Origin of the sequence: Candidatus Desulfosporosinus nitrosoreducens, assembly GCF_030954495.1 — a bacterium.
Taxonomy (GTDB): Bacteria; Bacillota; Desulfitobacteriia; order Desulfitobacteriales; family Desulfitobacteriaceae; genus Desulfosporosinus; species Desulfosporosinus nitrosoreducens.
Genome location: NZ_JAVHUW010000034.1, coordinates 1 through 115,343, shown reverse-complemented (window position 1 = coordinate 115,343; position 115,343 = coordinate 1). Strand labels below are relative to the sequence as shown.

Here is a 115,343-nt window from a genome sequence, read left to right as displayed (position 1 = left end):
TGGAGTGTCCCTCTTGTGTATGAAATATTAGTAAGTATCAGCCCTTAGGCTCAAAGCCTAAACCGTCCTTGCTCCTACTTAAGCATTGCCAACCCTAAAGAACTCAACAAAAAAACTCCTGCCAAAACAGCCGTAAACTTCGCTAAAAGTTCATCCATGCCTTTCTTTTTGCCAAAGAAAGATTCTCCGGCACCTGATATTGCACCGGATAATCCGGCACTTCTTCCCGACTGAAGCAAGACAGTAGCAATCAATCCCAGGGAGCTGATGACCAAAAGAATAAGAATAGCAATTTTCAAATAAACACCCCCTAATACAAAACCCGTCGCATCAATGACCTGATACAATAGGATTATTTTAGCACAAGCCTCTTTAAAACTCAACAAGGCCATTCTTATTGTTTAGGGATATTATCATTTTCATGCCTGGTAAAACGCACTGACCAGCGCTAAGGTGCTGTTTCCATCATTGTTAACTTGGAAAGTCAGCCCCTTCTCGCTACTCTTAGGTGTAAAGACGTTCTGCCATTCATGCCTGGCACACTCTAAACACATAAAAACTTAATTTGAAACGGCCTGGATTATTTGCTTCTGGCCAGAGCCTTTCGGCCACGGTAAATTGCGCTGCCTCCGAGCTCTTCTTCGATGCGCAGCAGCTCGTTGTACTTGGCGACCCGTTCTGTCCGAGCAGGAGCCCCTGTCTTAATCATTCCAGCATTAACGGCAACCGCTATGTGCGCCAGGGTTACATCTTCCGTCTCACCGGAACGGTGGGAGACAACAGCCGTGTATCCCGCGCGTTTAGCCATTTCGATAGCGTCCAGAGTCTCTGTCAGGGTTCCGATCTGGTTAACCTTGATTAAAATAGAGTTGGCACACTTTTCTTCAATGCCGCGCGACAAACGTGCCGGATTCGTAACAAACAAATCGTCTCCTACCAGTTGAACCCGATCCCCCAGGCGCTCCGTTAACTTAGCCCAACCTTCCCAGTCTTCCTCGGCAAGACCATCCTCAAGGGAAACGATGGGGTAACGTGTGATCAAACCTTCATAGTAGTCGATCATCTCCTCAGAGCTCTTGGTAAGGCCTTCGCCGGCTAAATGATAGGCACCATTGTCATAGAGTTCTGTGGCAGCCACATCCAGCGCCAGGGCTACTTGCTCGCCGGGAATGTAACCGGCTCTTTGGATAGCATCCACTATGCAAAGCAAAGCGTCTTCATTGGATTCCAGGCTGGGGGCAAATCCGCCTTCATCCCCGATTGCCGTAGCCAGAGATTTTTCTTTGAGTACGGATTTCAGGCTGTGATACACCTCAGTTCCCATGCGCAGGGCTTCTGCGAAGCTTGCCGCGCCTACGGGCATAATCATAAATTCCTGGATATCCACATTATTGTCGGCATGTTTGCCACCGTTAAGGATATTCATCATTGGGACGGGGAGTTCTTTAGCATTAACTCCGCCTAAATATTGATAAAGAGGAAGACCCAGGGATTCAGCACCGGCCTTGGCCGCAGCCAAGGACACGCCTAAAATTGCATTCGCTCCCAATTTGCCCTTGTTTTCTGTGCCGTCCAGCTCTATAAGCAATTGATCAAGACCAGGCTGATCAAAAGGCGATAAGCCTTCTACTTCCGGGGCAATTACTTTATTGACATTTTCAACGGCTTGGACTACTCCCTTTCCCATATAACGGGTTTTATCTCCGTCTCGCAGTTCAACCGCCTCGAAGGCTCCTGTCGATGCCCCCGAGGGCACAGCCGCGCGGCCCATAATCCCGTCCGCCAGAATAACATCTACCTCAATAGTCGGGTTGCCACGGGAATCTAAGATCTCCCGGGCATATACATCAGTAATTACACTCATTGAAAAGTCCTCCTTTAATTGCTCTTAGGGCTTTAGTAACGATCTTCCTGTCATTTCCTTAGGCTGTGGAATCTGAAGTATCTCTAAAATGGTTGGGGCAACATCGCACAAAGCTCCGCCGTCACGCAAAGTCTGCTCTTTAAACTTGTCGCTGATCAAAATAAAGGGCACTAAGTTTGTGGAATGAGCAGTTAAAGGGAGGTGTGTTTCAGGGTCTATCTTCTCTTCGGCATTCCCGTGGTCTGCTGTCACAAGCAACACTCCGCCCATGTTATGCAGCTCACTTTCAATCTCTCCCAAACATTGGTCTATCGCTTCCACCGCTTTTACCGTCGCTTCAAAGACTCCGGTATGCCCCACCATATCCGGATTGGCAAAGTTTAGAATGACCACATCATAAACTTTCTTCCTGAGTTCTCCAAGAAGGGTCCTTGTAACTTCCGGAGCACTCATTTCCGGTTGAAGATTATAGGTCGCAACCTTAGGGGAAGGAATCAGAATGCGTTCTTCGCCCGGATTAGGTTCTTCAATTCCTCCGTTAAAAAAGAAAGTGACATGAGCATATTTTTCAGTTTCGGCGATTCTCAACTGCTTTAATCCTTGTTGAGAAAGAACTTCACCTAAAGTATTTTCTAAATCTTGCTGCGGAAAGGCAACGGGCGCTGGAATGGTGTCATCATATTGCGTCATGCACACATAGTGAACGCGGGGATGATTTGATCTCTCGAACCCTGCGAACTCCTCGTCAACAAAAGCCCGGGTTATCTCCCGCGCCCGGTCAGAGCGGAAGTTGTAGAAGAGCACGCTGTCCCCCTCTCGTATAAGGCCCACAGGCTTGTCATCTTGGCCAAGGATCACAGTTGGCAGCACAAATTCATCCGTCACACGAACATCATAAGAACTTTCCACAGCCGCCAAGGCGCTGGGCGCAAATTTTCCCTGGCCATAAACCAGGGCTTGATACCCTTTTTCCAAACGTTCCCAGCGCTTATCCCGGTCCATAACGTAATAACGTCCGCTCACAGAGGCTATCTTTCCAATCCCCAGTTCCTTGATCTTTTCTTCAAGCTGAGAAATAAATTGTTTGGCGCTCTGCGGCAATACATCCCGGCCATCGAGGATCACATGAATAAAGACATTCTCTAAATTTTGCTCTTTAGCCATCTCCAGCAGGGCAAACAAGTGCTCAATATGAGAATGGACCCCTCCATCCGAAAGCAATCCCATCAGATGAAAGGCCTGGTTGTGAAGGCGCGCGGATTCCATCGCTTCTAACAAAACAGGATTCTTAAATAATGTTCTATCTTTAATAGCTTTAAATATTCTGGTTAACTCTTGGTAAACCACTCTGCCGGCTCCAATGTTTAAGTGTCCCACTTCCGAGTTTCCCATTTGTCCATCCGGTAATCCTACTGCCTCTCCTGATGCCTGCAACAGAGTATGCGGATATTCGCTTTCCAGGCGCCGGAAATTTGGCAGGTTCGCTTGGGCAATGGCGTTGCCCTCCTTTACCGAACGATATCCCCATCCGTCAAGAATCATAAGCAGCAGTGGTCTGTCAGCACTCATAATGATATCCCTTCTACGCGCGCAGCCAAAGGAGCGGCGTTATGTATAAGCTTAGCAAAACCTTGGGGATCAAGGCTTGCTCCCCCAACAAGGGCCCCATCGACATCCAGTTCTGTCAATAATTCGGCAATATTGTCGGCCTTAACACTCCCGCCATAGAGAATCGGCACAGTTTCGGAAGCCATTCCCATAAAATCGGCCAGGGTAGCGCGTATAGCCGCACACATCTCCTGAGCATCCTGGCTTGAAGCGGTTTTTCCAGTGCCAATCGCCCAAATAGGTTCATAAGCAACAACAATTCGGCCGAGATCTTCCGTTGACATGCCGGCTAAGGCTCGTGACACCTGACCTTGGACCCGTTCAACAGCCTTTCCTTCCTCGCGGATACTTAGGTCTTCACCGACACAGAAAATAGGAGTCAAGCCTGCCTCCAAAGCCTTGCGGACTTTCTTGGCAATAGTCTCATCCGTCTCTCCGAACATTTCTCTTCGCTCAGAGTGTCCAAGAATAACATATGTACAAGAGGCCTCTAAAAGCATCTGCGCCGATATCTCACCCGTATAGGCACCTTGATCGGCCCAGGACATATTTTGGGCGCCTAAATGAACAACACTTTCTTCCAGTTCATTTTTGAGGGAGTAAAGAGCTGTAAACGGAGCACAAAGAACAATGTCGAGATCGGTGACACCTTTAACTTCCTCCAGGAACTTGACTGCGTAATCTTCAGCTTCTTTAACAGTTTTAAACATTTTCCAGTTGCCCGCAATCACAGGCCTGCGCTTTACCACAGTATGATTCCTCCACTTCATTATAACGAGGTGTGATATTTGATGCGTGAAATACGACAATTCAAAACTCTAACCTCTAAACTTAATATTTACTTATGGATGACTTTAGTTTTCACCTTAACTTAGGTTCAAGCTTTAGCCGTATGTCTCAGGCGTCAAGCAAGGCCGCAACTCCGGGAAGTACCTTTCCTTCCAGGAATTCCAGCGATGCACCTCCGCCGGTTGAGATATGAGTCAGGCGTTCCGCCACTCCCATCTTTTCTACCGCGGCCACCGAATCACCGCCGCCAACGATCGTGGTCCCTTTACAAGCGGCGACTGCCTGGGCCACCCGCTCAGTCCCTTTGGCAAAGGCATCCATTTCAAAAACTCCCATGGGACCGTTCCAGATTACGGTAAGGGCGGTTGAAATAAGGCTTCCGAACCGCTCGGCACTTGCCGGACCAATATCTAAAGCCATTTCATCGTCCTCAATGCCTGACAAAGCTGTGGTGCGATGAGGAGCATCCGCGGCAAAAGCCTTTGCCACAACGAGATCAAGCGGCAATTCTAATTTGACCCCTTTTTGTTGGGCCTTTTCCAGCAATTGTTTTGCTAAGTCAACCTTATCCTCTTCCAACAAAGACTTTCCAACCTGAAACCCTTGAGCTTTGAGAAACGTGTTAGCCATTCCCCCGCCAATAATCAAGGCATCAACCTTTTCCAAAAGATTCTCAATGACCCCGATTTTATCACTTACTTTAGCTCCGCCGATAATCGCCACAAAAGGATGCTCCGGCCTTTCTAAGGCATTACCCATGAACTCCACTTCTTTTTGCATTAATAAACCCGCCACAGCCGGTAGGTAATGAGTAACTCCTTCTGTAGAAGCGTGAGCACGGTGGGCCGTCCCAAAAGCGTCGTTAACAAAGAACTCGGCCAAGGAGGCCATCTCCCGGGCAAACTCGGGATCGTTTTTTTCTTCTTCCTTATGGAAACGAACATTTTCCAGCAGAAGAACCTGACCATCTTGCAGCTTCATGACGGCCTCTTTAGCCACATCACCAATGCAGTCCTGGGCCAAAGGCACATTTTGCCCCAATTTTTCACTCAAGCGCTGAGCAACAGGCGCTAGCGAATATTTCGGATTTACTTGCCCTTTAGGGCGCCCTAAGTGGGAAGCAAGAATAACACGCGCTCCTTCTTTAATAAGGTATTCAATCGTCGGGAGGGAAGCTCGTATGCGCGTATCATCCGTAATCTGATTTTGCTCATCCAGGGGCACGTTAAAATCTGCCCGAACTAACACTCGTTTGCCTTGTACAGCTATGTCTTTAACACTCTTTTTGTTCACAGTAATATCCCCTTTCTCTTTGCTTCAAAGGGTTCAACATCCACATAAAGGTCTTATCTTTCAATTATCCATAGTATACCAAGAAAGAACATTCTTACTCTGCCGCCGAAGGTTTATCAACCTAAGTCTAATTTATTCTCCATCGAAAGACAGTTTCCTGCCCCTTTGACAAGGATTCCTTTAAAGAAACTTAGCCGGCAAAGGCATCTGCTAGCTGGTTCTCTCCGTGAGCCTGCGAACTCCTGTTTGAACATAGAGGAGTGTTTCGGCAACATTGACAATATGGTCTCCCATACGTTCAAGGGTTCGGGCAAGCACCAAGCTTAACCCTAACTGCCTATCGTCGTATTTTTGGGGGCTTCCTTCAATTAAAGCAGCATTAAAATTAGCGTAAGCTAAATCCAGGACATCATCCTGATCGGCCAAATCCCGAAGGATTTCCGTTTCCCCTTTTAAAATAGAGACCGTGTAATTGGTCATATCCGTCAATTGCTCTGCCATCTTTAAAATATCCGTCGACCAGTTTCCTTCCGGTTTAAGCTCACTTAATTCAGCAAGGTCGCAGGCATAGTCTGCGACCCGTTCAAGCTCTTGTGCCATACGCTGAAAACCTAAAATCCAACGCAAATCCTGACTGCGCAATTGCTGCAAGCTCATGATGTCATAACTGCGTTTTACGATGCAGTCCCTCATTTGATCGATAACGTCATCCCGCTCTTCCCAGTCCTGAATCATGTCACCTTTTTTCAGCGCTTCGATGGCTGCACCTAAATGGTCCTGCAAAGCTTCGGCCAGCTCAACAACCATCGCACGTAAATTTAGCAAAACTCGATCATACCCTGATGTACGAAACACGCCCATACAGCATACCTCTTTTCAAACAATCCTTCGAACAGCCGCACAGTCCTCCCTCAAAAACGCTCTAGCCTGATCATCCCTCTTGAGCTATTCCTAATCATCCTATTCCTCGGCACAAAATTATGTGCTAAAAGATTACTTAATGTTTATGCTTTAAGTCTAAGCCATAGGCCTCCACAATCGTCCAAATCGGGTGTTCTGTTTTGACACCTGAGCCATGCTGAATCTGTACTTGGCATCCACCGCATTCTGTTGTCATGACCTCAAACTCTCCTCTCGTCACACCTTGACGAACTCGGGAAAACAGATAATTCCCAATTTGCATGGCTAAGTCATAGCGTTCCTCTTTAAAACCAAAGCTGCCTGACAGGCCACAACAGCCTGCATCCAAGTCACTGACCCGGACTCCCGGGACTAAGCGCAGTAAACGCACAGCTGGAGTTCCAATTCCTTGAGCCTTTAGATGGCAAGGCGCATGATACCCTAAAGACAAAGGAACCTCCCGGAAATTTTCCGCCAGCTCACCATCTTCATGCAACTTCCAGAGAAACTCGAATAAATCGTAGGTCTGGTGCCCAACACGTTCCGCACCTGGATATCCCGACTTGGGATACTCCTCTTTCAAGGCTAACCCGCAGCTCGTGCACGAGGCGACTACAGGTATATTTTCTTGCAGGTAGGAATGCATCAACCCCAGGTTTTTTCGTATATTATCCCTTTCCTCATGAAAATGACCGTTTGCCTGAAGGGGAACACCACAACAGTGAAAATCAGGAACGATGACATCATAGCCATTGTGTTCAAGCACTTTGATCACGGCCCGACCTGTTAAACTGTCGTTGTATCTGATAAAACAGCCTGGAAAATAAACCACCTGTTTCCGGGGAGTTCCGTGCCGACCCGAGCCACCGGTTTTTAAAGACCTGTTTGACGGACTTTTTAATTTAGTCCTATAGGCTGGAAGCGGAGCCTGCTTTCCGATTCCCAACATTCGCTCCATTAAGCTGCGCACAAAAGAAATCCTTAAAACCAGATTTGTCAGAACCGGCAAGAAGGTCCCCAACTTCCCTAAGTATTCCGCGCGTCCCAGTATGAGGTCACGAACTCGATAGCGAAGACTTTTCCCCTGGCCATGCCCGGTTTCTTGAGCCTTCTCCCGCGCCCGCATGATCATATCTGTGATCTTCACCCCGGACGGACAGGTGACTTCGCAGGTTTTACAATTAGAGCAATAACTCAGGAATCTCACATCCGTTTCGAATCCTTCAAGCCGCAAACGTTCAGCATCAGGCCCAACACTTTTAGGTCCAGGGAAAAAGGGGTACACCGCTGCAACCGGGCACTGGGAAGTGCAGGCGCTGCATTTAATACAAGCGTCTAAGTTCGCGGCTTTATCCTGTTCTAACCCCATCTGAACCGCATCCTTTCTATATCGAATCTCCGGCGAACCATCCGGAGGCCAGTGAGACTCCCCCGCCACATTGTTCAATCCAAGGATCGTAGTGGGCAAGCATTCGCCCAACGATACGCACATTTTCAAAGATTACCTCTTGACTTTGCGGATTAAGCGGGCGGAGAGAGCAATCAACCTCGACTCCCATTTGAGCATAGGGCTGTTCACCCAAAAATTCCGGCCGCGTCCAATGCGACGGAACAAATAGCGGCAAGCCTAAAACAGTTTCTTGCTGAATAGATGGAGTTACTTTAATCCCTCCTCCAAAAATCCCGCCCGTCGCCAAGACAAAGGATTGCGCGGAAAAACAGGAGTCTCTGCCTTTGCTCGAGACAATCACCTTGCGACACAGCTTCCCCTCAGCCTCAATGGCTTTAACCCCCGCCCCGACAAGCAGCTCTCCGCCTAAAGCCTTAAACTTTTGTTTTAAAACCTCATAAAGAATTCCGCCGCTTGCTGAAGGTGGAAAAGCTGTCATCTCCACTAGCGGCAAAGAAATTTCAGCCACAACCTGTTCTAAGGAACTGGAAAATTCGGAGACTAACCCCGGGAAAACTACAACTGTCCCGGAAAGCTGGCTGCCTTGGGTGCCGGCATTCGAAACTTGAGCAACAAGGCCTTTAGCCAGGCTGCTTAATTCGGCAGTCCCAGACTCCGTTCTCCAGAACCGGACATAGTCCACACCTGTCACCGCTTTCCCGCCTTGATACCAAGGTTCAAACCGTGCCGGCCGAATTGGATACAGGACAACGTTGCTTAAGGGATAATCTCTCTCCAAGATCCCCTTGCTCACTTCCGGATAGAAATCCTTCAGTCCCTCGGGAGCCACTAATATGATCTGCCGGGCGTCTCTCAAAACATCGGCGGCAAACCTTCTCGGAACCAACCCTGCTTTTCTCGGTGAGCCCAAAGGAGTCAGGACATCTTGGCTTTTCCCCCATTTCCCTATATACTCCGGAAAAAGGTTTTGAAAGTACTGCGCACCGGCTCGAATTCTTGACTCCCCGAGCAAGGCATAAGGATGTTTTTCCTGCTTTACTAAACGCTCAACCTCGCCAAAATCTAAAACACCCGAACTATAACTTAAACTCCCTACTCCTTCGGAGATGATCAGAACCCGCTTACCTCTTTCTGAAGCCCGAATCCCTGTTAAGAGCCCTGCAAGGCCTCCTCCCACGATAATTCCATCCCACACGGAAACCCCCTCCTCAATTATCCTTAGTTGTGTCCACTTGGAGGATACTGGCATAAATAGCCCGCGTCAGCTCAGTTTCACGCAATTGCTGACCCCAGAGCACCGGGCGGATTCCCTTCCATCTCTGATTAATAAAACGCTTCAATTCGTCCCGCAAAGAGTCGTATTTGCCTTTTTCCTGCCACAGTAGAGGCAAGGCGCGATAGGTACAAAAGGCCCCTTGGCAGGTCCCCATGCCTAAACGCGTTTTGCGGCGGATATCCGCTAAATGATGAGCATTTTCATCGGCTGCAATTTTCTCCACTTCGGCGATACAGACCATTTCGCATTCACAAAGCATTTGGGCTTTCCCGGGATTATGCAAAATCTCAGCCAAAACCTCTTCCGCATCTTCTCCAAGCCTTGCCAGCATTTTTTCAGCCGCCGCATGGGGCAAAAGCCGCCGCGCTTCACACCGTACGGTCTCCGAAACCTCCGGGAGCAGCTTTTCCTCCGAAGTGCGGCAGGGAACCGTATTGCCCAAGTGTTGAGCAATCCAATCCGTCACTTTTTCAGCCATTAAGCGATAGGTTGTGAATTTCCCGCCGACGATACTTACAAGCCCCTTGATGCCATCTTGAATCCCATGGTCAATTAAAGCAAAGGTTCGGCTGACTTCCCGTCCCTCTTCAGCCGCACCCGGGGCTTCGCTATCCTCTCTATGAAGAGGTCTTACTCCCGCAAAAGCCCGAATGACCCGGTGTTCCATAAGAGTCGGCAGCACGTCCTTGCCTAAGGCCAGCAACCGTTTGACTTCACTTTCTTGGGGAATCGTTTCTTGAGGCGAATCCACAATTTCCGAAGTGGTCCCTAAAATCGTGATCGTTTCATGAGGCACAAAAATATCTCCGTCACTGGGAGGGTGCAGCCGGTTAACCACCCGTTGAAATAACCTTTGATTGAAAGCCAGCAGTGTTCCTTTGTCACAGATCACCTCCAACGGTACTCCGACAGAGTCGGCAATTTGCGAAGCCCAAGCGCCGGCGGCATTGACGACGACCTCACAATGAACGAGCAGCTCTTCCCCATTTAAAAGATTTTTAGCCTTCACACCGAAAATCCGCTGATCTTCTTTAAGAAGCTGTTCCACCCGATGATAGGTTTTAAATTCCCCGCCATAATGCTTAGCGGATTTCGCATTGGCCCAAACCAGCTTGAACCCGTCCACAGTGGCATCAGGCACTTCAAAAACGCGCACAACATTGTTGCCGATTAAAGGCTCTTTCTCAAACGCCTCTTCAGGAGATATTTCACAGATAGGAATCTTCGCCTTAGCACAGCCTGCAAGCCATTGTTTAACATAAGCCGGGTCATCCCCGGACATTTGGACAAACCACCCGCCCGTGTCGGAAATGCAACTCGCGGCAATCCGTTTTAAAATAAGGTTTTCTTCAATACATTCAGCCGCCGACACAGGGTCTTTAACTGCATAGCGCGCACCACTGTGCAATAAACCGTGAAAACGGGAACTTGTTCCGTGGGCCAGATCACCTTGTTCCAAAAGCAGCGCCGTAATCCCCCGCATACTTAAATCCCGCAAAATACCAACACCTGTTGCCCCGCCCCCAACAATCACAACCTGGTATTGCAGCATGTTAACCCTCCTAAACTAGCTTTGCCTTTTATTTTAAATACCTGATGGTCAAGGTTTATAAAGCAAAAGTCAGTATAAAAAAACCACTGGTGGAGCGCTGTTGCGCTTCCTCCAGTGGCTTCTCTTACTTCTCTAGCCTCTAATATCAAGTTTTGAAAACCTATTATATAATTATACACTTAGATATTTCCTGCGTCAACGCAGCTTCCAGAGATTCCTGCGGCTGGCCGTCACAGCTGTCAAACCATTGCTCAAAGCTTTGCGCACATCCTCCTCAGTGCGGAGTAGTCCTCCTCCCAGGATACTTAAATCCGTAACTTTTCGAAATTCATCAATCGCATACTTGGGTACTGTTGCCGGCAAAATTTCAATAGCGTCCGGCGTCACCTTTTTGATAATTTTCAATCCTGTGCGAATCGCTTCCGAATCAACCAGAAATAAGCGCTGAACCGTCAACATATTGTTTTCTTTCGCATAGCGCAGAAGCTGCCATTTAACAGAAACAATCCCTTCAAGACCCAAGCGTTTTAAGTAACGCATCCCAGCCTCATCTTTCCCAACCCCTTCAATCAAATCCACATGAGCTAAGAGATACTTCTCCGGATACTTGCCGCGGATTTTTAAAATCCCTTCCAAGTCGTTGATGTCCCCACCGATCAAAATAACCACAGCAACCCAAGGGATGTTCAGGACTTCTGTTAAATCTTCAAGATGTTTAACCGCCGGCACAACTCCGCTCAAACCTAAGGCTTCTTTAAAACCAACCCTATTTTCCATAGCAACCCTTCCAATTCCAACGCCTGCTTCAGCAACATATACTTAATCCTTTAAAAATAGATTTAATTTCAGCTTTCCAGAATCGTACAGGATTTTCTCTCAATCAGGAGTCCTACTTCATCATTAAGAGCAAATTGAGACCTCGCAGATTGGTTGAGATGATCAACGACGATGGTTTTACCCTCTACGGCCACCTCAGCCCTGACTGTGTTTCCTAAAATGTAGAAATTCTCTAGCGATCCCCGGAGTTTTATATCATCGGCTTCTCCCACCTGACTTAATTCGTTTTTGCCGACCAGTAAAACATGTTCGGGCCGGATGCACACCTCGGTCTGAGGAAAGCCTACTAAAGTTCCCGGAATAAAGTTATAAGTCCCGATAAATTGGGCCACGAATTTGTTGGCAGGCTTGTGATAAATTTGTTCCGGAGTTCCATACTGCATAATTTCTCCGCTATCGATGACTACAATACGGTCTGACATAACCAATGCTTCTAATTGATCATGGGTAACAAATATAGTTGTAATCCCCATTTTTTTCTGCACATCACGGATTAAAGTTCGGGCACTCTCCCTGACCTTGGCGTCCACGGCACTTAAGGGCTCATCGAGAAGAAGCAAATCCGGCCTCACCACCAAAGCCCGAGCTAAAGCAACTCTCTGTTGTTGTCCCCCCGACATCTGATGAGGGTAGTTGTTTTCTTTTCCCGTGATGCTCAGAATATCCATAACTTCCTCGACTTGTTTGCGGATTTCAGCGGAAGGTACTTTTTTGATCTTCAGTCCAAAAGCTATATTTTCAAAAGCTGTCATGTTAGGGAAAAGAGCGTAGGATTGAAAGACCATGCCAATGTTCTGCTCTTTCTTACTCTGCCCTTCCAAGATCTCTTTGCCATTGACAATAACCTTGCCTCCGTCACTGCGCTCCAAGCCCGCGATAATTCTCAAGAGCGTAGTCTTGCCACAGCCGCTGGGCCCTAATAGTGTGACAAATTCCCCTTTTGCAATCTCCAGGTCTATTTTTTTCAAAACCTGACGTCCTTGAAAACTCTTATCTATGTTGATGACTTGAACATAGCTCATGCCTAATACCCCCACACCCTATATACTCGTTCCTTTGTTGATTATAGTCCTTCAAAAGCCATCTCAAATCTCCGGTTTTCCAGTTCTCCGCAACCAATTCTGCCGACTGATGACTTTAATTAAGCACCGATTACCTCTTTCGATTTTCGGTCTCCGGTCCTTAACTTCCGGCCCCTCTTTTGAGCCTTCTCCTCCGACCTGAAGGCCAGCCAGATCAGAACTAAAGACATCAATAAAATGACCAGGAAATACGAAGCAACTAAAGCGTTAGCCGTATGGCCGTCTACTTTTTGCAATTTATAAAGGTAAATTTGAATAGTCTCGTAGTTATCTCCAACCAGCAAATTAGCTAAAACAAATTCTCCGAATAATACCGAAACGGAAATCAAAGCTGCGGAAACGACCCCTCTCAACACATTCGGAAAGATGATTTTCACAAACGTCTCCAGCTTGCCGCAGCCTAGCATCAGGGCCGCTTCGGTCAGAGCCTTGACATTAATCGTTCGGAAGCTATTCTTGGTTGCTTGATACATAAAGGGCAAAATAAGGACAAAATAAGAACCTATTAATATCCAAGGCGTATTACTGATTCTCAGCGGACCCTTAGAGTACATTTGAATCAATCCTATAGCCAAAATAACTCCCGGCATAGCAAAGGGCAAAATAGATAAGAACTCGAAGAGCTTTTCCAAACGGGGATAATAAACAATCGCCAAGTACATTGAGGGAATAATGATGAGAATTGATAAGATAATCGTCGCAAAACTTACGAAAATAGTTCGTAACAAGGCCTGTATAAACTCAGGGCTGTTAAATAGTTGTTGATAATAGGACAGAGTATATCCCTCAGGCAAAATAGTCGTACTCCACTTTGTGGCCAGGGAGAAAAGCAGGGTCGCAATGATTGGAAAAAACAGATAGGCCAAAATTATAATTAAAACAACCCGGGAAAAAATCCCCCGTTTCATTCTCCCACCCCTCCGCTGTTTTTCTTAAGTCTGGCATTAATAACAATAGAGACAACCAAAAATGCTGCCATAATGACGGCTAAAGCACTGGCCAGGGAAGGGTCCGGGAAAATATCTCCTGTGACAAGATTGGCTATTGTTATGGATACCAGGCTGTTATTGGAGTTTGTTAAAGCATACGCAGTAGCATAGGCCCCTAAAGCATTGGCAAAAAGCAGCGTGAAACTGCCTAACATCGAAGGCAACAAAATCGGCACCCCGATCTTGCGCCAGAAGTGAACTCTGCCCGCCCCTAAAATGTAAGCAGCTTCCTGAATGTCCTGCCTGAGAGCATAGACTGCCGGATACATCAGCATAAAGGCTAAAGGGACACTAAAGTAAATATAAACCAGGACAATGCCTGTCCAGCTAAAAAGGTTAAAACCCATGCCGTATAGGTCCAGCCCCATTTTTTCCTTCATCAGGACCGTCACCAGTCCGTTAACCCCTAAGAGAACGATATAAGCAAAAGCCAGTGGAACCCCGGAAAAATTCGAGGTCATATTAACCAAGGTTAATAGTTTTTCCCGCCAGGCTTCTCCTAAAGAGCGCAAAGACAGAGCCCCAAATGTGCCGATAATCAGACCAATAATTCCTACAGCTACGGAAACAAGCAAACTGTTTCTTAAGGAAACTACATAATACTTACTTTTAAAAATTTCAGAAAAGCTTGCCATGCTTAAACCTGAAGCGGTATGTACACTACTGTAAATAATATAGATCATAGGTAAGATTTCAAAGGCTAAGGCTAAGATAATTAAAGGAATGAATGGAACCCAAAGGATTCCGCCTCGCCGCAACTCTTGGCCGAGCCGAGCTACTATGTTCTTTTTCATTTTGTAAGGCCTCCTCGTCGCCGACGACTTTAAGACGCATTTGCTGCAAGGAAGGCCTGACGGTCAGGCTCTAGGGCCTCCCGGCTTCGCCAGGCTCTTCCTCCATTGCTTCCGGACAAAATAAAGATTTATTGAGAAACTATGACATTGTTCCTCCACAGATCAGGGATAGTTTTCATATTATTTTCCCAAGCTGCAAAATCTTTTATCGGTTTGGCTGCAGCGTATTGTTCTTTAGGAACCATTGTTTTGGCGATATCCTCCGGAATTTGAACCTTATCGCGAATTGGACGGGCAAAACCTTTAGCTAAGAGAATTTGTCCCTGATCACTCAAGAGGAAATCCTGGAAAGCCTTCGCGGCATTAGGATGAGGAGCGTATTTATTTATAACCGACACATAAGCGCTTGCTACGGTACCGTCACTGGGGATAACCACTTGGTAATTGTCTTTATCCGTCAAGCGGGAACGATAACCCAAGGCATTGAAGTCCCAAAGAATACCAACAGGAACCTCACCCTTCTGGAAGACACTGAAAATGTTGTCACTGGGTTTAAGGTTGCCGGCTTGAGACAACTTCTTAAAGTAATCAATTCCAGGGGTTAAGTTGTTTTCATCCCCACCGTTGGCAAAGGCAGCCGCCAAAATTGCCGCTTGAGATTGTGCGGCTTTTAAGACGTCTCCGACAACAACATCCCCTTTGTATTCCGGTTTAAGCAGATCTGCCCAGCTATGGGGAACATCTTTGACCAATTTAGTATTTACTAAGAAAGCGATCGTTCCGACATACTCTCCTGTCCAGAGACCATTTTTGTCCTTAGCCCAATCCGGAACCTCATTCCAGGTCGGCCCTTTATGCGCTTGCACGACGTCACGTGAAATAGCTACATTCCCAAAAGTAATCCCTACATCACCGATGTCAGCGACCGGGCTGCTTTTTTCAGCATCAAATTTAGCAATTTCTTCAGCACTCGTCATGTCCGTATCCGAATGGGTTACTCCGTAGTCTTTTGTAAACGTGCCCCAAATTTCGCCAAGGTTGGCCCAGGCATCCGGCATACCATAAGAAACGATTTTCCCCTCTTTTTTCACAGCATCTTTCAAGGCCTGCCCTGTTAATTCCGCAGCCGGTTTTGTTTCTTTACTGGTATCAGCCGCAGGGGCCGTTCCACACCCGGATAAAAGGCTGCTCATTAGGAATGTGGCAATCATAGCTACCACTAAAGTTTTCCTGCTCTTTTTTAACATTTTAATCCTCCTCTGAAACAAATTTAACTCTGACCAACGTGAAACTTTGCTCAATCTTAATCAGACCGCTAAAAACTTCCCACCCCCCAGAAATCTTGATTTATGGCTAGTTTTCTATATCCATTCACTGTCCCTGAAGTCAATCCTTGGTCCTTTCATATCCGACCTCAGAGTCAAGCATGAAGGCTGACAGCTCCCCTAATAACTTCTTCACAATAATAGGCCATCCAATCTAACATGATTGGCAGTTTAAACTTACCTCAAAACAAACCGCTCCGGATAATTCGTAATCACCATATCCACGCCCGAATTCATGACACGTTCCATCTCCCAGGTCTCGTCCACCGTCCAAGTATGTACATTAATGCCCCGCAAATGACTTTCCTGAACCATCTCCGGAGATGCGAAAGCATAATAAGGGTGAAGATAGTTAGCCCCCAGGTTCTGAGCATAAAGCCAAGGTGAAATCATTCCGCAGTCATAAAGCAAGCCCGTTGGGACATGGGGATGATCCCTGATTACTTCTATGATTGTCTTATGTTCGAAAGAAGAAATTATACTATCCTGAGTCACTTGTCGTTTCTCTAACAAATCAACCACTTTTCTGACAATCCCAGGGTATGCGATCAAGCCGGTTTTAATCTCAACATTTAGAATAAGAGACTTGCCCGCAGTCATTTCCAGCAGCTCTGCCAAGGTAGGCAACGGAGCAGCTACTCCAAAGCTAACTCCAAAATTAAGCATCTTCAATTCTTTAAGTGTAAAATCTTTGACCCAGCCAACACCGTCACTTGTGCGGTCGACCCGTTCATCGTGGCAGATAACAACTTCTCCGTCCCGCGATAATTGCACGTCAAATTCAAGACCATCTACTCCCAATTCAAGCGCTTTGGCAAAGGACAACAACGTATTCTCCGGAAATGTACCTGCGGCTCCCCGGTGTCCTAAAATTTTCACGCTATCCCTCCTTCAAAGACCTCCGGCAATTCCTATGCTAAAGTGGGCATTTTCGTTTTTATCATATCATTAAAAGTCATATTTTAGGTCTGACTTTGAGAAAAAAATAATTTGCTTTAATTTTGTCCCTCGACAAAAACTTTATTGTCATAACTGCCTTCGGGGCGAATCCCAATTAATTAAAAAGCCTTCACCTCCTTTTTCTCAAGCAATTAGTTTTAGAATAATACTTGATCGTTATTTCCAAGTTATACTATTGTAATAGTTATGTTAAAATAGCAAACTTGCACCGCTATTTTAAACAATCCCCATGACTACCTTGGCAATATTAACAATATATTCATCTACTTGAGCTAACAGGTTAATCAAATCCAAGGTCATATTGCGAAATTTCTCCTCAATTTTCAGTTCACTTTCCTTCTCATCTTTCTGAGGGCCTTGCGCAAGAAAATTAAACTGCAAATTCCTTTGGATGCGCGTCGTTTCGGGATGTTCCCGGATTACTTCCGCCGCCGTTTGTGAATTCCACTGGACCAGTGCTTGAAGTACCGTTGCAAAATGATTCATGACTTGCTGATATAACTCATCTAAGTTTCCCCAATTTGCAGGCGGAACCTTGAGGTTCTCGCGTCGAAGCTTGGTGGTTAATTGCACCATGGCCATAACGGCATCCCCAATGTACTCCAATTCTTTAACAATGAACTGAATGTTCATACTTTCTTCCGCCTGTTCGTCTGTCAGCCCTTTCTGCGACAAAACTGCCAAAAAGCGCATGGTATGCCGATAATACCAGTCCACACCCTCTTCAGCCTGGGCAATTTTCTCAACAAGCTCCTCGGAACCCGATAAAAGAGCCTCGGGAATCATTTGCATCATTTTATTATAAATGAACTTGCCTAAGGCACGAACCTCTTCTGTGGCCTGTCTAAGAGCGACAGCCGGAACCTCCAGGGATACCTCATCAATGACTTGGAATTTAAAAGGTGTGTCTTTGCCCGCACGATCCGGAAGCGCTCGTTCCAAGCTTTTAGCAATGACCGTGTTAAAAGGTAAAAACAAAAGAACCATCAAAAGCGCAAAAAGCAAATGAGCATTGGCGACCTGTCGTTGTAAATTGCCCGTCGTCCATTGAATAAAAAGTGCAAACTTAGCCAAAAAAGGGTACAAGAGAACTGCAGCCACCACCTTATACCCCGTATTGGCAATTGCTGTTCGTTTAGCATCCATTTTTTTAGCAGTAAAACTCGTCAGCAAAGTTGTCACAGTTCCTCCAATATGAGCGCCAATAACCAAAGGGACAATCGCCGAAAGGCCCAAAAGATGTTGTCCGGCCAGAGACATCATAATCGCGAACACTGCCGTACTGCTCTGAATTACAGTTGTTAAAATGAGTCCCACAACGATAGCCAGAAAGGGTTGTGTCCCCAATTGGGAGAGAAATCTGTAAACCTCGGGAATATTGCGCAGAGGAGCCGAGGCATCCGACATGTTGGACATACCCACAAAAATCAATCCAAAGCCAATCAGAGCATGGCCTAAATGCTTCCACTGCTTCTTACCCGCAAAATAGAGAATAAACCCGATAAAAGCGGCCCCCAGCGCAACATCAAGAATCTGAAAGGCTATAAGCTGAATAGAAATCGATGTCCCGACTGCCGAACCTAAAACAATACCTAAGGCTTGACCCAGATTCATCATTCCTGCGTTGACAAATTCCACGACTAAAACCGTCGTCGCTGCGCTGCTTTGAAAAGCAACTGTCATGACCATTCCCAATAAAACAGCCATAAAGGTTTTCTTGGTAAGGGATTGGAGAATTTCTTTAAGCCGATTTGCCGCGAACTTTTGTAGGGCATCCGACGTTGTCTGTACTCCATACATGAAAAGTCCAAGCCCGCCCAAAAACACTAAAACCGTACCGACAGTACTTATCTGCCCTCAACTCCCTCCTGTCGCAGCGCAGGCTTTTAGAGTGAATTAAAAAAACCGCAAACAAACCTGTTTCAAGCAGATACATTTGCGGCTTTCTCTATAACTCCAGCCTTAAATATCAAATTTCAAAAACAATCCGATATTAGTTATGATTTATTATATACAGATATTCAGAATTTAGCAATTAGTTTTTAGCCTTCAGTTTCTTTCAGGCCAAAGCTCTCTCTGCCAGGCTTGAGTTCTCCCTAATATCGTTTCCTTACCGTCGCGGCGGGAATCCCCAGCTCATCGCGATATTTGGCAACGGTCCTTCTGGAGATCACCATATTCTTAGTCTTAAGAAGATCGGCTAGTTTTTGGTCGGAATACGGGCTTTTAGGATTCTCCGCGGAGATCGTCTCACGGAGAGCAACCTTGATTTCTTCCGTGGTAATACTTGAGTCGCTATTGTGTCCCCGCCCCATGCTGTTGGCAAAGAAAAACTTAAATTCAAAGATCCCCCGCGGCGTCTGCACATATTTATGGGACGTAGCGCGGCTGACGGTCGACTCATGTACCCCGATTTCCTCGGCAATGTCCCGCAATGTCAGGGGTTTTAAATGACGAATTCCATAATGAAGAAAATCTGTCTGCCATTTCACAATGGCGTTAGCCACTTTATACAGCGTTAAACGCCGTTGCTCAATGCTACGGATCAGCCAGGCCGCAGCGTTCAATTTCTGTTCCACAAATTTTCGGATGTCAGTCTCTCCCTCATTGCTGAGAGCCTCCCGATAGGCCTTGTTTATCCCAAGACGGGGAACCGTAATGTCGTTTACCAAAATAATGAACTCTCCGCCAATCTCTTCAATCACAACATCCGGAACAACATAGCGAACATCCCCCGGACCTGAAAAACGAAGACCTGGCTTAGGATTCAACTTGCGTATCAAATCGGCTAATTCCTGAACCCGATTGATTGATAATTTCATGGCATGGGCAATTTTTTGTAAGCGCCCTGCCGCTAAGTCTTCAAGATACTTTAATAATTCCGGCAATTCCGGCGGGCAATCGGGCAGAAGAGGCAGCTGCAAGCTTAGACATTCCTCAAGACTGCGGGCCCCCACCCCCAAAGGATCAAGGGCCTGAACAGCTGCCAGAGCCTCTTCCGCAATTTCCAGAGTAACATGCTTTTCCCGGGCAATATCTTCCAGCGTTAGCGTAAGTCCACCGTTGTCATCGAGATTTCCAACAATATATTCGGCAACCGGTAAAGAAGCTGAAATTTTTTGAACATGCAGCTGCTCCAGCAAATGTTCTTGCAGAGTTGGAGCTGCGGCAATAAACGGATCGAAACGCTGTTTCTCTTCCGTAACCACCCGTTCCTGCCGGAGGCGGTTTTCTTCCTGATCATGAAAATAATCCTGCCAATCGACTTCCCACTTATCTTCTGTCGGACTCTCTTCCGCACTGTTGGGCTCCGTTTCTTCTTTTACATCCAAACTTTCCTCTTGAGTTTCCAACAGAGGATTTTCTAAAAGTTGTTCCTCAACATATGTGGAAAGCTCAAGTGCGGACAATTGCAAGATGGTAATTGCCTGACGCAATTCCGGAGTCATAATTAATTTCTGAGTTTGTTCGAGGCTTAAGCCGTATCCTAACCGCACCTAATTCCCCCCATCTCTCTGCTTTCTGTTCAGTCACCGGGATCTTAGCTCAGTACCTTATTAGGTTGTTAATTTAGGGTTCCCACCTTTTGGTTCCTAATTCGCTCGGCTAAAGCCTCAATTTTCCTCATGCGGTGATTAACTCCCGATTTTCCGACTTTAGGCCGCAGCATTTCACCGAGTTCTTTTAGACTGGCATCAGGAAATTCCAGACGCAGCTCTGCCATACCTCTGAGAGTAGGCGGTAGAGCCTGAAGGCCAACGGTTTTCTGAATGAGCTGGATATTCTCCAGCTGTCTCACTGCAGCATCGACAATCTTATCAAGATTTGCCGTTTCACAGTTTACCAAACGATTCACCTGATTGCGCACATCTTTAAGTACACGAACATTTTCAAATTCTAAAAGAGCATGATGAGCGCCAATAAAGCCCAGAAACTCGACAATCCGCTCACTCTCTTTAATGTAGACAACGTACCAATGCTTGCGCATGCTCACCTTGGCCCCTAATTTGAAACGGTTCACCAACTGACACAATGCTTTGGCATGTTCCTCGTCACTGCTGACAATTTCCAGGTGATACGCTCCTTCAGGATTATTAATTGAGCCGCCCGCTAAAAACGCCCCTCTCAAATAAGCTTTTTGGTCACAGCGTTTCTTGATAAGTTCAGGGGGAATGCCATGATAAATTTGTCCGTCTTCATTAAGCAACCCCAGATTTTGCAAATCTTCCACACCCCGCGGGTAAATTCGCACCATATAAGAGTTGTTTTTGCGCAGCCTTAGTTTGCGGCGAACTACAATATCTACGGGACGCTGAAGAACATCTTTAGCCAAGCGATAGATCTTCCGGGCTACGGGAGCACTTTCCGTAATAACATTTAAGGTGTAGTTTTGATGGGCGCTGATCTGGAGGGTACCATCCATGCGTACTAGAGCGGCTAATTCAGCCAACTCGCAACAGGATTTTTGATCACTTAAGCGCGCCAACTCTTCCTTAGTCACAGCACTGAACGACAACGATTAGCCCCCCTTTATCGATAAAGCATTTCCCCACCGGTCTTACGTAGTTCTGCGGAGCTTTTGAGATAATAAATAAGCATCAACCAAAGCGATTCGTTCACCTATTGGTTTTAAACGAAACAGCAGGCGGATAAGTTCCTTAGCCAGCTTGTCAGGATCGTGACGAACGACATTCCTTTCTTGAACAAGATTGGCTTCAAAATATTGGGCTCCCAACCGTTCAACTTCTTTGGGATCTGTTAACACCGGAATGGCTTCCTCTTCAACATACCGCTGCAAAATAGATGGTGTAATCTCTCCTTTAGTCGCTAAAACGGCATCGACAAAACCGGGACCGCAATGATCTAAAATCGCTTTCAAATGGTCGGAGACACGATAGCCATCAGTTTCCCCTTTTTCAGTCATGACATTACAGACATAAACGCAGGGAGCGCTCACCTCGCGGATTTTTTCCCGGAGTCCGGTCACCAGCAGATTGGGCAAGACACTGGTATAAAGGCTTCCCGGGCCTAAAACAATAAGATCCGCCTCCTCAAGAGCTTTTAAAGCACCGGGTAAAGGGGTACAGTCGCTGGGTTTTAAAAAAACACGGCAGATCTTTCCGTCAATATCCCGAACCGCCGTCTCTCCCTCTACACGACGGCCATCTTCAAAGTCGGCCATTAACTCTACTTGTTCCAGAGTTGAAGGAAACACTTTACCTCGCAGAGCGAAGACTTTGCTGACCCGTTCAATCCCTTTTTGAAAATCGCCAAAGGTATCCGTCAAACCGGCCAGGAATAAGTTTCCCAGGCTATGCCCTTCAAGAGTTCCGCTTTCAAAACGATAGGAAAACAGGGCATCCATAATGTCTTCGGTTTCCGCGAGAGCCACCAGACAGTTGCGTACATCACCAGGGGGCTGTATCCCCATCTCCTCGCGCAGCCGCCCGGAGCTGCCGCCATCATCTGAAACCGTCACAATTGCCGTAAGGTTGCAGGTATAATTTTTCAAACCGCGCAAAAGAGAGGATAAACCGGTTCCTCCTCCGACAACAACAATCTTCGGCCCTCTCATTAAATGCTGACGTGCATAGATCACATCGACAATTCTTCCTTCATTATCCGGAAGCAGACCGGAAATAATCGAATACAACATCCGTTTAAAACCAATAGCAATTGCCAAAATTCCAAGTGCACTTATGACAAGACCGGTTGGTATTGCAGTAGGCGGAGCGCTTCCAGTCAGGCGGTAAACGACCTCCCGAAACTCTAATTCCGCATAGCCTAAGGCCACGCCATCATTCATCACAGCAAAACCCGTCGCAAACAAAAAGATACCAAGGACCGCCAAAAGGAACCAGCGTTTGACTTTCAAATTTGGGTAAAGCCATTTCAAATAGCGAACGAGTCCCTCGCGCCTCATGGTTTTCATCGCGCTGTTCCGCCCTTTTGATTTCTCGAAGCATCCCGATGTTTAACACTCATAGTATAATTGCGTTCTTTTAAAAATTCCCCCACTCGCTCTGCAAGGGCGACAGATCGATGCTGTCCGCCTGTACAGCCAATTCCGATAACTAAATGAGTTTTTCCCTCTTTGATATAATTAGGAAGAATATATTCGAGTAAGGCCAAGTATTTTTCCATAAATTCTTGAGCCATTTGATTGCCAAAAACATAATCTTGCACCAATTTGTCTTCACCTGTCAAGGGACGTAAAAAATCTACATAAAATGGGTTGGGCAGAAACCGCACATCCATAAGCAAGTCGGCATCAAGAGGAATTCCATATTTAAAACCAAAGGAAATGACCGAAACAGCCATTTGTCCGCCCTGATCTTTGCCGAAAAGCTCCGCCACCTGAGCTCGGAGCTGTTGAGACGACAAATCAGTCGTATCGATAATTTCATCGGCCCGAATTCTTAACTCCTCAAGTTGCTGACGTTCAGCCTGAATCCCGTCCAGGACCCGTCCCTGAGGTGACAGCGGATGGCGACGCCGGGACTCTTTATAACGCCGAATCAGGGTTTCATCCGAGGCATCTAAGAAGAGGACTTGCAAATGAAAGCCTTCCTTCTCCAGGTTGCTCAAGGCTTCACTCAGGGAAGAAAAAAATTCACCTCCTCGCAGATCGCAGACAATAGCTGCCTTAGACACTTTTCCTCGGGATTGAGCACAAAGCTCCGCAAATTTAACTAAAAATGTAGGCGGTAAATTGTCGACGCAAAAAAAGCCCTGATCCTCCAAACTCTGCATGGCCTGAGTCCTTCCCGCCCCTGATAAACCGGTAATTACAATAAGTTCTAATCCCTCTTTATTCATTCTGTTTCACCCCCTTCTCCAATTTAAGATGATGCCTTGTTCGCTAAAACCTTTATAGCCTGAGCTTGCGCATTCGTCAAGGCATCCTGAGGACTGGCGTTCCCCGCCAAGGCGCTGCTCCAGGCCGCATCCTGAACGGAAAAAAGCTTCCATTCCGGAGCATTCCCCTCAAGGCTCCAAGCCTTAGAGAAGGCCATATAAGCTTGAGGAAAAACCCCCTTTTGGGCTTCGGAGCTTTGGTAGTAAGCCATATTAGCAGGGAGAAGAGACCCTGCCTTGACCAGCGCTCCTTCAACCTCCGGTGTCAAAAGCGCTTTTTCTACGGTTTGGATCGGCTGACTGAGTTCATCCGACATAATCGCTGAATTGGCAATCCCTAAAGTTAAACCCAGCAGCTGCTTTCCTTGCCCGCCTGTCAGGTCGGTTAAGGGAACGCTGCCCCAAGGTACATTTTGTTGATTTAAAAGAATAGCTTGGCTGGCGCCGGCAATGACATAGGGAGTTTGCCCCTCTGCAAAGGCCTTAAGCGCTTGAGGATCAATCCGCAGGGTCTGGGAACTTTGCCAAGACAATAATTGCTGTAAAAAAGCCAAATTCCCAGGGTCATCCAAACTGGGGTTCTCGGCATTCAGCAGTTTTCCGCCCTGTCCATTCCACCAAGCGGATAGCGTGGCTGTATCTGCCGCAGTGACGGATACCCCTCCTTGAGATGAGAAGAGGTCGGCAATAGTACTCGGAACACTTGCCTTATCTGTTCTGAAATAAAGCAAAGGAACATCTGTCAGCCAGGGGAGCGCATATTCCGTCTCACCAAAACGAAACCCCGCTAAAGCAGCCGGAAAACTCCCTTGATCCTTGTAGACCGCCTTGCCTAAAGTTCCCTGCTGATAAAGCTGGCGAATGATTTCCCGCCGGGCAATGAAAATCTCCGGCCCTTCCCCGCCCGCCTCCGCTTGGTAGGAAAAGGCTGCAAAATTCTGTTCCGGTATATACTTAAGCTTTATGACCACCTCAGGATGAGCTTGGGAAATCGCTTGGGCCTGAGCCTGCAAGGCATCGGCCTGTGCTCCCAGCAAAGAATGCCAAACTTCTATAACCGCCGGAGCCGGTCCCCCGGGTTGCCCTGTCTGGGGTGCGCCGGCACATCCCGCAACTAAAAAAACAACTATTAAAAGGCAGAAAAACCTGCGTTTTAAAATTCGGGAAATCATTGTTCCGCACTCCAATCCTGCCGATAAACTTTGGCTTTCCCCTGTTGATAGAAGAAAAGAAACCAACCCGCTTCTTCACCTTTTCGCAAAACATCGGTCTCAAAATAAGCTACGGCCGTATTTCTGTTCCATTGGCGCCGGTCCATGGTTAGAAATTCCGGGATAACATCCGCCCAACGGCCATCTCGCCGGATATCCTCCTGCCGCCGACTGGAAATATTTGCCTCCGGCCCTGATCCCAAACTAAAATAATCCGGAAAGATGTTGGGGCGCTCCCATAAATAATAATCAAAGCGCAGGGCATCGAGAAAAGTCTTTCTCGTATCCTGAAAATCTGTCGGCCTCGCCGTTTGGGTGCCAAACCACTCTATAAATTCCCACAGTTTGTCAAACAAGGCTTTCCCCTGCCATTGCCGCTGAAACCAGTGGCGTTTCTGCCAATACTCCGCAAACTCATGGTAGAAATCAAAGGCCGTGGGGAAAAGGCGAAGAGCTTCACTCAAGGCATGCTTAAACTTCCCTGAATTATAATATTTGTCAAGCACATCTTCCATACGTTGTAATTGAAGTATTTTGCCATGAGATAGTGCCGAAGTTTCTAAAATAGTGTAAGGCGGATCGGGTGTGAACAGAAGTCCATATCGCCCGCTGTTGCGGCGCAGGCCAGATCCTTTCAGGACTTTCAGAAACCCCAACTGCAGCATATCCGGCAAGGCTGAGTAAACGTCATTAAAAGATGTGCGAAAATCAGTCCAGTTTTCCTCGGGAAGCCCGGCAATCAGGTCCAGATGCACGGGAATACCCAAGGCTTGCATGTCGGGTACAAAGTCTTTCCAGTGCTCAAAGTTTTGGCGCCGGGAAACAATTTCCAAAGTCGGCTGGTAGGTAGATTGCACACCAATTTCCACTTGAAGCAGGCCTTGAGGATAGCTGCGGAAATATTCCATCCACTCTTCGTCCAAAAGATCCCCGGCCATTTCACAGTGAACTCGGACCAGGCTGGTTAAGCCCAAAACGCTGCTCTCTTCGCGCACAACGTCCAAAACCCGCCAGGCATGACGTTTATGCGCGTTAAATGTCCGATCCACAAACTTTATCGTACGGGCACCTTGTTCCAGTAAGCGGCGAAACATAAGACGAAATCTCTCCGGTTCCAAGTAGCGAACCCCTTGAAAGGTCGAGGACAGGCAATACTGACAAGAAAAAGGACACCCTCTTGTTGTTTCAATATACACAATCCGACCTGAAAAATCCTCAGTTCCCGTATAGGGAAAAGGAAGTTCATCTAAATTTGGCGCTGTTTCCTTTGGCGGATTGACATGCACCTTGTTATCACCTTTCCAAGCAATCCCTTGCACTAGGGCAGGATCTCCGCCCTCCCGCCAAGCCAGGAGCAGATCTCTGAAAGATTCCTCCCCTTCGCCGAGAACCAGCGCATCAACTTCGCAATGAGCTTGCAAAAATTCCTCAACTGCAAAAGAAACCTCGGGTCCCCCAAAAACGAAGCGAACTTCCGGACAGACCGGACGCAAATGACGGACCACAGCCAGGACTTCTTGGATATTCCAAATATAACATGAGAAGCCAACGACATCGGCCTTGGCTTCATAGATTTCTCCGGCAATACGGTCGAGGCGGTCGTTGATGCTGAATTCCCGCAACATTACATCCGGGGTTACCAGGCGAACGCTTTCTCTCAAATAGCGAAGAGCCAAATTGGTATGAACATATTTGGCATTGAGGGCTACTAATAGAACACGCAAAACGACAATCTCCCTTCGCCCTAAGTATAGCCTTTTAGCCCCTCCAATGCAATTCTTGTGCCAGAATGCACGAAAGCCTGCTCCACGCCTTTACTTTGGCGGAATAGGTTTGAGAATCCCTCTTACCTCTGTAAAACTACCCTAGCCTGAGTCTGACATCAGGTTAGGGTAGTTTCATCTCTTTTTCTAATTTTAATAAAGTACATTTTTGTCAATAGCACCTAACGTTGCACAACCTGTCAAAAGCATCGCCTGCTTTAGCTCATTCTTCATTCTGCGTATGACTAAAGCGACTCCTTCCGCACCTCCGCCATAAGCAGCGATGACAAGAGGTCTTCCAATCAAAACCGCATTGGCGCCTAAGGCCAGCATTTTTAAAACGTCAATCCCCGACCGAATGCCTCCGTCAACCAGCACGGGAATTCGCCCGGCAACGGCTGCCGCAATCTGCGGCAAGACTTCTGCTGTTCCCGGCGTGTGATCAAGCACCCGGCCTCCATGATTGGAAACGACAATTGCGGCTGCACCTGCTTGAAGCGCCAGCTCCGCTTCATCGGCCGTCATAATCCCTTTCAGAATCACAGGCAATGTTGTGCCGGAAATAATTGTCCTTAATTCTTCTGTGGTTTTGGGACCCACGCCCAGGGAGATTAAACCTGCTGCGTCAACATCAATACCGACGGCCAAGGCCTTAGCGTCTTCAGCCTGTTTAAAATAGTTAAGAATGTCTTTCGGTTCCCGCGGTTTGGTAAACGGTATGCCACGTCCCTGAGCTTTAACAATTCCCTCTATCCCACTGCTGTACATGATTGGGTCCGGGCCATCTCCCGTACAGCCTAGCGATCCTTCGGCCAGGCAGCCTTGAAGTATCGCCTCCACCCATTCCGCTTCCTCCAGGGCTCCGCCCATATTAAATTTGTTGCCTGCGATAGGGGCTGCCAGAATCGGGGCCGCTAAATCCTGCCCCAAAAGTTCTACCCTCGTGCTCGGATTTTTAGCACCATGGAGTGTTCTTAAATTAATACGGTGTGCGGCCAGAGCTGCCACATTATTTTTGAAGGAAGCTCCCGTACCGGCGCCTCCCATTCCGGGAACCTCGCCGACACAGGCCCTGCCATTGCACTCGGGACAAACTCGGCAAAATCCCTTAAGCTTTTCCTGTGCAGTTTGGCGAACCGACTTGATATTCATTGATTATCCCCCACATTCTTTTCATATCGTCAGATCCTATTTGAAATCCTCACCCTCAACTTTGAGCGTGGTTTACAATCATATTTGTCATGGATGAAAATCTTGCTAGACCGGTTCACCCAAAACATAGCGTTCGATGGCCTCGGCGACGCCGTCTTCCTGGTTTGTTGCCGTTACTATATTCGCTTGAGCTTGAATTTCCTGGCGTGCATTGCCCATCGCCACGCCAACTCCCGCATAGCTGATCATTTCCAAGTCATTAAAACTGTCCCCTATGGCCATAACCTCTTCCCGGGCAATACCCAACCGTTCAGCCAAAGCTGCTAAAGCCACCCCTTTGTTCACCGAGGTATCCGTCATCTCCAGAAAATAGGGTTTAGATTTCGTTAAATGTACCTTTTCACCATAGCCTTGCTTTAAAACAGGAACCAACCGGTCTAAGTCGGCTTCTTCCGCCATCAACAAAATTTTTTCGACTCCTTCCGGCTCCTGAGAAATCGTACTTACCAAATCCGCTTCTTCAATGACAACACTGGAAATGCGCGCGTACTTCTCCGACAACTCGTTGAACCGGGATGTTATGACACGGTCTTTAAGATATACCTGGGCATAAAATCCTCTGCTCAGGACATCCCGAATAATTTCCACCGCCAGCTTACTCGGTATAACCCGGCGAAAAAGTATTTCTCCACTGATTACTTGCTGGATCATAGCTCCATGATAGGTAATCACAGGCACGTCTAACCCCAGCTGGAGAGCGTACGGACGAGTTGATACCGGCATACGCCCTGTGGCAATTGTCACTTTGACATCTTGGGCCTGCGCTTTTTGAATTGCTTTAACAACACGGGGCGAGATCGTCCAATCGTCTCTAAGCAAGGTGTCGTCCAAATCCATAGCCACTAAGCGAATACTCAATTCCCTCTTGCAACTCCTTTAATCCCTTTTTAAACATGACTCAAATATCCGCAGGAAAAATCCCTGCGACAGTCCTGAATAACTCCTAAGCTTAATCACAGCGATAAATAACGTTTTAAATATTGACCCGTATACGATGCCGGAAAAGCAGCGACCTCCTCAGGCGTTCCTGTGATCACGACTTCCCCCCCTCTGTCTCCGCCTTCAGGTCCGAGGTCAATTAACCAGTCTGCCGTTTTAATAACGTCTAGATTGTGCTCAATGATAAGCACCGTATCTCCCGCGTCAACCAAACGGTGAAGCACTTGCAGAAGTTTGTCGATATCGGCCATGTGCAGTCCCGTCGTGGGTTCATCGAGGATATAAATGGTTTTTCCGGTGCTGCGGCGGCTGAGTTCCGTAGCCAGCTTAATGCGCTGAGCCTCCCCCCCTGACAAAGTTGTTGCCGGTTGTCCCAAATGAATGTAACCAAGTCCAACATCTTGAAGAGTCTGCAGCTTACGTGAAATCTTGGGAACTGCCTGAAAAAACTCCACCGCTTCATCCACAGTCATATCCAGAACTTGAGAGATACTTTTCCCTTTATAGCGTACTTCCAAGGTTTCCCGGTTATACCGTTTGCCTTCACAAACTTCACAAGGCACATAAACATCGGGAAGGAAATGCATTTCAATCTTAATAATCCCGTCCCCATGGCAGGCTTCACACCGGCCGCCTTTGACATTAAAGCTGAAGCGTCCCGGTTTATACCCCCTCATTTTGGCCTCAGGGGTGATGGAATAAAGCTCGCGAATAAAATCAAACACTCCTGTATAGGTAGCCGGATTAGAGCGCGGGGTTCGCCCGATAGGCGATTGGTCAATATCAATAATTTTATCCAGGTACTCCAGGCCCTCCATACGTTCATGAGCACCGGCGCGCTGCCGGGCGCCGTTTAGTTTGGCGGCCAAGCCTTTATAGACAATCTCATTGACCAAAGTACTTTTGCCCGAGCCGGAAACTCCCGTGACACAGGTTAAAAGTCCTAAGGGAATCCGGACATGGATATCCTTTAAATTGTTTTCCCGGGCCCCGAATACCTCCAGCCATTTGCCGTTCGTTTCCCGCCGCACTTTAGGTACGGCAATTTGCCTTTGGCCGCTCAAATACTGGCCTGTTACAGATCCGTCATTAGCCATAATCTCCTGAATCGTTCCTTGGGCCACCACATAACCGCCATGCGCTCCGGCCCCCGGGCCAATATCAATAATGTGGTCGGACTCAAGCATCGTGTCTTCATCGTGCTCAACTACGATTAAGGTATTGCCAAGATCTCTTAAGCGTTTCAGCGTAGACAGGAGACGAGCGTTATCGCGCTGGTGCAGTCCGATACTTGGTTCATCCAAGACATAAAGCACACCCATAAGGCTTGAACCAATCTGAGTTGCTAAGCGAATCCGCTGGGCCTCTCCGCCGGAGAGGGTGCCCGCTGACCGGGCCATCGTCAGATAATCCAGCCCAACATTAATTAGAAAACCCAGCCTTTCTCTAATTTCCTTAAGAATCTGGCTGGCAATGGCCTCTTCTTTAGGGGTAAGTTCCAATTGGTTCAGGAAGTTGATGGCTTCTGTAATGGAAAGACGGGACAAATCGTCAATGGAAATCCCTCCAACCTTCACCGCTAATGCTTCCGGTTTTAGGCGCTTTCCCTGGCAGACCGGGCAAGGTCGTTCACTCATATAACTTTCGATCTCCGCACGAACCATTTCCGATGCAGACTCTTTATAACGGCGCTCAAAGTAAGGGATTAAACCTTCGAAGTTGGCATTATACATTTTTAATTGGTCGAAAATGTTGTGGTATTGGAATCGTATGGAAGTTTCCGTACCATAAAGCAGCCCCTGCCATTGCTTTTCGGATAATTCCCGCAGAGGGGTATCCATCTCAAATCCTAAATTTTTTGCCACTGCCTCCATCATTTTCGGATAGTAAGTTGACGTGGATTTGGCCCAAGGGGCGACAGCCCCTGCGCTCAAAGATTTAGAGCGATCGGGAAGGATCAGGTCGAGGTCCACGACCAGATTAGCGCCTAATCCCGTACAGGCGGGACAGGCCCCATAGGGACTGTTAAAGGAAAAAAGCCGGGGGGAAATTTCTTCGAGGGCAATCCCACAATCAGGGCAAGCAAAATTTTCACTGAACAACAGCTCATCAGCGTCAGTGACATCGACAATAACATTCCCTTCACCAAGCTTCAGCGCTGTTTCCAGAGAATCCGCCAGACGTTCGGCGCTCTCAGGTTTTAAAACAATGCGGTCAATAACAACTTCAATGGAGTGCTTCTTATTTTTAACTAATTTAATGTCTTCGCTTAAATCCCGAGGCTCCCCGTCCACCCGGACGCGAACATACCCTGCTTTACGGGCTTCCTCAAATACTTTAAGATGCTCCCCTTTTTTCCCTTTGACCAAAGGAGCCAAAACCTGAAGTTTCGTGCGTTCAGGCAATTGTAAAATCTGATCTACCATTTGTTGAATAGTTTGCTGAGAAATTTCCCGTCCGCACTGAGGGCAGTGCGGATGTCCAATCCGCGCATATAATAAACGCAAATAATCCGAAACCTCTGTCGCCGTGCCCACTGTTGAACGGGGATTGCGATTTGTTGTCTTCTGGTCTATGGAAATCGCCGGCGAAAGCCCTTCGATAGAATCCACATCCGGCTTGTCCATTTGCCCTAAAAATTGCCGGGCATAAGCGGAAAGAGATTCCACATATCTCCGCTGACCTTCGGCATAAATAGTGTCAAAGGCCAGAGATGATTTGCCGGAACCGGACAAACCTGTAATTACCACTAATTTATCGCGCGGAATATCAATGTCGATATTTTTCAAATTATGAGCGCGTGCCCCACGCACGCGCAAGTAATCCTGGGTCATTTAATGTCCTCCTAATTGCTGTTTGGCTATTTAAACTAAAGAAAACGAGTCTATCCCTTCTTTGTTTTATTGCCGCCGCGTTTTGCTTGATTGTAACGTTTGCCGCTTCCACGCTGCTGACTCGTCACCTTGTATTTATTTTCTTCCCCTCTCAATTCTATCATAGCGTCGCGAATTTCCGCTGCCCGTTCAAAATCTAAGTTTTGAGCGGCTAAACGCATCTCCTGCTCTAAACCGGCAATGAGCGCGGCAAGTTCCTCCGGCGGTAGTTTTGCTCCATAAGGTTTTTTGGTTTCCGCCACTTTCGTTGCCTCAGGAACATCGTAGATCATCTTGCGAATGGTTTGAGGGGTAATTCCCATTTTCTCATTGTAGGCCGTTTGGATCAACCGCCGCCGGTTTGTCTCGTCAAGAGCTATTTGCATTGATTGCGTTATTTTATCCGCATACATAATAACTTTGCCTTGGGCATTGCGTGCAGCCCGCCCAATCGTCTGAATAAGCGGGCGCTCCGATCTCAAAAATCCTTCCTTGTCAGCGTCAAGAATTGCCACAAGAGAGACTTCCGGCAAGTCCAACCCTTCCCGAAGCAGGTTGATGCCAACAATCACATCAATCATCCCCAGACGCAGCTCGCGCAGAATTTCCACCCGCTCAAGGGTCTTAATATCCGAATGAAGGTATTTCACCTTAATCTCCAGGTTTTTTAAATAATCCGTCAGGTCCTCAGCCATCTTCTTCGTTAGAGTTGTAATTAAAACCCGTTCTTTTCCGGAGATTCTCGCCCGGATTTCCCCCAATAAATCGTCAATCTGACCTTTAGTTGGGCGTACAACGACTTCCGGGTCTAAGAGTCCGGTTGGACGGATAATTTGTTCGACCACAGTCGGGCAATGGGCCAGTTCATAGGGACCCGGAGTAGCACTGACAAAAATACTTTGCTTAATCGTCCGTTCGAACTCGGCAAAGGTCAAAGGGCGATTGTCCAAAGCGGAAGGAAGCCGAAAACCATACTCGACTAGGGTTGTCTTGCGTGAGCGGTCCCCCTCATACATTCCTCTTACTTGAGGGAGGGAAACGTGAGATTCATCGACAAAGAGGAGAAAATCCTCGGGAAAATAATGCAGCAAGGTATAAGGAGTCTCCCCCGGCTCACGGAATGTCAAATGGCGGGAATAATTCTCAATCCCGTTGCAGTACCCCATTTCTCTGAGCATTTCCAAATCATAGCGGGTTCTCTGTTCAAGGCGCTGGGCTTCCAGAAGTTTATTCTGAGACTGTAAAACCTGCAAACGCTCGTCTAATTCCAGTTCAATAGCTTCCGCCGCCTTCATAACTTTATCCTGGGCAGTGACATAGTGAGAATTTGGGAAAATTGCAACATGGTGCCGTTCGCCTAATATTTCACCAGTTAAAACATTTATTTCGTAGATATGTTCAATCTCATCACCAAACATCTCCACACGGATAACCTTTTCACTGGAAGCGGCGGGGTAAATCTCCACAACGTCCCCGCGAACGCGGAAGGTTCCTCTGGTAAAGGCTATATCATTGCGATCATATTGAATAGAGATCAATTTCCGTAAAATATCGTTGCGCTCAATCACTTGCCCCTGACGCAAAGACAGCACCAAATCCCGATATTCCTCGGGAGAACCAAGACCGTAAATACAAGACACACTGGCCACAACCAAAACATCTCTCCGCTCAAAGAGCGCGGCTGTGGCGGAGTGACGCATTTTCTCAATCTCATCGTTGATGGAGGCATCTTTCTCAATAAAGGTATCGCTGGAAGGCACATACGCTTCAGGCTGATAGTAATCATAATAACTGACAAAATACTCTACGGCGTTTTCCGGGAAATACTCTTTGAATTCGCTGTAGAGCTGTGCTGCCAATGTTTTGTTATGTGCCAGAATTAAGGTTGGTCTTTGAACTTTCGTAATAATATTCGCCATAGTAAAGGTCTTACCTGAACCGGTAACTCCCAACAGCGTCTGAAAGGGCCGGCCTTCCTGCACTCCGGCTGCCAAAGCATCGACGGCCTGGGGCTGATCTCCCGAAGACTGATATGGAGCATGCAAGCGGAATTCCATCCTCTGACCCCCTTCGCTAAACTTTAAACTTATAGTATACAAAGCTGCTTAAACTCACATATTTATAATTTTTCTTAGTTTATTTTACATCTAAGGCGTTAGTTATTCAACAATACCGATAGGTAAAGTGCACAGCAAACGATGTCCTCATTTTTCCAATGGTTTATCCTGCCAGGATTGGAATGGAAAAAGCCGAAGTTCTGTCTTCGGCTTTTTTCCTGTCTCTATCCTATTGTCCGCCGCCCTCATCTTTCGAGGATTGGCCTTGCTGACCTTGGGATGAATCTTTGGAACCTTGATCGCTTTGGTCCGTCTGTTGCTGTAACATATCCGGCGGCAAAGTCTTTACTTGTTCATTAGTGGTTTTTTCCGTCCCTATGACCTTGCCCTGGGCGTCCAGATAATTGCGCGTGGTTTCTGTCTTAATCGTTTCTGTAACTTTTTCTACCCCTGCCGGAACATTGCTTGATTTATTCTGTGCCTGATCATTGCCTTGCTTATTTTGACCGCTGCTATCTCCTTGATCCTGGCTATTTCCCTGATCTTTGCCGCCTCCTTGGTCCTGGCCCTGAGTTGAAGCTTCAGCACTCTTTTTCTTCTGGTCTTGTTCTGCGCTTTGCATCGTTTTAGCATAGCTTTTCTGAATAACTGCAAGGTTATCCGGGGTTACAGCCTTGACCTGAATCATCTTTGCTGGTATTTCCCCTTGTTCACTGGTAATGGAATCACTGACATCCAGCGCTTCATTGTCGATGACCTTCTGCGCCCATTGAAAAGCGTTTGCTCCCTGCAGGTAGGGAGAGGTATCAACAGCGCTTGTCTGAGTTCCGCTCGCTATCCGTTCAAGCGAGGGAATACTTGCCTGCCCTCCTATCAACGTCACCTTTTTGTCTAATTGGAATTGTTTTAAGACATCGCTTGCCATCGCCGCTAGCTTTTCCGTTTGAGCTAAGATTGCCTGCACCTTGCCGGGATTTTTTTGCAGGATATCGCTCAAGCTCTGTTTTGCTGTGGATTCCGCTCCCGGGGTGGCCGCTATTGTTTGGACGGAAATTTTCGGATATTTGCTGAGAACCGACTTATTGCCGGCCAACAGTTCCTGTGAGCCGGTCTCACTGGCGTCACTCTGCAAAATAATCACTTGCCCCTCCGGAACTTTGCTGACCAGAGACTCGGCCATAAGTTCCCCGGTCTTTTCCTGATCAGGTGTAACTACGCCTACAAGCTTAACTCCTGCCGGAACTTGATTCAAAGCCAGTACGGGCACTTTGCCGGCTTCGGCACTTTTAAGAAGGCTGGCATTTCCCCCTTGATAGATTAAAACTTTAGCTCCTTTCAAAGCAGAATCGCTGTCCTTTTCATTAGGGTCAATATATTTGACTTCTACATCTTCTTTCTTGGCCAGGTCATCAATACCTTTAGTAATAAGCAGTTTATTGGGGTCATCTTGATCTAAGGCAACCGCCACTGTCACAGTTTTTTCCTTGGCAGCTGAAGAAGTTTTGTTCTTGTTGCCTAAAAGGGCTTGAAGACCGCAGCCACTTACGGTTAAACTAAGATATAGGCATAAGCTACAGATAGCTATCAAGGTCCGCATCTTTTTTGTCATGGGAACGCTCCTTTCGAAGCTCCTTATTTAGTCATTAGTTTTCCCTTGTCGTCTAAAAAAATGCGGTTGTTGCCTTAATATCCAAATTGATTTAAATGATTAGAAATAGCTTAAAGGAGCGGTTTAAAATTGCCTATTAAATTGGAACATATCCTTAATCGCGTTCACGCTCTTCCATCTCTGCCCACAGCGGCGGTCAAGGTAGTTGCCCTGACTAAAAATCCTGCAACTACGGTTAAAGAGCTGGAAACTGTCATTGGGCAAGACCCCGCACTAGCCGCCGGCGTACTTAGACAGGCCAACTCTGCCTATTACGGCTATGCCCGGCGTATCTCATCCCTTCAGGAAGCTATCGTCATGCTGGGCTTTCAAGTCACTCAAGGACTAGCTATGGCTTCTGCAGTAGCTCCGATGCTCAAAACAACTTTAGCCGGCTATGACATCGATCAAGACGGTCTCTGGAAACATTCCATGCTAACGGCTATGGCCGCCAAGCGGCTGTGTCACTATTTAAACTTCCCCCTTGGGGAAACCGCTTTTACCATCGGTTTGCTCCACGACATTGGAAAGCTTGTGATTGCCATCTATGTCCAGGAAGTGAACACCTATCTTTTAAAAAAAGTACAAGAAGCTAAATTTTCCTATGTCGAGCTGGAAGAGAAGGTCATCGGATATAACCACGCTACTGTCGGCGGATTCCTGGCTCAAAATTGGAACCTGCCGCAAGATCTTGTCGAAGGAATCTCATTCCATCACTCTCCGTTAAGCGCTCCTAACTATTCCGAACTGGCAAGCATCGTTCACGTTGCTAACGGGCTTGCCAGCCAGCTTAACACCGGGGGGGGCGTCGACAGCTTTTTTAATCCTATCCAGGAAAAGGTTCTGGACCTCCTGGCTCTCAAGGAAAATGATCTGGAACGTCTTATGTCGGATATCGGAGAATTTCTTGTCGACCCGTCAATCTTTGGCTAAACCTGAAAAACCATTGTCCTATACCCACGACTTCAAATCTCCCAGGATTTTATTGAGGACAGCTTCCCGGTATTTGTCCAATTGTTCGAAATCCATAGCTTCCATATAGAGGCCTTTAAGCTGAGCCCTTTGGGTTTGCCATGACGACAAGGTTTCTATTAGCTTTTGCCCAAAGGACCGTTCTAACCCTTGATCCCCCAAGTTATCGGGATTACCCTGCCAGATCGCCAAATGCCTTTCCGGAAAAACAATGCCAATGACTTCATCCGGATTAAGCGGATGCAAAACAATTTCAATTAATTGCCCTAATTGCTGTGCCTCCCGTAAAACCCAGTCTAAAGCGTCCAGGGTCTCTTCTCCCTCAAGCCTGATTTGATCAAAATCCATTAGAAAATGGGGGGCGAGGTTAAGCCATCCTTCAGATGTTAATCCATGCAAAAAATAAGGATTGATAACACTCTTCTGTAAAAGCTTTACGGCATTCTCTGCCAGCGGCCAGGGACCCGTGTGTTCTTTTTTAATCTTTAGCTGAGCCGAATTGCCCAGAATCCAAGACAAATCTTCCTCCGGGCGAGGCTTGGAGGCCCTTTTGACAATGAGAGAACTCAGCTCAGCCGCCAGTTCTTCCTCAAGGGTCTGTTGCAGAGTCTGAAGCTGATCTTCAAGCTTCAAAATATGTACACGCTGCTTCTCCAGCTTTTGTTCGTCACAGAAACGATTAAAATCGATGAATCTTTCTACTACCCCCGGAGCACGCCAACGCTGGGGGGAGACTTCCATTATGTCCAACATGGCCAAACCCAGGCGGGGCATAATGAAACCTGCCATAGAGTCGGGATCGCGCGCCGAGCGCATAAAGTCAATATCATATCCCCGATCCAGCAATTCAAGGCCGATGACTTTAATTAAGGTCGATTTGCCTGTCCCAAGCCCTCCCAGCAAAACATAAGCTCTCTGCCAACTGGGCATCATATTGGGCAATAGAGAAATGTACCCCCGTGTCGTTATCCCCTCGGCAAAGTAATGTCGTACTCCAGTTTTATTTCCCATCCTTGCCAACCCCCGTTGTTTTTTATATCAGCCTAGTTTATGCAGCGATACAAAAGGGGGTGAATTCTGAGGTCGGGACTGCCGTAATAATAAAAACGAGGTTGTTGACAAGCCTTTCAGCTTTCAACAACCTCGTTGAATTTTATAATTTCCCTTGCAAAGTCTGAATCGCTTTCAGAAGTTGAGGATCGAAATTCGTATCCGCAGGAGAAATGGTGGCCTGCTGTCCTTTGCCAAGTTCTACCTTGACGTCTGGTTCAATCCCAATTTTATTAATGGAAAGCTTACTCGGAGTGAGATATTTAGCAGTGGTTAATTTGACACTCGTTCCGGCATCAAGCGGGAAAATCGTTTGGACGATCCCTTTGCCAAAGGTTTTAACACCAACCAGTGTTCCCGTCTTCTCATCTTTAATTGCCCCGGAGACAATCTCAGCGGCAGAGGCACTTTCTTCGTTGACGAGGACAACCAAAGGCATTCCCAAGTAGGTGCCGGCGGCCATTTTAGTATCCACGTTTCCTTGTTTGTCGACGATATAAACCACGGGACCCGAAGGAACAAAATAGCTGGCAACCTGGACGGCCGCATTTAATTCGCCGCCATGATTGTATCTGAGATCCAAAAGAATTCCCTTAAACTTCTTAATGTTCATATTAGTCAGGGTATCTTCAAGTTCCTTTCCCGTATCCGAGGAAAACTGCGAAATGCTAATGTAAGCAATATCAGGGTGTCCGGGCAATGCTTCGCCATCCACTGTCGGCACGGTTATGTCTTCCCTTGTCAAACTTACCGTATAGGTTTTGTTAGTGCTCGCCCGGTACAACGCTAAGACAACTTTTGTGCCGGGATCACCGCGCATCAAGTTGACTGCTTTATCCTGGTCCATACCGGCCGTGTCCGCATCGTTAATCTTACTGACTACATCACCGGGCTGAATGCCGGCCTTACTTGCCGGAGAATTCTTAATCGGGCGTAAGACCACAAGTTTCTTAGGATCTTTGAGACTAAGGACAATTCCTACTCCTCCGAACTTGCCCTCCAGAACTTGATATAGCTCTTCGTATTCTTTAGCATTCATGTACGTCGAATAGGGATCTCCAAGGATATCGACAATTCCCTTCGTAGCTCCTTCAACCAACTGATCTGTCGAAACCTTTTCTAAGTAATCACTGCGGATCAGTTGCACAACCCGCACCAGCCGGCCAACATTATCGACGTTGGCGATCACGATTCCGCCAACCGTTGCCGTTACCAGCACACAAAAAATTAGTAAAACCACCCCAACGTATTTGGCTACTCTTTTCCAATTCCACTCCTGCACTCAAGTCAAACCCTTTCTTCAAGTCTTGCTCTATTATATGCTTATCCCCCCGCAGAAATACTGCTTATCCCTTTAGTTAGGGAAAAATTGGAGAGGATCTGTCGGGTTCCCGCCGACCCGGACTTCAAAATGCAAATGCGGGCCTGTGCTCCAGCCGGTTGAACCTACATAGCCAATAACCTGATTTGCCTTCACAGCTTGACCCACAGTGACATTCAATTTTGATTGATGTCCATAAAGTGAGGATATGGCATTGCCGTGGTCTATAATAACCATATTGCCATAGGCCTCATTCCACCCGGCCATAATGACGACCCCATCTCCTGCGGCATGAATCGCAGCCCCCATGGGCGCCGCAATATCCGTTCCTGTATGTAAGCTTTGTTGATGGGTAATAGGGTGAGTCCGCCAGCCGTAAGGATCGGTGATTTCGTAGCAGCCGGGGAGCGGCCAAGTGGATATGGTGCCATCCCCGCTATTATGTCCCGCTTGTGCCGCCTGCAATTTGCGAATCTTATCATTTAAAGCATTAGCCTCACTTTGCAGGCGCTCGACCTCTTCGTAAGAAGCTTGCAACGCCTTCTGGTTCTGGTCCATAGCCGCCTGCTGCTGAACTTTCTTCTCATCAAGATCAGCCTTGGCTTTGGCCGCCTGAACTTGCAACTGAGCGGCTTGGTCCCTGCGGTGCTGCAATTCTTGAGTTTTTTGCTCAATCTTCTCCTTTTGGTCTTGAATATCTGTTAAGAGCTTACGGTCATTGGTCACTAGTCGATTGAAGTACTCCATCCGGGTCAAGAAATCACTCAGATCTGTCGATTGAAAGAGCAGCTCTAAATAACTGATTTGCCCGCTCTCATAGATTCCCCGCGCCCTTTGCCCAAGCGCAATCCGTCGCTCCTCAAGTTCCTGCTTCTTCTGATCCAGTTCTGTCTGAGAAGCCTGAACAAGTGCTTGGGTCTGGGTATAGGCAAGCTGTTTCTGGTTTAAAAGCGTTTGGGCTGAAGCAATCTGAGTGTTGAGCAAGGCTAATTGAGCCTTAAGCTTATCGGAAGTATAAGTCAGTTTGTTTAACTGACCTTGGGCTTGCTCCTTCTGTTGAGTGACTGTCTTCTGCTGCTGAACTGTATCCGTGAGATTGCTGGCTTGAGAGGGCACTGAGGATATTGTAAGCAGGGCAAAACTCAGCGTCACTGTTAAGACTGCTCTTTGCTTAAACACACGCTCCCCTCCTAAGCTCGAATTTCCAATGGTATTGAATTGGCGGAGGATTATGTAGGCAGATGCTGGGTCACGCGTTAAAAGCTCCCGAAGAGCACTTTTAGACGCATGACGCAGCATTTTTCCACTCTCAGGTACGCAGGAATTTTTGCAGGGAAACACCGCTGCCCAAGGCCCCCATGGCCATTCCTGCCAGCAAAAGCCCGCCCGTCACTTGGCGAAAGAGGAGGGCATTGTCAACGACAGGCAAAAAGGTCAATGTGGACTGAATATAAAAGATTACCCAATTATAGCCGAAGCCAACAACAAGCGCAGCCAGTGCGCCCCCGAGAAGGCCCAGAGCTAACCCCTCAATCAGAAAAGGCCAGCGTATAAAGCCATTGCTCGCACCAACCAGCTTCATGATCTGAATTTCACGTCGTTTAGAAAAGACATTCATTTTAACATTAATAGAAATAAGCACAATGGATGCCACAGCGAAAGCCGCAACGACCCCAAAGCCAATCCATCTTAACCATTGAGTAAATTTCAGGAGCTTGTCCACATAGTCCTGCCCGTAACGCACCTTATCAATCCCGGGCAGCGCCGATATGGCGTCCGCCGTAGTTTTTACATCCTGGGGATTGGTAACTTTAACGGTTAGCTTATCAGGGAAAGGATTGGTCCCCCCCAGGTCCGTAACCAGATTACTTTGGGCTCCGCCCATGGATTTGCCGAAATCCGCCAAAGCCTGATCCTTCGTAACAATCGTTACGGAAGAAACCCCGGACATCCCTTGAATTTGACTTTGCAGAGTCTCTACTTGAGAACTTGTTGCACTGTCTTGGACAAAGGCTGCAATTTCAAGCTGTGATTCAAAAGACTGGGCCATATTGGCGGCATTGGCCAGAAAAAATACCGAAAACCCTAGAATTATAAGAGATACCATCACCGTCAGAACAGAGGCAATGCTTAGCCAGGGGTTACGTTTCACTGAATAAGCTGTGTCACGCAAAATATAGCGGGCGGAATTAAGTGTCATAGCCATATCCCCCTACTTCCTCATCCCGGGCAACCCGGCCATTCTCGATCGCTATAACCCGCTTTTGCATTTTATTGACGATAGCCCGGGCATGAGTAGCCATAACTATGGTCGTTCCTCGTTTATTAATGTTAAAAAGCAAATCCATAATTCCCCAGGCTGTTTCCGGGTCAAGGTTCCCTGTCGGCTCATCAGCCACTAACAAGGCCGGATTATTAATAATGGCCCGCGCCACACAAACACGCTGTTGCTCCCCGCCGGACAACTCATGGGGAAAGGCATTGTCTTTACCCGCCAGCCCAACCAATTCCAACATGTTCCGTGTACGGGTTCGAACCTCCTTTTTAGCGACACCAATCGCTTCCAGAGCGAAAGCTACATTTTCCTGCACCGTTTTATTGGGCAGCAGCTTAAAGTCCTGAAAGATCACCCCAATGCTGCGCCGCAAATAGGGAACTTCCCGTTCTTTCATCCGAACCAAATTTTTGCTGTTGATCTGCACTTGTCCCCGGGTCGGGATTTCATCCCTGTAGAGCAATTTAATCAGGGTCGATTTACCGGCCCCGCTCGGACCCACCAGAAAAACAAACTCCCCTTTGCCAATTTTAAGATTGACATCCACGAGGGCTCTGGCACCGTTCGGATAAATCTTGGATACATTTCTTAATTGGATCATACTGTCCTCCTTGATTTTCTCAGGCCACGCCCTTTTCCTATAACTCTTAGTTATTCGACACCTCTCGTGGATTTCCTGTTTGTAAATTTAGTCAAATTAATGTTTTATTGATTAAGAAGGTGTTGGCCTTGCCGCCCTGCGCTCTCCAAGGTTAGCCAAGATATCCCGGAAACCAAAGAGGCGCAGCAAACCAGACAATGGTTCGTTGCGTCTCTTTTTATAATTTATTATCTGCGCAGATTCTCCGCTTACTTTTTGGCTAACACTTCATGAACAGCTTTAACAAGGCCTTCTTTCGTCAGCCCATACTTCTCAAGCAGTTCATAAGGCCGGCCGGACTCTCCAAAGGTGTCTTGAAGGCCGACGCGAACCATAGGGGTTGGCAATTTTTCCCCTAAGATCTCGGCGACCGCGCTGCCTAAACCACCAATAACATTGTGTTCTTCTGCTGTTACCACGGCCTTTGTCGCTTTGGCTACTTGAAGTATTGTTTCTGCATCAATGGGCTTTACGGAAGACACATTGACGACACTAACCCTGATTCCCTCAGAAGCCAGTAAATCTGCAGCCTCCAGGGCGGCAGCCACCATTAAGCCATTGGCCATGATCGCAGCATCTGTTCCTTCTCTGAGGACATTTGCTTTCCCGATGGCAAAGCGGTAATCTTCGCCGAAAATAACGGGTACTTCCAATCTCCCCATGCGGATATAAACCGGTCCTTTGTATTCCGCAGCGGCTAAAACCATCTGACGGGTTTCCTCTCCATCCGCGGGAACTAAAACCACCATGTTGGGAACCGCCCGCATGATCGCCACATCTTCAATGGCTTGATGGGACCCGCCGTCTTCTCCCACAGAGATCCCCGCATGGGTTGCCGCTATCTTGACGTTTAATTTGGGATAAGCAATTGAATTGCGGATTTGCTCAAAGGCCCGTCCCGTAGCAAAAATGGCGAAGGTGCTGGCAAAGGGAATCTTTCCTGCCGCGGCCAGCCCTGCCGCCGTTCCCAATAGATTAGCTTCAGCAATGCCCATATTAAAAAAACGTTCAGGGTAGTTTTTGCCAAATTCAGCAGTCTTCGTCGACTTCGATAAATCCGCGTCTAAAACAACGACATTGGGGTTTTCTTTTCCTAAGGCGACAAGGGCCTTACCATAGGCATCACGTGTTGCGACTTTATCAGCCAAGAGTTAACGCCTCCTCTCGTAATTCTTTAAGAGCTTGTTCAGCCTGTTCGGCGTTGGGAGCATTGCCATGCCAGCCGGCTTGGTTCTCCATGAAAGAAACCCCTTTGCCCTTTATAGTTTTGGCAATCAGGATCGTAGGTTTTCCTTTAACTTGCTTCGCTTCCGCAAAGGCCTTCTGCAAAGCCTCAATATCATGACCGTCGACCTCAATCACATGCCAGCAAAAAGCCCGCCATTTGTCTGAAAGGGGAGCTGTTGACATCACGCTGTCTGTCGGGCCATCAATTTGCAAACCGTTAAAATCCAGAATAGCCGTAAGATTGTCGAGCTTATAATGAGCGGCGGCCATGGCTGCTTCCCAGATTTGGCCTTCGGCCATTTCTCCGTCTCCTAATAAGGCATAGACATGATAGTCCTTTTTATCCAGTTTTCCGGCCAAGGCCATGCCATTAGCCGCAGAAAGACCTTGCCCCAAGGAACCTGTGGACATATCCACCCCCGGAGTTTTTTTCATATCCGGATGTCCTTGGAGCATACGACCAGTTTGGCGAAGTCCTTGCAGCTCCTCCTTGGGAAAGTATCCCTTTTCCGCGAGAGCGGCATAAAGCACTGGAGCCGCATGCCCTTTGGACAGGACAAAACGGTCCCTCTCGGCCCAGTCAGGTTCTTGTGGCTTTATTCTCATTTCCTGAAAGTAGAGAGTCGCAACAATATCGGCAGCCGACAGACTCCCTCCTGGATGTCCGGACTTCGCCGGTACCAACATGGAAATAATGTCTTGACGAATGGCATTGGCTTTGCGTTTCAGTTCAACGGTAGTCAAGTGATTCCCTCCTTTAGGTCTCTGCCCTCAGGGCAGGAACTAGTTAACGGTTTTTGTTTTCTGCAGATAGGCCGCGATAAAAGGATCGATTTCCCCATCCATCACAGCCGAAACATTCCCTGTTTCCACATTTGTACGATGGTCTTTAACCATACTGTAAGGGTGGAAGACATAAGAACGTATTTGACTCCCCCAGGCAATTTCTTGCTGTTCTCCGCGCAGCTCTGAAATCTCGTTTTCTTGTTCCTTACGCTTTAACTCCAGCAGCTTAGCCTGTAAAACCCGCATGGCTGCGGCGCGATTCTGTATCTGCGAACGCTCACTCTGACATTGCACGACAATTCCCGTAGGCAAGTGAGTAATCCGTATCGCTGAATCCGTCTTATTGACATGCTGACCGCCGGCCCCGCCCGAGCGGTAAGTATCCACCCTCAGATCTTCAGCATCAATCGTAATTTCACTATCAGCGGCCACCTCTGGAATTACGTCAACGGAAGCAAAGGAAGTATGCCGGCGGCCGGAAGCATCGAAGGGAGAAATTCGCACCAAGCGATGCACCCCTTTTTCAGACTTGGCATATCCGTAAGCGTTTTCTCCGCTGAAAGACAGTGTCGCACTCTTAATGCCAGCCTCTTCACCCGGCAGAAAATCTAAAGTTTCTACTTTATAGCCATGATTTTCTCCCCAGCGAGTGTACATTCGCCAGAGCATTTGGACCCAATCCTGGGCTTCCGTCCCCCCTGCACCGGCATGGAGAGTTACAATAGCGTTGTTTCTGTCATAAGGGCCTGACAATAAAAGCTCCAATTCCAAGGCTTCGAATTTGCTCTGCAGCGCTTTGACTCCTTGTTCGATGTCCGCTTCAAGGGTTGCATCGTCTTCCTCAATTGCCAGCTGCCAAAGCGTCTCTACCTCTTCCAGTTCTTTTTTTAATTCATCATACAGCTTCACCTTGCCCTGATGGTGAGCCAAATCTTGCATAATCTTTTGGGCAAGGACAGAATCATCCCACAAATCCGGGCGATGGAACTCTGTTTCCAAAGCGCTGATCTTTTCTATTCTCTGAGCGACGTCAAAGAGAAACCCTCAAATCTGCCAAGCGCACGTTTAATGTTTCCAGTTCCTTTTTCCAATCAGAAAGCACATCATTCACCCTTCCAACCTAATTTACAATTGATAGCTATCCTCTGTTGCTGCTCAAGGGACCTTCCCATTCTACTTTTTCTTTTCCGCCCCGCAGCATTTTTTATATTTCTTGCCGCTTCCGCAGGGGCAGAGATCATTGCGGCCAATCTGTTCCCCTGTGTGCACCGGAGCACTGGGCTCTTCTTCATAACGATTCTCGACCACGTTGCGCGGCTGTTCAGACACCTCTTCGCGAACCTGAGGAGTCACTCGCATAACGTAACGAACAATATCGTCCTGAATCGAATCAACCATGGCTTGGAACATTTCAAACCCTTCACGGCGATACTCCACTAAGGGATCTTTCTGACCATAAGCTCGCAGACCGATTCCTTCACGCAGCATATCCATCGAATCGAGGTGATCCATCCATTTGCTGTCCACCACTTGCAGCATGACGGCACGTTCAATTTCACGCATCAATTCAGAGCCGAACTGATCTTCCCGGCTTTGATAAAGCTCTTTCGCTTTATCCAGCAGCATCTCTTCAATTTCTTCGCGCGAAAGGTCCGCCAGCTTTTCCGGATCAAGGTGAATTCCCGGCAAATAGAAATTCTCAACGTAATCAGCAAGACTGGCCAAATCCCATTCTTCCGGAAAAGGGCTCTCTCCACTGAACATGGCAATGCTGTCCTGAACTGCTTTTTCCAGCATATCACTGATATTGTCTTTGAGATTTTCACCCATTAGGACGGCTCTGCGCTGACTATAAATAACTTCACGCTGCTGATTCATAACATCGTCATAATCAAGCACGTGCTTACGAATATCAAAGTTGCGATTCTCAACGCGACGTTGGGCAGTTTCAATGGAGCGGGAAATCATCCGGGAGGCGATGGGCATAGAGTCATCCATCCCTAACTTATCCATGATTCCCATAATATTTTCCGCACCAAACATGCGCATCAAATCATCTTCTAAAGAAATAAAGAACTGAGTTGAACCGGGGTCTCCCTGACGGCCTGCCCGGCCTCGCAATTGATTGTCAATCCGGCGGGACTCATGGCGCTCCGTACCAATAATGTGCAATCCTCCGAGTCCGTCCACACCTTCACCTAAAATAATATCTGTACCGCGGCCGGCCATATTGGTGGCAATTGTGACCATGCCACGCTGCCCGGCTTCCGCGACAATCTGGGCTTCTTTCTCATGGTATTTGGCGTTGAGCACCTGATGGGGAATTCCCCGCCTTTCTAACATGCCGCTCAAATGTTCGGATTTCTCGACGGAAACTGTGCCGACAAGAAGAGGCTGTCCTTTAGCGTGACGTTCAATAACACTTTCCACGACCGCCAAAAATTTTCCCTCTTCCGTACGATAGATTACATCTGATTCGTCTTTACGAATCATGGGCCTGTTCGTCGGGATTTCCACCACGTCAAGTTTATAGATCTTCCGAAATTCAGGTTCTTCCGTCATGGCTGTACCTGTCATTCCGGAAAGCTTGCTGAACATCCGGAAGTAATTTTGAAATGTAATTGTCGCCAAAGTTTGGGATTCCTTTGCGACTTTGACGCCTTCTTTAGCTTCGATCGCTTGATGTAATCCTTCACTGTAGCGACGGCCAAACATTAAGCGTCCTGTAAATTCATCGACAATAATTACTTCTCCGTCTTTAACCACGTAATCCCGGTCCCGCTTGAAGAGGGTATGGGCTTTCAGCGCTTGATTGACATGATGAGACAGCTCCGTGTGAATATCTTCATACAGATTTTCTACTCCCAACATGCTTTCGACCCGACTGACCCCTTGTTCCGTTAAAGTAACGACGCGTTCCTTTTCGATGACTTTATAATCCTCTTCAGGTTTTAAGCGGGGAATGACCATAGCGACTCGAAAATATAGTTCGGTGGGCTTGTCCGCCTCACCGGAAATAATTAAAGGAGTTCTTGCTTCATCAATAAGGATCGAGTCCACCTCGTCAACAATCGCATAATTAAGTTCACGTTGAACAAGTCCGTCGGGGCGTGTCGCCATATTGTCTCTCAGATAGTCAAAACCAAACTCGTTATTGGTTCCATAAGTTATGTCGGCAGCATAGCTGCTGCGGCGCTCTTCATAACTCAAACCGTGCACAACAAGACCGACCGTTAAGCCCAGAAAACGATGGATCTGACCCATCCACTCGCTGTCGCGCCGTGCTAAATAATCGTTAACCGTTACGACATGGACACCGCGTCCGGTCAGGGCATTTAAATAGGAGGGCAAAGTAGCTACAAGAGTTTTACCTTCTCCAGTGCGCATTTCAGCAATTCGCCCGTCATGAAGTACCATACCCCCAATCAGCTGCACATCGTAGTGCCGCTGATTAATAACCCTTCGGCTGGCCTCTCTTACAACGGCGAAGGCCTCCGGCAATAAATTATCCAAACTCTCCCCTTGATCTAAGCGTCCTCTGAACTCAGCTGTTTTACCGCGCAGTTCGTCATCGCTCAGCGCTTGGATCTTTGGCTCGAAGCTATTAACCACTTCAACGCGCTTTTGATATTTCTTAACTTCTCGCGCATTATCGTCAAATAAATTCAAAAAACCCATTATATCCACCCTTCTTCAATCTTGTGTATTCATAATTTTAACATTCTAAAGAACCCACTGCAACTGAAGCGGGCGATTTGAGCATGGGATATATTTCCTTTTGCATTGAAAAGGCCCGCTAAGCGGGCCTTGCGCTTGGTTATTTACCTTGTTAATTCTCGTCCAGCCTCAAAACAATGCGGCTGACAAGACATGCCTGGCTGCAAATAGTTTCTTAAACAATTAAAATTGGGGCTGGAGCAGACCATAGTCACCATTGTTGCGTAGATAAACAACGTTCATTTCTTGGGTCTCAGAATTTGTAAAGACAAAGAAGGTGTGCCCGATTAAATTCATCTGCATAATAGCTTCCTCAACGGACATCGGCTTAACCGGGAATTTCTTATTTCTCACGACTTCCTCACGCAGCTCCTCGTGAGCTGCGGCAGCCTGTTTCGGCTCATGATCTTTTAGAACCTTGGCACGCATCCGCTTATTAATCTTTGTTCGATATTTGTCAATTTGGCGCTCAAGTTTTTCCACGACCATGTCGATAGAAGAATACATATCTTCAGTTTCTTCTTCTCCGCGTAAAATTATCCCATGGATCGGAGCAGTTACCTCCACACGATGTCGGTCGCGCTCCACAAGTAAGGTGACTTGAACGTCCATAAACTCATCAGAAAATTTCTCAAGCTTGCCCACTCGTTTTGTAACATATTCTTTTAGCGCATCTGTTAGCTCGATATGTTTACCCCGAATAATAATGTTCATACTTCAACCCCCTTTTAAGATGGCATATATGTAACATTCCCGATTTCTCCAAAAAATCCTGCTAATTTAAAACTTTTACCCGGATATTTTTCAATAACCAAAAGAGAGAACCGTTTTAAATAAAACGATTCTTCCTTTTCATGGGTTAAATTCTTTTTATCCGCTGACTAATCCGCTCTAAGACTCCCGCTTCGGCAAGCGGTGAGCTGAGAGCGGCTAAGCCCTGGATAAGGGCGACTAAGATTCAGATGGCGTTAAAACTCCACCTGAATCAAGTCTGCTTTATCGGACCATCACATTAGAAGCTTGTTCCCCACGCGGTCCATGAACAATATCAAACTCAACGCTCTGGCCTTCTTCAAGAGTACGAAATCCTTCGCCAATTACAGATTGAAAATGAACAAAAATATCCTGGCCATTTTCCTGTTCAATGAAACCATAGCCCTTCTGTTTGTTAAACCATTTGACTTTACCTAACATTAGAAAATACACCCTCCTTGATTGTTATAGCTCTGAAGATTTCCAGATCTATAAACACTACCTTTAGGAGGATAACCAACTTTGAGAAAGTCTAAACCTGGAGGAGGAAGGACTTGGCTATAGAATCTTACTCAAAAATGCCTGGGTTCGGGGATTCCTGGGATTAGTAAAGACTTCGTTCGGCTCTCCCTCTTCCATAATGATCCCTTCATCCATGAAAATGACTCGATCCCCAACTTCGCGGGCAAACCCCATTTCATGGGTCACGGCCACCATAGTCATACCCTCACGGGCCAGATCCTTCATAACTGCAAGAACCTCTCCGACCATTTCCGGGTCCAAGGCTGAGGTTGTTTCATCGAAAAGCATAATCTTTGGTTTCATGGCTAAAGCCCGGGCAATGGCAACCCGTTGCTGCTGACCGCCGGAAAGGCGGTCAGGGTACTCATGAGCCTTATCGGAAAGGCCAACCTTGGCTAGTAACTCCAGACCAATCTTTTCGGCTTCGGCCTTATCCATATTCCGTACTTTTACAGGTGCCAGAACGACATTCTGAAGCGCAGTCATATGCGGAAATAAATTAAAGCGTTGAAAGACCATCCCAACTTCTCTGCGAATCGCATTGACGTTTACTTCAGAATTAAGCGGAATGCCGTCGACAATAATTTCACCCCTTGTCGGCTCTTCCAGCTTGTTGAGGCAACGCAAGAAAGTGCTCTTTCCGGAACCGCTCGGGCCAATGACCACCACAACCTCTTTTTCCCGGATATGACAGTCTACTCCTTTAAGCACTTCAAGTTTGCCATAGGATTTATGCAAATTCTTAACGTAAATCATTTTTGCCCAGCCTCCTCTCCATATAGGCAACCCATTGAGAAATCAACTGAGTCATCACAAGATAGTACAAAGCCGCCGCAATATACATAGGAATCGGTTGGAACGTTCGCCCCGCAATAATTTTGGCACTGTAAAAAAGTTCTTCAATAGCAATAATCGACAATAAGGAGGAATCTTTCAGCAACGCAATAAACTCATTTCCTAACGGCGGAATTACACGCTTAAATGCCTGGGGAAGGATGACATAACGCATTGCCTGAGCGTGGGTCATTCCTAAAGAGCGGGCGGCTTCAGTTTGTCCTCGGTCAATGGATTGAATCCCCGCCCGAAAAATTTCAGCGATATAAGCCCCTGAGTTGAGACCCATAGCGATAATACCGGCTATATATTGATAGTTATCCGGGAGCGTTTGCCAATGGAGGAGTTTAGGGATTAAAAAATAGACTAAGAAAATTTGAACCAATAAAGGGGTGCCTCGAAAGAAATCTATATAAATAATAGCGGCCCCACGAAGAATCTTTACTTCAGACAGCCTCGCCAGAGCCATAAAAAGCCCGATGACGACTCCAATGGCAACTGCCCCTGCCGTAAGTTCCAGTGTGAGTAAGGCTGCACGGTTCAATATCGGGATGCTGTCGATCGCTGCCTGCCAGTTCAATCCCACAGAAAATCCTCCTTAACATTTTTTTAATAAATTAAATTAGAAAAAGAAAAATGATTACAAGATTCTTGGGCTTTCGTAATCGCTGTCTAAAATTATACATACTCCCTTAAATTTATACAAGCAAAAAAGGGGGTAAAACCCTAGTATGAGACCATGTATACAATTGATTTGCCTGCTGATGTTCGTGAAGTTTTAGAAACTAAGCTGCGTTTACTCCTGACTTAGTTGGTCGGCTTCTAAAAAAGAAAAGGCACTTATAGCCAAGCGCCTTTTCTTTCTCTATTTTTGAGTTGTTTTCTAGAATTTAGGAGCATCCTGTTTAAACCACTTTTTATAAATAGCATTGTATGTGCCGTCATCCATCAATTTCTGCAAAGAAGCGTTCATTTTGTCAGCTAACTCTTTATCTCCCAATTTCATGGCAATACCATAGTACTCTGGATCGACGTCGGCTTGAGCCACGTCAATTTGAGCGCTGGCATTTTGGGTCTGGAACCAGATTACAACCGGACCATCGGCGACAACGGCATCTAAGCCGCCATTAAGCAAGTCGTTGAGTGCATCCGGAGTTGTGTCATATTTCTTAGGAGTGATTCCTTTAGCCTCAACATCGAATTGACCCGTCGTGTTAAGCTGCACTCCTACCTTTTTACCTTTTAAATCCTCTAGCGTCTTAAAGTTGGCTCCTTTTTTCATAGCGATATACTGCACGGCTTTAAAGTATTTGTTACTAAAGGTCACACTTTTGGCGCGGTCATCCGTGATCGTCATAGCAGAAATTACAGCATTATACTTTCCGGCTTGCAGAGCGGTAATTAAACCATCGAAAGAAGCTGTCTCGACATTAACTTTGTACCCCATATCTTTTCCCAAGGCTTGAATAAGCTCCATATCAAATCCTGTTGGTTGTTGCTTTTCGTCCATAAATTCAAATGGGGCATAAGCGATGTCGGAGCCTACCTTGAGAACCTTCTCAGTGGGAGCAGGCGTTGAAGAGGATTGGGATGGTGCCGGCGCACTGGAGCTTCCGCATCCCGCCAGAGCAAATAGACTTAGACTAAGTAATCCAGCCAAAATTACCTGAAACTTTGGTTTAAACATTACAATTCTCCTCCCTATTTTGCGTGCTGACATTAAATTAACTCCCTCTAAAGCCGGGCTAATATACATCAGCTTTTCCTTGTTTCTACAATTATACATATACCTGCATATTTATTCAATACCTAATTTTCTTCAGCACTGGTTATTTCGAAGTACTTAAAGATTTTAATAAATTCCGCTCCAATTTAAGTTTGTCAGGCCAGTTATCCCCTAAAGTTACACACAACTAGCTGTGGATAATGTGGATAAGTGTCAAAAACACACGTTTTCTCAGACCATACCTGTGGGTAACTTCAACAGCACTTGTAACTAAGTTAACGAGAAAAAAAGCACTGGCCGATTTCCTCAGCCAATGCTTGTCATTTTCAAATTATTTAAGTCAAAAACGCGAATTAATATTGTTCGCGAGCAGGGCGATGATGTTGATAGCACTCACGGCAATATACCGGACGATCGGATGTCGGTTGGAAAGGAACTTGCGTTTCCACACCACAGTCCGCACAAATTACAGTAAACATTTCACGCGATCTGCCCTCTTGAGAATTGCGGCTTGCTTTACGTGCATTGCGGCACTCGCGGCAACGTTGTGGTTCATTTTCGAACCCTTTTTCAGCGTAAAATTCTTGTTCTCCGGCTGTGAAAATGAAAGTCGCTCCGCAGTCCTTACATACTAGATCTTTGTCTTCAAAGGCCATGAAAGATATTCCCCTTACGTAAAAAAATGTAATAGGCTCTGCCCATCCACTTGTTATTATAACGCTAATCTGACAAAGGCACAAGTACTTTTTCGAGCCCTGCCGCCAGGCAGAACCCGTACACTGCTTTGGCTCCATTTCCCCTCAGCACTTCGGCCACAGCTTCTAAAGTTGAGCCCGTAGTTGTGACATCATCAACGATCCATACCTCTCGCCCTTGAAAAGAATCTGGCTTCCGGAGAGCAAAAGCACCTTTTAAGTTAGACAACCGCTCCCGACGGGACAGCGCAACTTGAGGTGGGGTTAGTTTGACTCTCTCCAAGCCTTGAAAAATGGGCAACCCCAGTTCCCAGTGCAGCAGCGAAGCAATAACTTCGGCCTGGTTAAATCCCCGTTCCGCCAATCGTGCTGGGTGCATGGGCACCGCCACAACACCATCGACAGCAGGCAGCGCTTTAATGGCCCAATCCGTCAAAGGCCGGGCAATCCTCTGAAAATGCAGAGGTGTCGAGGCAAATTTCAGTTCTCGAATAAATCTCTTTAAACCGCCGGAATAATGCCCCCAAACCGCCACCCTCTCAAGCTGCTTCGGCCCTTTACCGATTTCGCAGTCCAGGCAAAGTACTTTTTCCGGAACTATTAATTTGCCGCACCTCAGACAGCGTCCTAATTCCGGATGGAGATATTCTCTGGTACAGTCCGGACAAATCGGGCCATGCTTTCCGGAGCAGAGCACACAGGCAGACTCTGCTGTGTACCACAAGGACCGGATTATTTTAGCGCTTTCCCGGGCCAGAGTAATCATAGGCTCACTCCTTACGAAGGATTATCAATAAGGCCCCGCTCCCGGGCCAAGCGGTTCTGTGTTTCGATCCAGCGAATTGCCGTCTTCATCCCCGGTGACTCCGCATGGGACATAAATACAACGTTCCCTCCTGGATTTTCCCGGGTTCTTCCCACCCGCCCGGCCATTTGGACCAAGGCGCGCTCGTCAAACACAGAGTGGTCGGCGGCTAAGACTACAACCTGTATCCTTTCCAGAGTTATCCCGCGTTCTAAAATAGTCGTACTCACGAAAAGGTCGAACTCATTCCGGCGTAGTTTTTCAAGCTTTAGCGAGCGCCCCGGATCTGAGCTAAAGCTGCCGTCAATCTGCCAATCCGGGAAATAGCGGCGGAATTGATTAACCCAGGGCTGAATCCAGGAAATTTTAGGAACAAATACTAAGATAGGGCCCTCTCGGTGCAGTGCTTCAAAACAGGCTTTGTCAAGCACAGGGTTTGTTTTAGGATCGAAAGCAGAAGAATGCTTCTCTATAGTGGGCACAGGCAGCGGGGAGCGATGGTGCCGTGCCGGCAGCTGGATAAGACGCATGTTCCCTTGCCGAATTTCTTTCAACCCCTTAGGCGAAGGAGTTGCCGTGAGATAAAGCAACTTCCCGTGGGCGCGCAACGCATGGTTTAAGCCCCATTCCAAGGCAGGGCTGCCTTGATAAGGAAAGGCATCCATCTCATCAAGGAAAATCACATCAAAAGCCTGCCAAAACCTTAAAACTTGGTGGGTTGTCGCCAGAACCAATCCTCCCTGTTGAAATCGAACGGGAACAGAGCCTGTCAGTATTTGCAGCGCAAGCCCCGGGAAGTCTCGTTTTAACCTGGGAGCTATATCATGAATGACATCCTGGCGAGGCGCGGCAAAAAGCACTGATCTTCCTTGCCTGAGCGCCCAAGCGGCGGCAGGGAAACATACTTCAGTTTTTCCCGAACCACATGCTGCCCAGAGAAGCGCCTTGTTCTGTGACGTAGCGCTCATAAATTCTAAAACTTGGGCACTTGCCAGGCTTTGAGCTTCAGTTAGCACCCAATGAGGCTGAAACAAAACTTCTTTAAGATCTTCAAACAACGGACGGCGGTCACGATAGAAAACTCCCAGGGATGTGCTTGGGCCGAGAGCTTTGCAGCTCGGGCAGGTTGCTGCCCTGCCGTAACAACTTGGCCACTCTTCTACATCTCTTTCCCCGCAGCGTTGACATTGCCAGCCTCTGCCCTGGGGTTTCACGGCCGGAACCCACTCAGCTTCCCCCTTTTTGACATTAGCATGAGCAAATCTGATAATTGCCTCCTCTTCTACTTTAAGTTCACGGGCCAATACTTGCAAATCCCTCCGAGAAAGTTGCCTGCCGCGGATAAGGTGATCCAAGGTCTGATACTGGGAATTTGTCATTTCCGCCGTTTGAACTGTCTTACAGTCTGATGAAGGGACGTTTTCTTCCCAGACAGGGTTTTGAATGGGCCAATTCCGTTCTTCCAGCACTTTAAGCAGCCTGGCTTTAGAATAGTCACTCTTCTTTCCTTTGGGCCGGAAGCCGTAAAATGTTCTTCTTCTCATCTGCTCTTGAACAGCTTGAATCGCCGTTAAGGGCAGAGGTGTATTAAGGTATCTAACTCCTGAGTTCTGCTTGTCCATCTCCTGAAAGGGAGAGAAACTGACGTCACCCCTTTCATTTAACGCCAGAAAAAAGCGCATATAAACCCTCTTTCCTTATTCTCCCGCCGAGATCATTTTATCCTGATCGTCACTACCGCCAACCTGTTGATGATTTACGCAGATTTCAATGTTCGGAAAACGCCGTTGAAGGCATGCTAAGTACTTTTCTCCCAACCCTGACACCTTAGTTTGATGTAAACAAACCTCGATCCAAATAGGAACTTGATGCTTTTTCCTCAGAAAAGGATATTGTCTTTGCAAATCTCCGAAGCTTTTCTCCAGTTCACCCTCTCCCGATTCCTTCCAATCATAAAGCAGCCTTCGTGTTCCACGGCTAAAGTTCTCCTTCATTTTTTGCAAAAACGCCTGAAATCTTGGCGGAATACTCCACTCCCAGCAAGAACTAACCTTCCATAATACGATGATTGACCCTAAAGCCAGACCCCACAAAAGCATTCTGCCCTCACCTCCTGCTTACAACTTATGTTTTGGGCAGGGGTTGCGTGAATTGTCTTTGCCGTGCATATTCGGCCAAAAGGCTGATATGTTGGGTTGGACGAAATTCCTTGTATCCTTTCCAAAGATGTTTGTCAAACTCATCAAGGCTGCCTGAACGTTCCCGAATTCTTTGCGGAACATTTTCCACCCACTGGTAGAGGGTTTTGGCAAGCTTCGGCTGAGTTGAGCGTTGCGCCTCAGCAGCTTCCCAAACAACGGCTTGGGCCCATTCATATGCTTCCAAATCAAACGGTTGCCAAGACAGCGCTTTCTCCACGTTTTTCAAACCGGCGTCCGTATTCTTAAGCCTGAAGGATAGCTCCGTTTGTTTCCTCAAGATAACTATTTGCGTCTGATCCCAATTTAAACTTTGTTCCCATAAAGCCTTGCTTTTGGCGGGGTCCCGCTCTAGCCATTGCAGCGCTGATTTATTCCAGGCCTGTTCTCTTCCTAAAAATGAAGGATTGACAAGAGCATAGCCGCAAACCAGGCATAGACAGAGGCTCAGCAAAAGAATTCCTTTAGCCCATAGTTTAAAACCAAAACTACTTCTTGCCAAAGAGAACGAGAAAATACGAAGGCTATTTTTATTCTGGAGGCAGCCAAAAAGCAGCCAAAACAAACAGCCTAAGGCACCGAAGGAAAAATCTGCGTCCACAAGACTATGTAGAATCAGGAAAATTAAGGCCATTCCCAAGTGATCATCGTTGGAAACTTTCCGAGGCTTTCCAGAGAATCCCTGTCGCTGCAAGTTTTTTACCCGATCTTTCCTGAGACCATAAAGTGTGAAGCTGGTCCAGGTTCCTATACTGATAATCCCCCAAATCCCCTGATTCAACAAGATATTAATGAAACTCGAATGGGGGTCCGAAGTCCAATAGGGAACGTTCTGTACCGTCGGAAAGGCCAGCCAGCCTCCAGCCCGGGGGAATCCGCGAAAACGCCAGGCCATTTTAAGTCCGTCTTGATAATAAGCCAGTCTCTCTAACCAGCTTGTCGAGGAAAATCCCCAAGTCCCAAGATTCTCCCAAGCAGACCGATAGCGAAAGGCCATCAAGATTAAGCCGCCAATTCCCAGAAGCAAGGCCCCGGTTCTTTCCAAGGATAATCTAAACGAGACTCCTTTCCTTACACGCTGCTGTTGCTCTGAAAAAAAATAACGGTGTCCCCGGCCAATCCGCTTCATAGCCTGCCGGACTAAATAGACCGCTATTAAAAGTCCTATCCCCGCTCGTGATCCTGTGCCTAGTAAAGATATTCCTAAAAACAGACTTATTGCTTTCCGGCTGGAGCCCAGCAAAAGTACCGCGCCTAAAAATGCAGCCGTTGCATTGGAATAACCAAACACAGAACTTAACCGTCCGTCAATTTTGCCGACCCAGGGAAGCCATCCCAATAAAGCTACTGTCAGGCCAATAAATACGATCCATTGAATTAAACGTTCTTTAGCCGCTTCATCATCAGAAATCTTTGCTCCCAAGCGGAATATGGACCATAAGATTCCCCAGCGCAGAACTTCAATCAGGCCGTCCTGAGCCCGCACCGGATAAATGAGGCCAAAGGCAGAGCACAAAATCATACTCAGAAACAGGGCATCCGTGGAACTTACTGTAACGCTCAGCGTCCAGAAAGAATTAATTCCTGGTGTTAGGTAAGACTTTAAAGTATAGAGTGCTAAAACAAACCCAAAGAAAAGCCACTCCTGTTCAAAATATAGTCCGTAGATAACACTAAGCATTAAAAAAAGAGCCAGGAAGCCTACTGTTCTGCTCCTAGCTCTGGTGACCTGTTCTTTTGTTAAGCCAATCACTGTTCCGCGTTCTTCTCAAGGAAAAATTTAAGGACTCCTTCTACCGCCAGTTCTTCTCCCACATAAGCCTTGCCTTTGGCTACCCCGAAAGTTTTGCGCAACTTGAGGACTTCGACTTCTAAACGCAATTGATCTCCAGGAATCACCTGCCTGCGTATCTTAACCTCATCCAGACCGGCAAACAGTCCCAAAAAGCCGGCGTATTCGGGCATTTTTAAAATAGTTACAGCCCCTACTTGAGCCAGAGCCTCTAAAATTAAAACTCCCGGCATTATAGGATGTCCAGGAAAATGCCCCTGGAAAAAGGGTTCGTTAATCGAAACATTTTTAAGCCCTACCGCTCTTTTCCCTTCCTCCAGTTCAATGATGCGATCGACCAACAGAAAGGGGAAACGGTGGGGAATGATCTCCTGGATTTCTTGACTTTGCAGCACTAAAACTCCTCCTTGAATATGTCCAATATAATGTTGCAGTTAGGTATCCGTTTATCATATTATGAGAATGGAATGGTTTTCTCTTCTTACACCTTAATACCTTAACCTTTATACCTAGTATACCCAAGTTTCCGGTTGAAGGGAAGATGACAACTCTTATGAAAAAGTACAAAATTTTACATATTATTGGTGGCGGTGAAATCGGAGGCGCTGAAAAACATGTCTTAACCCTTTTACAAAATTTAGACCGCTCCCAGTTCTGCCCTTATTTAATTTGCCTCACTCCAGGACCCTTTGCAGCTCTCGCCGCACCACTCATCCCGACTCAAACCTTTGCCATGCGCCACCCCCTTGATCTTTCCCTCCTTCCCGGCCTTATGCGCTGGATTCGGCAACAGGAAATTGACCTTGTTCATACCCATGGTTCACGTGCCAACCTTCTGGGGAGAATTGGCGCCAAATTGCTTGGTCTTCCTAATCTAACCACCTTTCATAGCTCCCTCGCCCACGACTATCTTTCCCCCTGGTCGGCAGGTCTCGCTCTCGGTCTTGACCGCATCACTCTCCCCTTGACTTCAGGCATTATTGCCGTTTCTCAATATCTTTCCCATGAAGTCACTTCCAGAGGCGGAAAACGTATAAAAACTATTTATAACGGACAGGCCCCTATCCCTTTAGCTGATTACTCCGCCTCACGAAACCGGTTTCGCAGCCAGTGGGGGATTGCGGACGATGCTTTCGTTTTGGGAACCATGGGCCGCTTACATCCCACCAAAGGTCAAATAAATTTAGTTCGGGCAGCCCAGGAGCTTTATAAAGGATTTCCGAAGCTTCACCTTCTAATCATAGGAGAGGGACCGTTACGTTCGTATTTGGTATCCGAACTTCAAAATACCGCGCTTCCTTACACCTTAACAGGTTATCTTCCCAATGCCTGCGAAACACTGCCCGCGATGGACCTCTTTGCCCTGCCCTCCGTAAGCGAAGCAATGGGTCTGGTTCTTCTTGAAGCCATGCAGATAGGAGTCCCCATTGTGGCTAGTGCGGTAGGGGGAATCCCCGAGGTTGTTCGTACCGGGAAAGACGGATTACTTGTTGCTCCCGGGAATGTGGAAGAACTCATTAAGGCCTGCACCTCAATTCTGGAAAACTCTGATCTGGCTGAATCCTTGGTTTTCTCAGGGCACAGCCGCTGGAAGGAATTTTCCGTCGAAGCCATGGTCAAGGCAACCGAAGAAGTATATAAGTCCCTGCTTGGCTGATTTCGGCCGAATCCCCAAACAACAATATCTTAAGTCAAAGACGAGTTGGACCTTTAGCCAACTCGTCTTTATAATTACCAACTACCGGACAAACTGTTATCCTTTAAAAGAGGTGAGTTTTTGGCAAAGTACTTTAACCATAAAACGAGGTAAAACGGTTTGACGTCTCCAACGCCAAGGCTCTTTCAACAAGCGGTAAAGCCATTCCAGGTGAAGCTCTTGAATTTGCCTGGGAGCGCGCCTAACGGTCCCCGCAAGCGCGTCAAAGCTTCCCCCTACGCCAATGCTTACCCGGGCCAAACCCGGATGCTCGGCAAGCCAAAATTCCTGGCGGGGAGCACCCAGGCCGACAAACAACACATCAGGCTTAAAGCGGCGAATTTCTTCCAGTATTTCCGGCTCTTCCTGAATGCTAAAGTAGCCATGCCTTGTCCATAGGTTTATCCCGGGATAATCTCTGGAAACCTTGCGTCCTGCCAGCTCAGCAACACCCGGTTTTCCACCGAGGAAATATATCCGCCACTTTCCGGCAGCAGCTGCCGGAAAAATTGCCTGCATTAGGTCAATTCCCGTCACCCGCTCCCGAGCTTTAGTTCCCAACCTCCGAGCGGCCCAAACTACGCCAATGCCATCCGGAGTGACAAGGTCCGCGGAATTAATAACTTGCCTAAGGGCCGGATCTTGCTCAGAAGCATAAATCATCTCAGGATTCGCAGTAACAACGCGCAAAAGTCTTCGTTCTTCAATAGCGTCTCTTATTTTCTCTACGGTCTCCGCCATAGAATAAATATCTACCGTAATCCCCAAAATCCTTACCTTCACAAGAACCTTCCTTTCCTCAAAAACAACGGAACATGACAAAGTCCAAGGAAAAAGCCATCACCCGAACAGGAACCTTTTTCGGATGCCAGCACTTTTCCTCGGACAATACATAAGCCTAGTTTAGGAATTTACGAAATTCCATCCTAAAAACACCCATTCAATACCTTGCCTGTGCCCAGGGCTACACAAGAAATAGGGTCTTCCGCTATGCTGACCGGCAATCCCGTTTCCCGGGAAAGACGGGTATCAAAGCCGTAAATCAATGACCCCCCGCCTGTCATAATAATCCCTTTGTCAAGAATATCTGACGACAATTCAGGCGGAGTCCGTTCAAGGACTTCTTTAACCCCGGCGACAATGGCCTCAATTGATTCTTCTAAAGCCACGTAACATTCCTGAGAATTAACCTTCACGGTTTTAGGCAATCCTGTGATTAAATCCCGCCCGCGTACATCAATGTCGGCCGCGGGACGACCTTCAGGAATCGCGGCCCCAACTGCAATTTTAATTTCTTCAGCCGTACGTTCTCCAATCATCAAATTATGTTCCCGACGAATATACCGGCTGATAGCCTCGTCAAATTTATCGCCGCCCACTCGAAGACTGCGTTTGGCCACAATGCCGTTGAGGGAAAGAACCGCAATATCTGTAGTCCCTCCGCCTATGTCCACCACCATACTCCCCGTCGGGCCGGAAATATCCAGACCGGCACCTAAAGCCGCCGCATAGGGCTCTTCAACAACTTTTACGTCTTTGGCTCCAGCTTGATATGCAGCCTGTTTTACAGCCCTTTGTTCCACCTCGGTTACCCCGGAAGGAATACATACGACGACACGCGTTCTGAAAAAAGGCAGCCGTTTTGCCCCGGCTTTTTCTAAAAAGTACTTTAGCATAAGTTCTGTCGTCTGATAATCAGCGATTACCCCGTCACGCATTGGGCGAACTGCCACAATATTTCCCGGAGTACGTCCAATCATTAAACGCGCTTCTTCTCCCACCGCAATTCGTTTTGTCGAGTTGCGGTCAATAGCTATTACCGAGGGTTCGTGCAGCACGATCCCTTTTCCCTTAGCATAAACCAAGACACTTGCTGTTCCTAAATCTATCCCTAAGTCTATTCCAAACATTCGCGGAGATACCCCTTTCGTCCTCAATAGCTTGTCCAGTTTTGATCCCAAATATAGCAGCAAATAGCACAATCTCCCTTACGGGAGATCTGCTTTTGTTTTAATTTATAAATTCGTGACTTAACCGCTAAATTCCTTTGTGATTTACAACTTTTTTGCATTTTCTCTCAGACCTATATCTTCCAATTCTATTCTCAATTCTCCTGATATTTCTTTCTGGTTGCCTCTCCTCCTCGAATGTGACGTTCTGCCTTGTTGGTCTCTAAAATATGTTTGACCTCCATGGACAGCTTCTCGTTGACTAAGGGTAATCGTTCCGTCACATCTTTATGTACAGTACTCTTTGATACGCCGAAAACATCAGCTGTTTGTCTCACTGTCGCACTTGATTCCAAAATATACGTCCCTATATCGAGTACCCGTTTGCGAATATATTCTTGCACGCTGAGTCCTCCTTTCGTCCACATGTGTAGTACATTTATATGCATTCTCTATGAAAAAAGACATCCATAAATGGATGTCCTTATATGGTAAATACTGTGTTCTCTGTCAATCCTATTCTTTTCCAAGCATAGGATTTATAACGAGCCTTCACTTGGAGCAACAATTTGAACCTGATTGTTATGCCAGACCTCATAATGAAGTTGAGGTTGATGTTCGGCTCCTTCTGCCCCCGGGAAAAATCCCACTTGCCCTAAGACTGCTTGCTTTTCTACCGCCTGTCCGGTCTTGACTCGCAGATTGTCTAAACCTCCGTAGATGACCACCCATCCTTGCCCACAATCAAGCACAACCTTCTCTCCCAAAAGCGAATCTGTTCCGGCATATACAACCTTGCCCTGATGCGTAGCGCGAATGACTGTCCCCTCAGGCTCGGCATAATCCTGACCGGGATGAAATATATAACTTTCTAATCCTTCAAAGTAATAGTTTCCAATCCCTCTTAGAATTTTTCCCCGAACAGGGCTTGGAAAATCCCTGACCGTTTCAGTCTGACTTTTTGCCGCCTCTGACTTCTGGGGCTTTGCTGCCAATGCTTTTGCTTCCGCATCCGAACTTTGTTGCTTTGGATTCACTCTTTGAGCGACTACTGCCTGGGCCTTTTGCTTGCTAATTATCGGATCTTTTTCTTTCGCTACATTCGATAAGGCCTCAATATAACCGACATAAAGAATCATCCCCCCAATTAAGAGCGAGCAGCTCCAGACCAAAATCCAACTCCAGGACCCTTTGCGACGAATCATTCCACTCACCTCAAGAACTATCGTTGCCGAATCCCCTATCTTTTAGTCGTCTCCCTGCTCCCGGAGCTCCTTTAGTTTAATGAGTGTCGATGGTCATAATTTTGGCCCCCGGATAAAAGTGCATTAATATCTCTTCAGCACTGATGTTTTTTTTCGCCATATCATTTGCTCCCCATTGGGACATTCCTACGGCATGACCATTACCATAGGCGGTAATTATAAGCCGGTCACCTTGAACGGCTGCTTCTAAATCCGTGGAAGGCAGCCCCAACAATACTCGCAGTTGAGTACCTTCAAACACCTTGCCTAAGACCCGCGCTGTCTTGACTCTTCCTGCCGCGGTTCTGCTCAAAACCTGAAAGTCCCCTGTACTGAGAGCCTGGGGTAGATTCGAAACCCCTAGCTTCTTCTTCAGCTCTTCTTTAGTAAAGCTAAAACTCTTTACATACCGTTCTAAATTCGTTTCGCCGGAACTCACATTTTGCAAATAGGATCGCGGAGAACTCCAGACATCTTCTGCTCGTTCTGTCGGCTTTCTTCCACTGCTGCTGTGATAAAAGGCATCAATATACTCCCCATTGGCAACAAGAACCTTGCCGCGCGTCTCTGTCACTGCTTTTTCTAACTTACTGCTATAGCGCACGTAATTTAGCCAACCCCATTTTTCTTTAATCTGAGCATTCGACAGCCAGGCTTGTGTCTGAACTGTGGTGTCCACGTCATACCCTCTATCTGACGACGCCCGTTTAGTATATTGTTTAACGGCATAAGTACGAGCAGCAATGGCTTGAGCTTTCAGAGCCTCTAACTCAAACTCTACAGGCATCTCGGCAGCTACGACACCTACGAGATATTCTTCAAGCGGCAGCGAATAAACTTTTCCGTCCGGCATCAAAACGCGAATTGAAATGTCATTCGTCTTGACATTTCCTTTCTGCCAGCGCAAAATACTCCAAGGAATTATTAAGACAATACACAAAGAAAGTGCAACAAGCCACACCCATTCCCTTTTCATTCTATCCCTCCAATTGTCCAAGCCGTTTCTAACAATCTATGCTCACGACTTTTCGAATATGGCTGAAAGAATAAAGAAAACTCCCTCCAGGTGATTTCAAAACAAAAATGGGATGATAACAACCGTTAGTATTTGTTACCATCCCATTTTTGTTTATAGTTACGTAATGAATGCATTAAAAATACGATTTTATTCTAGCAATCCAGGCCGAACAAAGCAGGCCATTATTTCTGCCTATTAAGCTTCACGTACAATATTACCTCCGATACGTGAAAGTTTTTCTTCCACCTTTTCATATCCTCGATCAATGTGGTGAACTCCCCGGATTTCCGTGGTGCCTTCCGCTGTCAGGGCGGCCAGTATCAAGGCAGCTCCAGCCCTTAAATCGGTTGCCGTCACAGGTGCCGCATTAAGGCGTTGTATTCCTTGTACAACCGCACTTCTGCCCTCGATTTTAATCTCCGCTCTCATCCGTTTTAATTCATCAACATGCATAAACCTATTTTCGAATACAGTCTCCGTTATTAGCCCTGTACCTTTAGCCCGGGTGAGAAAAGCCATAAAAGGAGCCTGCAGGTCCGTCGGAAATCCGGGATGAACTTGAGTTTTTATATCAACTGCATTATAAGTTCCCTCCCCACTGATCCGAATTCCATCTCCTTCTTCAGCCATGTGAATTCCCGCCTCTTCCATTTTGGCTATCAACGGTTTGAGGTGATCCGCTATAACATTCTGTACTAAAACATCTCCCCCAGTCGCTGCCACCATCAGCAAATAGCTCCCTGCCTCGATTCGGTCCGGTATTACGGTATGCGTTGTACCGTGTAACTCTCGGACCCCCTCAATGTGGATAATGCTCGTTCCGGCACCGCGAACCTTTCCCCCCATTTCGTTAAGGAAGGTTGCCAAATCCACAATTTCCGGTTCTTGAGCCGCATTCTCAATTAAGGTCGTTCCCTGGGCCAAACTCGCTGCCATCATTATGTTTTCGGTTGCACCTACGCTAGGATAATCCAAATAAATCCTGGCACCCTTAAGTTCTTTGGCAGAGACATCAAGAAAACCGTGATCCATTTTGACTTCGGCGCCTAAGGCCTCCAATCCTTTAAGATGCCAGTTAATCGGACGGGAACCAATGGCACAGCCCCCAGGATGAGAAATCCGCACATGGCCTTCCCGAGCTAAAAGAGGCCCCATCGTAACAATAGACGCTCTCATTTGGGAAACCAAATCATACGGTGCCTCGATGCATTCTATGGAACGGGCTTGAATATTAAGAGTTGAGCCGTTGCGCGCAACGTTCGCCCCCAAAGCCGAAATCACTTGATTCATTACATTGACATCTAATAAATCTGGAGCATCCTCTAGTCGAATGGGTTCGGCACAAAGCAAACTCGCAGCTATAATCGGCAGGACAGCATTTTTAGCTCCACTTACGGTGATCGTCCCTTCCAGCTGTTTACCGCCAGTGATTTTAAGCTTACTCAAATTCTGAAGACACCCCCTGTTCTAGGTTAATAAATAGCATAGCTAAATGTTATTCTCTCTACCTAGTATTTTCTCCTGCTTGATTTCGACTTATTTCTTCTAAAACTGATCCTAAAATTCTTCTAGCAACACTGGCATTGCCAAAACGGTTTGTCCGGTTGAGCTTTCTCCCCGACTAAGCAATTGCAGGTTGATGCGGTCATTTCCAACCTTTACGCTAGGATTGATTTGACGCTCACAAGCTGCAATCGAAACCAAATTATCAGAAAGGGCCCATTCAATGGGCTGTGCCTTTAGATGACTCAGATAAGCCGAAATATCAAGACTTTCCGGAATCCGTTCGTCTAAGTAAACCCTGCCGCCCTCCTTGGCAATACTGCGAGCCATTATAGTATACCATGTATACAGTTGTTGTTCCTCATTTTTGTTAAGAATACTTTCTCCGGAGATAGTCATTGCTCTTTTGCCATTTCCGGCATAAAGCTCTTTAGATTCCCATTTCCAATTTTTTAAAGGAGGATTAGGCAACTTAACTAAGCCGCCTTTTAAATCATCGAACCATATAATCAACCTAACCGTTGCCTTTTGGCTTGCAACCTGCTGGGAATTTAAAAGGAGAGGGATTGCGGAAACTTTTTGCTGACCTGAGGTTGTCGAGTCTGCCGGCATTAAAAAGTTAGGTTTAAAACTTATAGCCATAAAAAATGCCAGCGCAATAACAATTATTTTTTGCTTGCCTCCCAATGATCTTTGAATAGTCGATGTTAACATAGTGAACCTCTTTCTCACGTTTCTTCACCTTTAGTTTTACCAAATCGTGAGAAAGCTAACGTGTTTAATTCCGAACTCAGTAAATTTTTTGTGTTTATTCTATTTACTTACCTTATTTATTTTAGCTCTTTTTATAGTTATTACAAATTTTTACCTTATGTATGCTTAAACACTTTACCCTATTTAGATTTCAAAAACAAATTTTTAACTTATCTTTATTAAAATAGTGAAAAGTATCATTAAAAAAATCCTCGAGTGTTACATCAGACAAGGCGTAAGCTCGGAGATCTTTATTTTATTCAGAAGAAAAAAGGACCCAGAGGGCCCTTTTGGCGCATAATTCTATGCAGTTTTCAACATTTCAAAAACTTTCGTTTTAAATAACCGTCATATAAATTATTTTTTGTCCTCTGAGGCATTAATTCGAGCCACAGCCTTGCGCAAGGCAAACTCGGCACGTTTCACGTCAGTTTCAGTGTTAACTGCCGACAAACGCTTGGTCGCACGCTCTTTGGCCGCAAGGGCACGCTGAAGATCGATCTCTTCGCTCAATTCAGCAGTATCCGCAAGAACAGTCGCAGAGTTGTCAGCTACTTCAACAAAACCGCCTGCTAAAGCAACCCGTTTAACTGTGCCGTTGAGCGTGTAACGTGCAACGCCGACGCTAAGACCTGCAATTAGAGGTGCGTGGTTAGGCAATATTCCTAACTCGCCCGCCCCCCCGGGGAGTACTACAAACTCAACATCTTCTTTCAGAACATCTCCTTCTGGGGAGACAATGCGAAGTGCAAATGTTCCAGCCATGGCTTACGCCCCCATTTTCTTGGCGTTTTCAATTACCTCTTCAATGGGACCTACCATAAGGAAGGCGGCCTCTGAAATGTCATCGTATTTCCCGTCTGCAATTTCTTTAAAGCCACGAATCGTGTCTTTTAAAGGTACATATTTTCCAGGTGACCCAGTAAAGTTTTCCGCGACAAAGAATGGCTGTGACAAGAAACGCTGAATTTTACGTGCTCTGGCAACAATGAGTTTTTCTTCTTCAGAAAGCTCGTCCATTCCCAGAATGGCGATGATATCCTGCAGCTCTTTATATTTTTGCAGAATTTGCTGAACTTGCCGCGCAACCGCATAATGTTCTTCACCAAGAACCAGCGGTGAAAGAATACGTGAGGTCGAGTCCAGCGGGTCCACAGCAGGGTAAATCCCGATTTCAGCAATAGCCCGGGACAAAACTGTTTTGGCGTCCAAGTGAGCGAAGGCCGTCGCCGGAGCAGGGTCTGTCAAGTCGTCAGCAGGCACGTAAATAGCTTGCACGGAGGTGATAGATCCTTTATGGGTGGAGGTAATCCGCTCTTGTAATTGACCCATTTCTGTTGCTAAGGTTGGCTGATAACCAACGGCCGAAGGCATCCGGCCCAACAGAGCGGAAACCTCAGATCCGGCTTGGGTGAAACGGAAGATGTTATCAATAAAGAGCAATACGTCCTGACCTTGTTCATCCCGGAAATATTCCGCCATTGTCAAGCCGGTCAAGCCAACCCGCAGACGAGCTCCAGGCGGTTCGTTCATTTGACCGAAAACCATGGCCGTCTTATCAATAACGCCGGACTCTTTCATTTCGTGGTAAAGGTCATTTCCTTCACGAGTCCGCTCGCCAACACCGGCAAATACGGAAATACCACCGTGTTGCTTAGCAATATTGTTAATAAGTTCCATGATTAATACTGTCTTGCCAACACCGGCTCCACCGAAGAGTCCGATCTTTCCGCCCTTGGAATAGGGCGCTAATAAGTCGATAACTTTAATACCAGTCTCCAAAATCCGAGTCGATGGTTCCTGATCTTCAAAAGCCGGAGCCGGCCGGTGAATCGGATAATTATGCTCGGACTTAATCTCTCCGACATTATCAATCTGCTCTCCTAAGACACTGACCATCCGTCCCAAGGTCGCAGGACCGACGGGAACCGTAATTGGCGCACCGGTGTTCATCACCTCAACGCCCCTTTGCAGACCATCGGTCGAGGACATGGCAACACAGCGTACTGTGTCATTCCCAAGGTGTTGAGCTACTTCTAAAGTGATAATATTGTTTTTCTCGGGAATCTTAACCTTAATAGCGGTGTATATTTCCGGCAGTTCATCGGGCTCAAACGCAACGTCAACTACCGGTCCCAAGACTTGCAAAACCTTGCCGTTCTTCACAGGCGCGAAACCTCCTTATTGGGTATTTCCGGCAGCTTATTCCAAAGCAGCTGCTCCACCGACAATTTCAGATATTTCCTTAGTGATCGCCGCCTGCCGGGCTCTGTTCATAGCCAGCGACAACCGATCAATCATATCCTTGGCATTATCTGTTGCCGAACTCATGGCCGTCATCCTGGCCCCTTGCTCGCTTGCTTTCCCTTCAAGGATTGAGCGGAAGATCTGTGTTTCCACATACTTCGGCAACAAGCTGGTAAGGATTTCGTCTGGAGACGGTTCAAAAATATATTGTTTACCTTGTTTGCCTTCAGGCTTTTCGATCGGAAGCAATTTGACTTGCGTGGGCCGTTGCGTAATGGCGCTTACGAACTCAGTATACAAAAGATAAACCTCATCCGCTTCACCCTGCTCATAGAGCCGCACTACTTCCTGAGCTATTTCTTTTGCTTGGTTATAACTTGGTTCATCTCCAAGCGCTACAAACTCAGCCAAAAACTCGATCTTACCGCGGCGAAAGAAATCCCGACCTTTGCGGCCAACCGTCACCAACTTAACTTCTTGCGGTGTTTCGGCAATCAAACCGGTGGTCTTGCGGATCAGGTTAGCATTATACCCTCCACAGAGACCACGGTCTGAAGTAATTAACACATAAACCACCTTTTGCACAGGCCGCTTAACTAACAGCGGATGAACTGTATCCACAGGAGCCTGTGACAGGCGTTCCAAGACCCCCTGCAATTGACGGGCATATGGACGGGCAGCGCTAAGTTTTTGTTGGGCTTTTCTGAGTTTGGCCGCGGAAACCATTTTCATCGCTTTTGTGATCTGCTGCATATTGCGTACGCTGCGGATCCGGCGACGAATATCGCGTACTCCTGCCACCTCATTCACCTACTCCTTTTTATTCTAGGCCACAAACCCCTGTTTAAATTCATTAATCGCTTTTTCCAGTTCGGCGATCATTTCATTGGAGAGCGCCTTCTCGGTGCGGATTTTAGCCAAGAGGTCAGCCTTTACGGAGCGCATGAAACGCAGGTATTCTTGTTCAAATTTCCCAATCTTCTCAACATCAATATCGTCGGTAAATCCTTTAACCGCTGCGTAAATAACCACAACTTCTTCCTCAACGGGCAATGTGGCATATTGATTTTGTTTGAGAATTTCCATCGTCCGTTTTCCGCGGTTGAGGCGCATCTGGGTAACTTTATCCAAGTCAGAACCAAATTGAGCAAATGCCGCTAATTCACGATAGCTGGCCAGGTCCAGACGAAGCTGTCCGGCAACTTGTTTCATAGCTTTAATTTGCGCGCTTCCACCTACCCGGGAAACGGAAAGACCAACGTTGATTGCCGGCCGGAAGCCGGAGTAAAAGAGATCTGATTCCAAAAAGATCTGACCATCTGTAATGGAAATAACGTTCGTAGGAATATAGGCCGAGACGTCACCCGCCTGAGTCTCAATAATCGGAAGGGCCGTCATGGAACCTCCGCCCAGTTCATCAGAAAGCTTGGCGGCACGCTCCAAAAGGCGGGAGTGGAGGTAGAAAACGTCTCCTGGGTATGCTTCACGTCCCGGCGGACGTTTCAAAAGCAGTGACAATTCGCGATAGGCAACCGCTTGTTTGGAAAGGTCATCGTAAACTATCAGGACATGCTTGCCGTTATACATGAATTCTTCACCCATGGCGGCACCGGAATAAGGCGCGATATAAACCATTGGGGCTGATTCGGAAGCTGTGGCAGCCACTACAATCGTGTATTTCATAGCATCCTGTTCTTCCAGCTTCTGAACCACGCTGGCGACTGTCGATGCTTTTTGACCAACAGCTACATAAATACAAATCATGTCTTGACCTTTTTGGTTAATAATCGTATCGATGGCTACAGCCGTTTTACCTGTCTCGCGGTCACCGATAATTAACTCACGCTGACCCCGGCCAATAGGAACCATCGCATCAATTGATTTAAGTCCGGTTTGCACAGGCTGATGCACAGATTTCCGCGCAATAACACCGGAGGCCGGGGATTCAATCGGACGATATTTATCGGTCACAATCTCCCCTTTGCCGTCAATAGGCTGACCAAGAGCATTGACAACCCGGCCAATCAAAGCCTCGCCGACGGGAACTTCCACGATCCGGCCTGTTCTCTTAACTTGATCGCCCTCTTTAATCCCTGTGAAGGGCCCAAGAATAACGCAACCAATATTGTCTTCTTCTAGGTTCATTGCCATGCCGTATACATTACCAGGAAACTCTAAAAGTTCACCGGCCATGGCCTTCTCTAAACCGTAAACGCGGGCAATTCCGTCTCCAACCTGGATAACTGTCCCGACATCTACGACATCAACAGCTGAGTCATAGCGCTCAATTTGCTGTCTGATAATAGAACTGATTTCTTCTGGCCGCAAGTTCATCCTGTTATTTCACCCCTACTTCCTGAGGTTTCTCTGAGGTTCTGCGTAAATCCTCACGCATTCTATTTAAAGCATGGGCGATGGTTCCGTCCATCACACGATCTCCGACTTGTATTAGAACCCCACCGATGAGTTCACCTCGAACTTCGCTTTTAATGCGGACATCTTTTCCTGTCATTCGCCCTATGGCCTTTTTGAGACCTTCAAGCTGGGAAGCACTCAGTTCAATGGCGCTGGCCACTTTAGCCTCTACCACTTGACGCGCTTCATCCGCCAATTTGGAAAACTCACGTTGAATGAAAGGCAAGAGATTTTCTCTCTTCTTATCAATTAACAAATAGAAAAAGTTACGAGTTATTTCACTGAAGTCATCCCCCAATAACTTATCCATAATTGACTTTTTGACATTTAATGAGACATGGGGATGAAGCAACGTGCTTTTAACTTCTTCATTTTCTTCTATTAATTTCGTGAGTTCACGCAGATCAGCATCGATAGTGTCAAGGGAGGTCTGAGAAGCAATTTCAAACAAGGCCTGAGAGTACCTGCGAGCAAGTGATCCGTTTATCATTGCATTTCGCCTACTTCTTGAATGAATTGTTCAATGAGAGCTCCTTGACCCTTAATATCGAGCTTTTGACGAATAATTTTTTCCGCCACAAGAACTGAAAGATCCGCAACTTGTGCTTTAACTTCAGAAATCGCGCGATCCCGTTCACGTTCAATGTCAACAAGGGCAGATTTCTTGATTTTCTCAGCTTCCTCGTGGGATTCAGCCAAAATCTCAGCCGCTCGCACTTCGCTCACCTTTGTCGCTTTGGCGATCACCTCTTGAGCTTCCTGACGAGCCTTACGCATTTCCTCTTGATATTCGCGTTTTATTTGCTCAGCCTGTTTTCGTTCATTTTCCGCCTGAGAAATCATGGATTCGATATGAGTCCGCCGTTCTTCCATTATTGACATTAACGGCCCCCAGGCCTTTGCTTTAAGCAGCCAAACGAGCAGCAGGAACGATATAATTGTAGCCACTACCGTATAGTCAAATTGAATAGGATTCCCACCCAATGGTCTACCCCCCTCTCGAGTCTGATTGACGTCGCGATGATTTTTTTCAAGGGGGAACTTTCGTCCCCCCTTGATTAAGATAGGCGCAATTCGTTAGCCCATCAAACGAACTTACTTCACAGTAAACATCAGCAACAGACCAACGACCCAGCTAAGGAGTGGTAAAGCCTCAACCAAGCCAACTCCGATGAACATGGTGGATTGTAATGTAGCTTTGGCTTCCGGCTGACGGGCAATGCCCTCCACCGTTTTGCTAATAACATTACCATTACCGATTGATGCCCCTAAGGCTGCAAGTCCAGCAGCGATTCCTGCACCAAGTGCAGCAGCAGCTTGCGGATTCATAAAGATTTTCCTCCTTTCTTAATTCCGATAAATTGTAAGAATTATTCCCTCAGTGATTACTGAGCATCACTGAAAACTAACCCTTGAAATAGTTTTTTAATGTTCAGAGGGTGTTACGGCTTGAGATATGTAAGCCGTCGTCAATACCGTGAAGACGTAAGCCTGAATGGCCCCAATAAAGATACTGAAAGCCAGCCAGATTACCTGCGGTATGATCCCTGGAAGAACACTGAATCCCGGTAACATCCAAATAACCTTGACAAGGATCTCGCCTGCAAATATGTTGCCAAATAGACGAAAAGCAAGCGTCAATGGCTTCGCCAGCATATCGATGATGTGAATGATCGCAAAGACCTTGAAAGGCTCTACAAAGTGATGGAAATAGTGAAGTCCCTTGGTTTTGACTCCCAAAAATATAACCAAAAAGATGGTCAACAAAGCCAGAGCCCCTGTAACATTAATATCTGAGGTAGGTGCCGCCGAAAAATATTCTTTTGCATCAAAGATTTTGTCCAACTGGGCAAAGTGTATATCAAAATGTTCAAAAAGGCCAAACGTTAAGTTCGGGATCACACTGACCATATTGGAAAAGAAGACAAACATGATCAGCGTTAATAAATAGCCGAGAAGCGGACGTCCCTGTTCGTAATTCATATTGTCAGATACTAAGTTTTTGACGAAATCTACAATCCATTCCAAAACATTCTGCATTTTACCAGGTTTGCCGCTGGTGAGATGTCGGACGCCTAAAAAACAAAAAATTAGAATAGCAAGCATTACAAGCCAAGTGTTGATTAAGGTTCGCGCGTGAAAGGTCATATTTCCTAAGTGCCAGAGAACTGTTCCTTCATCCACTTTTTTCCTCCCCCCTTTCTCCTTGAATTCTTTGTATTGCAACGGTGATGAATGAAATAATCAACCCCACAGCAATCCCCAAAGCTAAACTCAGAAGCCAATTCCTTTGGAAGCGTCCAACAGCGACGACAACAAGCGTAACCACTCCTAAGCGAGAAAAAAAACTACGGCGCATCTTGCCAATTGCCGAGCGAATATCAAGTTCTGAACTGATAAGCGTGTCGCGATATACCCATATGGTATAGCCGAATCCTGTCCAGTACCCGATTAGGCTGCCCAGCAAATTTTGATAACCTGTCACGGCAAATCCCAGTAATAGACAGGCAGTTCCGCCCCAAAAGGCTACTAAGCTACTTCTTATCATCTGTTGCCCACTCTTTTAAAGAAATTACCAGAGTAACTGCACCCAACGCCAGTCCGCCCAGCATTAAGCCAATAGTCAGCCACGGAAAAGTTCCCCAACGGACATCAAGGTTACGTCCCAGGAAATATCCCCCTCCGACCAACCCGGCTAATGTTGTTGCAATACTCGAGCCTATGGCAACTGCTTTTTGCCATGATCTCATATTCCCCGCCACATTCTTCGTCCTTTGCTATGTACTAGTAACTACTTTTGCGAGGCTAAATTAACACTCTTGCTTGCATTATGTTCAGCAAGACTATTCATAATATTCCCTTCAAACTTTTTCTGATACGTTTCACTATTGTCCTATGCCATTGTAACATACTTTTACAAGACTTTGTGCTATTTTATACATAGTATATTTCTATTGTCATATCAATTTCCTATAATGATTTTTGCGATTCGTTCGCCTGAATGCCCGTCCCCATAAGGATTATGAGCTGCCGCCATTTTCTGATAAGCGCCTTTACTGCTCAGAAGCCGCTTCAGTTCCTTGAGAACGCTGTCATATCCGGTTCCGACGAGTGAAACAGTCCCCGCTTCCACAGCTTCAGGCCGTTCTGTTGTATCCCTGACCACTAAAACAGGTATCCCCAATGAGGGAGCCTCCTCTTGAATTCCTCCCGAATCTGTCAAGATCAAATGCGAACGTGCCATTAGATTTACAAATGGCTCATAGTCTAAGGGCTCCACAAGAAAGACCTTAGGATCATTTCCCAATACTTCAGTGACCACTTTTCGAACTTTAGGGTTTTTATGTACCGGAAATACAACATATGTATCCGGAAAAACCTCGAGCATTTTTTGTAAAGCCTGATAAATCTGCCGCATTGGCTCACCGAGATTTTCCCTGCGATGTGTTGTGACAAGAACCATTCGCGAGCTCTCTCCCCGGTTTACAATAGCTTGGATCTCCGGATCAAGAAAGCTGTAGTCCGGCTTTACCGTTGCCAATAAAGCATCAACCACTGTGTTGCCCGTTACAAACACTTTTTCGGGCGGGATTCCCTCTTGCAGGAGATTCCTTTGGGCCGTTGCAGTCGGCGCAAAATGAAAATCTGTTAAGACGCCTGCTAATCTGCGATTCATCTCTTCCGGAAAGGGCGAATACTTATTGCCTGTACGCAAACCGGCTTCAACATGCCCAATGGGAATTTGCGTATAAAAAGCTGCCAGAGCGGCCGCAAATGTAGTTGTTGTATCTCCGTGCACAAGAACAAGATCAGGCAGTTCGCGCTGAAAAATCTCTTGCAGCCCGTTAAGAGCACGCGTTGTAATCTCTGTTAAGGTTTGCCCCTGTTTCATAAGATTAAGATCGAAATCAGGCACTATTTTAAACAATTTCAATACCTGATCCAGCATCTCACGGTGCTGAGCTGTCACGGTGATCTGACAGTGAATTGATTCTCTTTGCCTGAGGGCTTGAATCACAGGAGCCATTTTGATAGCTTCCGGGCGTGTGCCAAACACCACCATCACCTTTTTTCGATTGATCACATGGTTACTCCTTTCGATTGAATATCCTCAATTGATTAGGAGGGGGAGAAAAGCTACGGGTTGGGGATATCCTCTTTAAAATGTATTAGTTCAAGCCCTGCTTCCATAGCCATCTCCACCGCTAGTTGATCCGGATAAGGATAATGGTAGAACACTCGTTTAATTCCAACGTTAATCAGCAATTTTGTACAAAGTACGCAAGGCTGATGGGTTGTATAAAGATCTGCTCCCGCAATAGCGACTCCATGCTTCGCAGCCTGCACCAAAGCGTTTTGTTCCGCATGTACAGCACGGCAGATCTCATGGCGTTCCCCTGAAGGAACGCTCAAGCTCTGCCGCAAACAACCAAGCTCAACGCAATGCCGGAGCCCCGAAGGGCTCCCGTTGTATCCTGTACTTAAAATTTGCTTGTCCTTGACAACCACAGCCCCAACCTGGCGCCGCAAGCAAGTTGAGCGGCCCGCAACCACTTGGGCCATTTGCATAAAATAGCTATTCCAGCTTGGACGTTTTCCCTGAGTCATCATTTTGTTCCAAACAAGCGGTCCCCGGCATCGCCAAGTCCAGGGATAATATAGCCGTGATCATTCAAGCGTTCATCGACCGCGGCAACAAAAATATCAACATCAGGATGCGCAGTTTGCACAGCTTTTATACCTTCGGGGGCAGCAATCAGACACATCAATTTAATATTCTTGGCTCCGCGCTCTTTTAAAAACGTGATGGCGGCCGTAGCCGAACCTCCCGTAGCCAGCATCGGGTCAATAACGATCAAATCCCGATCGGCAATGTCACTGGGAAGTTTGCAGTAATATTCCACAGGGGATAAAGTTTCCGGGTCCCGATACAAGCCAACATGTCCGACCTTGGCCGCAGGAATCAACCGGAGCATTCCATCCACCATGCCCAGACCGGCACGAAGTATGGGGACTAAGCCGACTTTTCGCCCGGCGATCACTTTGGTTCTGGCAAGTGCCACCGGAGTTTGCACTTCAACTTCCTGAAGGGGAAAATCACGGGTTACCTCATAAGCCATCAACATGGCGACTTCCTCTACGAGTTCCCTGAATTCTTTTGAGCCTGTCTTTTCATCGCGAATTAGCGATAACTTATGTTGAATTAACGGATGGTCAAGAACTTGAAGTTTTGCCATGGTACTGGTTTCAACTCCTAATCTAAATTAGCGTATAAGGGATACTCAGCACATAAAGCACTGACGATTTCCCGTGCCTTCGCTAGTTTATCAGGTTCATGGTGTGAGGTCAAGGCAAGGTCCATGGCCTCAGCGATTCGAACCATAGCCTGAGGTGTCATGCCCCGAGTGGTAGCCGCCGGAGTGCCAATTCGAATTCCACTGGTCACAAAGGGGCTTGCTGTCTCAAAAGGTATGGTGTTTTTGTTGACCGTGATGCCCACTTCGTGGAGAATATGTTCGGCATCTTTGCCGGTTAACCCTTTGGGCCGCACATCCACAAGCATCAGATGGTTATCCGTTCCTCCCGAAACCAGGCGGAATCCTTTTTCCACAAGAGCTTGTGCCAAGGCTCGGGCATTTTCCACGATTCTTTGCTGATACTCTTTAAATTCCGGTTTGAGGGCCTCGCCAAAAGCCACCGCTTTAGCGGCAATGACATGCATCAGAGGACCTCCTTGGATTCCGGGAAAGATGGCTTTATCAATTGCTTGAGCAAATTCTTCCTTGCAGAGGATTAAGCCTCCGCGCGGACCTCTCAGGGTCTTATGAGTTGTCGAAGTCACAAAGTGAGCGTAAGGCACGGGAGAGGGATGGACACCGGCGGCTACAAGCCCGGCAAAATGAGCCATGTCAACCATAAATAGAGCATTGACTTCATCGGCAATTTCCCGCAGTTGGGCAAAATCTATAATTCGCGGATAGGCGCTTGCCCCTGCAACAATTAATTTAGGATGATGCTCGTGTGCCAGCTTCCGTACCATCTCATAATCGATACGTTCTGTTTTCTCGTCAACCCCATAAGGCACGAAGTTGAAATAAACTCCGGAGATATTTACCTGGCTTCCATGGGTCAAATGCCCTCCATGGGACAAATTCATGCCTAACACGGTATCCCCAGGCTTTAACATGGCGAAATAAACGGCCATATTAGCTTGAGAACCCGAATGGGGCTGGACGTTAGCGTGTTCTGCCCCAAATATTTTTTTAACGCGTTCTCTGGCTAAATTCTCTACAACATCAACATACTCACATCCGCCGTAGTATCGTTTTCCCGGGTATCCCTCGGCATACTTATTGGTAAGAACCGAGCCCTGAGCCGCTAGCACCGCCCGGCTGACAAAATTCTCAGAAGCAATGAGTTCAATTGTCTGTCTTTGGCGGTTCTCTTCTTGTTCGATTGCTTTGGCAACTTCCGGGTCTAGAGGTTTCACCCATTGATTGATATAATCCATGATGTTTTCGCTCCTATCGTTTAGTTATTCGTACACTGCCCGAGGACCGCCGATAAGGCGCGGGCGGGTGCGAGCCAGAGTTAAATGAGCTTCTCCTAATTCTTTAACCTGAATCCGAATAGGTATTGCGACCGGTCGCAGATGCATACCGATAAAAGTATCTCCCACGTCTATACCTGCATGTCCTTGAATACGTTCAACCATAACCGGCGAAGAGAATAACTCCCAGGCTTTAACTGTCATTGCTCCTCCAGCATGCAGCGCGGGACGCACTGTGACGATTTCCAGGCCATAATGTTCTGCGCAGGCCTCTTCCACAACCAGCGCTCGATTAATATGCTCACATCCCTGGACAGCTAAATAAATATCTTTCTCTCTAACATGCTCCAATAACAGCGGCAGCAATATCCCGGCAACATCCAGACTGCTTCCCTGCCCTATGCGCTGCCCGAGCACTTCACTGGTGCTGCACCCTATGACGAGAATCTGCTGTGAACGCATCGTTACTTGTTGGAAAAAGCTGTCCAGTATTTCTTTCCAGTCCTTCTCCAATTCCCGAAGCCTTTGCGAAGCATTTTTTTCCACGGGCAAAAATCCTCCTTCCGAGGTTAAGGCTCAGATTTTCTTACCCAGCTCAATCTCAGTAATCAGATTGATCCGCCGGGCATGTCTCCCTCCGGCAAACTCCGTTTTTAAAAAAATGTCCACTATATCAAGAGCAAGCCCTACACCTGTCACTCTGCCGCCTAAGGCTAAAACATTGGCATTGTTATGTTCTCGGGCCATTCTTGCAGAAAACGTCTCACTACAAACGGCACAGCGAATTCCCGGAAGCTTATTTGCGGTCATAGAAATACCTTGCCCTGTTCCGCATATGGCAATTCCTAAATCTGCCTCACCTTTCAAGACTGCGTCCCCAACGGCAAAACCATAAACCGGATAATCCACAGAGTCCTTCGAGTGAGTTCCTACGTCAAGAATCTTAAAACCTTGTGCCTCTAAATGGGTACGAATAGCTTCTTTAAGCTCATACCCGCCATGATCTGCTCCCAGCACAACTCGCACGTCAATTCCTCCATCTCTTCTAGGTAATTATTAAATTCTACAATCAGTTACAAATCCCTGCAAAAAGTATTAATGAAGTTTATACTTTCTGACAGTATAAAAAATAGCGACAACGTCGCTAGTGTGGACATCTTTTAGCCATCTTATGCCTTCGGACGATTGAGAGAAATAGCTATTCACCTTATTGCCAGCTAAAGTTTTAGCTGCTCTTTCAGCGAACGCAATAACTCTTCAATTTCCAACGCCGTCTGGCGATATTCAGAGACAGATCCCATCCAAGGATCTCGAATATCATAAGGCCTCTCTCCCCATTCTCCTAAGCAACGAATTTTTGGAGCGAATTGCGGAAAACGACGTTTAAGACTTTCTTCTTGGGCCTGAGTCATGGGAATAATCCAATCCGCCCCGGATAGTAGCTCAAGGCTGACTCTCCTGGAACGATGATCGGACAAATCCACATTGCGTTCCTTAAGCACCTTTAAGGCTTGAGGGCTCGCCTTATCACCTTCCCAGGCTTCCATTCCTGCCGAGCTGACTTGAACGCCTTCTCCCAATAGCTCGTGGGCCAGCCCTTCAGCCATTGGACTGCGGCAAGTATTGCCTGTGCATATGAACAATAACTTTAACCCCATAATGACCCACCTCATTAAAAAAACAATTTAAATCCGATCAGGAGCAAGGCCAGACCGCCGAATAGTTCCGCCCTATCTCCCAGCCTTGTACCCATTACCCGCCCCAGCACCAAACCCACTCCGGTCATTGCACTTGCTGTGAAGCCAATAACTGCAACTGTCAGCAAAATATTGACCCCAAAGGTTCCCAGCGAAAACCCGACACTTAAGGCGTCTAAACTAACACTGGCAGCCAACACATAAAGGCTCCAGCCCTTATAGGAGATGTCCATAAACAATTTTTTCTGCACCAAGGCTTCTTTGGCTCGACTAAAGGAAAAGCTCTCTTCTGTGGGTCGATAAACCTTATACAGCATATGTCCCCCTAAACCAATGATCACCAAAGCACCAATGCAGCTCGCAAATTGACCCAGGATTGTTCCCAAAGCCTGGCCTAATACCATCCCGCTCAAAGGCATGACCACATGAAAAAGGCCTACTACAAGGATAAATTTCAGCATTAAACCTTTCCTGATTCCAGACAAGCCAATCGCCAGGGATAAAGAGAATGCATCGCTGCCTAAAGCGACAGCCAAAGCGATAACCCATACTAAATTCAATACCCTTCCCTCCGTTCTCACTAAGTATATGCTAGGGAAAGGGTCTATTAGACGGGATTGCGTCAGATGTATTCAATCCTTTGGCCCGCCGCTTTCAGCAAACGGTTCATGACTGCGGCTCCCAGGCCTGTTTCCTCTATTCCTTCAGCCAAAATCAGATCCATACCCCTTTCGTCACAGAGTCGGAGCCCCTCAAACAAGCTTCCGGCTACTTCTTCCGGACGATCTTTTGATCCCAGTACGAAGAGAAGGTCGGGAAGAAGGGGGTGTAAAAAGGGGGCACTCTCCAGTGTACAAAGGATTCCCACTTTTTTTAGGCGTGAATGTCCGCGTTTAATTTCTTGATCTATACGCTGCACGATTCGTTCGGGTGGACCGACCAGCACTATCATCTCCCCTTGAGGAGCATAGTGCCGATATTTCATGCCGGGAGCTTTAGGAACTTGGTTTTCCTTCGGAGTATCCACCCGAACCTCGCCCAGCAGGTCTTCCAACCGTTCCCGCGAAACTCCGCCAGGACGCAGAATCATTGGCACATCTCCGCTTAAATCAAGCACGGTTGACTCTACGCCTACCGGACAAGCCCCGGCATCGAGAATCAGGGGAATTTTTCCCCTCATATCCCGCCAGACGTGACTTCCCCTGGTCGGACTCGGCTTTCCGGATTTATTGGCACTCGGAGCTGCTATAGGCAACCCAGTCTCTTCGATTAAGCGCAGCGCTACCGGATGACTGGGCATACGCAAGGCCAAGTACGGTAAACCAGCTGTAACGACATCCGGTATGACTGATCTTTTTTTCAAGATCAATGTTAGCGGTCCGGGCCAGAAATGCTGAACACACAGCTCGGCCTCCGCTGTCCATACATCGACCAAGGTGTCAGCCATAGCTCGGCTGCAAACATGTACAATCAAAGGATTATCCTGAGGTCTCCCTTTGGCGGCAAAGATTTTGGCACAGGCCAAGGCATCAAGGGCGTTTGCTCCTAAGCCATAAACCGTTTCCGTGGGAAAAGCCACAAGTTCCCCCCTGCGAAGCCAATTCGCGGCTTCTTGAATTAGTTCGGATTCTGGGCAAATCCCATCTATATAAGCTCGTTTTGTCTGCATTGACGTTCACCTCGCTAAGATCACCCGGTCCCGTCCTGCTAAGTCCGGGAAGACCTGGGTAGCGAAACCCCTCTTTTGAAAAATTTCCCCGACAGATTCCGCTTGATCCCATCCGATTTCCAACAAAATTTTACCTTCCTGATTCAAAAGAAACCCGGCTTCTTCAGCCAGTCGGCGATAAAACTCCAAACCATCTTGTCCACCTAAAAAAGCCATGGATGGTTCGCGCAAGATCTCCGGAGCACACAGGAGATAATCATCTCTTGAGACATAGGGGGGATTGGAAACGATCCAATCCCACTTCTCTTCCCGGATCGGCGCCGTAAAATCTCCTTGGCGCCATTCCACTGCGACACCCAGGTTGACCCCATTCTGACGCGCCACCGCTAAAGCATCCGGAGAAAGGTCTGTGCCTACCACCTTTGAACCAGAAAAATAATGCGCCATGGAAATAGCAAGTGCTCCGCTTCCGGTACAGAGATCAGCAACTTTCGTGTTCGGCTTCAACCCTCGCGCTTCGTCTAAGTGCACCAGTTCAAGCCACTTTTCCACCAGAATCTCACTGTCCGCACGAGGAATTAACACTCGTTCATCAACATAAAACACAAGGCCCATAAACTCTTGACGCTGCAAAATATATTGCAGAGGCTCATGCTCAGAGCGCCGGCTTATCCACTCTCTGAACGCAGTTTCTTCATTTTGCTTTAATAAGCGATCCCGTTCCAAATAAAGTCTGTCGCGGGAAACCTTGAGAATTCCTGCTAATAAGATATCCGCGTCAAAACGGGGATTATCGACCTTCTTAGCCAGAAGCTGCTTTTCTCCCCAACGCATTCCTTCCAGTATATTCAATGACGCTAGACCCCCGGCCCGGTATTCGAGATTCGAAATTCAGAAACCCAAATACATATTTTTCTTGACGATTAACATCTTAATTTTTCATTGCTCCCTAATTCCGGGAACCAGCCCCTGAAACCGAAAGCAATAAATTTAGGCTAAGCTATCTCGTTTTTCAAGCGTTCGGCTTGGTCTGACGTAATTAAGGCCTGGATGATTTCTTCCATATCTCCCGCTAAAATTGTCTCCAGACGATGCAGGGTAAGGCCTATACGATGGTCTGTCACCCGTCCTTGAGGAAAGTTATAGGTCCGAATCCGTTCACTCCGGTCTCCTGTGCCCACCTGACTTCGGCGTTCAGAGGCCTGTTCTCCTATGGCCTCTTCTTGAGCTTTTTCCAAAATGCGAGCACGCAATACGCGCAGGGCCTTTTCTTTATTCTTAAGCTGGGATTTCTCATCCTGACACGTAGCAATAATTCCCGTAGGCAAATGGGTAATCCGCACAGCGGATTGAGTGGTATTGACACACTGGCCCCCCGGTCCGCTGGAACAGAAAATATCAATGCGCAAATCGTTGGGATTAATAGAAACCTCCACCTCTTCTGCTTCCGGAAGAACGGCAACCGTTGCCGTAGACGTGTGAATTCTTCCGCCGGACTCCGTCGAAGGAATCCGCTGAACCCGGTGAACCCCGCTTTCGAATTTCAATTTACTGTAGGCTCCATAGCCCTCCACAATAAAGATAATTTCTTTATAGCCGCCGATATCCGTATAGTTGGCGCTGAGAACCTCCGTTCTCCACCCCTGCTCTTCGGCATAGCGAGTATACATCTTATAGAGGTCTCCCGCAAACAGAGCCGCTTCGTCACCACCTGCTCCCGCGCGAATTTCCATAATGACATTTTTCTCGTCATTAGGATCTTTGGGCAAAAGTAAGACACGCATTGTTTCTTCTAGCTCTTGGGAACGGCCGCGCAATTCCTCTCGTTCCTGTTCGGCCATTTCCTGCATTTCGGGGTCGAGCTTTTCTTGCAGCAAATTTTCCGTTTCTTCTAATTCACGCAAAACATCTTGATACTCTCGAAAGGCCGTAACAAGATTTGTCATTCCAGCCTGGGTTTTGGCAAATTTCTGCCATTCTGTCTGATTGGAAATAATCTCCGGGTCGCTGAGAAGCTCGGTAAGCTCATCATATTTCCGTTCTATTTCATAAAGTTTCTCTAACATCATTCACACCCCAAAATTTACGTAAGTTCCTGACCTGAATCTAAGACACCTTTTAAAGAGGCCAAAGCTACTTCGAGCTGGGCATCGTCTGGCTCGCGTGTTGTTAACTTTTGCAATAACAAACCCGGGACTATAAGCCAATGAAACCAGGGCGATTCTAAATGCCGTGCCGAAAATTTCAGGATTTCATAAGCAAGGCCGGCAACCAACGGCATCAGCAATATACGCGAAAGAATGCGCCACCACAAGGGATGCAAACCGACAAAGGCAAAAACGAAGATGCTTACAACGACCACAATCAGCAGAAAACTTGTACCGCATCTCGGGTGCAGTCTGGGAAAGGGACGTGCGTTTTCCACCGTCAGGTCTTTCCCGGCTTCGTAGGTAAAAATTGCTTTATGCTCAGCGCCGTGGTATTGGAAGACCCTTTGAATATCCTTTAGCCGGGAGATCATGACGATATAAATAAAAAACACCGCCAAACGTATTGCTCCCTCGAAAAGATTTTGCCAAAGAGTGCCGGTTATTTTTCCTCGGAGCAAATGAGCTATTCCCGTTGGCAAACCGACAAAAAACACCAACCCCAAGCCAAAGGCCAAGCCGATCGTTAAAGCTAGTTCCCAGAAACCGAGCTCTTCATCCTTTTGTTCGCCCTCTTCTTCTCCCATAGAACGATTAGCCGAAAACGTCAGGGCACGCGTTCCCACGATCAAAGAGTCTACAAGTGCCACGAATCCTCGAATTATAGGCAATTTCAAAATTGATCTTGTGGCCCAAGGATGGATTTTGACACATGTAACCTCAATCTCGCCGTTTGGCAGCCTGACGGCAATAGCACTCTCCTGAGGCCCGCGCATCATGACTCCCTCTATGACCGCCTGACCACCATATTGGACTGGTCTACCCATCCTCAGCTCTCCTTACGTTTGGTTTTCCTACGGACCATAATAAATTATGCTCTTGACAAGAGACATGTGCTATCTGTCCTGATACCTCATTATTTACGCAAAAAGCAGAGCTTGCGCTCTGCTCTTCCACCAGCAACGACCGCAGGCCGTTGTTTACATCCCATATTTCTTTTTAAACCGATCAACCCGTCCGCCGGCATCAACAAACCGCTGTACCCCGGTATAAAAGGGATGGCATTTCGAACAAATTTCCACTTTGATGTCTTTTTTAGTGCTTGCTGTGTGAATAACTTCTCCGCAAGCGCATGTCACAGTGGTTTGTTCGTATTTCGGGTGAATTTTCTCTTTCATGTCTTCACCTTCTTTCCCACTTGGATCGAGGCGCTTTTTGCCGCACCCGTTCATAACACGATTCCAGTCAACTCTTACTATTTTAGCATAAGAAATATTGTAAGGTCAAGACTTCACAGGCTCTCTTTTAGCTATCCATGGTATTGTATGCAAGTTTACATTCATCATTCGTTTGTTTTAACAAATTACAAGGAGCAGGAAAGCGACGCTCCCGGTAACTGGACCAAGTCGTCGCTTTCCTGTTGGAAAATGCTTCATTATATTATCTAAAGCTAAAAGAACTACCCGCAGGTATGAATATTCCTTCGCCGAATCAGGGCATTCTCCTCACAATCGGACCGTTTAATTTACACCGGATTGTCCAGACAGCCTTTCATGGCATATTGCGGCTTCTTGTCAAAACGGTGACGTGCCTCAATAAAGCGAACGGTTCCGGATTTCCCCCGGATAACGACAGTATGGGTTAAAGCGCCTTTAGCAGTAAAAGTTACACCCTTCAGCAAAGAACCTTCCGTAATTCCTGTTGCGGCAAAAAAAACATCGTCACTGCTCACCAGATCATCCATGAGCAATAATTTATGAACATCCTCAATCCCCAGCGCTTTTGCCCTGGCGACATCCTCCTCATTTTCCGGCCACAGTCGCCCTTGCATTTCTCCGCCCATACAGCGCAGGGCGGCGGCGGCCAGAACCCCTTCCGGCGCTCCGCCTATCCCCATCATCATATCCACCCCGGTATCCTCAAAAGCACAAGCCACAGCAGGAGAAACATCCCCGTCCGTAATGAGCCGAACCCTTGCCCCGCAGGCGCGTACTTCTTGAATCAGTTTCTGATGGCGGGGCCGATCCAGGATCACAACCGTCATGTCGCAGATACTTTTTCCCAAGGCTTTAGCCACGTTGGCAACGTTCTCCGCAACGGGTGCGTCTAAACTAATCTTCCCCGCAGCAGCCGGCCCAACTGCGATTTTGTCCATATACATGTCGGGAGCATGCAATAAGCAGCCTTTTTTAGCGATAGCCACAACGGCAATAGCTCCGGCCACTCCTTTAGCAACGATATTTGTGCCTTCCAAAGGGTCTACGGCAACGTCTAGTTCCGGGCTTTCCCCATTGCCAACGCGTTCCCCGATGTAGAGCATCGGAGCTTCATCCATCTCCCCTTCCCCGATGACTACTGTTCCATCCATGTGAATTGTATCAAATACTGATCGCATTGCTTCGACCGCAGCGTTATCAGCCGCTTCTTTATCACCCAGTCCTACCCAGCGCGCCGATGCTAAAGCAGCAGCTTCGGTAACCCTTGCAAATTCCATCGTAAGTTCACGTTCCAATGTTATAGCCCCCTCTTATTTTGTATCTTGTCCAGATATTCACATTGCAGCAACTCGATACGCACTCTCTGCTTCAATATGTATCACATTTACTCTCTTTCAATCTTATTGTGACATACTTTTAAAGCGTTTTCAACCGCTCTATACGAGAAGATTGCAGTTAACTTTATAAAAAGGTTGGCATCAACCAATCCGTTGCCGAATTTGCTGATGCCACACATTACCCCTTTGGAAACAATTCTCATGCTTTCCAAAGCTGATTTTTTATTGTTTTTTCCAATCTGCGAGAAACTTTTCAATCCCTGCATCCGTCAGAGGATGGCGAAACAATTGTCTCAGAACAGAAAACGGCACTGTCGCATAATCCGCACCCAGCTTAGCGGCCTCAGTAACATGAACAGGATTACGGATACTTGCAGCAATAATCTTCGTTCCAAGATTATGGACTTGGAAAATCTCGCTCAAATCCGCCACCAAGTTCAGCCCATTTTCTCCAATATCGTCAAGACGTCCTAAAAACGGACTGACATAGGTAGCACCTGCCCTTGCCGCCAGCAGCCCTTGGTTCGCGCTAAAGATAAGCGTAACGTTTGTTTTAATATTCTCGGCACTTAACGTCTTTACGGTCTTAAGCCCTTCCTCAGTCATCGGTATTTTCACGACAATATTGGGATGAATTCCTGCAAGGTCACGAGCTTCCCGCAACATGCCCTCATAATCAAGAGCGATAACCTCCGCACTAATCGGACCATCGACAATCCCAGTGACCGCGTTAAGCAGTTCATAAAAGTCTTTACCTTCCTTAGCTACTAAACTGGGGTTTGTTGTGAGACCCGCAATCACTCCCATGTCCCAAGCCTTTTTTATCTCTTCAAGATTTGCCGTATCTAAAAAAAACTGCATGACTCTACCTTCTTTCTGGGGTTAAGCTTTTCCGTTGCTGCCAAAAACTCTGATTTTTTCACGGATGATTGCGGTCGCAGCTTCCCGAGCCGGACCCAACATTTTTCTGGGATCAATTTCTTTGGGACTTGCATTGAGCACTTGACGGGATGCCAGAACAAAGGCTTCCCGAATATTAGTATCAATGTTAACTTTGCAGACTCCTCTGGAAATCGCTTCACGAAGCGCCTCGTCAGGAACGCCGGAAGAACCGTGCAATACGATAGGCGTTGTCACTCGTTTCACAATTTCGCTTAAACGCTCAAAATCCAGTTTTGGTATTCCCTTATATTGTCCGTGGGCAGTTCCAATGGCAATGGCTAAGGCGTCAACCTGTGTGGCCTGAACAAAATGTTCAGCTTCAGCGGGATCGGTAAACAAGGCCTCACGTTCACTCACCGTGATGTCATCTTCTGTCCCTCCGATCTTTCCGAGCTCAGCTTCCACAGAAAGCCCCATAGGCCGAACCGCCTCAATAACCTTGTTCGTCAGAGCAATGTTATCTTCTAATGGGTGCTTCGATCCATCAATCATTACGGAAGAAAAGCCGTTGCGGGCACACTGCATGACCTGAGCAAAACTGGTACCATGGTCCAAATGCAAGGCAATGGGGACCTTTGCCTTTTCAGCGGCAACTTTTGTTAAAGCCGTTATGTACTCGATTCCCGCATATTTAATGGCGCCTTGGCTCGCCTGAATGATTACGGGTGCCTGCTCGGCCTCCGCTGCTGCTACGATTGCCTGAATTATTTCCATGTTATTACAATTAAATGCCCCCACCGCATAATGCTCTTTTTGTGCCTTTTCTAATAACTCTACCATTGAAACTAACGCCATTTTTCTTCCTCCTTGTTCGTTTTAGAGAGATGCTGACCACGCAGCGGACTGTTGATTCTCCAAGTCTTATTTTCTTCAAGATACATTGAATTTATGCCTTCAACCTGTCGCACATTGTCCGCGCTGTCCGCATAAATAACTCCCACCGCTTCACAGCATTCACAATATAACTCAATCCGATCCGGCAATAACTCAAAAGATAGCTGATGATTGCCACAGGCACAGCCTAAATCTCCTTGCTTGGCCAATAAGTGAAGGTGGTCCAAAATCCGAAGCATTGCCTCCGGGTTCTCAAACTCTTCCTGATAACCTAACTCTAAAGCCAATTCCCCAATGGATTTTTCACGTTCATGACATGCCTGGGTAACTTTCTGCTTTGGACCAATATATCCGACCGAAGCTTCCACTGTAGGACAAGTAAGCGGTAAAGCTTCTTTGCCCCAAATGGCATGACGGTTTAATTTTAAATAATGGGTCTCCCCACAGTAAGCACAAGCATAACTGATATTGAATTGTTGACGGTTCCGGCTGGCTACTGACACCAGCTGTCGGCCGCAACCACAATGCAGAAGTTTACGTCCTTGTTGAGAAAATGCAAAGAGAGAGATGGCATGAAATTCTAGCTCTCCACATTGAGAACACTGAATTGCTATGGTCGTGTTTGTCGTTAGAATCATATTTCCCACCTCTTCCTACAGCTTATACTTCGTCATGTAAAAAGATTTTCCTGCCATAAAGCTAACAAAAAGTATTATGGCGGGAGCAATTGCTCCCGCCATAATCGGGGAAATAGTCTGGACAACCTGAGATTGAATCAAATCCGCCAAAACTATATTGTTAACTAATCGTTGCTAAAATCTCTCGAACCCGCTCTCTCAATTCAAATAAGTCAAAGGGTTTCCCCATGTAACAAAGAATTCCCAAATCTTTTGCTTGCTCCATATTTTGGATATCACCATAGGCTGTCATCATAATCACACCAACTTGATGATTCAAGGCGCGTATCTGGGCTAAGGTTTCCAAACCGTTCATACCGGGCATTTTCATATCCATCAAGATAAGATCAGGTCCAAACGATTCAAATAACCGTAGGGCTTCTACTCCATTAGCGGCCATTTCAACCTCATGTTGATCCTCTCGAAAGGTCTCGAACAGCAGTCGCCTTACCCCAAGTTGATCATCGACAATAAGAATTTTAGCCACATGCTACATCCCTTTCCCTCAAGTTTCTGTCATGGAGGAATATTCTGTATATGCTGGCAAAACTCCTTCTTTTATAACCCGTTTTGACAATATTTGTTCGCCCTGTCGATATATTCGAGGGATTCTGGCATTCGCCAATGTTCGGCGCAAAGGGATTTCCACCTCATCACCTAAAGTGCACTTCAGCATTCCGATATCAAGCACGGTGAGCTGCATTCCTATTTTCCCGGCAACGCGCACAGACTGACCCTTTAGCTCCACCCGTTCCTGGCCAATAGTTATGCCAAATAAAGCCGCTAAATTCTTAACGACAATTTTTAAAAAATCAATTCCTCCCTGAGGAACCAGATGAGGCACCAGACCAAACCCATCCGCATATCCTACGGGAATCACCGCCAGTTGGGTCTCGGACTTTGTACGATAAATACTCTGATATCCCACATAAGTACCTTTCGGTACTTTACGCAATTGAACAATCCTGCTTTTAGCGACCCAAGGGTCCCGCAGCTTGACCTTTCCGCCAAACCCCGGCCCAGGATAATGGCCAATCAGCAATGTCCCAATTCGCACAAAGTCATGATGCCACTCGGGATAGTCCAAAAAGGCTGCACTATTGCATACATGCTGCCAAAGCGGGCAAATCCCCAAGGCCTTTAAACGACCTAAGGCCCTTTGGAACTGTTCATATTGTTTTAAAGTATACTGCTTGTCCCTTTGCGCCGCACGGGCAAAATGAGTGTAAGCCCCTACGACCTGGATATGTGGAGCCTGAGCCAAAGCCTCCGCTAACTCATCCAGCTCCGCAGGCCAAAATCCCGTTCGTCCCATACCGGTCTCCAGTTTAAGATGGACCTTAACCTTCGGAAAACCTTCTTGTTCCAATTTCAAACTTGCTTCGTTCAAAGCCTTAAGCCAAGAGATTTCGGAAAGCGTCAATTGCAACTCCGCTTTTATAGCCTGAGGCCATTCTCTTTCAGCCGTTGGACCTAATACCAAGATAATCCCTTTGATGCCATGCTCTCTCAAAATAAGACCTTCATCAACTTTAGTAACGGCAAAAGCCTCGCACCCGGCCTGTTCCAAAGCTTTTGCCGTTTCTACAGCTCCCAGGCCATAGGCATCAGCTTTAACCACCGCCATGCAGCGCGCTCCAGGTCTGAGATGCTTGGTAATTTCCTGATAATTCTCCACGACAGCATCAAGATCGACTTCAATCCAGGTTCCCGTCATGACCTTATCCCCTCCGCGCTCTCCGCAACTTGCCTATAATTCCTTTAACAACGTCCGAATAAATCGGTTCTAAATGGTTCCATAAAAAATAAACAAGCGGCCGGTAAACCAAGTCCCATTCGCCGACAAATTCCGTATACTCTCCGTTAAACCCCTTTTTAAAGCGGTAAAGCCCATAGAGCGGGTTATCTTCCGTCAAATGCCCCGGAACCCCGCGGAAATCATAAAGAGTACAGCCCAAGGATTTCGCCCAGCGAATCATTTCCCACTGAATCAGATAATTGGGCATAACATTGCGATGAGCATTCGACGATGCCCCATAAATATACCAGGCCTTGTCACCAATAACAAAAGCCAGTGTTCCGGCGATAACCTTCCCTTCAAATTCCCCGATAAATAACTCGCCTAAACCTACAGGAACCAAAGAATCATAAAGATCTTCAAAATAAGAATAAGCCCGTACCAAAAAATGATCGCGCTCCGTCGTCTCTTTCAAAACCCGGTAAAACTCCGGCAAATCAGCGCGTGTTCCGCGACGGATCTGAACCCCCTTTTTCTGCGCCAAGCGAATATTGTAGCGCGTCTTTTGCTGCATATTGGCCAACAATGTGGCCTCATCCGGAGAAATATCCAACCTGAAGACATATTTGGGCTGAACACCCTCAAACCCTTTGCCGCTCTCCGCAGAGCAAAATCCGCGGGAAACCAAAAACTGTTCCAACTCTTTTTCCGCGGAAGAAACATCCGGATCGACTTTAAGGAAAATAGCCCCCCGTTTCCTGGCTAACTTGCGAATTTCAACCAGCACGAAATCAAACAGCGCCGTATTTCTCCAATCCAGCACCGGCCCGCGTGAGGCATAGAAAATCGGAATTCCCACAACGGGGATCTTGCGCTCCAAAATCGAAACAGCCGCTACAATTTTCTCATCTTCTTCAACAATAAGCCTCCAAGGCACCCACCCTGTACGGCTCTTAATTTCTCCCCACTCCCAAGACTGAAGCACATGACCCTTTTGATGTTGAGCCAAAAATGTATTAAAGCGAGAGTGCTCGCTTTGATCAATCCAGCGTGCCGCATAAGCCATCTGTCTATTTCCCTCCTCTTTCCATTCTTGCCAGGGTTTCATCCTGCTAATCAAAACCCACTATTATACAGGAAGAGTTCATGCAATCCCCTTAATCTAAGGCTTAGCAGAACTCTCCTAAGTTAGAATTCCATAATTATTTCTTGTATGTAAGTTAAAATTCAAGACAGGCCTACTCAATAGACACAAAAAAGCCTTCCTCAACTTCTCCTCAAGGAAATAAGACGATGCACATGAAATGTGCCGTTTCCCAAAGTAGCCCTGCAAACAAAACCACCTCAGCTACCCCGAAGAACGACCCAAACATCCCAGACCAGGGACACAGTGTCACACAAGCGCAATATCTTTTACGTAAGCAGAATTACTCACCCCAAAACAACCCCAGAGCAAGACGGCGCACATGAAATGTGCCGTCTCCCCAATTCGCCTCGCAAACAAAACTACTCAAATCATCTCAAAAGGATGACTCAAGCAATCCCCAGACCAGGGACACAGTGTCACACAAGCGCAACATCTTTTACGTAAGCAGAATTACTCATCCCACAACCCTAGAGCAAGACGGCGCACATGAAATGGGCCGTCTCCCCAATTCGCCCCGCAAACACAACTACACAAAGCATCTCAAAAGGATGACACCAGCCTCCCCATACCAGGGACGCAGTGTCACACAAGCGCGACGTCTTTTACGTAATTAGAATAGCAAACTCCGTGAAAGCGACCCCAAACACGGGGCAGTGCACAAGGATGTGCACTGCCGCCATTGCGCCAGGGACGGCGCATATGGCGGGAACCCCGCTCCCCAAAGAAAAGAGCTTGAACGGTAGTTTGCTCTGCGTCGTAAGACAGAGCGCTGTGTGACACAAGTCCCCTACTTCAACGCCGCCCCAATAAACTCCCGGAAAAGCGGATGAGCGCGATTAGGCCGGGATTTAAACTCCGGATGGAACTGAGAAGCCACAAACCAAGGGTGCTCCGGATATTCCGTAATCTCAACGAGCCGCCCGTCAAGAGACGTCCCGGAAAAACGCAAGCCGGCGGCCTCAAGTTCAGCTCGATACTGATTGTTCACCTCATAGCGATGCCGATGGCGCTCGTAAATCACTTGGTCCTGATAGGCTCGATAGGCTTCGCTGCCTTCACCCAGCTTCGCGGGAGAAATTCCCAAACGCATCGTACCGCCTTTTTCCTCAACATCCTTTTGTTCGGGAAGAATGTCAATAACCGGATAGAGCGTGTCGCTATCAAACTCCGTGCTGTTAGCGGTTTCCATACCGCAAACATTACGGGCAAATTCAATAATCGCTGTCTGCATGCCCAAACATATCCCTAAAAAAGGAACTTTTTGTTCCCGCGCATAACGAATGGCCTCGATCTTTCCTTCAATCCCCCGGTTGCCAAAGCCGCCCGGAACAAGGATTCCGTCAACCCCTTCGAGGTACTTCCCGGCAGATTCTTCTTCGATATCCTCTGAATTAATCCAACGGATCTTAACTTTAGCCCCATGTTCCGTTCCCGCTGAACGCAAAGCTTCGGCAACGCTCAAGTAAGCATCAGGAAGGTCAACATATTTGCCGACAATAGCTATCTCGGTCTCCAAAGTCGGGGACTTAATTCTATCCACCATAGCTTTCCAAGCCGTCATATCGGCAGGAGGAGCCTTAATACCTGAACGGCGAAGGACAATATCATCAAGACCCTCTTTCTGAAGCATTAAAGGGACTTCGTAGATCGTCGAGGCATCCAGATTAGGAACTATAGCCTCTTGCTCAACATCACAGAGCAAAGCTAACTTTTCTTTCATTTCTTTGGATAGTTCTTTTTCAGAGCGACAAATAATAATTGTCGGTTGAATTCCAATTCCACGCAGTTCTTTCACAGAGTGCTGGGTAGGTTTGGTCTTTAATTCACCCGACATTGGCAAATAAGGAACTAGAGTGACATGTATGTAAATGACATTCTCTAGGCCAATATCATTTTTCATCTGGCGAATAGCCTCTAAGAAAGGCAGCGATTCGATATCTCCAACCGTACCGCCGATTTCCGTAATGACAAAATCCGGATGGCTTTCCCGAGCTACACGATAAATCCGTTCTTTAATTTCATTGGTGACATGAGGAATAACCTGAACGGTACCCCCTAAATAATCCCCCTTGCGTTCTTTACGAATAACGGACCAGTAAATCTTTCCCGTTGTAACATTGCTGTTTTTAGATACCGGTACATCAATAAAGCGCTCATAGTGGCCTAAGTCCAGATCTGTCTCCGCACCATCATCTGTTACAAACACTTCACCGTGTTGATAAGGGCTCATCGTTCCAGGGTCAACATTAATATAAGGATCAAATTTCTGAATAGCCACTTTCAGACCCCTATTTTTCAAAAGGCACCCCAGGGATGCAGCTGTGATCCCTTTGCCAAGGGATGATACGACACCGCCCGTCACGAAAATAAATTTTGTCATGCGCTTTACCATTTCCTTTCAGAACTTTAAATATGACCGTACAAAACACATAAATAAAGCTAGTCTGCAACTGCACTAGCTTTACTTTATCTCAGAAAGACCTTCTTAACATAAGCACCCCATGCCACTATGTTCTACTGGCGAAAAGCAGCAATTTCGTTCGCCTGCTTTCCTCCAGCGCAAGTGTAACTAGGCGGTGGCCTGCGCCGGAGAGTCCCTTCTCGTCATCCTTGGCTTCAGGGACACTTGGACACCCATGTCCGGCGCTTCTCCGCTACGCTAACCCTGCGAAACAGTGTCTTCGGGACACCAGTCAAGTTTTTTTATCTTTCTCGTATCCTATCTATCTATTTTAGCTAGACTGCCAAAGGATGTCAAGCCGGACATCCTTTGGATATGTCATCCTACATCTTTGTCCTTACCATTTTTCCTCGGATGGCTCTTCAACTGCATCCTCAAAACCCTCATCCAGCTCCAAAGTGTCCTCATCTAAAATATCGTCTTCCAGCTCTTCGGCATCAATGTCTAACTTGTCATCGTCGTCCGCAGCTTTATTCATCAAGGTGATTGTAGATGATCGCCGCGATACTTTTGCCGGTTCCCAAACCTTAAGGCCCCATTCTCCACGACCAAGAAATGTGAATCGTGTATCGAGGTTGATCTTTGTCAAAGCTTCAGCAATTCGTACGGCCTCTTGAGAGATCCCCAAGCGTTTTAGGACTTCTTCTATCAAATTATGATAATGCATGGGGTTTCCTTGGGCTTTTAGAACCTCATAAGCAATATCTGCTTCTGTCGGCTTATCATTTTTTTTACCTAAAGAGTGGGTCAAAGCTCCACCGCCCTTCGTCTTTTTGAATATCACTATATTCGGCCCACCCCTAAATATTTCCTGCTTAGCGACGGTTTAAACATAAATTTAATAGAAAGAAAACTCACATTTTTTCCGGGGCCGACACTCCGAGAATTCCTAAACCATTGCCGATGATTTGTCTTACCGCGCGCACTAAGCTCAGGCGGGCTCGGCGCAAAGGCTCATCATCAACAAGCACACGTTGACTGTTATAAAATGTATGGAATAATCCCGCTAAATCAAGAACATAGCGAGCCAAACGATGAGGTTCCAAAAGACGTGCCGCAACAGTAATTTCGCTTGGAAAATCGGCCATCTTTTTAAGCAAATCCCGCTCTTCCTCAGAATTCAATAATTTTAAATCGTCTTCCGAAGGAGAGCCAGGATCCCCAAGCTCTTGAGCTTGCCTCAAAATGCTGCACAACCGGGCATGGGCGTATTGAACATAATAAACAGGATTATCCGAGGACTGCGCTTTAGCCAGGTCCATATCAAAATCCACAGTGGAATCCGGGTCCCGAAGATTAAAAAAGAAACGTGCCGCATCTTTGCCAACTTCGTCCATTAATTCCCGCAGCGTAATATATTGACCTGAACGTTTGGACATTTTAACAACCTCGCCGCCTTGAATAAGCCGCACAAGCTGCATTAAAATGATTTGAAGTTTATCGGCATCATAGCCCAAAGCGGACATTGCCCCTTTCATCCGGGCCACATGGCCATGATGGTCAGCACCCCAAATATTGATAACCCGCTCAAACCCCCGGTCAAATTTATTGCGGTGATAGGCAATATCTGCGGCAAAATAGGTTGGAGTTCCATTGCTGCGAACAACTACTTCATCCTTTTCATCTCCAAAAAGTGTGGACTTGAGCCAAAGAGCACCTTCTTTTTCATAAATGTACCCTTTCTTCTGGAGGTCTTCTAACGTTGCGCGCACAGCACCGGAATCATGAAGGGACTGTTCGCTGAACCAGACATCATAATTGACGCCAAAATCTTGGAGGGTCTCTCTGATATTGCGCATCTTCTCATCCAAGGCATACCTCACCAGAAACTCCCGTCTCAAGCCGGGTTCCACCGAGAGGTATTTGTCTCCCTCTTTGGCGATCAGGCCTTTGACCGTCGTGATTAAATCTTCGCCCTGATAGCCTCCTTCCGGGAAAGGGGCCTCCTGACCTAATTGCTGCAAATACCTGGCTTCCAAGGATAAGGCAAAGTTGTGGATTTGGTTTCCCGCGTCGTTAATATAAAACTCGCGCGAAACTTCGTATCCGGCCATAGAGAGTAAGGAAGCAAGACTATCGCCAAGCGCCGCTCCGCGAGCATTGCCCATATGCAATAAACCGGTTGGATTCGCGCTCACGAACTCAACCTGAACCTTTTGACCTTTGCCCAGGTCAACCTGGCCATAGAGATCCCCTGCTTGCAGCACTTCTTTAATAACATCTGTAAGCCATAATGGGTTTAAACGAAAGTTGATAAAACCGGCTCCCGCGATTTCCGAAGTTTCAATCCAGGTACCTGTCTTATCCATATGTTGAATGAGGGCAGCGGCAATTTCCCGCGGAGAGCGCTTCGCCTGTCTGGCCATAACCATTGCTAAATTCGTAGCCAGATCTCCATGCTGCCGTTCTCTCGGTTCTTCTAAAACAAAGCCGGGCAGCTCCTCGAAATTCAATTCTCCTTGTTTTTTAGCGCTGTTTGCGGCAAGTTCCAGCTGCTTAATAATTTTTGCTTTAACATCCTCGTAGAGACTCATTGAGGGTTGTCCTCCTTTATTGTTACCAACAGCAAATTATGACTTACAAAATTATCATCGACAAAAAGATCATATTCTAGACTAATACGTCCCCCTTGTGCTGTCAAGTCACACTCAACATATTGCGGCAAAACACTCAGCCACATCTTTCCGTAACAAGTACTATAACTGCAGCGGTTGCGAAATCCTACTCTGAATTCCTGCACTGAATTAATAGCACCTTTGCGGTTAAGTGTAACTGAACCTTTTTTAAGGGTCAGGAAAGTTGTTACCCCTTCAAAACCACTTGTATTTTCCGGTTCTTTATAGACGACATAGAACACACCCTTGCGTTCATAATATGTACCCGACACAGACAATTCTTGCTGGTCTTCCTGGCCTTCAGGGTACTTTTGTCTTCCCAGGACTTGAACAGTCACCTTCTTCTGCAAATTCGCTGACCCCCTTCCTCCGCATCCAGATGAAAATTGTCCTTTTGCTTTTCCTGCTTTAGAATCATGGCTAACTAATGTGCCTATTCTCGTTAACCCCGGAAAACTCCTTCATTACGCTTAATAATTTCCTCGTGTAAAAAATACTAGTTCCAATTTACTCCTTAACCTCTTATCTGCATTTTGGTTTTAAATCGTTAACAGCGAGAGGGAAACCATCCCTCTCGCTGAAATAGATACTCCATCGTTGTTTCAAGACAAGCTTGTCCACTAAATTACTGGAGATACTCCCCGCGCGGTGTCTTGATAACCCGTTGAATTTTTTCTTCGTTGCCTGTTTGAGCGTTAAGATACAAAAGGTACTCCTCATCCAGGTAGCGGCCGAGAAACTCATAAGCATAGACTTCCTGATTGCCTGGCTTGGCAATAACAGCTAACCGGCTTTCCAGAACTTTAAAATTCGGGCGCAGCTTGCGAGCTGCCTGATCCATGGCAATTTTGGCAGGAAAAGTTCTGGCATGATGAAAGGCGTAATATGGAGTAGCGTCCAGACTAATCAGCTGGCCATTGTCCATGGCGATTGCCAACCTGACTTTATCCGGATAAAGCCTTACCCCATCCTGTTCCGCCACAGCCTCGAATTTAACATAGGAGCCAAAATCTTCATTTGAGGTTATGGCGAGTTTCCAGCCCAGTGTCTGCAAAGCCGCCTGAGCTTTCTTCGCCGCATCATCAAGGCTTAAAGTGCGGGGATCAATGGGACGTTGATTTTGATAAAAGGTAACAACCCCTCCCTGGCGGCTGACTTCCAGATAGGCGTCTTTATATTGCCAGGAATACCCTCCGAGATCACCTTTCGACTCGCCCGCAAAATCCGGTTTTACATTTGTATAGCCCACTTTGTTTAAAAAGCTCTGTGCCGTACTTTGGGCTTGAGCACGACTAACCTGCCCGGCCGGAAGGCCCAGCGGTTTCTCTACCACACGCGCGGAAAATTCCCCGGTATAGGAAAAAGGAGGGAGTTTTTGGAGGCTTACATCCAGCTGATCTAAACCCGACCTTACCGATTTAGAGGCAGCTTCTGAACCGTCCGCGGACGCCTCAGCTATTTGGGGCCCCCCGAGTCCCAATCTCTTCCACAGAGATGGTGCCGGGTCTGTCCAGGCTAAATTTTCCGTATCCATCCGCGTCATAATGGTTTGAACTTTTTCATTAACAGGTACCAGCCGGTCGTGAATTTCCTGGAGGTTTTTTTCGTCATCCGCAGAAATCGTACCCCCGCTGGCAACTTTCTGGGCCAAGGTTCTGGCAAAATCACCGGATTGAGTCAAAAATTGTCCAATGTAACTAAGGCCCGCCTGTTCAGCAGGAATTTGGGCAAAATCCTTCAGCGCTCCGTCACTTTTACTCGACACTTGACTTAGGTAGAAAACCTGCTGGTTGGGACTGTTAGCCACATTGCCCTTGGCCATATCTGTCTCTAATTGATCCAGATGACTGGCAAAATCGGTTAAAGCCCTGCGGTTATTGTTCTCTGAGGCCAGACGGTATTCTCCTGCCAGGCGATATTCATTGAGTCCCCAGCCTAAGGAGACCAGTAAAGCCACAGCCAGTGTGCCTACCCAAAATTTTCTATGCATGTTTCTCCCCCCTTACTTCGTAAAAATATGATTGCCGATTTTAATAATTTGCGGCCGTGACCAAATAAATTTATTCGTCGTTTTCGCCGGATTAAAAAAGAAAAGCGCACCCTTCGAAGGGTCTGATCCGCTTGCCGCCTCTTGAGCCGCTCGAATAGCCGAAGCCGACGGCGCTAAATTAATCTGTCCATCATTGACACTGGAAAATGCCCCCGGCTGATAAATAATGTCTGCTATTGTTTTGGGAAAAGCCGGGTCCGATATGCGGTTGATGATAACTGCCGCCACTGCAACCTGCCCGAGATAAGGCTCTCCGCGGGCCTCCCCGTTTACCGCATGAGCTAAAAGATTAATGTCAATATTTTTATTGCCTACCGCCTTGCCGGAAGCATTGGTACTTTCGCCTGTCAAACGTTTTAACTCTTTGATCGTTTGGGTTCCTGCCAAGCCGTCAACCTTCAATCCGTGATCTTTTTGAAAATTACGGATTGCCGTTTCGGTTTTGGGGCCGAACTTCCCATCAATGGGGCCGACCACATAACCTAACTGGGTCAGTTTGCTTTGCAGATCTTGAACCTCCGGCCCCTTGCTTCCCCTGCCCAGCAAGCGATCTCCTAAAGCTCCATAAGCTATTCCGGATAGAGCAACACAGAGAATCACTCCAACAAGGAGAATAATCCACCGAGGTCTGACACGTAATTTCATACCCTCACCTCACTTTTTTAGTAATCTTAGTGTGGCAAAAGAGCAGGAAAATTATCCAGCATTATCCTCAAAACTTCAGCGGCGAAGCAAGTCTTTATCATTAAAAATTTGACAAAATTAGCATAAATCAAACAGCAGGTACTTACCCTATCCTTGTAGAAAGAAGTAGCTAATAAATCGAAAGGAGAGGATACTATGTATTATGAAGGGATTTTATACCGTCCGCCCAGCGAGGCTAGAAGCCTTATTTTGCAAATCACCGTTGGCTGCCGCCACAATGTCTGTACTTTCTGCACCATGTATAAAGATAAAACCTTTCGCATAAAATCGCGCGCGGAAATTAAAGCTATAATTGCCGAAGCTCTCGCCTATGACCCCAAAGCAGAACGAATATTCCTGGCGGATGGGGACGCAATGGCCGTGGATACATCCTTGCTGCTGGAGATTCTTGATGAGCTTTATGCAAGCTTCCCTCATCTCCAACGCGTAGGGATTTATGGTGGCCCCCGGGACATTCTGGCCAAAACCCCCGAAGAACTGGCTACTTTAAAAAGCCATGGCCTGACCATGGTTTATTTAGGAGTGGAAAGCGGAAATAAAGAGGTCTTAACCTCAGTTTGCAAAGGAGTCTCTCCCGAGCAAATGATCGAGGCCGGACAAAAAGTTAAAGCAAGCGGCCTGGTTCTTTCCTGTACGATTATTATCGGTTTAGGCGGGCGCGCCTTAACTCAGGCACATGCCCTCGATACGGCTCATGTCGTCAGCAAAATTGATCCGGAATATTTAGGAGCCTTAACTCTTATGGTAGACCCGGAAGCCCCTTTGGCTAAAGCAATTGAACAAGGTGATTTTCAGCTTCTCGATCCTTGGGAATCCTTAAGGGAATTGCGAGCCATGCTTGAGAATTTGAAAGTCTCTCACTGTGTATTCCGAAGCAATCACGCTTCCAATTACTTGCCCCTCAAGGCTACCCTCCCCGCCGACCGAGCCGAATTGCTAAAAACCCTCGACAGAGTCCTGAAAACTTCCGCTCTTGAAGAGCTACGTCCGGACTATTGGCGAGGATTCTAAAATTAAAAGGGCAAAGAATCTTCAACCGATTCTTTGCCTCCTGCCCGATGACAATGCCAACTGCAGCATTTCCTCTACGGCTCGTTCCGTAGAATGCCCTGCTAAAGCAAGGGCTGCTTTAGAGCGCATTTTTTCAATATCCTCCGGATGGTGTAGCAAATGACTCAACATCCTAGCCAGTTCTTCCTCGTTCTCGGCAATCCATCCCGCTCCAATCCCTTGCACATATTGCGCATTCTCCTCCTCTTGTCCCGGAATTGGTCTAAAGATTATCAAGGGTAAATGCTTCGTTAAGGCTTCGGTTACTGTCAAACCCCCCGCCTTAGTAATAATCAAGTCCGACACCGACATCAAATCCTCAACATTGTGCACAAATTTAAAGCGAACCAGAGGATTCCTGGCTTGAGCAACCACGTCTTCAAGGGCAGCATACAATTTTTCATTCTCTCCGCAAACGACTATACATTGCACCGGAATCTGAGACTCTGTCAGCTTTTTACAAATCCTCTTGGTGCTTTCTAAGATTACGTAGGTTCCACCCATAAATAAAAAGGTCGGAAGATCCGGCTTTAAACCTAATTTCTCCACAGTAGACAGTCGGTCTTCTCTCACTTCAAATTTAGGACTTACCGGAATTCCCGTGACATGAATATTCTGGCCCGGTATCCCCCAAGATACCAACGACTCCTTAACTTTGGCACAAGCCACTATGTAGCAATCCACTCCCGGATGAACCCAATGGCTGTGGACGGTGTAATCGGTAATAACTGTAATCAGCGGGACACTGAGAATCTGCTCAGCCCTGAGCTGGGCAAGAATTGAGGACACCGTAGGATAAGTGCATACAATCAAATCCGGTTTAAAATGCTGAATATACCTGAGAAAATTACTTCGTCCGATCTGATTTAATAAACGCTGGCTCATTGATTGGGGTTGTTTCTTGCCCGTTTTATAATAAAACCGCCCCCAAAGTTTTGGTGCTCGTTTCAAAAGCCCACTATAAAAATCTCTGATAATTGTGTTGACTCGCATATTCAGAAAAGCGCCGAAGTCCAAATGAATAATTTTAGCAGAAGGTTCCTTAATTCGTATTCCTTCAATAACAGCTTCAGCCGCTCTCAAATGCCCGTTCCCAAACGACGCGGAAAATACGAGAACCTTAAGTTGCTTCAAAATTGGCCCTCCCTCTCAATGACTCCCTTAATAAAAACACTATCAACGATAGGTTCTTTGTATCTATTATAGGGATTACCTAAGGAAAAAGAAAGTCGATCTTCGGACAAGCCTTAAAACTCCTTAGACCCTTGCGTCTTTGGAAACTTGGATGTGCTGCCGCCCTTCCCACTTCTCCAAACCGAACATTAACACCGTAAAAAAGAGAGCTGAAATTCCGATCAGCCTCCAGCCGCTTTCAATACTGATATACGTTAAAATATAGCCCATAACTACAGGTCCCAAAGTATCCCCTAAACGAAAAATCATCGGAATCAGAGAATTCATCCTCCCGCGGTGAGAAATAGGAGTATGACTAACTACAAAGGGAGTTACACTAATGGCTAAAATAATTTCGCCCAGGGTATAGACAAAGGCGCAGAGAAAAATTAAGGCCAGAGCATGGAAGATGCCCAGCATCCCAAAACCTAATGCATAAAAGATCCCACCGCAAACCATCCGGCGCATATTGCTGATTCCTTCCGTAATTTTTAAAACGATCGGTGTAAACAGCATAACAACAAACCCGTTAAAAGCGGCAATATAGCCAAAGTACTCCGCACCAAAACCCGGAAAATCCTGTATGGTCTGCATTGGCAGCATAAAGGCCCACTGGGCATAGGCGAAATTGTAGCCCATCATAATAACGCTAAAATAGAGCAGAATTGGCCGTTTCAGCAAAACCGCCATGATAGAGCCTTTTTCACCCTTCTCCAACCTCGAAGGTGCGGTTACAGTAATTTTAGTTTTCCAGAGTGTCTCCGGAATAAAGCGGGCTATTAACACTAAAGCAACCAATGCCGTCAGAGCATCCCCGATAAAAAGCAAGGGCAAATGGTTTCGATATAAAATTCCTCCCATAATCGGCCCAATTGCAAACCCAATGTTCCAGCCCATGTAAGAAAGGGCATAGGCTCCATTTCTGGTTTGCGCTGTAGTTAGATCAGCGATGAGGGCGTCATGAGCAGGTCCCGCTGTGACCATACATGCTCCGGCAAGCATCAAAATATACGCCATTAACAGCGAAGGCCTTAGCAAACCGGCAGCAAGATAGAAAGCTATCGCCAAACCGTCAAAGAGCATAATCACTTTTTTTCTCCCGATGGTATCCGCTAATTTTCCCCCGATTAAGGCCGAGGGCACATTCAGAAGACCGGAAATGCTGATGTAGAGTCCCGTCATTTGTTTTGACAAACCAATATTCTGAGTCAAAATAATTGTCAGCAGTGGCATAACAAAACACCCAAGGGCGTTAATAATTCGAGCGGCAAAAATCACGTAAATTTCTTTAGGCATTCCTCTATAAGGGCTTAGCCAAGTTTTCCAACTGAACACATTAAAACTCCTCTTCAAAGAAATAAAAAAAGCCACGTCCGCCCTTCCGTTCAAACGAAAAGGGGTTCCATGGCTTTAACCTGTCTGCAAAATAAAAAGTCACGGAATCCTACGGCCCATGACTTGATTCTTCAAAACTTAATTAATCAGATTCTTCCACAAAGGCCGCCTATTAACCTATAAAATGCAAAACTTCTAAAACCTTTTAACTCTTTCATAAGTTGCGACCTCCTTTCAACGTAAAAAACTATTTAACGTCTTATGTTTGCCAAAGCAGGACCAAAACTGCTATTAAGTATAACCATATTAAATAGCTTCTGTCAATACTTACCTTAATTATAAATTAACAGGAAAAAGCACTTATTTGTCGAATAGCGGATCTTGCTGGGACGATGAGGAAGCATACAAGTATAGCCGATAATAAAGGAGTCTTAAAACCATGCGCAAAACGAATGCGGCACGTATTCTCGATCAAATGAAACTATCTTATGAACTTAAAGAATATCCCGTCGATGAGTCTGACTTATCGGCCGTTTCTGTCGCTCAAAAAGTTGGATTGCCCATCGAGCAAATTTATAAAACCATAGTTGTCCGCGGTGACAAAACAGGAGTCCTGGTGGCCTGCATCCAGGGGGATCAGGAGCTCTACCTTAAAGGCCTGGCAGCTCTGAGCGGCAATAAAAAAGTAGAGGTTGTTCCTCTTAAAGAAGTTCAACCTCTCACCGGCTACATCCGGGGTGGGGTATCCCCCCTGGGAATGAAAAAATCCTATCCTACCTATATTGACTCAGCGGTAAGCCGGCAGGAAAAAGTTTCTGTTAGTGCCGGGCTGCGGGGACTTCAGATTTTCCTGTGTCCTGCCGATTTGATTTCTGCCACCAATGCCCGGGTCGGTGAGATTTCAACAGAGCCTGTTTAGTTCACTAAGAGGCCTAGAGAGACCAGCATCTTAAAATTATAGGCTATTTCAAGGCAAGCATTAAATTATTTGCTGTGAAAAAGCAATAAGGAGCATCGCTAACTACTTTAAAAAGCAGATTGGCGACACTCCCTGTTCAACTACAAGATCTCAGTATTTCTCCCTCAAACCATTAAGCTGTAGCTTATTATTGCTTCGGAAGTTCAAAGGAACTTTTCAAAGATACTATCCTATTGAACACAGGATGCTCAGGGCTAGAGTACAGGGGATCAACGTTGAAATAGCCATGTCTGAAAAATTGGAATTTATCCTGCGGCTGGGCCGTCTTCAAAGTCTGTTCCACAAAACCGTGAGAAATCTCCAAAGTGTGGGGATTGATATGCTCCAGGAAAGAAGTCCCATCATCTGTATCTTCGTCTAAAATCAAAGGTTCATATAAGCGGAATTCAGCGGGAAGTGCTTGCCGGGCGTCTACCCAATGAATAGTCCCTTTAACTTTTCTGCCTGTAAAACCTGTACCGCTCTTGGTTTCCGGGTCATAAGTACAGTGCAGTTCGATAACTTTGCCCGACTCATCTTTAACCATTTCGTTGCATTTAATGAAATAGGCATTTTTCAGACGCACCTCATTGCCGAGGTAGAGCCGATGATACTTGGGCGGCGGATTCTCTGCAAAGTCGTCCTGCTCAATATATATTTCACGGGAAAAAGGAATCTCACGTACTCCCATTTCCGGATTTTCCGAATTGTTTTCAGCCTCCAGCGTCTCAACCCGGCCTTCGGGGTAATTGGTAATAATCACTTTTAAAGGCTTTAAAACAGCCATGGTGCGCGGAGCTTTAAGCTTCAGGTCTTCGCGAATAAAATGCTCCAACATCTTAGTGTCAACCACGCTGTCCGCCTTAGCTACTCCAATTTCCCGGGCAAAATTGCGCATGGCCTCAGGAGTATACCCTCTTCTCCGGAGTCCGGATATCGTCGGCATGCGCGGATCATCCCAGCCGTCAACCACTTTATTTTCAACAAGCTGCTTGAGCTTACGCTTGCTCATGACCGTATTGGTGAGATTCAAGCGCGCAAATTCATATTGCTGCGGTACGTTTTTCATCTCGCATTCTCTGACAGCCCAATCATACAAAGGGCGATGATCTTCAAATTCCAGAGTACAAATAGAATGCGTAACACCTTCGATGGCATCTTCCAAAGGATGTGCAAAATCATACATCGGATAAATGCACCATTTATCACCCGTATTATGATGGGAGGCGTGAGCAATCCTGTATAAAACAGGGTCCCGCAAATTAATGTTCGGGGAGGCCATGTCGATTTTGGCTCTTAAAACCTTTTCTCCATCGTGAAACTCCCCACGCCGCATACGTTCAAACAGGTCCAGATTCTCCGCAATTGAGCGGTCGCGGCAGGGACTGGGCTGCCCCGGTTCCGTCAAAGATCCGCGAGTTTTCCTAATTTCTTCAGCGGTTAAATCACAAACATAGGCTTTTCCCTTTTGAATTAATAACACCGCACGACGATACATTTCCTCAAAATAGTCCGAGGCGAAGAACAACTCATCCCATTCATACCCTAACCACCGCACATCGTCTTTGATCGACTCAACATATTCCGTATCTTCTTTGGTGGGATTTGTATCATCAAAACGCAAATGGGTTTTACCCTTGAACTCATCGGCTAACTCAAAATTAAGGATGATAGCTTTGGCATGCCCTATATGTAAATAACCGTTGGGTTCAGGCGGAAAGCGGGTAACAATATGATCAACCTTACCAGACTTTAGATCTTCGAGGATGATATTCCTCAAAAAATTGGAAGAGGGCTTATGTTCCATCAATGATCAACCTTTCTCGCTAATATGATCCTGCTTTTACCGATTATCCTTGTTCTACATAATACCGTATACATGACCGGAGTTCAACTTCTTATGTAATACTCGAAGGCAATATCCACGAAAACCCGGGGTGTAATATACTAGTATAGTCTAGTTCTTTGCGGCTATAAATAGCAGGAGGACCTGGGTAAATAAAGCTAACGTTGTTGTTTAATGTGTGCGCTGGAGCAAAAACAGAAAAAAGCCTGTATCTTAGCCCAAATTCGACGGTCTAAGATACAAGCCAAATTCATTGAGACGTTTATCCGCTGACTAATCCGCTCTAAGACTCCCGCTTCTGCAAGCAGTGAGTTAAGAGCGGCTAAATCCCCGGATAAGTGCGATTTGATTCAGATGGAGTTAAAACTCCACCTGAATCAAGTCTTCTTTATTGTGACTTAATCTCCGTCAGAGTGACTGACACATCAGTTGTCTTATTATTACGGAATATTGTAACAGACACCTTGTCACCGGGGTTATATTTGAACAACTCATGGGTTAATTCCAGAGAACTTTTGACATCTTGGCCATTGATCTTGGTTATGATATCCCCAGCGACTACACCGGCACGTTCGGCAGGTCCGCCCAAGGTAACCTTGGAAACATAAGCCCCGGCCGGCCACCCTCTCTGGCTCGCATACTCCGCAGTATAGCGCGGATCAATTTGAACGTTCAGACCCGCGTGGCTTGCGTACCCTTTCTCAATTAATTGCTTAATCGTCGGCAAAGCATCCGAAATAGGTATGGCAAAACCCATCCCTTCAAAACCGGGCTCTTGATTTTTGGCCGAGTTAATACCAATGACTTGACCTTGATAATTCACAAGGGGTCCGCCGCTGTTACCCGGATTAATGGCCGCATCCGTTTGAATGAGGTTAAAGCTCGATTCTCCCGGAATGTCCAAAACCCGATTTGTGGCTGAAACCACTCCGGCCGTCACAGAACGGGCAAATTCCTGACCCCCGGGATTTCCGATGGCAACCACGGATTCCCCAACCTGCAGTTTGGTTGAATCTCCTTCTTGGGTAGCTGTTAAATTCGAAGTATCCGCAATCTGAACCACCGCCAAGTCCGTACGGTCATCAGCACCTACTAACTTCGCCGTGATATTGCGTCCGTCAGCCAAACTGACCACGAGTTTTTCCGCACCTGTTACAACATGATTGTTGGTAACAATATAACCATGTTGAGCATCAACAATAAAACCGGAACCACTCCCAATTTCCGTCAGGCCGCCTCCGCCAAATAAGGAGCCCTTGGATTGGAAATTAGCAATTCCAACAACTGCTGAGCCAACCGTTTTGGCGATCTGAACTACAGGAAAATTGGTGGCTGCTTCCGTTTTGATCGTAGGAGTTGACCCTTGCCCATTTAAAATAACTTGGTTCGTCGCTCCTGTCTGTTTATTGCCATATACGGAAGGAATTATAGCGACTGCTATGACCCCGCCCAGAACGGCGCTGATCAAAGCAATAACCATCATTGAGAGAAAGCTCGGTCCTTTCTTCGAATAATTATTTTGGTCATTATAATAACTCATGCGTACCCTCCTTAAGTTTTATTATTCCCTCAAAATGATCAGTTCATGCGGCGTATGCCGAGGTGCAACCTGAACCTTCACCTGGGGGTATCTCTTCGAAGTCTTCGAATCCCTCAGCACATCCAACACTGTCGACAAAGCTATTTCCGGGGTATTATTTTCCTCACTTAAATGAGCCAGCACAACCCGCTGGGTGTTTTCCTGAATCCACTCCGCTAACCCCATGGCCAGCTGTGAGTTCTCCAAATGTCCGTAATGCCCGCTGATACGTCGTTTTAAATAGGCCGGATATGGTCCGTTATGTAACCGTTCCTCGTCGTAATTCGTTTCCACGACGAGCCCATCACACCCCTTCAAATGCTGCTGCATCTCTTTGGTGATCCTGCCGCTGTCGGTGGCAATACCAACAACCAGACGAGCCTTGTCTTTCTTTTCAGGCCTGGCAATCTTCAAGCCATAGCTTTCCCGGCTGTCATGGGAAGTGGGATAGAGCAGAACATCAAGACCGGCACAGGAAAAGGAAGTGTTTACTTCCAGACGCTGTTCCATGGCAAGTTTCCCTAACGAATAGCTCATCGCTTGCCATAAGCCTGCTGTCGCATAAATGGGAATTTTCAGCTTCCGGGCCAGCACGCCTACTCCCCGGATATGATCAATATGTTCATGAGTAACAATAATTCCTTCAATCTCCGAGCTTTCAATATTTAACTGAGAAAGATTAGCCAACAAACTCTTGCCGCTAATCCCGCAATCCACCAGCAAATGCCTGTGACCCTCACCGACAAGAATAGCATTCCCGGAACTTCCACTAGCCAATGTTGTAAAATGCACTGAACTTTCTCCTCCGTTGCGGTGATATTACTTACCTGTGGGTGCCGGAGTTGAACCGCTTTTCAGCGCCGGATTCGGATTTGAAACCCCACCGGTTGCTCCCGGAAGCTGACTTTGAGCCTGACTAATCAAGGCTTTAATCTCATCCTGCTCCGTACTTGTTTGAGCCTGAGTCTGGGCCTTTTGCCACTGAGCGATAGCACCGGGCAGATCCTGTTTGACATCGTCCAAAAATATTCCATAATTCACTAAGCCATTCAAAAAATTGGGTTCAATGCTTAACGCTTCCTGATATGTTTTTTCAGCCAGATCATTTTGTCCGCTTTTAAACGCGGCGGTTGCCATATCCACCATTACGCTGGGATCTTTACTCGTTTTTAAGACGTTCTGATATGCCTCAACGGCGTGTTTATAGTTGTCTGCGGACTCAGAAGGCGCCACTGTTTCCGCCTCAAGACCAGCGTCATAATACTCATTACCAAGGTCCGTTTGTAAAGCGACGTTGCCCGTATCCGACTTCGCCTGCTCGGCAAGAGCTGTCAGACGGGCTTTCTTAGCCTGATAATCGGCAAGTGTGTTCGTATTGGCTGCTGAATTTTGATTAGGTGCAGGTATCCCGCTGTTACTGAAAAACATAGCAAACCCTGAGCTCACCATAGCAATCGCTATAAAACCCACAAGAATTATTGCAAAAACACGGTGTTGACGTTTCCTCAACTCATCGCCCCCTTGACCATAGTTTTATTGTACCATGCCGGCCCGATACGTCCAACCTGTCTCTTAATCTAAATACCATTTTCTAAGTTGGCAATATGTCTCGTAGTACGATGTACTTTCCCCAACATCAGACCCTTTGCCGGCAATCAATTGATTAACCCCCAAGCCTTCCGCAGTTGTGCCTTCCGGCAGAACTACCGTTTCCGGATGGATATCTTCCGACAAAACTACCTCAGCCACAAGCTGTCCATTTTTCGTCTCCACAATTGCCCGGTCTCCGGAGTTGAGGCGAAATTTAGCGGCTAAATCCGGGTGTAGAAACAAAACAAATCCATCCTCTTGCTGAAATTGGGAATGCAGCCTATTCCCCGGATGAGGAGTAATCAGATGCCAGGGAAACTCCGCTTTGTCTTCTGAAGATCCCGTCGGGATATAGTTCGCGACAGCATCGCCAAGCTCCTTTTGGGCAAGCTGCGACGACAACTCAATTTTGCCGCTGGGTGTTTTAAACTCCCTGCTTTCCCAAGCTACTTTCGGAATATACGGTGCATAAACCGGTCCTTGGGCCAGCTGATCGAGAGTAATGCCGTATGTTGCTGTTAATGGCTCAAGGACAAATTTGATCCACTCTTTCGGGGTATGGGGGAAATCCTGCTCCAAACCGAGGCGTTTGGCCAGCTCGGTAAATACTATCGGTTCCGATTGAGCTTCTCCCTGGGGTTCAATAACTTTCTGGGTATATTGAATCAGCGGGCTCCAGGATGTTCTCACCAGCTCTTCTTCCTCAAAGATCGTCGCTATGGGCAGGACTAAATCCGACTGTCTTGCCGTTTCTGTCATCACCGTATCCAGAACTACCTTAAAGGGAATCCGCCGCCAAACTTCCCGCCAAAGCGGTGAGTTCGGCTGTTGAACTAAGGGATTCGAACGAGTTACCACCCCTAGCTGAATAGCAGGGTCTGCCTGCAGTAGCTTTTCCGCTAAAACAGGGTGGGGATAGGTTCTTTCTTTATAGCGGTCTGGTGAAAGAAAAACGGAATTCATTTTCCCTTGATGATACTGATGGGCATAGTGCACTCCCGCACCCGCCCAGCCAATATTCCCGCTTATTCCGGCCAAAGCATCAATCGCCCGAACAGTGTTTCCTCCGTTTACATAACGCTGAAGTCCATAGCCCAAGATAAACGCCGCCGGGCGATCATGGCTTATGCGTCTTGCCAGTTCGCGCATTTGAGTGGCGGGGACTCCCGTAATCGCTTCTACTTTCTCTGGAGGAAATTCTTTTGCCCTTTTGGCAAACTCTTCAAAGCCCTGAACATAATTTTGAATAAACAAGGTATCTTGCCAACGCTCGCTCAGAATAATATAGCTTAGCCCCAAGGCCAGAGCTGAGTCTGTTCCGGGACGGACCTGATAAAAATCATCGGCGAAGTCTACACTTTTGACAGAAATCGGATTAATGACAATCAGACGGGCTCCCCGTTTCTTAGCCGCCAATAGATAGGGCATTAAATGAATATTCGTAAGGGCGGGATCTCTCCCCCACAGTATAAGAGTCCGGGCATCCTCCAAGTCTTCATAGGAACTTGAATAAACCCCGCCAAAGTCCAGCTCCTGGGCCCGGTAACCGGCCCCCCAGCACATACTCCCCCGTGGCCCCGTAACCCCTCCCAGGGCCTGAAAAAACCGCCGGTCTAATTCCCGCAGCGCTCCGCTGTTACCATAATCATAATGATGAAAAATCCCCCAAGAGCCTACATTGGACAGGGTTTCTTGAATTTTCTCAGCAAAGAGGTCATAGGCTTGATTCCAGCTTATTCTTTTCCACCTTTCCCCTTGTTTTAAGAGAGGAAATCTCAGCCGATCCGGAGAAAAGACGCGTTCCGCCAAAGCTTGTCCCTTAGAACAGACGAACCCCTTTGTAATACTATTCAGAGGATCCCCTTTTACGCGGAGACCGCTTTCTGTTTTTTCCACCAGAAAAGCGCACCCATCCGGGCAATTTAACGGACATGCCGAACGTATAATCGTCATATGCTTCCTCCTAACACCTACCAGAGATTAAATCGCACCCTCTGCCCAATTTACTCATCCTGTTTTAATCTCATAATATTATGTTCATAAATGTTCTTAGCAAAACACCTTTACGCCCAAAGAATAGCCCTTCTCCAACTCTAGCAGCAAAGGTCCGGAGTAGTCCTCCCTTCCTGATTTTGCTGAATTTCTTTAATTTTGACGTAAAGGGCCACTTCAAGGCGTTTCTTTTGCAGCTCACATCCCAAAGGGTAAACTTCTGTCAGTTTTTGAGTAAAAGTGGCGTTAGCGGCATGACACCCTCCGCTGCAGGCAAAGCGCGCCCAGCACTCTTGACAGGCCGGTTTAGCATAAATATTCGCAGCACGGAAATCCCGGACCACATCCGCTTTTAAATACAAAGGATCTTGATCATAAAGGGAGCCAAGTTTGTAATTTTCCTGTCCTACAAACTGATGGCAGGGGTAAAGATCTCCTTCCGGAGAAATGGCAACATACTCGTGACCCGCTCCGCAGCCCGCAAGCCTCTTAATCAGGCAAGGCCCCTTATCCAGAGCAACGTTAAAATGAAAGAAATTAAAACCTCGTCCCTGGGAGCGGCGCTCAATAAGTTCTTCCCCCAGGCGGTCATAGGCCTCACGAATTTTTTCCAAATCTCCAGCTTGGAAAGCATAAGGATCTTCCGGCCCCGCCACAACAGGTTCAACAGAAATCTGGTTAATCCCCAAGTCGGCCATGTGTAAAACATCGCGATCAAAGTCTAAATTAAAATGAGTATATGTGCCTCGCACATAATAGTAGGTCCCCAGAGCATAAGGAGAGCTTTTAGGCCTCAAAGAGGTAAACTGCTGAATTCGAGGAAGAACTTCGGAGTAGCTCCCTCGGCCATCCGCATGGGGCCGCATTCGATCATGAACCTCCGGACGTCCGTCTAAACTTAAAACTACACTAATCTCCTCTTGTTCAAAGAACTTTTGAATGTCTTCATTTAATAAAACCCCATTTGTCGTCAACGTAAATTTTATTGTTTTACCCATAGCTTTTGCGGCATCCCGGCCGTATGCGACCAGAGCCTTAACCACTCCGAAATTAATTAAAGGTTCACCCCCAAAAAAATCCACTTCGCAATGGCTCCTGTGTCCGGAAGCCTCTAAGACAAAGTCTATGCCGCGCTTTCCCGTCTCCAAATCCATCAGTGTTCTGCTGCCGCCAAAAGCCCCTGTCCCGGCAAAGCAATATTCACAACGCAAATTACAATCATGGGCAACATGCAGGCAAATTGCTTTCACAATGGGTTTTTCTGGATAGGCTAAGTTGACTGGATCCGCTTCTTGGGAAAAAATTATCCCTTCTTGACGAAGTTCTTCCAATTCCTCCAAAATCTCCGGAACCTGCTCATTTAAATCAGGTTTTGCCGTAAGCTTAAGAGACTTTGTTAGATTTTCTAAAGAAAGCCCGGCTTTCTCGGAGTCGAAATTCTGCATAGCTTGCAAAACCTCAAACGTTCCTTCATCCAGCACATGAATTGAGCCCGAATTAACATCATAAGCAATCAGCAAATCGCCCTGACGAAAACAGTGAATATTCTTTTTAAACTTATATCCTTCTAATTGCCCAAAATTAAACATTAGCGTCCTCGCTTTCATTTTTTAGTATTGGAATAAATAGAACAGAACCCAGCCCGTAAAAGGTTGGGTTCTGAGAATCATGTACAAATTTAGGCCTAAAATTATTTAACACACACTTGGTTACCAACTGTGCATGATGTTTTACATGCAGATTGGCAAGAGGTCTGACAATTTCCACAGCCTCCTGTTTTAACGGTTGAACTTAGGTTTGTTTTCACAATCGTCTGAATGTGTTTTGCCATTCAAACACCCTCCTCTCGAGACTTGCGTCATTAATTCATTTTCGATTATAACATAAGGACGAGCGAAAAGGCAAAATTGTTCAATGTCGTCTCCTGGGCTTTCACGGTTATTTTTAACTATTTTAACGTTGCTTTTACTTCTTTCGACTATACTTTCCGACTTAGTTAGCATGATTCTCCAAACAATTGGCCTGGCTTAATAGTTTTTAAAAGACTTAATTTTATAAGGGATATATTGAACAAACACTTGTAAAACAAAAAGCCTTTCAAGATGAAAGGCTCAGAATTTCTTATTGGCATAAGTAATAAAAAGGATGTTTTCTTCGCTCAATTCCTAGGAAGCTAAAAATTCTTGTTCCGTCATTGAATAAAATTCATTGAGCAATTTGTCCAGATCTTGACTCATATTCACAATTTCAGGATCAGTTAGGCACCGACTTTTGGCAAAATCGTTCAGTTTCCGGCGCGCATCCTCAATTAAAAACATCAGGGAATCCATTTTGACAATTGCACCTCTTTTTCTCAATAAAAAGTGTGGAAAAGACTATCATTTCCACACTAACCCTCCAATGGTATATTTTAGTATATATTGTTTAAAAATGCAAGCCAGAAATCTTGAATTATATTAACGTTTTTTCTTAAGATAACATAAAGCTGCCGATAAGATCCTGATTAGTTCTTTACTGTCATTCTCTCCAAGAAAGTTCGTTAAACCCTTCAAAAATTCAGAACGCTCCACTCTCATTTGTTCAATGATTTCCTTGCCTTTTTCTGTTGCCCTAACAAGCACAACACGCCCATCGGTAGGATCGGCAAGACGCTCCATATAGCCGCCCTCTTCCAGGGAATTAATCGTGTGGGTAACTCCCGCGGGGGTGATTTGAAGGTGGATGCTTAAATCGGAAACCTTTATTCCTTTAGAATCAGAATCCGCACATTGAATTATAGTGTTAAGCAAAGTAAATTCACTGGGTCTTATAGCATAAGAAGACCTCACTTGCCCGCCAAATCTTTTAAATTGGGCCATGACACGGTCTAATTCCTGCACGACAGTTTCTACTTCATCGGCTTTCATGGTTATCACCCAATTCTTAAACAATCTAAATAATTAACTAATAAATTATCCGATAAGGCGTTACATTTGTCAAGACATGTTTAAGAGTCCAAAATAAATATAAACAATCATCAGCGTCTTTAAAAAGAAAATCCATAGTTTGGCACCAAATGACATCCCTTTTGTCAATTAAAAAGACCTCCATTTTCCTAATCTGCAAAACGAAAGGTCTTTGGAAATTTGCGAAAAGCTAATCTTTATCATTTAACGTTTGTTACTTGGCGTAAGATTTTTAGGCTTGTACGGGAACCGATATTTCCGCTGCATTAATCCAATTCTGAGACAAGAATTCCCGACCTTTGATAACAACTTTTTCATCGTATGCCTCTACGACGAAACCCGGAGCCCAATTCTTAATAAGATTTCTGTTTCGATCAATTGGATAAGCAAGTGATGAACTGTTAACAATCGTAAAGTTAGCCTCACTTACCATATATTTATAATCTATTTCATAATGAGTGTGCCCGTTAAATAAAATAACTTCAGGGTGTTGGGACAAAATGTCATTTAAGGTTTGCCACTGAAGAACATAACCCCGCTGTAATCCCTCTAAGGAATTGTAAGGGATTGGTTGATGAAGAAAAACAAACATTGGTTTAAAAGGTTTTTTATTTTTAATAAGAATATTCCTAAACCAATTAAGTTGGGTTTCTGATAAAAAGGCTGAATCCAAATAATTTCTATTACTTATACGTGATCTTTCGGAACCTAAAAAGATAAAGTGGTAATCATTTAGCCAAATATCTCCATAAATCTTATCCCTCTCGGCCAGTGTTAAAAAGCGTTCAATAGCCAAGGCATCCGTTTCTCCGTTGGGGAAAGTGTTTGGTGACCACAACCCTTTTTTGTAAAAACCTCCATAAAATTCATGATTCCCCATTGTCCAATAAATTGGATAATCAACCGCTAACCTATGCCTGTTGAGTTCGTTATTAAGAATGTGATAATCTCTCGGCAAGCCATCTCCCAGATCGCCCACTACAACCATTGCATCTGGTTTGGAATTGTAATTATCTTTAAGCAAGGCTGAGAAATTTCGTAGGGCATTCAAGCGGGCTATATGGATATCACTGACGACAACAAACGATAATTTTGCTTTTTGATTTTTTGTCCAAGGCCGTTCTATAGTTCTGAAGGACCTCGAAAGTGCTGTTTTGGGCAAGGCCACATTCCATGATAGTAACGTGCCAACCCCAACCCCGGCCAAACATTTTAAAAAAGTTCTTCTTGTCGTCATACCCCCAACTCCTCACTACCTTACTTATCGTGTCTTTCGATTAAATCCAAGCAAGCCAGTGAACCTAGACCATTTTAATTATTCAACTATAATAGTTTATCATAGTTTTTTATACAACGTTACATCCTTTATTTGGCTTAGATCGCATGTTGTATTTTTCTCAAGTCTTAGTCTCCAAACTTTTACAAGTTAAAGCTTCCTCATAACTTATTTGAATATCGGGCTGCTAACAATTCTTTGCAAACCATTAAATTTTTTTAAACGGACACAAAAGTCTTTGCGCTAAAACTCTAAAGATTTTATAATCGGATTATCCTGTAATATAAAAAGCAATTTAGAAATATTATAAGATTCATAGACCCTTATCAATATTTTTAAATCAATTAACTCGGCTGATTCTTTATTAGCGGCAGCCTTAAAACTGATAATATTAATATGCTGATCCTCAAAAATCTTCTGTATACTCTGAGCAGCACCCGGTTCATCTATAATTTGCAAAATTAATTGCTCGTTCTTAGGTGAAGATAGCCATTTGATTTTACCATGAAATAAGATTTGCCCCAGAATGATGATAGCCGTGGCTGCCAATCCGACAGCATAAAGCCCTGACCCTATCGCCAGACCAATTCCCGCTGTTGCCCAGATTCCTGCCGCAGTTGTGAGTCCTATCACAGTTTGTCTATGCGTAAAAATAATGCCTGCTCCAAGAAACCCCACTCCTGACACAACTTGGGCAGCAATACGTGATGGATCAAGCGTCATATTGAGCCATCCGAACTGATCTTGAAATCCATATTTGGAGACGATCATGATAAGTGATGATCCTATGGCCACTATAAAATGGGTACGTATGCCGGCTTCTTTCATTCGGCTGTTTCGTTCATAACCGATAGCGGATCCACATAATACCGCCAAAAAGAGCCTTAACAAATAATCTAATTGCATTAAATAGTTCAAATGCATATAGTACCACCTCGTAATTTATTTAGATGCTAAACATAATTTCTTTATAAAAACAAGTTGCTTTAGCATCAAAGTTCCTATTATAATTTTATGATCATACAACAAATAATTTCTAATAATGGATTATTATTATTCCTTATAGGAAAATTGTCAATACTTTGGCAAATGTTTTTGCCAATGACTAGGATTCATCCTGATATTCGAATAACTACGGCAGATCTGCTAACCTGTTAAATATTTTCACGATTAATGATAACAGCTAAAAGACTGTAGGCAAAAAATTGCCCACAGCCCTTTAGCAAACTGGTTTATCCATTAAAATATCTATAACTTCGAATTACTAAAGCTACGATATTCCAACTCCCGCGCTAGCATACCCTGCAACAGTATTGAGAAGGGATAACCCCGTTGCTGTCACAGAAAATACCATTAATAGCCTTGTCTGCTCCGTTACCGGTATAGCTAAGCCAGTGAGAACACCACTGCTTATGGCACCTATTGCAAGTACTCCTGTCAATGACGGCGCCAAGGTTACTTCAGTCCCCGCAACAGGCGTAAAAGTGTTATCTGGCGTAGTTGAGCTATAAAGCTGTGCATTAATCGTTACGGTTGAGCCAACTAAAGATAAGGCTACCGTAGTACTGAAAAAGGCCGCAATTGAGGTGATCGTTCCATCGCGAGGAACCGAAAAAGCATAGTCAAGCGCTATTCCTGCGCCACCTGTGAGATCAATGGTTCCCGCAAGGGCAGTTAACCCCTGAGCGGAACTTCCAAACCCAACAAAGCCAGGAAGACCCGCCAAACCACCTGCGATACTAGTTAAAGCAACAGGTAAACCTGATGAATAGGGAATAATAGCACCACTTCCTGCCGCTCCCGTAGCCCCTGTAGTCCCCGTGGCTCCTGTAGTACCTGTGGCTCCCGTAGTCCCTGCGGCCCCCGTCGCTCCTGTGGCTCCGGCTGCTCCTGTCGCTCCCGTGTCTCCCGTCGCTCCCGTAGTCCCTGCGGCTCCTGTCGCTCCCGTGGTACCGGCTGCTCCTGTCGCTCCCGTAGACCCTGCGGCTCCTGACGCCCCCGTTGCTCCTGCGGCTCCTGCAGCTCCTGTCGCTCCCGTAGCTCCTGAGGCTCCGGCAGCTCCTGTGGCCCCAGTTGCTCCTGCGGCTCCGGCGGCTCCTGTGGCCCCTGTTGCTCCTGCGGCTCCGGCTGCTCCTGTGGCCCCTGTTGCTCCTGCAGCTCCTGCTGCTCCTGTCGCTCCCGTAGTCCCTGCGGCTCCTGTCGCACCCGTTGCTCCTGCGGCTCCGGCTGCTCCTGTGGCACCTGTTGCTCCTGCAGCTCCATCTGCTCCGGCTGCTCCTGTCGCTCCCGGGGCTCCTGCGGCTGCGGCTGCTCCAGTCGCTCCAGTTGCTCCTGAGGCACCTGATAGTCATGTGGCACCTGTTGGTACTACCGCTCCCGGACCAACACTCGCCCCTGAAGCTAATTCTCCTCCAGCATATCATGACGATCCAGA

109 protein-coding genes are annotated in these 115,343 nt (G+C 46.6%); 5 read left to right on the top strand and 104 right to left on the bottom strand.

The annotated features are described in order from the left end of the window. Positions 1-74: 74 nt before the first annotated feature. The 27 genes from secG to REC12_RS05575 all read right to left on the bottom strand — a co-directional run bounded on the left by secG (position 75) and on the right by REC12_RS05575 (position 35,202). Positions 75-299 carry a preprotein translocase subunit SecG gene (secG, locus tag REC12_RS05705; RefSeq protein WP_308892850.1) on the bottom strand — a complete coding sequence of 75 codons (225 nt, stop codon included), beginning with the start codon at positions 297-299 and terminating at the stop codon, positions 75-77. Between the two features lie 281 nt (positions 300-580). Then, positions 581-1,864 carry a phosphopyruvate hydratase gene (eno, locus tag REC12_RS05700; RefSeq protein ID WP_308892849.1) on the bottom strand — a complete coding sequence of 428 codons (1,284 nt, stop codon included), beginning with the start codon at positions 1,862-1,864 and terminating at the stop codon, positions 581-583. A gap of 24 nt (positions 1,865-1,888) precedes the next feature. Next, complete coding sequence (gene gpmI, locus REC12_RS05695) at positions 1,889-3,433, bottom strand: 2,3-bisphosphoglycerate-independent phosphoglycerate mutase (RefSeq protein WP_308892848.1); 1,545 nt, start codon at positions 3,431-3,433, stop codon at positions 1,889-1,891. Then, positions 3,430-4,221 carry a triose-phosphate isomerase gene (tpiA, locus tag REC12_RS05690; RefSeq protein ID WP_308892847.1) on the bottom strand — a complete coding sequence of 264 codons (792 nt, stop codon included), beginning with the start codon at positions 4,219-4,221 and terminating at the stop codon, positions 3,430-3,432. Before tpiA ends, gpmI begins: the two co-directional genes overlap by 4 nt. A 148-nt stretch (positions 4,222-4,369) precedes the next feature. Next, entirely contained in the window at positions 4,370-5,554 is a 1,185-nt protein-coding gene (locus REC12_RS05685; protein WP_308892846.1) for a phosphoglycerate kinase, read from the bottom strand. A gap of 210 nt (positions 5,555-5,764) precedes the next feature. Continuing rightward, entirely contained in the window at positions 5,765-6,415 is a 651-nt protein-coding gene (locus REC12_RS05680; protein WP_308892845.1) for a phosphate signaling complex PhoU family protein, read from the bottom strand. A 136-nt stretch (positions 6,416-6,551) separates the two neighbouring features. Continuing rightward, positions 6,552-7,823, bottom strand: coding sequence for an anaerobic glycerol-3-phosphate dehydrogenase subunit C (locus REC12_RS05675; protein ID WP_308892844.1), 1,272 nt, complete (start codon positions 7,821-7,823; stop codon positions 6,552-6,554). A 16-nt stretch (positions 7,824-7,839) separates the two neighbouring features. Beyond that, positions 7,840-9,060, bottom strand: a complete 1,221-nt coding sequence (glpB, locus tag REC12_RS05670; protein WP_308892843.1) for an anaerobic glycerol-3-phosphate dehydrogenase subunit GlpB — start codon at positions 9,058-9,060, stop codon at positions 7,840-7,842. Positions 9,061-9,073: 13 nt separating this feature from the next. After that, on the bottom strand, positions 9,074-10,693 hold the full coding sequence (glpA, locus tag REC12_RS05665; RefSeq protein ID WP_308892842.1) for an anaerobic glycerol-3-phosphate dehydrogenase subunit GlpA: 1,620 nt from the start codon (positions 10,691-10,693) through the stop codon (positions 9,074-9,076). Positions 10,694-10,888: 195 nt separating this feature from the next. Further along, positions 10,889-11,470, bottom strand: coding sequence for a glycerol-3-phosphate responsive antiterminator (locus tag REC12_RS05660; protein ID WP_308892841.1), 582 nt, complete (start codon positions 11,468-11,470; stop codon positions 10,889-10,891). A 68-nt stretch (positions 11,471-11,538) separates the two neighbouring features. Then, on the bottom strand, positions 11,539-12,552 hold the full coding sequence (locus tag REC12_RS05655) for an ABC transporter ATP-binding protein (RefSeq protein ID WP_308892840.1): 1,014 nt from the start codon (positions 12,550-12,552) through the stop codon (positions 11,539-11,541). A gap of 119 nt (positions 12,553-12,671) precedes the next feature. Further along, positions 12,672-13,520 (bottom strand): ABC transporter permease, encoded by an 849-nt coding sequence (locus REC12_RS05650; protein WP_308892839.1) that lies wholly within the window; start codon positions 13,518-13,520, stop codon positions 12,672-12,674. After that, positions 13,517-14,395: an ABC transporter permease gene (locus tag REC12_RS05645; protein WP_308892838.1), complete on the bottom strand. Its 879-nt coding sequence runs from the start codon at positions 14,393-14,395 to the stop codon at positions 13,517-13,519. The genes REC12_RS05650 and REC12_RS05645 overlap by 4 nt, the downstream gene beginning before the upstream one ends. Positions 14,396-14,523: 128 nt before the next feature. After that, the gene (locus REC12_RS05640) at positions 14,524-15,642 is read right to left on the bottom strand and encodes an extracellular solute-binding protein (protein WP_308892837.1); all 1,119 of its coding nucleotides are present in this window, start codon (positions 15,640-15,642) and stop codon (positions 14,524-14,526) included. 255 nt (positions 15,643-15,897) lie between these two features. Then, positions 15,898-16,599 (bottom strand): glycerophosphodiester phosphodiesterase, encoded by a 702-nt coding sequence (locus tag REC12_RS05635; protein WP_308892836.1) that lies wholly within the window; start codon positions 16,597-16,599, stop codon positions 15,898-15,900. 297 nt (positions 16,600-16,896) lie between these two features. After that, positions 16,897-18,480 carry a Na/Pi cotransporter family protein gene (locus REC12_RS05630; protein WP_308892835.1) on the bottom strand — a complete coding sequence of 528 codons (1,584 nt, stop codon included), beginning with the start codon at positions 18,478-18,480 and terminating at the stop codon, positions 16,897-16,899. A gap of 296 nt (positions 18,481-18,776) precedes the next feature. Beyond that, a complete protein-coding gene (rpoN, locus tag REC12_RS05625) occupies positions 18,777-20,177 on the bottom strand; it encodes an RNA polymerase factor sigma-54 (RefSeq protein ID WP_308892834.1) in 1,401 nt (466 codons plus the stop codon). Positions 20,178-20,245: 68 nt separating this feature from the next. Continuing rightward, positions 20,246-21,196, bottom strand: coding sequence for a DNA-binding protein WhiA (whiA, locus tag REC12_RS05620; protein ID WP_308892833.1), 951 nt, complete (start codon positions 21,194-21,196; stop codon positions 20,246-20,248). 42 nt (positions 21,197-21,238) lie between these two features. After that, the gene (locus tag REC12_RS05615) at positions 21,239-22,612 is read right to left on the bottom strand and encodes a gluconeogenesis factor YvcK family protein (RefSeq protein WP_308892832.1); all 1,374 of its coding nucleotides are present in this window, start codon (positions 22,610-22,612) and stop codon (positions 21,239-21,241) included. After that, entirely contained in the window at positions 22,609-23,499 is an 891-nt protein-coding gene (gene rapZ, locus REC12_RS05610; protein ID WP_308892831.1) for an RNase adapter RapZ, read from the bottom strand. The genes REC12_RS05615 and rapZ overlap by 4 nt, the downstream gene beginning before the upstream one ends. Positions 23,500-23,522: 23 nt before the next feature. Beyond that, positions 23,523-24,710, bottom strand: a complete 1,188-nt coding sequence (locus REC12_RS05605) for an extracellular solute-binding protein (protein ID WP_308892830.1) — start codon at positions 24,708-24,710, stop codon at positions 23,523-23,525. Then, positions 24,707-26,473 (bottom strand): B12-binding domain-containing radical SAM protein, encoded by a 1,767-nt coding sequence (locus REC12_RS05600; RefSeq protein ID WP_308892829.1) that lies wholly within the window; start codon positions 26,471-26,473, stop codon positions 24,707-24,709. The genes REC12_RS05605 and REC12_RS05600 overlap by 4 nt, the downstream gene beginning before the upstream one ends. Before the next feature lie 192 nt (positions 26,474-26,665). Then, entirely contained in the window at positions 26,666-27,664 is a 999-nt protein-coding gene (locus REC12_RS05595) for an alpha-hydroxy-acid oxidizing protein (protein ID WP_308892828.1), read from the bottom strand. Between the two features lie 105 nt (positions 27,665-27,769). After that, on the bottom strand, positions 27,770-28,582 hold the full coding sequence (locus REC12_RS05590; RefSeq protein WP_308892827.1) for a Cof-type HAD-IIB family hydrolase: 813 nt from the start codon (positions 28,580-28,582) through the stop codon (positions 27,770-27,772). A 95-nt stretch (positions 28,583-28,677) separates the two neighbouring features. Next, positions 28,678-31,497 (bottom strand): excinuclease ABC subunit UvrA, encoded by a 2,820-nt coding sequence (gene uvrA / locus REC12_RS05585; protein WP_308892826.1) that lies wholly within the window; start codon positions 31,495-31,497, stop codon positions 28,678-28,680. A 50-nt stretch (positions 31,498-31,547) separates the two neighbouring features. After that, positions 31,548-33,593, bottom strand: a complete 2,046-nt coding sequence (uvrB, locus tag REC12_RS05580; protein WP_308892825.1) for an excinuclease ABC subunit UvrB — start codon at positions 33,591-33,593, stop codon at positions 31,548-31,550. Positions 33,594-33,822: 229 nt separating this feature from the next. Next, positions 33,823-35,202: a sugar ABC transporter substrate-binding protein gene (locus REC12_RS05575; protein WP_308892824.1), complete on the bottom strand. Its 1,380-nt coding sequence runs from the start codon at positions 35,200-35,202 to the stop codon at positions 33,823-33,825. A gap of 129 nt (positions 35,203-35,331) precedes the next feature. On the opposite strand from REC12_RS05575, the gene REC12_RS05570 reads away from it, so the two are divergent. Further along, positions 35,332-36,174 (top strand): HDOD domain-containing protein, encoded by an 843-nt coding sequence (locus tag REC12_RS05570; protein WP_308892823.1) that lies wholly within the window; start codon positions 35,332-35,334, stop codon positions 36,172-36,174. Between the two features lie 18 nt (positions 36,175-36,192). Here REC12_RS05570 and REC12_RS05565 read toward each other — a convergent pair whose 3' ends face one another. The 20 genes from REC12_RS05565 to fabZ form a co-directional block, all read right to left on the bottom strand. Next, positions 36,193-37,224, bottom strand: a complete 1,032-nt coding sequence (locus REC12_RS05565; RefSeq protein ID WP_308892822.1) for a hypothetical protein — start codon at positions 37,222-37,224, stop codon at positions 36,193-36,195. A 142-nt stretch (positions 37,225-37,366) separates the two neighbouring features. Further along, a complete protein-coding gene (locus REC12_RS05560) occupies positions 37,367-38,545 on the bottom strand; it encodes a S41 family peptidase (RefSeq protein WP_308892821.1) in 1,179 nt (392 codons plus the stop codon). Between the two features lie 72 nt (positions 38,546-38,617). After that, complete coding sequence (locus REC12_RS05555) at positions 38,618-39,763, bottom strand: murein hydrolase activator EnvC family protein (protein ID WP_308892820.1); 1,146 nt, start codon at positions 39,761-39,763, stop codon at positions 38,618-38,620. A 130-nt stretch (positions 39,764-39,893) separates the two neighbouring features. Continuing rightward, positions 39,894-40,784, bottom strand: a complete 891-nt coding sequence (gene ftsX, locus REC12_RS05550) for a permease-like cell division protein FtsX (RefSeq protein WP_308892819.1) — start codon at positions 40,782-40,784, stop codon at positions 39,894-39,896. Next, the gene (gene ftsE / locus REC12_RS05545; protein ID WP_308892818.1) at positions 40,774-41,460 is read right to left on the bottom strand and encodes a cell division ATP-binding protein FtsE; all 687 of its coding nucleotides are present in this window, start codon (positions 41,458-41,460) and stop codon (positions 40,774-40,776) included. The genes ftsX and ftsE overlap by 11 nt, the downstream gene beginning before the upstream one ends. 248 nt (positions 41,461-41,708) lie before the next feature. Next, positions 41,709-42,647, bottom strand: coding sequence for a transketolase family protein (locus REC12_RS05540; protein WP_308892817.1), 939 nt, complete (start codon positions 42,645-42,647; stop codon positions 41,709-41,711). Then, on the bottom strand, positions 42,640-43,470 hold the full coding sequence (locus REC12_RS05535) for a transketolase (RefSeq protein WP_308892816.1): 831 nt from the start codon (positions 43,468-43,470) through the stop codon (positions 42,640-42,642). The genes REC12_RS05540 and REC12_RS05535 overlap by 8 nt, the downstream gene beginning before the upstream one ends. Positions 43,471-43,509: 39 nt before the next feature. Next, positions 43,510-44,614 (bottom strand): peptide chain release factor 2 gene (prfB, locus tag REC12_RS05530; RefSeq protein WP_308892815.1). Its coding sequence is split into 2 segments (ribosomal slippage): positions 43,510-44,544 and positions 44,546-44,614, totalling 1,104 coding nucleotides; the frame shifts between segments, so codons are not numbered across the junction. Positions 44,615-44,685: 71 nt separating this feature from the next. Then, the gene (gene secA, locus REC12_RS05525; RefSeq protein ID WP_308892814.1) at positions 44,686-47,190 is read right to left on the bottom strand and encodes a preprotein translocase subunit SecA; all 2,505 of its coding nucleotides are present in this window, start codon (positions 47,188-47,190) and stop codon (positions 44,686-44,688) included. A 222-nt stretch (positions 47,191-47,412) separates the two neighbouring features. Beyond that, positions 47,413-47,943, bottom strand: a complete 531-nt coding sequence (hpf, locus tag REC12_RS05520) for a ribosome hibernation-promoting factor, HPF/YfiA family (protein WP_308892813.1) — start codon at positions 47,941-47,943, stop codon at positions 47,413-47,415. Between the two features lie 282 nt (positions 47,944-48,225). Further along, complete coding sequence (locus REC12_RS05515; protein WP_308892812.1) at positions 48,226-48,423, bottom strand: cold shock domain-containing protein; 198 nt, start codon at positions 48,421-48,423, stop codon at positions 48,226-48,228. A gap of 117 nt (positions 48,424-48,540) precedes the next feature. Further along, positions 48,541-49,260 carry an amino acid ABC transporter ATP-binding protein gene (locus REC12_RS05510; protein ID WP_308892811.1) on the bottom strand — a complete coding sequence of 240 codons (720 nt, stop codon included), beginning with the start codon at positions 49,258-49,260 and terminating at the stop codon, positions 48,541-48,543. After that, on the bottom strand, positions 49,247-49,924 hold the full coding sequence (locus REC12_RS05505; RefSeq protein WP_308892810.1) for an amino acid ABC transporter permease: 678 nt from the start codon (positions 49,922-49,924) through the stop codon (positions 49,247-49,249). The genes REC12_RS05510 and REC12_RS05505 overlap by 14 nt, the downstream gene beginning before the upstream one ends. Before the next feature lie 297 nt (positions 49,925-50,221). Further along, positions 50,222-51,025, bottom strand: coding sequence for a basic amino acid ABC transporter substrate-binding protein (locus REC12_RS05500; protein WP_308892809.1), 804 nt, complete (start codon positions 51,023-51,025; stop codon positions 50,222-50,224). Positions 51,026-51,417: 392 nt separating this feature from the next. Then, a complete protein-coding gene (locus REC12_RS05495) occupies positions 51,418-51,720 on the bottom strand; it encodes a zinc-ribbon domain containing protein (RefSeq protein ID WP_308892808.1) in 303 nt (100 codons plus the stop codon). 64 nt (positions 51,721-51,784) lie between these two features. Then, entirely contained in the window at positions 51,785-52,525 is a 741-nt protein-coding gene (locus REC12_RS05490; protein ID WP_308892807.1) for a ComFC family protein, read from the bottom strand. Between the two features lie 11 nt (positions 52,526-52,536). Further along, positions 52,537-54,246 (bottom strand): DEAD/DEAH box helicase family protein, encoded by a 1,710-nt coding sequence (locus tag REC12_RS05485; protein WP_308892806.1) that lies wholly within the window; start codon positions 54,244-54,246, stop codon positions 52,537-52,539. A 15-nt stretch (positions 54,247-54,261) separates the two neighbouring features. After that, on the bottom strand, positions 54,262-54,663 hold the full coding sequence (locus REC12_RS05480; RefSeq protein WP_308892805.1) for a hypothetical protein: 402 nt from the start codon (positions 54,661-54,663) through the stop codon (positions 54,262-54,264). A 25-nt stretch (positions 54,664-54,688) separates the two neighbouring features. Then, a complete protein-coding gene (locus REC12_RS05475; RefSeq protein ID WP_308892804.1) occupies positions 54,689-56,515 on the bottom strand; it encodes an O-antigen ligase family protein in 1,827 nt (608 codons plus the stop codon). After that, entirely contained in the window at positions 56,512-56,949 is a 438-nt protein-coding gene (gene fabZ, locus REC12_RS05470) for a 3-hydroxyacyl-ACP dehydratase FabZ (RefSeq protein ID WP_308892803.1), read from the bottom strand. The genes REC12_RS05475 and fabZ overlap by 4 nt, the downstream gene beginning before the upstream one ends. Positions 56,950-57,107: 158 nt before the next feature. Between fabZ and REC12_RS05465 the strand changes: the two genes are divergently transcribed. Beyond that, positions 57,108-58,211, top strand: coding sequence for a glycosyltransferase (locus REC12_RS05465; protein ID WP_308892802.1), 1,104 nt, complete (start codon positions 57,108-57,110; stop codon positions 58,209-58,211). 96 nt (positions 58,212-58,307) lie between these two features. On the opposite strand, the gene REC12_RS05460 is transcribed toward REC12_RS05465, so the two are convergent. The 43 genes from REC12_RS05460 to sleB form a co-directional block, all read right to left on the bottom strand. After that, on the bottom strand, positions 58,308-59,033 hold the full coding sequence (locus REC12_RS05460) for a WecB/TagA/CpsF family glycosyltransferase (RefSeq protein ID WP_308892801.1): 726 nt from the start codon (positions 59,031-59,033) through the stop codon (positions 58,308-58,310). Positions 59,034-59,176: 143 nt separating this feature from the next. Next, entirely contained in the window at positions 59,177-60,160 is a 984-nt protein-coding gene (mreB, locus tag REC12_RS05455) for a rod shape-determining protein MreB (RefSeq protein WP_308892800.1), read from the bottom strand. A 194-nt stretch (positions 60,161-60,354) separates the two neighbouring features. Next, the gene (gene spoIIID / locus REC12_RS05450; RefSeq protein ID WP_009619498.1) at positions 60,355-60,603 is read right to left on the bottom strand and encodes a sporulation transcriptional regulator SpoIIID; all 249 of its coding nucleotides are present in this window, start codon (positions 60,601-60,603) and stop codon (positions 60,355-60,357) included. Between the two features lie 135 nt (positions 60,604-60,738). Continuing rightward, entirely contained in the window at positions 60,739-61,404 is a 666-nt protein-coding gene (locus REC12_RS05445) for a M23 family metallopeptidase (RefSeq protein WP_308892799.1), read from the bottom strand. A gap of 76 nt (positions 61,405-61,480) precedes the next feature. Continuing rightward, positions 61,481-62,419 carry a stage II sporulation protein D gene (gene spoIID, locus REC12_RS05440; protein ID WP_308892798.1) on the bottom strand — a complete coding sequence of 313 codons (939 nt, stop codon included), beginning with the start codon at positions 62,417-62,419 and terminating at the stop codon, positions 61,481-61,483. A gap of 237 nt (positions 62,420-62,656) precedes the next feature. Next, a complete protein-coding gene (gene murA, locus REC12_RS05435; protein WP_308892797.1) occupies positions 62,657-63,907 on the bottom strand; it encodes a UDP-N-acetylglucosamine 1-carboxyvinyltransferase in 1,251 nt (416 codons plus the stop codon). Between the two features lie 111 nt (positions 63,908-64,018). After that, positions 64,019-64,678: a YwmB family TATA-box binding protein gene (locus tag REC12_RS05430; RefSeq protein ID WP_308892796.1), complete on the bottom strand. Its 660-nt coding sequence runs from the start codon at positions 64,676-64,678 to the stop codon at positions 64,019-64,021. 396 nt (positions 64,679-65,074) lie between these two features. After that, positions 65,075-65,482 (bottom strand): F0F1 ATP synthase subunit epsilon, encoded by a 408-nt coding sequence (locus tag REC12_RS05425; RefSeq protein ID WP_308892795.1) that lies wholly within the window; start codon positions 65,480-65,482, stop codon positions 65,075-65,077. Between the two features lie 3 nt (positions 65,483-65,485). Beyond that, positions 65,486-66,883 (bottom strand): F0F1 ATP synthase subunit beta, encoded by a 1,398-nt coding sequence (gene atpD, locus REC12_RS05420; protein ID WP_308892794.1) that lies wholly within the window; start codon positions 66,881-66,883, stop codon positions 65,486-65,488. Between the two features lie 36 nt (positions 66,884-66,919). Beyond that, on the bottom strand, positions 66,920-67,765 hold the full coding sequence (gene atpG / locus REC12_RS05415; RefSeq protein WP_308892859.1) for an ATP synthase F1 subunit gamma: 846 nt from the start codon (positions 67,763-67,765) through the stop codon (positions 66,920-66,922). 24 nt (positions 67,766-67,789) lie between these two features. Next, positions 67,790-69,298, bottom strand: a complete 1,509-nt coding sequence (gene atpA, locus REC12_RS05410; protein WP_308892793.1) for a F0F1 ATP synthase subunit alpha — start codon at positions 69,296-69,298, stop codon at positions 67,790-67,792. Positions 69,299-69,302: 4 nt separating this feature from the next. Next, positions 69,303-69,869, bottom strand: a complete 567-nt coding sequence (gene atpH / locus REC12_RS05405; protein ID WP_308892792.1) for an ATP synthase F1 subunit delta — start codon at positions 69,867-69,869, stop codon at positions 69,303-69,305. After that, on the bottom strand, positions 69,866-70,363 hold the full coding sequence (atpF, locus tag REC12_RS05400; RefSeq protein ID WP_308892791.1) for a F0F1 ATP synthase subunit B: 498 nt from the start codon (positions 70,361-70,363) through the stop codon (positions 69,866-69,868). Before atpF ends, atpH begins: the two co-directional genes overlap by 4 nt. 111 nt (positions 70,364-70,474) lie before the next feature. Further along, complete coding sequence (gene atpE, locus REC12_RS05395) at positions 70,475-70,708, bottom strand: F0F1 ATP synthase subunit C (protein WP_308892790.1); 234 nt, start codon at positions 70,706-70,708, stop codon at positions 70,475-70,477. Positions 70,709-70,804: 96 nt separating this feature from the next. After that, positions 70,805-71,527 (bottom strand): F0F1 ATP synthase subunit A, encoded by a 723-nt coding sequence (atpB, locus tag REC12_RS05390; RefSeq protein ID WP_308892858.1) that lies wholly within the window; start codon positions 71,525-71,527, stop codon positions 70,805-70,807. Between the two features lie 28 nt (positions 71,528-71,555). Further along, entirely contained in the window at positions 71,556-71,927 is a 372-nt protein-coding gene (locus REC12_RS05385) for a hypothetical protein (RefSeq protein WP_308892789.1), read from the bottom strand. After that, a complete protein-coding gene (locus REC12_RS05380) occupies positions 71,914-72,129 on the bottom strand; it encodes an AtpZ/AtpI family protein (RefSeq protein ID WP_308892788.1) in 216 nt (71 codons plus the stop codon). The genes REC12_RS05385 and REC12_RS05380 overlap by 14 nt, the downstream gene beginning before the upstream one ends. A gap of 212 nt (positions 72,130-72,341) precedes the next feature. Next, the gene (gene wecB, locus REC12_RS05375; RefSeq protein ID WP_308892787.1) at positions 72,342-73,463 is read right to left on the bottom strand and encodes a non-hydrolyzing UDP-N-acetylglucosamine 2-epimerase; all 1,122 of its coding nucleotides are present in this window, start codon (positions 73,461-73,463) and stop codon (positions 72,342-72,344) included. Positions 73,464-73,516: 53 nt separating this feature from the next. Continuing rightward, a complete protein-coding gene (locus REC12_RS05370; RefSeq protein ID WP_308892786.1) occupies positions 73,517-73,987 on the bottom strand; it encodes a deoxycytidylate deaminase in 471 nt (156 codons plus the stop codon). After that, positions 73,987-74,616, bottom strand: a complete 630-nt coding sequence (upp, locus tag REC12_RS05365; protein WP_308892785.1) for a uracil phosphoribosyltransferase — start codon at positions 74,614-74,616, stop codon at positions 73,987-73,989. Before upp ends, REC12_RS05370 begins: the two co-directional genes overlap by 1 nt. 17 nt (positions 74,617-74,633) lie before the next feature. After that, entirely contained in the window at positions 74,634-75,890 is a 1,257-nt protein-coding gene (gene glyA, locus REC12_RS05360; protein WP_308892784.1) for a serine hydroxymethyltransferase, read from the bottom strand. A gap of 24 nt (positions 75,891-75,914) precedes the next feature. Further along, the gene (locus tag REC12_RS05355) at positions 75,915-76,475 is read right to left on the bottom strand and encodes a TIGR01440 family protein (protein WP_308892783.1); all 561 of its coding nucleotides are present in this window, start codon (positions 76,473-76,475) and stop codon (positions 75,915-75,917) included. Between the two features lie 30 nt (positions 76,476-76,505). After that, positions 76,506-76,955, bottom strand: a complete 450-nt coding sequence (gene rpiB / locus REC12_RS05350; RefSeq protein WP_308892782.1) for a ribose 5-phosphate isomerase B — start codon at positions 76,953-76,955, stop codon at positions 76,506-76,508. 191 nt (positions 76,956-77,146) lie between these two features. Continuing rightward, positions 77,147-77,587, bottom strand: coding sequence for a low molecular weight protein arginine phosphatase (locus REC12_RS05345; RefSeq protein WP_308892781.1), 441 nt, complete (start codon positions 77,585-77,587; stop codon positions 77,147-77,149). A 14-nt stretch (positions 77,588-77,601) separates the two neighbouring features. Continuing rightward, positions 77,602-78,186 (bottom strand): manganese efflux pump MntP, encoded by a 585-nt coding sequence (locus REC12_RS05340; RefSeq protein ID WP_308892780.1) that lies wholly within the window; start codon positions 78,184-78,186, stop codon positions 77,602-77,604. 62 nt (positions 78,187-78,248) lie between these two features. Further along, complete coding sequence (locus REC12_RS05335; RefSeq protein WP_308892779.1) at positions 78,249-79,295, bottom strand: L-threonylcarbamoyladenylate synthase; 1,047 nt, start codon at positions 79,293-79,295, stop codon at positions 78,249-78,251. A 6-nt stretch (positions 79,296-79,301) separates the two neighbouring features. Beyond that, the gene (gene prmC / locus REC12_RS05330) at positions 79,302-80,147 is read right to left on the bottom strand and encodes a peptide chain release factor N(5)-glutamine methyltransferase (protein ID WP_308892778.1); all 846 of its coding nucleotides are present in this window, start codon (positions 80,145-80,147) and stop codon (positions 79,302-79,304) included. A 143-nt stretch (positions 80,148-80,290) separates the two neighbouring features. Beyond that, on the bottom strand, positions 80,291-81,361 hold the full coding sequence (gene prfA, locus REC12_RS05325; protein WP_308892857.1) for a peptide chain release factor 1: 1,071 nt from the start codon (positions 81,359-81,361) through the stop codon (positions 80,291-80,293). Between the two features lie 17 nt (positions 81,362-81,378). After that, positions 81,379-82,269 (bottom strand): DUF1385 domain-containing protein, encoded by an 891-nt coding sequence (locus REC12_RS05320; protein WP_308892777.1) that lies wholly within the window; start codon positions 82,267-82,269, stop codon positions 81,379-81,381. Between the two features lie 153 nt (positions 82,270-82,422). Further along, the gene (gene rpmE / locus REC12_RS05315; RefSeq protein ID WP_014829461.1) at positions 82,423-82,620 is read right to left on the bottom strand and encodes a 50S ribosomal protein L31; all 198 of its coding nucleotides are present in this window, start codon (positions 82,618-82,620) and stop codon (positions 82,423-82,425) included. A gap of 347 nt (positions 82,621-82,967) precedes the next feature. Further along, the gene (glpX, locus tag REC12_RS05310) at positions 82,968-83,954 is read right to left on the bottom strand and encodes a class II fructose-bisphosphatase (protein WP_308892776.1); all 987 of its coding nucleotides are present in this window, start codon (positions 83,952-83,954) and stop codon (positions 82,968-82,970) included. A gap of 264 nt (positions 83,955-84,218) precedes the next feature. Continuing rightward, positions 84,219-84,857 carry a fructose-6-phosphate aldolase gene (gene fsa, locus REC12_RS05305; RefSeq protein WP_308892775.1) on the bottom strand — a complete coding sequence of 213 codons (639 nt, stop codon included), beginning with the start codon at positions 84,855-84,857 and terminating at the stop codon, positions 84,219-84,221. 21 nt (positions 84,858-84,878) lie between these two features. Continuing rightward, positions 84,879-85,733 (bottom strand): class II fructose-1,6-bisphosphate aldolase, encoded by an 855-nt coding sequence (locus tag REC12_RS05300; protein ID WP_308892774.1) that lies wholly within the window; start codon positions 85,731-85,733, stop codon positions 84,879-84,881. Beyond that, positions 85,724-86,410, bottom strand: a complete 687-nt coding sequence (locus REC12_RS05295) for a hypothetical protein (protein ID WP_308892773.1) — start codon at positions 86,408-86,410, stop codon at positions 85,724-85,726. Before REC12_RS05295 ends, REC12_RS05300 begins: the two co-directional genes overlap by 10 nt. A 160-nt stretch (positions 86,411-86,570) precedes the next feature. Beyond that, on the bottom strand, positions 86,571-86,936 hold the full coding sequence (locus REC12_RS05290; RefSeq protein ID WP_308892772.1) for a response regulator: 366 nt from the start codon (positions 86,934-86,936) through the stop codon (positions 86,571-86,573). Between the two features lie 18 nt (positions 86,937-86,954). Beyond that, positions 86,955-88,166: an alanine racemase gene (gene alr / locus REC12_RS05285; protein ID WP_308892771.1), complete on the bottom strand. Its 1,212-nt coding sequence runs from the start codon at positions 88,164-88,166 to the stop codon at positions 86,955-86,957. Between the two features lie 4 nt (positions 88,167-88,170). After that, the gene (locus REC12_RS05280) at positions 88,171-89,253 is read right to left on the bottom strand and encodes a lipid II:glycine glycyltransferase FemX (protein WP_308892770.1); all 1,083 of its coding nucleotides are present in this window, start codon (positions 89,251-89,253) and stop codon (positions 88,171-88,173) included. Positions 89,254-90,121: 868 nt separating this feature from the next. Further along, positions 90,122-91,714, bottom strand: coding sequence for a CTP synthase (gene pyrG, locus REC12_RS05275; RefSeq protein ID WP_308892769.1), 1,593 nt, complete (start codon positions 91,712-91,714; stop codon positions 90,122-90,124). Between the two features lie 418 nt (positions 91,715-92,132). Next, positions 92,133-92,579, bottom strand: coding sequence for a DNA-directed RNA polymerase subunit delta (gene rpoE / locus REC12_RS05270; RefSeq protein ID WP_308892768.1), 447 nt, complete (start codon positions 92,577-92,579; stop codon positions 92,133-92,135). A 70-nt stretch (positions 92,580-92,649) separates the two neighbouring features. Then, positions 92,650-94,329: an arginine--tRNA ligase gene (argS, locus tag REC12_RS05265; RefSeq protein WP_308892767.1), complete on the bottom strand. Its 1,680-nt coding sequence runs from the start codon at positions 94,327-94,329 to the stop codon at positions 92,650-92,652. Then, complete coding sequence (locus tag REC12_RS05260) at positions 94,326-94,760, bottom strand: YwiB family protein (protein WP_308892766.1); 435 nt, start codon at positions 94,758-94,760, stop codon at positions 94,326-94,328. The genes argS and REC12_RS05260 overlap by 4 nt, the downstream gene beginning before the upstream one ends. Before the next feature lie 275 nt (positions 94,761-95,035). Beyond that, positions 95,036-96,400: a PepSY1/2 domain-containing protein gene (locus tag REC12_RS05255; protein WP_308892765.1), complete on the bottom strand. Its 1,365-nt coding sequence runs from the start codon at positions 96,398-96,400 to the stop codon at positions 95,036-95,038. 12 nt (positions 96,401-96,412) lie between these two features. Continuing rightward, positions 96,413-97,105, bottom strand: coding sequence for a spore cortex-lytic enzyme (gene sleB, locus REC12_RS05250; protein ID WP_308892764.1), 693 nt, complete (start codon positions 97,103-97,105; stop codon positions 96,413-96,415). Between the two features lie 195 nt (positions 97,106-97,300). Here sleB and REC12_RS05245 point away from each other — a divergent pair, with 195 nt between their 5' ends. Continuing rightward, a complete protein-coding gene (locus REC12_RS05245; protein WP_308892763.1) occupies positions 97,301-98,176 on the top strand; it encodes a radical SAM protein in 876 nt (291 codons plus the stop codon). 21 nt (positions 98,177-98,197) lie between these two features. Here the strand turns inward: REC12_RS05245 and REC12_RS05240 are convergent, their stop codons facing one another. Beyond that, positions 98,198-99,349: an MGDG synthase family glycosyltransferase gene (locus tag REC12_RS05240; protein ID WP_308892762.1), complete on the bottom strand. Its 1,152-nt coding sequence runs from the start codon at positions 99,347-99,349 to the stop codon at positions 98,198-98,200. 123 nt (positions 99,350-99,472) lie between these two features. Continuing rightward, positions 99,473-100,723, bottom strand: coding sequence for an MFS transporter (locus tag REC12_RS05235; protein WP_308892761.1), 1,251 nt, complete (start codon positions 100,721-100,723; stop codon positions 99,473-99,475). Between the two features lie 439 nt (positions 100,724-101,162). On the opposite strand from REC12_RS05235, the gene ybaK reads away from it, so the two are divergent. Then, positions 101,163-101,642, top strand: a complete 480-nt coding sequence (gene ybaK / locus REC12_RS05230) for a Cys-tRNA(Pro) deacylase (protein ID WP_308892760.1) — start codon at positions 101,163-101,165, stop codon at positions 101,640-101,642. 187 nt (positions 101,643-101,829) lie between these two features. Here ybaK and REC12_RS05225 read toward each other — a convergent pair whose 3' ends face one another. The 12 genes from REC12_RS05225 to REC12_RS26435 all read right to left on the bottom strand — a co-directional run bounded on the left by REC12_RS05225 (position 101,830) and on the right by REC12_RS26435 (position 114,647). Then, entirely contained in the window at positions 101,830-103,488 is a 1,659-nt protein-coding gene (locus REC12_RS05225; RefSeq protein ID WP_308892759.1) for a glutamine--tRNA ligase/YqeY domain fusion protein, read from the bottom strand. Positions 103,489-103,915: 427 nt separating this feature from the next. Further along, positions 103,916-105,067, bottom strand: a complete 1,152-nt coding sequence (locus tag REC12_RS05220) for a S1C family serine protease (protein ID WP_308892758.1) — start codon at positions 105,065-105,067, stop codon at positions 103,916-103,918. 21 nt (positions 105,068-105,088) lie between these two features. After that, the gene (locus REC12_RS05215; RefSeq protein WP_308892757.1) at positions 105,089-105,898 is read right to left on the bottom strand and encodes an MBL fold metallo-hydrolase; all 810 of its coding nucleotides are present in this window, start codon (positions 105,896-105,898) and stop codon (positions 105,089-105,091) included. Positions 105,899-105,925: 27 nt separating this feature from the next. Then, a complete protein-coding gene (locus tag REC12_RS05210) occupies positions 105,926-106,615 on the bottom strand; it encodes a tetratricopeptide repeat protein (protein ID WP_308892756.1) in 690 nt (229 codons plus the stop codon). A 63-nt stretch (positions 106,616-106,678) separates the two neighbouring features. After that, complete coding sequence (locus tag REC12_RS05205) at positions 106,679-108,649, bottom strand: molybdopterin-containing oxidoreductase family protein (protein ID WP_308892755.1); 1,971 nt, start codon at positions 108,647-108,649, stop codon at positions 106,679-106,681. 140 nt (positions 108,650-108,789) lie between these two features. Continuing rightward, positions 108,790-110,277 carry a thioether cross-link-forming SCIFF peptide maturase gene (gene scfB / locus REC12_RS05200; RefSeq protein ID WP_308892754.1) on the bottom strand — a complete coding sequence of 496 codons (1,488 nt, stop codon included), beginning with the start codon at positions 110,275-110,277 and terminating at the stop codon, positions 108,790-108,792. A gap of 101 nt (positions 110,278-110,378) precedes the next feature. Beyond that, on the bottom strand, positions 110,379-110,519 hold the full coding sequence (gene scfA, locus REC12_RS05195; RefSeq protein WP_308892753.1) for a six-cysteine ranthipeptide SCIFF: 141 nt from the start codon (positions 110,517-110,519) through the stop codon (positions 110,379-110,381). A gap of 334 nt (positions 110,520-110,853) precedes the next feature. Next, entirely contained in the window at positions 110,854-111,006 is a 153-nt protein-coding gene (locus REC12_RS05190; RefSeq protein ID WP_308892856.1) for an aspartyl-phosphate phosphatase Spo0E family protein, read from the bottom strand. 138 nt (positions 111,007-111,144) lie between these two features. After that, entirely contained in the window at positions 111,145-111,594 is a 450-nt protein-coding gene (locus tag REC12_RS05185; protein ID WP_308892752.1) for a MarR family winged helix-turn-helix transcriptional regulator, read from the bottom strand. A gap of 271 nt (positions 111,595-111,865) precedes the next feature. After that, a complete protein-coding gene (locus tag REC12_RS05180; RefSeq protein ID WP_308892751.1) occupies positions 111,866-112,870 on the bottom strand; it encodes a metallophosphoesterase family protein in 1,005 nt (334 codons plus the stop codon). A gap of 282 nt (positions 112,871-113,152) precedes the next feature. After that, positions 113,153-113,833, bottom strand: a complete 681-nt coding sequence (locus tag REC12_RS05175) for an MgtC/SapB family protein (RefSeq protein ID WP_308892750.1) — start codon at positions 113,831-113,833, stop codon at positions 113,153-113,155. Between the two features lie 346 nt (positions 113,834-114,179). Then, the gene (locus REC12_RS26435) at positions 114,180-114,647 is read right to left on the bottom strand and encodes an exosporium glycoprotein BclB-related protein (protein ID WP_374214180.1); all 468 of its coding nucleotides are present in this window, start codon (positions 114,645-114,647) and stop codon (positions 114,180-114,182) included. A gap of 82 nt (positions 114,648-114,729) precedes the next feature. Here REC12_RS26435 and REC12_RS26430 point away from each other — a divergent pair. Continuing rightward, positions 114,730-115,343 (top strand): hypothetical protein (locus REC12_RS26430; RefSeq protein WP_374214177.1); only part of this gene is annotated, 614 nt, incomplete at its 3' end.

Excerpts from the sequence above, each read along its gene's own strand:
- eno (WP_308892849.1), bottom strand. The coding sequence starts at position 1,864 with ATGAGTGTAATTACTGATGTATATGCCCGGGAGATCTTAGATTCCCGT.
- gpmI (WP_308892848.1), bottom strand. The coding sequence starts at position 3,433 with ATGAGTGCTGACAGACCACTGCTGCTTATGATTCTTGACGGATGGGGA.
- REC12_RS05680 (WP_308892845.1), bottom strand. The coding sequence starts at position 6,415 with ATGGGCGTGTTTCGTACATCAGGGTATGATCGAGTTTTGCTAAATTTA.
- REC12_RS05675 (WP_308892844.1), bottom strand. The coding sequence starts at position 7,823 with ATGGGGTTAGAACAGGATAAAGCCGCGAACTTAGACGCTTGTATTAAA.
- glpA (WP_308892842.1), bottom strand. The coding sequence starts at position 10,693 with ATGCTGCAATACCAGGTTGTGATTGTTGGGGGCGGGGCAACAGGTGTT.
- REC12_RS05660 (WP_308892841.1), bottom strand. The coding sequence starts at position 11,470 with ATGGAAAATAGGGTTGGTTTTAAAGAAGCCTTAGGTTTGAGCGGAGTT.
- REC12_RS05655 (WP_308892840.1), bottom strand. The coding sequence starts at position 12,552 with ATGAGCTATGTTCAAGTCATCAACATAGATAAGAGTTTTCAAGGACGT.
- REC12_RS05650 (WP_308892839.1), bottom strand. The coding sequence starts at position 13,520 with ATGAAACGGGGGATTTTTTCCCGGGTTGTTTTAATTATAATTTTGGCC.
- REC12_RS05645 (WP_308892838.1), bottom strand. The coding sequence starts at position 14,395 with ATGAAAAAGAACATAGTAGCTCGGCTCGGCCAAGAGTTGCGGCGAGGC.
- REC12_RS05640 (WP_308892837.1), bottom strand. The coding sequence starts at position 15,642 with ATGTTAAAAAAGAGCAGGAAAACTTTAGTGGTAGCTATGATTGCCACA.
- REC12_RS05630 (WP_308892835.1), bottom strand. The coding sequence starts at position 18,480 with ATGTATGGAGTACAGACAACGTCGGATGCCCTACAAAAGTTCGCGGCA.
- REC12_RS05615 (WP_308892832.1), bottom strand. The coding sequence starts at position 22,612 with ATGAAAACCATGAGGCGCGAGGGACTCGTTCGCTATTTGAAATGGCTT.
- rapZ (WP_308892831.1), bottom strand. The coding sequence starts at position 23,499 with ATGAATAAAGAGGGATTAGAACTTATTGTAATTACCGGTTTATCAGGG.
- REC12_RS05605 (WP_308892830.1), bottom strand. The coding sequence starts at position 24,710 with ATGATTTCCCGAATTTTAAAACGCAGGTTTTTCTGCCTTTTAATAGTT.
- REC12_RS05595 (WP_308892828.1), bottom strand. The coding sequence starts at position 27,664 with ATGAATATCAAGTCGGTTCGCCAAACTGCACAGGAAAAGCTTAAGGGA.
- uvrA (WP_308892826.1), bottom strand. The coding sequence starts at position 31,497 with ATGACCCAGGATTACTTGCGCGTGCGTGGGGCACGCGCTCATAATTTG.
- uvrB (WP_308892825.1), bottom strand. The coding sequence starts at position 33,593 with ATGGAATTCCGCTTGCATGCTCCATATCAGTCTTCGGGAGATCAGCCC.
- REC12_RS05575 (WP_308892824.1), bottom strand. The coding sequence starts at position 35,202 with ATGACAAAAAAGATGCGGACCTTGATAGCTATCTGTAGCTTATGCCTA.
- REC12_RS05565 (WP_308892822.1), bottom strand. The coding sequence starts at position 37,224 with ATGGGAAATAAAACTGGAGTACGACATTACTTTGCCGAGGGGATAACG.
- ftsX (WP_308892819.1), bottom strand. The coding sequence starts at position 40,784 with ATGACACTTAATTCCGCCCGCTATATTTTGCGTGACACAGCTTATTCA.
- ftsE (WP_308892818.1), bottom strand. The coding sequence starts at position 41,460 with ATGATCCAATTAAGAAATGTATCCAAGATTTATCCGAACGGTGCCAGA.
- secA (WP_308892814.1), bottom strand. The coding sequence starts at position 47,190 with ATGGGTTTTTTGAATTTATTTGACGATAATGCGCGAGAAGTTAAGAAA.
- hpf (WP_308892813.1), bottom strand. The coding sequence starts at position 47,943 with ATGAACATTATTATTCGGGGTAAACATATCGAGCTAACAGATGCGCTA.
- REC12_RS05515 (WP_308892812.1), bottom strand. The coding sequence starts at position 48,423 with ATGTTAGGTAAAGTCAAATGGTTTAACAAACAGAAGGGCTATGGTTTC.
- REC12_RS05510 (WP_308892811.1), bottom strand. The coding sequence starts at position 49,260 with ATGATTTACGTTAAGAATTTGCATAAATCCTATGGCAAACTTGAAGTG.
- REC12_RS05500 (WP_308892809.1), bottom strand. The coding sequence starts at position 51,025 with ATGTTTAAACCAAAGTTTCAGGTAATTTTGGCTGGATTACTTAGTCTA.
- REC12_RS05495 (WP_308892808.1), bottom strand. The coding sequence starts at position 51,720 with ATGGCCTTTGAAGACAAAGATCTAGTATGTAAGGACTGCGGAGCGACT.
- REC12_RS05490 (WP_308892807.1), bottom strand. The coding sequence starts at position 52,525 with ATGATTACTCTGGCCCGGGAAAGCGCTAAAATAATCCGGTCCTTGTGG.
- REC12_RS05485 (WP_308892806.1), bottom strand. The coding sequence starts at position 54,246 with ATGCGCTTTTTTCTGGCGTTAAATGAAAGGGGTGACGTCAGTTTCTCT.
- REC12_RS05480 (WP_308892805.1), bottom strand. The coding sequence starts at position 54,663 with ATGCTTTTGTGGGGTCTGGCTTTAGGGTCAATCATCGTATTATGGAAG.
- REC12_RS05465 (WP_308892802.1), top strand. The coding sequence starts at position 57,108 with ATGAAAAAGTACAAAATTTTACATATTATTGGTGGCGGTGAAATCGGA.
- mreB (WP_308892800.1), bottom strand. The coding sequence starts at position 60,160 with ATGTTTGGAATAGACTTAGGGATAGATTTAGGAACAGCAAGTGTCTTG.
- REC12_RS05445 (WP_308892799.1), bottom strand. The coding sequence starts at position 61,404 with ATGATTCGTCGCAAAGGGTCCTGGAGTTGGATTTTGGTCTGGAGCTGC.
- spoIID (WP_308892798.1), bottom strand. The coding sequence starts at position 62,419 with ATGAAAAGGGAATGGGTGTGGCTTGTTGCACTTTCTTTGTGTATTGTC.
- REC12_RS05430 (WP_308892796.1), bottom strand. The coding sequence starts at position 64,678 with ATGTTAACATCGACTATTCAAAGATCATTGGGAGGCAAGCAAAAAATA.
- REC12_RS05425 (WP_308892795.1), bottom strand. The coding sequence starts at position 65,482 with ATGGCTGGAACATTTGCACTTCGCATTGTCTCCCCAGAAGGAGATGTT.
- atpA (WP_308892793.1), bottom strand. The coding sequence starts at position 69,298 with ATGAACTTGCGGCCAGAAGAAATCAGTTCTATTATCAGACAGCAAATT.
- atpH (WP_308892792.1), bottom strand. The coding sequence starts at position 69,869 with ATGATAAACGGATCACTTGCTCGCAGGTACTCTCAGGCCTTGTTTGAA.
- atpE (WP_308892790.1), bottom strand. The coding sequence starts at position 70,708 with ATGAATCCGCAAGCTGCTGCTGCACTTGGTGCAGGAATCGCTGCTGGA.
- atpB (WP_308892858.1), bottom strand. The coding sequence starts at position 71,527 with ATGACCTTTCACGCGCGAACCTTAATCAACACTTGGCTTGTAATGCTT.
- REC12_RS05385 (WP_308892789.1), bottom strand. The coding sequence starts at position 71,927 with ATGATAAGAAGTAGCTTAGTAGCCTTTTGGGGCGGAACTGCCTGTCTA.
- REC12_RS05380 (WP_308892788.1), bottom strand. The coding sequence starts at position 72,129 with ATGAGATCATGGCAAAAAGCAGTTGCCATAGGCTCGAGTATTGCAACA.
- REC12_RS05370 (WP_308892786.1), bottom strand. The coding sequence starts at position 73,987 with ATGACTCAGGGAAAACGTCCAAGCTGGAATAGCTATTTTATGCAAATG.
- upp (WP_308892785.1), bottom strand. The coding sequence starts at position 74,616 with ATGGCAAAACTTCAAGTTCTTGACCATCCGTTAATTCAACATAAGTTA.
- glyA (WP_308892784.1), bottom strand. The coding sequence starts at position 75,890 with ATGGATTATATCAATCAATGGGTGAAACCTCTAGACCCGGAAGTTGCC.
- REC12_RS05345 (WP_308892781.1), bottom strand. The coding sequence starts at position 77,587 with ATGGGGTTAAAGTTATTGTTCATATGCACAGGCAATACTTGCCGCAGT.
- REC12_RS05335 (WP_308892779.1), bottom strand. The coding sequence starts at position 79,295 with ATGCAGACAAAACGAGCTTATATAGATGGGATTTGCCCAGAATCCGAA.
- prfA (WP_308892857.1), bottom strand. The coding sequence starts at position 81,361 with ATGTTAGAGAAACTTTATGAAATAGAACGGAAATATGATGAGCTTACC.
- REC12_RS05320 (WP_308892777.1), bottom strand. The coding sequence starts at position 82,269 with ATGGGTAGACCAGTCCAATATGGTGGTCAGGCGGTCATAGAGGGAGTC.
- rpmE (WP_014829461.1), bottom strand. The coding sequence starts at position 82,620 with ATGAAAGAGAAAATTCACCCGAAATACGAACAAACCACTGTGACATGC.
- fsa (WP_308892775.1), bottom strand. The coding sequence starts at position 84,857 with ATGCAGTTTTTTTTAGATACGGCAAATCTTGAAGAGATAAAAAAGGCT.
- REC12_RS05300 (WP_308892774.1), bottom strand. The coding sequence starts at position 85,733 with ATGGCGTTAGTTTCAATGGTAGAGTTATTAGAAAAGGCACAAAAAGAG.
- REC12_RS05295 (WP_308892773.1), bottom strand. The coding sequence starts at position 86,410 with ATGATTCTAACGACAAACACGACCATAGCAATTCAGTGTTCTCAATGT.
- alr (WP_308892771.1), bottom strand. The coding sequence starts at position 88,166 with ATGACGGGAACCTGGATTGAAGTCGATCTTGATGCTGTCGTGGAGAAT.
- REC12_RS05280 (WP_308892770.1), bottom strand. The coding sequence starts at position 89,253 with ATGGCTTATGCGGCACGCTGGATTGATCAAAGCGAGCACTCTCGCTTT.
- pyrG (WP_308892769.1), bottom strand. The coding sequence starts at position 91,714 with ATGACAAAATTTATTTTCGTGACGGGCGGTGTCGTATCATCCCTTGGC.
- argS (WP_308892767.1), bottom strand. The coding sequence starts at position 94,329 with ATGAGTCTCTACGAGGATGTTAAAGCAAAAATTATTAAGCAGCTGGAA.
- REC12_RS05255 (WP_308892765.1), bottom strand. The coding sequence starts at position 96,400 with ATGCATAGAAAATTTTGGGTAGGCACACTGGCTGTGGCTTTACTGGTC.
- sleB (WP_308892764.1), bottom strand. The coding sequence starts at position 97,105 with ATGAAATTACGTGTCAGACCTCGGTGGATTATTCTCCTTGTTGGAGTG.
- REC12_RS05245 (WP_308892763.1), top strand. The coding sequence starts at position 97,301 with ATGTATTATGAAGGGATTTTATACCGTCCGCCCAGCGAGGCTAGAAGC.
- ybaK (WP_308892760.1), top strand. The coding sequence starts at position 101,163 with ATGCGCAAAACGAATGCGGCACGTATTCTCGATCAAATGAAACTATCT.
- REC12_RS05225 (WP_308892759.1), bottom strand. The coding sequence starts at position 103,488 with ATGGAACATAAGCCCTCTTCCAATTTTTTGAGGAATATCATCCTCGAA.
- REC12_RS05220 (WP_308892758.1), bottom strand. The coding sequence starts at position 105,067 with ATGAGTTATTATAATGACCAAAATAATTATTCGAAGAAAGGACCGAGC.
- REC12_RS05205 (WP_308892755.1), bottom strand. The coding sequence starts at position 108,649 with ATGACGATTATACGTTCGGCATGTCCGTTAAATTGCCCGGATGGGTGC.
- scfB (WP_308892754.1), bottom strand. The coding sequence starts at position 110,277 with ATGTTTAATTTTGGGCAATTAGAAGGATATAAGTTTAAAAAGAATATT.
- scfA (WP_308892753.1), bottom strand. The coding sequence starts at position 110,519 with ATGGCAAAACACATTCAGACGATTGTGAAAACAAACCTAAGTTCAACC.
- REC12_RS05190 (WP_308892856.1), bottom strand. The coding sequence starts at position 111,006 with ATGTTTTTAATTGAGGATGCGCGCCGGAAACTGAACGATTTTGCCAAA.
- REC12_RS05185 (WP_308892752.1), bottom strand. The coding sequence starts at position 111,594 with ATGAAAGCCGATGAAGTAGAAACTGTCGTGCAGGAATTAGACCGTGTC.
- REC12_RS05180 (WP_308892751.1), bottom strand. The coding sequence starts at position 112,870 with ATGACGACAAGAAGAACTTTTTTAAAATGTTTGGCCGGGGTTGGGGTT.
- REC12_RS05175 (WP_308892750.1), bottom strand. The coding sequence starts at position 113,833 with ATGCATTTGAACTATTTAATGCAATTAGATTATTTGTTAAGGCTCTTT.